The organism is Phycicoccus sonneratiae, assembly GCF_016887965.1.
Lineage (GTDB): Bacteria > Actinomycetota > Actinomycetes > Actinomycetales > Dermatophilaceae > Phycicoccus > Phycicoccus sonneratiae.
Map to the genome: position 1 here is coordinate 337,851 of NZ_JAFDVD010000003.1, position 84,347 is coordinate 422,197.

General features: G+C 74.6%; 83 protein-coding genes (1 of these 83 only partly in view). 45 read left to right on the forward strand and 38 right to left on the reverse strand.

Annotated elements, in window-relative coordinates:
• Together JQN70_RS02360 and JQN70_RS02365 are read left to right on the forward strand one after the other, a co-directional pair.
• Positions 1-427: the 3' portion of an esterase/lipase family protein gene (locus JQN70_RS02360; protein ID WP_204129694.1), read on the forward strand. 347 nt of this gene lie to the left of the window's left edge; 427 of the gene's 774 nt are visible here — the last part of the coding sequence; its start codon lies beyond the left edge, outside the window; it ends in the stop codon at positions 425-427.
• 5 nt (positions 428-432) lie between these two features.
• Positions 433-1,833: a WS/DGAT/MGAT family O-acyltransferase gene (locus tag JQN70_RS02365; protein ID WP_204129695.1), complete on the forward strand. Its 1,401-nt coding sequence runs from the start codon at positions 433-435 to the stop codon at positions 1,831-1,833.
• A 13-nt stretch (positions 1,834-1,846) separates the two neighbouring features.
• Here JQN70_RS02365 and JQN70_RS02370 read toward each other — a convergent pair whose 3' ends face one another.
• Positions 1,847-2,269: a VOC family protein gene (locus JQN70_RS02370; RefSeq protein WP_204129696.1), complete on the reverse strand. Its 423-nt coding sequence runs from the start codon at positions 2,267-2,269 to the stop codon at positions 1,847-1,849.
• A 123-nt stretch (positions 2,270-2,392) separates the two neighbouring features.
• On the opposite strand from JQN70_RS02370, the gene JQN70_RS02375 reads away from it, so the two are divergent.
• Positions 2,393-2,827 (forward strand): globin domain-containing protein, encoded by a 435-nt coding sequence (locus JQN70_RS02375; RefSeq protein ID WP_204129697.1) that lies wholly within the window; start codon positions 2,393-2,395, stop codon positions 2,825-2,827.
• A gap of 9 nt (positions 2,828-2,836) precedes the next feature.
• Here the strand turns inward: JQN70_RS02375 and JQN70_RS02380 are convergent, their stop codons facing one another.
• The 3 genes from JQN70_RS02380 to JQN70_RS02390 form a co-directional block, all read right to left on the reverse strand.
• Positions 2,837-3,322, reverse strand: a complete 486-nt coding sequence (locus tag JQN70_RS02380; protein ID WP_204129698.1) for a pyridoxamine 5'-phosphate oxidase family protein — start codon at positions 3,320-3,322, stop codon at positions 2,837-2,839.
• A gap of 85 nt (positions 3,323-3,407) precedes the next feature.
• A complete protein-coding gene (gene gnd / locus JQN70_RS02385) occupies positions 3,408-4,883 on the reverse strand; it encodes an NADP-dependent phosphogluconate dehydrogenase (RefSeq protein WP_307835771.1) in 1,476 nt (491 codons plus the stop codon).
• Between the two features lie 83 nt (positions 4,884-4,966).
• Positions 4,967-5,851, reverse strand: a complete 885-nt coding sequence (locus JQN70_RS02390; RefSeq protein WP_204129699.1) for an SDR family oxidoreductase — start codon at positions 5,849-5,851, stop codon at positions 4,967-4,969.
• Between the two features lie 84 nt (positions 5,852-5,935).
• Here JQN70_RS02390 and JQN70_RS02395 point away from each other — a divergent pair, with 84 nt between their 5' ends.
• On the forward strand, positions 5,936-6,493 hold the full coding sequence (locus JQN70_RS02395) for a TetR/AcrR family transcriptional regulator (protein WP_204129700.1): 558 nt from the start codon (positions 5,936-5,938) through the stop codon (positions 6,491-6,493).
• Positions 6,494-6,506: 13 nt separating this feature from the next.
• Here JQN70_RS02395 and JQN70_RS02400 read toward each other — a convergent pair whose 3' ends face one another.
• Positions 6,507-8,000: a cryptochrome/photolyase family protein gene (locus tag JQN70_RS02400; RefSeq protein ID WP_204129701.1), complete on the reverse strand. Its 1,494-nt coding sequence runs from the start codon at positions 7,998-8,000 to the stop codon at positions 6,507-6,509.
• Positions 8,001-8,042: 42 nt separating this feature from the next.
• On the opposite strand from JQN70_RS02400, the gene JQN70_RS02405 reads away from it, so the two are divergent.
• The gene (locus JQN70_RS02405; RefSeq protein ID WP_204129702.1) at positions 8,043-8,441 is read left to right on the forward strand and encodes an SRPBCC family protein; all 399 of its coding nucleotides are present in this window, start codon (positions 8,043-8,045) and stop codon (positions 8,439-8,441) included.
• 183 nt (positions 8,442-8,624) lie between these two features.
• On the forward strand, positions 8,625-8,831 hold the full coding sequence (locus tag JQN70_RS02410; protein ID WP_166123762.1) for a cold-shock protein: 207 nt from the start codon (positions 8,625-8,627) through the stop codon (positions 8,829-8,831).
• A gap of 80 nt (positions 8,832-8,911) precedes the next feature.
• Here JQN70_RS02410 and JQN70_RS02415 read toward each other — a convergent pair whose 3' ends face one another.
• Together JQN70_RS02415 and JQN70_RS02420 are read right to left on the reverse strand one after the other, a co-directional pair.
• On the reverse strand, positions 8,912-9,337 hold the full coding sequence (locus tag JQN70_RS02415) for a PPOX class F420-dependent oxidoreductase (RefSeq protein ID WP_204129703.1): 426 nt from the start codon (positions 9,335-9,337) through the stop codon (positions 8,912-8,914).
• A 75-nt stretch (positions 9,338-9,412) separates the two neighbouring features.
• Positions 9,413-14,686: a peroxidase family protein gene (locus JQN70_RS02420; protein WP_307835772.1), complete on the reverse strand. Its 5,274-nt coding sequence runs from the start codon at positions 14,684-14,686 to the stop codon at positions 9,413-9,415.
• Positions 14,687-14,833: 147 nt separating this feature from the next.
• On the opposite strand from JQN70_RS02420, the gene JQN70_RS02425 reads away from it, so the two are divergent.
• The 3 genes from JQN70_RS02425 to JQN70_RS02435 are packed head-to-tail and all read left to right on the forward strand — an operon-like array spanning position 14,834 to position 17,144.
• Positions 14,834-15,601: a LamB/YcsF family protein gene (locus JQN70_RS02425; protein ID WP_204129705.1), complete on the forward strand. Its 768-nt coding sequence runs from the start codon at positions 14,834-14,836 to the stop codon at positions 15,599-15,601.
• A complete protein-coding gene (locus tag JQN70_RS02430) occupies positions 15,598-16,269 on the forward strand; it encodes a 5-oxoprolinase subunit B family protein (RefSeq protein ID WP_307835773.1) in 672 nt (223 codons plus the stop codon). Before JQN70_RS02425 ends, JQN70_RS02430 begins: the two co-directional genes overlap by 4 nt.
• Positions 16,266-17,144 carry a 5-oxoprolinase subunit C family protein gene (locus JQN70_RS02435; protein WP_204129706.1) on the forward strand — a complete coding sequence of 293 codons (879 nt, stop codon included), beginning with the start codon at positions 16,266-16,268 and terminating at the stop codon, positions 17,142-17,144. Before JQN70_RS02430 ends, JQN70_RS02435 begins: the two co-directional genes overlap by 4 nt.
• Positions 17,145-17,147: 3 nt before the next feature.
• On the opposite strand, the gene JQN70_RS02440 is transcribed toward JQN70_RS02435, so the two are convergent.
• From JQN70_RS02440 to JQN70_RS02450, 3 genes are all read right to left on the reverse strand, one after another.
• Positions 17,148-17,720 (reverse strand): maleylpyruvate isomerase family mycothiol-dependent enzyme, encoded by a 573-nt coding sequence (locus JQN70_RS02440; RefSeq protein ID WP_204129707.1) that lies wholly within the window; start codon positions 17,718-17,720, stop codon positions 17,148-17,150.
• A gap of 2 nt (positions 17,721-17,722) precedes the next feature.
• The gene (locus JQN70_RS02445; protein ID WP_204129708.1) at positions 17,723-18,757 is read right to left on the reverse strand and encodes a sigma-70 family RNA polymerase sigma factor; all 1,035 of its coding nucleotides are present in this window, start codon (positions 18,755-18,757) and stop codon (positions 17,723-17,725) included.
• Between the two features lie 108 nt (positions 18,758-18,865).
• Positions 18,866-19,096: a hypothetical protein gene (locus JQN70_RS02450; RefSeq protein ID WP_204129709.1), complete on the reverse strand. Its 231-nt coding sequence runs from the start codon at positions 19,094-19,096 to the stop codon at positions 18,866-18,868.
• A 122-nt stretch (positions 19,097-19,218) separates the two neighbouring features.
• Between JQN70_RS02450 and JQN70_RS02455 the strand changes: the two genes are divergently transcribed.
• Positions 19,219-20,697 (forward strand): MDR family MFS transporter, encoded by a 1,479-nt coding sequence (locus tag JQN70_RS02455; protein WP_204129710.1) that lies wholly within the window; start codon positions 19,219-19,221, stop codon positions 20,695-20,697.
• An 84-nt stretch (positions 20,698-20,781) separates the two neighbouring features.
• Positions 20,782-21,276 carry a pyridoxamine 5'-phosphate oxidase family protein gene (locus tag JQN70_RS02460; protein ID WP_204129711.1) on the forward strand — a complete coding sequence of 165 codons (495 nt, stop codon included), beginning with the start codon at positions 20,782-20,784 and terminating at the stop codon, positions 21,274-21,276.
• A gap of 14 nt (positions 21,277-21,290) precedes the next feature.
• Here JQN70_RS02460 and JQN70_RS02465 read toward each other — a convergent pair whose 3' ends face one another.
• Positions 21,291-22,781 carry an MFS transporter gene (locus JQN70_RS02465; protein WP_204129712.1) on the reverse strand — a complete coding sequence of 497 codons (1,491 nt, stop codon included), beginning with the start codon at positions 22,779-22,781 and terminating at the stop codon, positions 21,291-21,293.
• 111 nt (positions 22,782-22,892) lie between these two features.
• Between JQN70_RS02465 and JQN70_RS02470 the strand changes: the two genes are divergently transcribed.
• The gene (locus JQN70_RS02470) at positions 22,893-23,660 is read left to right on the forward strand and encodes a TetR/AcrR family transcriptional regulator (protein ID WP_307835774.1); all 768 of its coding nucleotides are present in this window, start codon (positions 22,893-22,895) and stop codon (positions 23,658-23,660) included.
• 15 nt (positions 23,661-23,675) lie between these two features.
• Here JQN70_RS02470 and JQN70_RS02475 read toward each other — a convergent pair whose 3' ends face one another.
• The 3 genes from JQN70_RS02475 to JQN70_RS02485 form a co-directional block, all read right to left on the reverse strand.
• Complete coding sequence (locus JQN70_RS02475; protein ID WP_204129714.1) at positions 23,676-26,087, reverse strand: FdhF/YdeP family oxidoreductase; 2,412 nt, start codon at positions 26,085-26,087, stop codon at positions 23,676-23,678.
• Between the two features lie 71 nt (positions 26,088-26,158).
• On the reverse strand, positions 26,159-26,851 hold the full coding sequence (locus JQN70_RS02480) for a response regulator (protein ID WP_204129715.1): 693 nt from the start codon (positions 26,849-26,851) through the stop codon (positions 26,159-26,161).
• A complete protein-coding gene (locus JQN70_RS02485; RefSeq protein ID WP_307835775.1) occupies positions 26,848-28,455 on the reverse strand; it encodes a sensor histidine kinase in 1,608 nt (535 codons plus the stop codon). Before JQN70_RS02485 ends, JQN70_RS02480 begins: the two co-directional genes overlap by 4 nt.
• An 80-nt stretch (positions 28,456-28,535) precedes the next feature.
• Here JQN70_RS02485 and JQN70_RS02490 point away from each other — a divergent pair, with 80 nt between their 5' ends.
• Together JQN70_RS02490 and JQN70_RS02495 are read left to right on the forward strand one after the other, a co-directional pair.
• Positions 28,536-29,924, forward strand: a complete 1,389-nt coding sequence (locus JQN70_RS02490) for a cation:dicarboxylate symporter family transporter (RefSeq protein WP_204129716.1) — start codon at positions 28,536-28,538, stop codon at positions 29,922-29,924.
• 185 nt (positions 29,925-30,109) lie between these two features.
• On the forward strand, positions 30,110-31,582 hold the full coding sequence (locus JQN70_RS02495) for a nitronate monooxygenase (RefSeq protein WP_239110403.1): 1,473 nt from the start codon (positions 30,110-30,112) through the stop codon (positions 31,580-31,582).
• On the opposite strand, the gene JQN70_RS02500 is transcribed toward JQN70_RS02495, so the two are convergent.
• Entirely contained in the window at positions 31,579-32,568 is a 990-nt protein-coding gene (locus JQN70_RS02500; RefSeq protein WP_204129717.1) for an NAD(P)-dependent alcohol dehydrogenase, read from the reverse strand. The two genes, JQN70_RS02495 and JQN70_RS02500, sit on opposite strands and share 4 nt — an antisense overlap.
• A 101-nt stretch (positions 32,569-32,669) precedes the next feature.
• Between JQN70_RS02500 and JQN70_RS02505 the strand changes: the two genes are divergently transcribed.
• The 3 genes from JQN70_RS02505 to JQN70_RS02515 all read left to right on the forward strand — a co-directional run bounded on the left by JQN70_RS02505 (position 32,670) and on the right by JQN70_RS02515 (position 35,012).
• Complete coding sequence (locus JQN70_RS02505; RefSeq protein WP_307835777.1) at positions 32,670-34,070, forward strand: DUF429 domain-containing protein; 1,401 nt, start codon at positions 32,670-32,672, stop codon at positions 34,068-34,070.
• Positions 34,071-34,118: 48 nt separating this feature from the next.
• On the forward strand, positions 34,119-34,532 hold the full coding sequence (locus JQN70_RS02510; RefSeq protein ID WP_204129719.1) for a VOC family protein: 414 nt from the start codon (positions 34,119-34,121) through the stop codon (positions 34,530-34,532).
• Positions 34,533-34,601: 69 nt separating this feature from the next.
• Positions 34,602-35,012 carry a nitroreductase/quinone reductase family protein gene (locus tag JQN70_RS02515; RefSeq protein ID WP_204129720.1) on the forward strand — a complete coding sequence of 137 codons (411 nt, stop codon included), beginning with the start codon at positions 34,602-34,604 and terminating at the stop codon, positions 35,010-35,012.
• On the opposite strand, the gene JQN70_RS02520 is transcribed toward JQN70_RS02515, so the two are convergent.
• From JQN70_RS02520 to JQN70_RS02530, 3 genes are read right to left on the reverse strand one after another with little or no spacing between them, the layout of a single operon-like run.
• On the reverse strand, positions 34,999-35,607 hold the full coding sequence (locus JQN70_RS02520) for a LutC/YkgG family protein (RefSeq protein WP_204129721.1): 609 nt from the start codon (positions 35,605-35,607) through the stop codon (positions 34,999-35,001). The two genes, JQN70_RS02515 and JQN70_RS02520, sit on opposite strands and share 14 nt — an antisense overlap.
• Positions 35,604-37,088 carry a lactate utilization protein B gene (locus JQN70_RS02525; protein WP_204129722.1) on the reverse strand — a complete coding sequence of 495 codons (1,485 nt, stop codon included), beginning with the start codon at positions 37,086-37,088 and terminating at the stop codon, positions 35,604-35,606. The genes JQN70_RS02520 and JQN70_RS02525 overlap by 4 nt, the downstream gene beginning before the upstream one ends.
• Before the next feature lie 2 nt (positions 37,089-37,090).
• Positions 37,091-37,825, reverse strand: coding sequence for a (Fe-S)-binding protein (locus tag JQN70_RS02530; protein WP_204129801.1), 735 nt, complete (start codon positions 37,823-37,825; stop codon positions 37,091-37,093).
• A gap of 110 nt (positions 37,826-37,935) precedes the next feature.
• Between JQN70_RS02530 and JQN70_RS02535 the strand changes: the two genes are divergently transcribed.
• Genes JQN70_RS02535 through JQN70_RS02545 form a run of 3 tightly spaced genes read left to right on the forward strand, consistent with a single transcriptional unit; the run spans position 37,936 to position 40,047 of the window.
• Complete coding sequence (locus JQN70_RS02535; RefSeq protein WP_204129723.1) at positions 37,936-38,163, forward strand: hypothetical protein; 228 nt, start codon at positions 37,936-37,938, stop codon at positions 38,161-38,163.
• Positions 38,164-38,183: 20 nt separating this feature from the next.
• On the forward strand, positions 38,184-39,098 hold the full coding sequence (locus JQN70_RS02540; RefSeq protein ID WP_204129724.1) for an SDR family oxidoreductase: 915 nt from the start codon (positions 38,184-38,186) through the stop codon (positions 39,096-39,098).
• A 49-nt stretch (positions 39,099-39,147) separates the two neighbouring features.
• Positions 39,148-40,047: an NAD-dependent epimerase/dehydratase family protein gene (locus JQN70_RS02545; RefSeq protein ID WP_204129725.1), complete on the forward strand. Its 900-nt coding sequence runs from the start codon at positions 39,148-39,150 to the stop codon at positions 40,045-40,047.
• A 13-nt stretch (positions 40,048-40,060) separates the two neighbouring features.
• Here the strand turns inward: JQN70_RS02545 and JQN70_RS02550 are convergent, their stop codons facing one another.
• Positions 40,061-40,612 carry a dihydrofolate reductase family protein gene (locus JQN70_RS02550; protein WP_204129726.1) on the reverse strand — a complete coding sequence of 184 codons (552 nt, stop codon included), beginning with the start codon at positions 40,610-40,612 and terminating at the stop codon, positions 40,061-40,063.
• A 16-nt stretch (positions 40,613-40,628) separates the two neighbouring features.
• On the reverse strand, positions 40,629-40,910 hold the full coding sequence (locus tag JQN70_RS02555; protein WP_204129727.1) for a DUF4287 domain-containing protein: 282 nt from the start codon (positions 40,908-40,910) through the stop codon (positions 40,629-40,631).
• 229 nt (positions 40,911-41,139) lie between these two features.
• On the opposite strand from JQN70_RS02555, the gene JQN70_RS02560 reads away from it, so the two are divergent.
• From JQN70_RS02560 to JQN70_RS02580, 5 genes are all read left to right on the forward strand, one after another.
• Positions 41,140-42,552 (forward strand): HNH endonuclease signature motif containing protein, encoded by a 1,413-nt coding sequence (locus tag JQN70_RS02560; protein WP_204129728.1) that lies wholly within the window; start codon positions 41,140-41,142, stop codon positions 42,550-42,552.
• Between the two features lie 66 nt (positions 42,553-42,618).
• Positions 42,619-44,283 (forward strand): glycerol-3-phosphate dehydrogenase/oxidase, encoded by a 1,665-nt coding sequence (locus JQN70_RS02565; protein ID WP_204129729.1) that lies wholly within the window; start codon positions 42,619-42,621, stop codon positions 44,281-44,283.
• Between the two features lie 58 nt (positions 44,284-44,341).
• The gene (locus tag JQN70_RS02570; protein ID WP_204129730.1) at positions 44,342-44,533 is read left to right on the forward strand and encodes a hypothetical protein; all 192 of its coding nucleotides are present in this window, start codon (positions 44,342-44,344) and stop codon (positions 44,531-44,533) included.
• Positions 44,534-44,580: 47 nt separating this feature from the next.
• Complete coding sequence (locus JQN70_RS02575; RefSeq protein ID WP_204129731.1) at positions 44,581-45,249, forward strand: SDR family oxidoreductase; 669 nt, start codon at positions 44,581-44,583, stop codon at positions 45,247-45,249.
• A 123-nt stretch (positions 45,250-45,372) separates the two neighbouring features.
• The gene (locus tag JQN70_RS02580) at positions 45,373-46,560 is read left to right on the forward strand and encodes a S1 family peptidase (RefSeq protein WP_204129732.1); all 1,188 of its coding nucleotides are present in this window, start codon (positions 45,373-45,375) and stop codon (positions 46,558-46,560) included.
• Between the two features lie 12 nt (positions 46,561-46,572).
• Here the strand turns inward: JQN70_RS02580 and JQN70_RS02585 are convergent, their stop codons facing one another.
• From JQN70_RS02585 to JQN70_RS02615, 7 genes are all read right to left on the reverse strand, one after another.
• Positions 46,573-47,517 (reverse strand): phosphotransferase, encoded by a 945-nt coding sequence (locus JQN70_RS02585; protein ID WP_204129733.1) that lies wholly within the window; start codon positions 47,515-47,517, stop codon positions 46,573-46,575.
• A gap of 72 nt (positions 47,518-47,589) precedes the next feature.
• Positions 47,590-48,738: a glutamate--cysteine ligase gene (locus JQN70_RS02590; RefSeq protein ID WP_204129734.1), complete on the reverse strand. Its 1,149-nt coding sequence runs from the start codon at positions 48,736-48,738 to the stop codon at positions 47,590-47,592.
• An 8-nt stretch (positions 48,739-48,746) separates the two neighbouring features.
• Positions 48,747-50,000, reverse strand: a complete 1,254-nt coding sequence (locus JQN70_RS02595) for an arginine deiminase (RefSeq protein WP_204129735.1) — start codon at positions 49,998-50,000, stop codon at positions 48,747-48,749.
• Positions 50,001-50,088: 88 nt separating this feature from the next.
• A complete protein-coding gene (locus JQN70_RS02600) occupies positions 50,089-51,384 on the reverse strand; it encodes a YibE/F family protein (RefSeq protein WP_204129736.1) in 1,296 nt (431 codons plus the stop codon).
• A 7-nt stretch (positions 51,385-51,391) separates the two neighbouring features.
• Positions 51,392-52,108, reverse strand: coding sequence for an NUDIX hydrolase (locus JQN70_RS02605; RefSeq protein WP_204129737.1), 717 nt, complete (start codon positions 52,106-52,108; stop codon positions 51,392-51,394).
• Positions 52,105-52,683 (reverse strand): isochorismatase family protein, encoded by a 579-nt coding sequence (locus JQN70_RS02610; RefSeq protein ID WP_204129738.1) that lies wholly within the window; start codon positions 52,681-52,683, stop codon positions 52,105-52,107. The genes JQN70_RS02605 and JQN70_RS02610 overlap by 4 nt, the downstream gene beginning before the upstream one ends.
• Positions 52,676-53,980, reverse strand: coding sequence for a nicotinate phosphoribosyltransferase (locus JQN70_RS02615; protein WP_204129739.1), 1,305 nt, complete (start codon positions 53,978-53,980; stop codon positions 52,676-52,678). Before JQN70_RS02615 ends, JQN70_RS02610 begins: the two co-directional genes overlap by 8 nt.
• A gap of 183 nt (positions 53,981-54,163) precedes the next feature.
• Between JQN70_RS02615 and JQN70_RS02620 the strand changes: the two genes are divergently transcribed.
• The gene (locus JQN70_RS02620) at positions 54,164-54,838 is read left to right on the forward strand and encodes a hypothetical protein (protein ID WP_204129740.1); all 675 of its coding nucleotides are present in this window, start codon (positions 54,164-54,166) and stop codon (positions 54,836-54,838) included.
• Here JQN70_RS02620 and JQN70_RS21180 read toward each other — a convergent pair.
• Positions 54,835-55,212: an SRPBCC family protein gene (locus JQN70_RS21180; RefSeq protein ID WP_239110405.1), complete on the reverse strand. Its 378-nt coding sequence runs from the start codon at positions 55,210-55,212 to the stop codon at positions 54,835-54,837. The two genes, JQN70_RS02620 and JQN70_RS21180, sit on opposite strands and share 4 nt — an antisense overlap.
• Before the next feature lie 394 nt (positions 55,213-55,606).
• Between JQN70_RS21180 and JQN70_RS02630 the strand changes: the two genes are divergently transcribed.
• The 9 genes from JQN70_RS02630 (at position 55,607) to JQN70_RS02675 (ending at position 66,083) form a co-directional block, all read left to right on the forward strand.
• Entirely contained in the window at positions 55,607-56,641 is a 1,035-nt protein-coding gene (locus tag JQN70_RS02630) for a LacI family DNA-binding transcriptional regulator (RefSeq protein WP_204129741.1), read from the forward strand.
• Positions 56,642-56,686: 45 nt separating this feature from the next.
• Positions 56,687-57,958 (forward strand): sugar ABC transporter substrate-binding protein, encoded by a 1,272-nt coding sequence (locus tag JQN70_RS02635; protein WP_204129742.1) that lies wholly within the window; start codon positions 56,687-56,689, stop codon positions 57,956-57,958.
• 1 nt (position 57,959) lies between these two features.
• Positions 57,960-58,907, forward strand: coding sequence for a carbohydrate ABC transporter permease (locus tag JQN70_RS02640; protein ID WP_204129743.1), 948 nt, complete (start codon positions 57,960-57,962; stop codon positions 58,905-58,907).
• A complete protein-coding gene (locus JQN70_RS02645; RefSeq protein ID WP_204129744.1) occupies positions 58,907-59,731 on the forward strand; it encodes a carbohydrate ABC transporter permease in 825 nt (274 codons plus the stop codon). Before JQN70_RS02640 ends, JQN70_RS02645 begins: the two co-directional genes overlap by 1 nt.
• Before the next feature lie 49 nt (positions 59,732-59,780).
• Positions 59,781-61,409, forward strand: a complete 1,629-nt coding sequence (locus JQN70_RS02650; protein WP_204129745.1) for a glucoamylase family protein — start codon at positions 59,781-59,783, stop codon at positions 61,407-61,409.
• A gap of 101 nt (positions 61,410-61,510) precedes the next feature.
• Positions 61,511-63,301, forward strand: coding sequence for a glycoside hydrolase family 3 protein (locus JQN70_RS02655; RefSeq protein WP_204129802.1), 1,791 nt, complete (start codon positions 61,511-61,513; stop codon positions 63,299-63,301).
• 134 nt (positions 63,302-63,435) lie between these two features.
• Entirely contained in the window at positions 63,436-63,933 is a 498-nt protein-coding gene (locus tag JQN70_RS20790; protein ID WP_307835778.1) for a dsRBD fold-containing protein, read from the forward strand.
• 106 nt (positions 63,934-64,039) lie between these two features.
• Entirely contained in the window at positions 64,040-65,200 is a 1,161-nt protein-coding gene (locus tag JQN70_RS02670) for an aggregation-promoting factor C-terminal-like domain-containing protein (protein WP_204129746.1), read from the forward strand.
• Positions 65,201-65,288: 88 nt separating this feature from the next.
• On the forward strand, positions 65,289-66,083 hold the full coding sequence (locus tag JQN70_RS02675; RefSeq protein ID WP_204129747.1) for a methyltransferase domain-containing protein: 795 nt from the start codon (positions 65,289-65,291) through the stop codon (positions 66,081-66,083).
• Positions 66,084-66,114: 31 nt separating this feature from the next.
• Here JQN70_RS02675 and JQN70_RS20795 read toward each other — a convergent pair whose 3' ends face one another.
• Complete coding sequence (locus JQN70_RS20795; protein WP_204129748.1) at positions 66,115-67,002, reverse strand: GNAT family N-acetyltransferase; 888 nt, start codon at positions 67,000-67,002, stop codon at positions 66,115-66,117.
• A gap of 45 nt (positions 67,003-67,047) precedes the next feature.
• A complete protein-coding gene (locus JQN70_RS02685; RefSeq protein ID WP_204129749.1) occupies positions 67,048-67,674 on the reverse strand; it encodes a hypothetical protein in 627 nt (208 codons plus the stop codon).
• A 172-nt stretch (positions 67,675-67,846) separates the two neighbouring features.
• On the opposite strand from JQN70_RS02685, the gene JQN70_RS02690 reads away from it, so the two are divergent.
• Positions 67,847-68,656: an alpha/beta fold hydrolase gene (locus tag JQN70_RS02690; RefSeq protein WP_204129750.1), complete on the forward strand. Its 810-nt coding sequence runs from the start codon at positions 67,847-67,849 to the stop codon at positions 68,654-68,656.
• Between the two features lie 9 nt (positions 68,657-68,665).
• Here JQN70_RS02690 and JQN70_RS02695 read toward each other — a convergent pair whose 3' ends face one another.
• Positions 68,666-69,349: a DUF4386 domain-containing protein gene (locus tag JQN70_RS02695; protein ID WP_204129751.1), complete on the reverse strand. Its 684-nt coding sequence runs from the start codon at positions 69,347-69,349 to the stop codon at positions 68,666-68,668.
• Between the two features lie 94 nt (positions 69,350-69,443).
• Here JQN70_RS02695 and JQN70_RS02700 point away from each other — a divergent pair, with 94 nt between their 5' ends.
• The gene (locus JQN70_RS02700; RefSeq protein WP_307835779.1) at positions 69,444-70,130 is read left to right on the forward strand and encodes a TetR/AcrR family transcriptional regulator; all 687 of its coding nucleotides are present in this window, start codon (positions 69,444-69,446) and stop codon (positions 70,128-70,130) included.
• A 32-nt stretch (positions 70,131-70,162) separates the two neighbouring features.
• Here the strand turns inward: JQN70_RS02700 and JQN70_RS02705 are convergent, their stop codons facing one another.
• Genes JQN70_RS02705 through JQN70_RS02715 form a run of 3 tightly spaced genes read right to left on the reverse strand, consistent with a single transcriptional unit; the run spans position 70,163 to position 73,696 of the window.
• Positions 70,163-72,121 (reverse strand): discoidin domain-containing protein, encoded by a 1,959-nt coding sequence (locus JQN70_RS02705; protein WP_204129753.1) that lies wholly within the window; start codon positions 72,119-72,121, stop codon positions 70,163-70,165.
• A 54-nt stretch (positions 72,122-72,175) separates the two neighbouring features.
• Positions 72,176-73,156, reverse strand: coding sequence for a GTP pyrophosphokinase (locus tag JQN70_RS02710; RefSeq protein ID WP_204129754.1), 981 nt, complete (start codon positions 73,154-73,156; stop codon positions 72,176-72,178).
• Positions 73,157-73,213: 57 nt separating this feature from the next.
• Complete coding sequence (locus JQN70_RS02715; RefSeq protein ID WP_204129755.1) at positions 73,214-73,696, reverse strand: hypothetical protein; 483 nt, start codon at positions 73,694-73,696, stop codon at positions 73,214-73,216.
• Positions 73,697-73,811: 115 nt separating this feature from the next.
• On the opposite strand from JQN70_RS02715, the gene JQN70_RS02720 reads away from it, so the two are divergent.
• The 4 genes from JQN70_RS02720 to JQN70_RS02735 all read left to right on the forward strand — a co-directional run bounded on the left by JQN70_RS02720 (position 73,812) and on the right by JQN70_RS02735 (position 77,192).
• Positions 73,812-74,165: a hypothetical protein gene (locus JQN70_RS02720; RefSeq protein ID WP_239110406.1), complete on the forward strand. Its 354-nt coding sequence runs from the start codon at positions 73,812-73,814 to the stop codon at positions 74,163-74,165.
• 61 nt (positions 74,166-74,226) lie between these two features.
• Positions 74,227-75,798 (forward strand): sensor histidine kinase, encoded by a 1,572-nt coding sequence (locus JQN70_RS20800; protein ID WP_204129757.1) that lies wholly within the window; start codon positions 74,227-74,229, stop codon positions 75,796-75,798.
• The gene (locus JQN70_RS02730; protein ID WP_204129758.1) at positions 75,795-76,439 is read left to right on the forward strand and encodes a response regulator; all 645 of its coding nucleotides are present in this window, start codon (positions 75,795-75,797) and stop codon (positions 76,437-76,439) included. Before JQN70_RS20800 ends, JQN70_RS02730 begins: the two co-directional genes overlap by 4 nt.
• 135 nt (positions 76,440-76,574) lie before the next feature.
• On the forward strand, positions 76,575-77,192 hold the full coding sequence (locus tag JQN70_RS02735) for a hypothetical protein (protein WP_204129759.1): 618 nt from the start codon (positions 76,575-76,577) through the stop codon (positions 77,190-77,192).
• Between the two features lie 32 nt (positions 77,193-77,224).
• Here JQN70_RS02735 and JQN70_RS02740 read toward each other — a convergent pair whose 3' ends face one another.
• The gene (locus JQN70_RS02740) at positions 77,225-77,746 is read right to left on the reverse strand and encodes a M23 family metallopeptidase (protein ID WP_204129760.1); all 522 of its coding nucleotides are present in this window, start codon (positions 77,744-77,746) and stop codon (positions 77,225-77,227) included.
• Between the two features lie 205 nt (positions 77,747-77,951).
• Here JQN70_RS02740 and JQN70_RS02745 point away from each other — a divergent pair, with 205 nt between their 5' ends.
• The gene (locus JQN70_RS02745) at positions 77,952-78,353 is read left to right on the forward strand and encodes a hypothetical protein (protein ID WP_204129761.1); all 402 of its coding nucleotides are present in this window, start codon (positions 77,952-77,954) and stop codon (positions 78,351-78,353) included.
• Positions 78,354-78,371: 18 nt separating this feature from the next.
• Here JQN70_RS02745 and dnaB read toward each other — a convergent pair whose 3' ends face one another.
• Positions 78,372-79,742, reverse strand: coding sequence for a replicative DNA helicase (gene dnaB / locus JQN70_RS02750; RefSeq protein ID WP_204129762.1), 1,371 nt, complete (start codon positions 79,740-79,742; stop codon positions 78,372-78,374).
• A 433-nt stretch (positions 79,743-80,175) separates the two neighbouring features.
• Positions 80,176-80,451: a DUF2277 domain-containing protein gene (locus JQN70_RS02755; protein ID WP_204129763.1), complete on the reverse strand. Its 276-nt coding sequence runs from the start codon at positions 80,449-80,451 to the stop codon at positions 80,176-80,178.
• A 96-nt stretch (positions 80,452-80,547) separates the two neighbouring features.
• Here JQN70_RS02755 and JQN70_RS02760 point away from each other — a divergent pair, with 96 nt between their 5' ends.
• On the forward strand, positions 80,548-81,774 hold the full coding sequence (locus JQN70_RS02760; RefSeq protein WP_204129764.1) for an acetyl-CoA hydrolase/transferase family protein: 1,227 nt from the start codon (positions 80,548-80,550) through the stop codon (positions 81,772-81,774).
• A gap of 7 nt (positions 81,775-81,781) precedes the next feature.
• On the opposite strand, the gene JQN70_RS02765 is transcribed toward JQN70_RS02760, so the two are convergent.
• Entirely contained in the window at positions 81,782-82,423 is a 642-nt protein-coding gene (locus JQN70_RS02765) for a TetR/AcrR family transcriptional regulator C-terminal domain-containing protein (protein ID WP_204129765.1), read from the reverse strand.
• A gap of 87 nt (positions 82,424-82,510) precedes the next feature.
• Here JQN70_RS02765 and JQN70_RS02770 point away from each other — a divergent pair, with 87 nt between their 5' ends.
• Positions 82,511-83,365 carry a hypothetical protein gene (locus tag JQN70_RS02770; protein ID WP_204129766.1) on the forward strand — a complete coding sequence of 285 codons (855 nt, stop codon included), beginning with the start codon at positions 82,511-82,513 and terminating at the stop codon, positions 83,363-83,365.
• Between the two features lie 81 nt (positions 83,366-83,446).
• Entirely contained in the window at positions 83,447-84,142 is a 696-nt protein-coding gene (locus JQN70_RS02775; RefSeq protein ID WP_204129767.1) for a hypothetical protein, read from the forward strand.
• Positions 84,143-84,347 lie beyond the last annotated feature (205 nt).

Consider the following 84,347-nt stretch of genomic DNA (forward strand, 5'->3'; position numbering starts at 1 on the left):
GAGCGCGGGCGGGGTCTACGCCCGCGAAATGGCCCGCGCGCTGCCCGACTACACGCGCGGCGTCATCACCCTCGGCAGCCCGTTCCGCCACCACCCGGCCGCCACGCGGGCCTGGGCGATGTACCGGGTGATGAACCGCCACAACCTCGACCTGATGTTCACCGAGGAGGCGCTCGCACTGCGCGCCCAGCCGCTCCCCGTCCCCACGACGAGCATCTACTCGCGCGCCGACGGCATCGTCGCGTGGCAGTGCTGCGTCGCCGACCCGGCGCCGCGCACCGAGAACGTCGAGGTCTCGGCCACGCACCTCGGGTACGGGCACCAGCTCGAGACGCTGCACGTCATCGCCGACCGGCTCGCGCAGCCCGAGGACACCTGGGCGCCCTACGCCGGGGGCACCCCGACGCCGCACGACGAGGCGGTCTGAGCGGCGTGGCGCGCACGCGCTGGGCCAGTCCGCTCGACGCCATCTTCCTCATCGGGGAGACCCCCGAGACACTGATGCACGTCGGGTCGCTGCTGCACTTCTCCTACCCCGAGGGCGAGGACGACGGCTTCCTGCGCGACCTCGTCGCCGACGTCCGCTCGAGCGCGGTCGAGCTGCCGTGGACCCTGCGCCTGCAGACCCGACGGGTCATGCGCCAGCCGGTGCACCGCTGGGTCGAGGACGAGCGGTTCGACATCGACTACCACGTGCGCCACTCGGCACTACCCGCCCGGGGCGGCGAACGAGAGCTCGGCGTGCTCGTCTCGCGGCTGCACTCCAACCAGCTCGACTTCCGTCGCCCGCCGTGGGAGATGACCTTCATCGAGGGCGTCGGGCCGGGCCGGTTCGCCGTCTACACGAAGATCCACCACAGCCTCGTCGACGGGTACACGGGCGCGCGGATCCTCCAGCGCGGCCTCTCGGAGGACCCGGCCGACCGCACCCATCCACACTTCCTCGGCCTCGCGCGCCGGCCCCGGCCCGAGGGCGAGTCCCGCGAACCGGTCGGCGACGTCGCCTCGATCCTGCGCAGCGTCTCGGCGTCGGTGACCTCGCTGCCGGCGGTCGCGCGCACCCTCGTCGAGACCCAGCTGCGCCGCGGGCAGACCTCGACGCGGGCGGTCACCTCGTACCAGGCGCCGATGAGCATCCTCAACGGCCCGACCGGGCGCTCGCGCCGGTTCGCCACCCAGCAGTACGACCTCGAGCGGCTGCGGGCCGTCGCCCGCGCCCGGAACGCCACCCTCAACGACGTCCTCATGGCGATCTGCGCGGGCGGGCTGCGGCGCTTCCTCGACGGCCTCGAGGCCCTCCCCGACCGGCCGCTCGTGGCCTTCGTGCCCGTCAACGTCCGCGCCCCCGAGAGCGAGGGCGGCGGCAACTACGTCGGGGCGACGCTCGTCTCGCTCGCGACGGACATCGAGGACCCGCTCGCCCGGCTCGCGGCCATCACCTCCTCGTCGCGGGCGGCCAAGGGCCGGATGCGCGGGATGGGCGGCGACGCGGTCATCGCCTACAGCGCCCTGCTCCTCGCCCCGGCCGGGCTCCAGGTGGCCCGGGCGATGAGCGGCCTGCCGCTGCCCGGTCCGCTGACCCTCAACGTCTGCATCTCGAACGTGCCGGGGCCGACCAAGCCGCTCTACTGGCGCGGGGCCCGGCTCGACGCCACCTACCCGGTGTCGATCCCCGGGCACTCGATGGCGCTGAACATCACGGCCCAGTCCTACGCGGGCACGCTGAACCTCGGCTTCATCGGCGACCGCGAGGCGCTGCCGCACCTGCAGCGCCTCGCCGTGCACACCGGAGAGGCCCTCGCCGACCTCGAGCGCGAGGCCGGGACCGCCTGAGCCGCAGCCCGACTCAGCCCTGGGTGCCCTCGCCGGTGCCGATGTTGACCATCCACGAGATGCCGTAGCGGTCGGTGAGGGCGCCGAACTCGTCGCCCCACATCTGCTTCTCGAGCGGCATGGTCACCGTGGCGCCCTCCGCGAGGCCCTCCCAGTAGCCCCGCAGCTTCTCGTCGTCGCCGCTCAGCGACACGTGGACGTTGGAGGCGGCCGTGCCGCCGCCCTCCTGGCCCGGGGGCATGTCGGAGCCCATGAGCACGAAGCCGTCGTCGGTGGCCAGGTAGGCGTGCATCACGCCGTCGGCGCCGTCGCCCTCCATGCCGTACTGCCCGAAGGTCATGATGTCGAGCTGCCCGCCGAGGACCTGCTGGTAGAAGGTCATCGCCTCGCGGGCCGTGCCGTCGAAGTTGAGGTAGGGGTTGAGCTGGCTGGCCATGGTGGTCTCCCTGCGTCCGTCGTCGCTGACGCCTGGTGACGCTACGCCGGTGCGCCGACAGCGACCAGACCCTCGCCGGTCCCGACCCTTGCCGCGCGGAGCGGCGGGGAGGACCATCGCGGGATGACGACCCTCTACGAGCAGGCCGGGGGCGCCGAGGGGATGCTCGCGCTGTCGCACGCGTGGCACGCGCGCTGCCTCGCCGACCCCGTCGCCGCGCACCCGTTCGAGCACCCGGGCCACCCCGAGCACGTCGAGCGGCTCGCCGCCTACTGGGGCGAGGCCCTCGGCGGACCGCCCGCCTACACGGACGGGATGGGCGACGAGGCCCACGTCAGCCGGATGCACGCCGGCGAGGGCGAGCACGCCGAGCTGGACCGCGCCTGCATCGCCTGCTTCGACGTCGCGATGACGGACGTCGGCCTCACCACCGACCCGCTGCGCACCGAGCTGCACGACTACTTCGTGTGGAGCACGGGGCGGCTGTCGGCGCACCCGGGATCGGCCGACCGCATCGCGGACGACCTCACCGTGCCGCGGTGGCCGCAGCCGGGGTGAGCCCCGCGGTCAGAGGTCGACGGTGTGGCTCTCCCCGGGCTCGGGCTGCTCGCCGGTGACCCGGGCCCTGACCATCTCGACGACCGTCGCGACCCGGCCGGGGCTGTCCCAGTACTGCGCGGTCTCTCCGTCGATGCGGATGACGGCGACCTCCGGGTCCTCCGGCTCCTTCTGGAACCACGTCTTCGCGAACTCGTTCCAGAGCTCGCGCGCCTTGGCGGGGTCGCGACGGACCTCCGCCGTGCCGGCGACCGACACCCACGCCCCCTCCTTCGTGAAGGCGACGTTGACCCGGGAGTGGGCCTCGATCTCGTGGGCCGGCGCGCTGTCGGCGAGGGCGAGGAACCAGAAGGTCCCGTCGTCGTCGACCTCCTGCAGCGTCATCGGTCGCGACGTCAGGGCGCCCGACTCGGTGTGCACCGTGGTGAGCATCGCCGTGCGCTGGTCCTCGACGAGCTCCTTGACGTGGGCGGTGCCGTTCTCGTGGCGGGTCATCGGTGCTCCTTCGTCGATCTGTGGTGCTGGTGGTGTGAGGGGTACCCGCCCGGCGTCCGCGCCACACGGCACGGCCCGTCGGTGCTCAGCCGGCGTCGACCTCGACGCGGTCGCCGGCCCACGGCGTGTGGAACGTCCCCTCGCGGTCGACCCGCTCGTAGGTGTGCGCGCCGAAGTAGTCGCGCAGGCCCTGGACGAGCGCCGCCGGCAGGCGCTCGGCCCGCAGCGCGTCGAGGTAGGCGAGCACCGAGGAGAACACCGGCAGCGGCACACCGGCCGCGACCCCGGCGGCCACGACCCGCCGCAGCGCGGGCAGCCGCTCGGTCACGGCGGCCGCGAAGTCCGGGGTGGCGAGCAGGCTCGGGGCGTCGGGGTGCTCCTCGAGCGCGTCGGTGATGTCGGCGAGCAGCCGGGCCCGGATGATGCAGCCGTCGCGCCAGATGCGCGGGAGGTCGGCGAGCTCGACGTCCCACCCGTGCTCGGCCGAGCCGGCGCGGACCATGTCGAGGCCCTGCGCGTACGCGACGACCTTGGCCGCGTAGAGCGCCGCCCTCAGGTCGTCGGGGTCCAGGCCCGGGTCGTCGGCGACGGCAGGGTCCTCCTCGGGTGCGGCGAGCGCCTCGCGGACGGCGTCCCGGCGGGTGGTGTCACCGGAGACCGCGCGGGCCATCGTCGCCTCGGCGATGGCGGTGACCGGGACCCCGAGGTCGAGGGCGGTCTGCACGGTCCAGCGGCCGGTCCCCTTCTGCTCGGCCGCGTCCCGGACGACGTCGACGAACGGCCGCCCGGTCTCGGCGTCGGTGTGCGCGAGGACCTCGGCGGTGATCTCGACGAGGTAGGACTCGAGCTCGGTGTCGTTCCAGCCCCGGACGACCTCGGCCACGTCGGCGGGTTCGAGGTGCACCAGCCGGCGCAGCAGGTCGACGCTCTCGCCGATGAGCTGCATGTCGGCGTACTCGATGCCGTTGTGCACCATCTTCACGAAGTGCCCCGACCCGTCGGGCCCGATGAGGGTGCAGCACGGCTCGTCGTCGACGTGCGCACTGATCACCTCGAGGAAGGGCCCGATCTCGGCGTAGGTGTCGCCGTCGCAACCCGGCATGATCGACGGCCCCTCGAGGGCGCCGACCTCGCCGCCCGAGACGCCGACCCCGGCGAAGCGGATCCCCTTGCGCGCCAGCGCCTCGTGGCGGCGCATCGTGTCGTGGAAGTGCGCGTTGCCCGCGTCGGCGACGACGTCGCCCTCGTCGAGCAGCGGCGCGAGCTCGTCGAGGACGGCGTCGGTGCCCTCACCGGCCTTGACCATGACGATGATCCGCCGCGGCCGCTCGAGCGCGCCGACGAGGTCCTCGAGCGAGCGGGCGAGGGTGAGGTCGCCCTCGTCGCCGAACTCGTCGACGAGCGCCTCCGCCTTGCTCGTCGTGCGGTTGTGCACCGCGACACGGAACCCGTTCCGGGCCAGGTTGCGGGCGAGGTTGCGCCCCATGACCGCGAGGCCGGTGACCCCGATCTGCGCGCGGGGGGCGGAGGTGTCGGTGGTCGTGGCGTCGGTGTCCGGCACCGGGTCTCCCGTCGTCGAGGTCAGGTCGGTTCCCTGCGGGGCAACTCCGACGGCGACCGGGCTGTTCCCGTCGCCACCGGGGGTCAGCGGTCGTAGTGCCCGGCGGAGATGTCCTCGAGGAGGGTCGGCTGCGTCGGCGCCCAGGACATCAGCGCGCGGGTCCGCTCGGCCGTCGTCGCGTGGTCGAGCGTCTGCATCATCCCGAAGAAGCCGAGCCGCTCGGGCTCGACGTCCCCGACGACCGGCAGGTCGAGCCGGGCGGCGAGGGCCTCGGCGATGTCCTTGACGGCGACGCCCTCGTCACCCACCGCGTGCAGCGCCGCACCGGCCGGGGCCGACTCCAGCGCGAGCCGGAAGAGGCGCGCGGCGTCGCGGACGTGCACCGCGCACCAGCGGTTCGTGCCGTCGCCGACGTACATCGCCGTGCCCGCCTCGCGGAACATCGAGGAAAGCTGGGCGACGAACCCGTGCGCGTCGCCCTCGCCGTGAACCGAGCGGGGCAGGCGCACGGCGGAGGGCCGGAAGCCGCGGGCGGCGCCGGCGAGGAGCCGCTGCTCGTTCTCGCCGCGGACCGCCACCGGCCCGACGGCCAGCGAGTCCTCCTCGGTGCTGGGGCGGCCCTGGCCCATCGGGGTGCCCGAGGCCGCGACGACGGGCTTCCCGGTGCCGTCGAGGCCAGCGACCATCGCGGCCACCGCCTCCCCCTCACGGGCACCGGCGGCCGCGAGGTCGCCCATGTCCTCGTGCGGGAAGGCGAGGTGGACGACGCCGTCGGCCCGGTCGGCCTGCTCGCGCAGGAGGTCGTGGTCGTCGAGGGTGCCGCGGACGACGGTGGCGCCGCGGCCCTCGACGACCGCCGCGGAGGCGTCGGAGCGGGCCAGCCCGGAGACGGTGTGGCCGGCGGCGAGCAGCTCGGGGACGACGGCGGAGGCGACCCATCCGGAGGCGCCGGTGACGAAGACGTGCATGGGGATCTCCTCAGTGATGACAGGTTGTGACATCAACGACCGTACACCACGATGTCAGAAACTGTCATCACCTATACTGGCCGCATGGGTCGCTGGGCACCGGACGCGCGGGGACGGCTGGAGCGTGCCGCGATGGTGCTCAGCGCCGAGCAGGGCTACGACGCCACGACCGTCGCGCAGATCGCCACGGCCGCCGGCGTCACCGAGCGGACCTTCTACCGGCACTTCCCCGACAAGTGCGACGCCTTCTTCCCCGACAACACCGGCCTGCTGGCCCTGCTCGTGGAGGCCGTGCGGGGCGCGCGGGCGGCCGGCGTCGGCGCCGCCCCGGCCGCGCTGGCGGCCGTGCACCGGCTCGCCGACATCGTCCTCGAGGAGCCGGAGCGCATCCTCCTCGGGGCCCGCGTCATCCCGTCGGTGCCCGTCCTCGCCGGACGCGACCTCTACCGGCAGGCGCAGATCGTCGACGCCGTGGCGGCCACGCTCACCGACGACGGCGTCGATGCCCTCGCCGCGCGGCTGGCTGCCGAGCAGGCGGTCGGGATCTGGCGGGTCGCCCTGCGGCAGTGGGCCGCTGCTCCCGACGAGCACTCGCTGACCGACGTCCTCGACGCCACCTCGTCCGCGCTGCGCGGCCCCTGACGGGCCCGGCCGGTCAGAGGCGACGGACGACCGTCCGGCTGCGCCGGAGCAGCTCCTCGCGGCGGTCCTCGTCCATCCCGTCCCAGGTCCGGGTGACCATCCGGGCCCGGACGTTGCCCTCGAAGACCTCGCGGTGGTGGTCGACGAAGCCCCAGTAGAGGGCGTCCCAGTCCTCGCGCCAGTCGCCCGGCCCGACGTCGGACATCTTCCGCAGGTAGTTGCTGCCGGAGACGTAGGGCTTGGTCGTGATGCCCGTGCCGGCGGCGAACTGCGACATCGCGTAGACGTTCGGCACCATGACCCAGTCGTAGGCGTCGACGAAGAAGGCCATGAACCACTCGTAGACCTCGGTGGGGTTGGTGCGCAGCAGGCACATCGCGTTGCCGAGCACCATGAGCCGCTCGATGTGGTGGGCGTAGCCGCGCTCGAGCACGCCCGAGACGACGTGGTCGACGGGGTCGAGGCCGGTGCTCGCGTCCCACCAGCCCGGCGCCAGGGACCGGGTGTGCCGCAAGTGGTTCGAGGTGCGCATCCGCCGGCCGTAGAGGTGGTAGGTCGCGCGCATGTACTCGCGCCAGCCGATGAGCTGGCGGACGAACCCCTCGAGCGACGGCAGGTCGACGCCCTGCTCGTCGGCGCCCTCGAGGACCGCCCGGAGCACCTCGCGCGGGTCGAGCAGCCCGCAGTTGAGGGCCGGGGTGATGGCCGCGTGGAAGACGAACGGGTGCTGCGTCGAGACGGCGTCCTCGTACGGGCCGAACTGCGCCAGCCGCTCGGCGACGAACTCGCGCAACCCCTCCCGGGCCTGTTCGTGCGTCACCGGCCAGTCGAAGGTGTCCGCGCGCCCCGGCGCGTCGGGGAACTCCTCGCCGACCCAGGCGATGGCCTCCTCGACCTCGGGGCACCGCTCCGGCGAGCCGCGGTCGGGCACCTCGTGGCCCTTCGGCAGCTTCTTGCGGTTCTCGGTGTCGAAGGACCAGCGCCCACCGACCGGCCGGTCGTGTGCCGGGCCCTCGACGAGGACGTCGAACCGCTGCCGCTGCCACTGGTAGAAGGTCTGCATCCGGGCGCGGTGGCCCCCGAACCACTCGGTCAGCTCGGGCCGGGTCGTGAGGAAGTTCGGGCTCTCCTCGACGTCCTCGGGCGCCAGGTCGACCTTCGCCTCGCCGAACGCCCCGCGCACGTCCCGCAGCAGCCAGTCGTCGACGACGTCGTGGAGGCGCACCTCGTCCGGCCGCGCGTCGGCGAGGTGCTCCGCGAGGCGCGTCCTCGTCTTCCGGCGTGCCGAGGTCTCGATGACGTCGACGTCGAAATCCTTCTCGCGCAACCGGTCCGCGAAGAGACGCATCGACGCCCGGTGCAGGACGAGCTTCTGGGCGTGGAACGGCTGCTGGCGGAACAGCAGGTCGTCCTCGACGAGCACGAAGCGCGTTCCCGAGGGCTCGTCGAGCAGCGACTCGAACAGCTGGTGCGGGAAGACCACCCTCAGCCGCCGACTCCGTGCCATCCCCCGACCCTAGGCGCGCGGGCCGTGGACGATGATGGGCGCGTGCCATCCTTCGACGGCTCGATCCGCCTCTCGGCCACCGGGCCCCTGCCGGCCGAGCACGCGTGGGCGCGGTTCACCGAGCCCCGGCGCTGGCCCTCGTGGTCGCCGCAGGTCCGCGAGGTCGACTACCCGCACCCGGTCGTCGAGGCCGGCACGGGCGGACGGGTCACCGGTCTTGCCGGGGTCGTCGCCGTCTTCCGGGTCGACGCGGTCGACCACGCGGCGCGCACCTGGTCGTGGAGCGTGCGCTCGGGCCCGGTACGGGTGCGCCTCGACCACGGCGTCGACGTGGCCGGCGAGGGCAGCACCGCCTGGGTCGTCGTCCACGGGCTGTGGCCGGTGGCGCTCGCCTACGCCCCGTTCGCGCGGCTGGCGCTGGGGCGCCTCGTGTCGGCCTGACCCTCCGTGCGGCCGGGGCGGCCGACGCCGGGTAGCATCGTGCCCGTTAGTGAGCTGTCCGTTGTGAAGTGGTTGAACGGTCCCGCCGGGGTCGAGCAGTTTCTGAGCAGAGGTACACCAAGGCATCACCGACGCCGGGCCCGCCGAGAGGCGGTGGGTCCTCGCTCAGAGAAAGGCCTCCCCATGGCTACTGGCACCGTGAAGTGGTTCAACGCCGAGAAGGGCTTCGGCTTCATCGCCCCCGACGACGGCTCCGCCGACGTCTTCGCCCACTACTCGGCGATCAACTCCAGCGGGTACCGCTCGCTCGACGAGAACGCCAAGGTCGAGTACGAGACCACGCAGGGCCAGAAGGGCCCGCAGGCGGCGAACATCACCGTCATCGGCTGACCAGCCGTACCCCGCGCCGCGAGGCGCACCCACGACCGCCGTCCGGCCCCGCCGGGCGGCGTTCGTGCGTCCGGGGGCCGTCAGGCCACGGGCTCCCGGTCGACCGTGAGGACGATGCCCGCCCGCGGCTGCCGACGGATCCCCACGGTGCTGGTGACCTTGTCGACGAGGTCCGAGAGGCGCGCCGGCAGACCGTACTTGGCGACGACGGCCGCGCGGACGCCGGCGACCTCCGCGGGCGACCGGACCACGACGCCCTCGCCTCGGTAGGTCGGGGCGTCGTCGGCCACCCGGCCCCGCATGTCGCACGGGCGCAGCTCGACACGGCGGGTGTGGTTCAGCCGCTTCACCTTGCCGGTGGCGTCGACGGTGATGACGACGAGGTGGTCGCTGCCGTCGACGGCGGGCGCGACCCACACCGGGCTCGACACCGGCACGCCGGTGCGGCGGAAGGTCGTCAGGGAGGCGTACTTGGCGGTGGCGAGGGGGTGCTCGGTGGCGCTCACCCCTTCAGGGTAGGTCCGCCGGCGCCCCGGGGCGGGGTAGCAGGCCGCAGGGTCCCGGGACGCCGACGGACGGTCTCAGCGTGGGGCGACCGGCGTCGAGCGCTGTGACGCCGGTCCCTCCCCGTTCGCGTTGAGGGCGACCACCTCGAAGCGGTACGAGCCCGCCGGCAGGGTGAACGATCGGGTCCGGACGGCGGCACCCACGACCACGGTCGTCGGCGCCCCGACGGGAGTCACGCCGTCGGTGTCCATCCGCAGCGCGGTGACCCGGTACCCGGTGATCGGCGACCCGCCGGTCGAGGACGGGGCCGACCAGCTCGCGACGGCGGTCAGCGCACCGCCGGCCGGGCCCTGGGCCGGAGCGAGCATCGTCGGCGCCCCGGGCACCCCGACGGGGACGACGGTGTTCGACGCCGCGGAGAGGGTGCTGGTCCCCAGGGCGTTGACGGCCTGGAGCCGGAACGAGTACCCCGTCCCGACCGTCAGCCCGGTCACCGTGGTGTTCGTCGGCGCCCCGGACAGCGAGCGGGTCTCGACGACCGTCGTGCCGGTGCGCACCTGCAGCTGGTAGCCGGTGAGCGGCAGGCCCCCGGTGTCCCCCGGGGTCCACGCGAGCACCGCCGACCCGTTCCCACGGACCGCGACGAGGGCGGTCGGCGGCAGCGGCGGACCGACCACCGTCACGGCGCCCGAGGTCCTCTCCGCACCGTCCCCGAAGAGGTTCACGGCGAGGACGGCGAAGGTGTAGGACCGTCCCGCGACGAGCCCGGTGACCACCCGCGCGCGGATGCCCGTGCCGATGCCGGTGACCCGGCCGACCTCGGCGCCGTCGGCCCGCACGACGAGCGTGTAGCTCGTGTACGACGCACCCGTGCCGGCGGGCGGGGCGGTCCACGACACGGTCGCGTTGCGGCTGGTGCCGGCGGTGGCGGTGACCGTGGCCGGTGCCGCCGGGGTGCGGACGAGGACGCGCTGGTCGCTGAACTGCAGGGCCTCGATGTTGCGCAGGCGGTCCGTGCCGTCACCGCGGGTGGCCCCGCCGACCGCCGGGGGCCCGCTCGTCGTGTCGCGCACGCCGAGGCTGCCGTCGGCGTTCGGCGTGATGACGTACTGGCTCCTCGGGCCGACGTAGGTCGCGACGTCGCAGTTGAGCGGCACTGCGGTGCCGCAGTCGGCGACCGGCGTCGCCGGGGTCGTGATCCGGCGCACGACCACGACGTGCCCCGGGTCGACGAGGCCCCGGAAGACCGCCGCCTGCAGGGTCATCCCCGCGGTCCCGGGCCCGAAGGACCCGGTGCGGGCGGCGTTCTCGAGGAGGTCGGTCGTCCCGAGCTCGGTGGCGGGGTCGGCCGGGTCGGTGCGGACGCTGAGGGCCACCCGCAGCTCCTTGTCGCCGTCGATGACGTCGTCGCCGGCACGACCGGTGACGGTGTCGCTGCCGCCGCCGCCCAGCAGCACGTCGCCCTCGCCCCACACCCGGCCGGTGAGGGGGCAGCGGCCGCTCGCCGAGAGCGCGGCCGTCTCCTCGGCGGTGCCGACCCAGGTCGCCACCGGAGGGAGGACCGCGGCGAGCCCCTCGATCCGCGCGAGACCGTCCTCGTCGACCGCGTCGCAGCCGGAGAAGCCACCACCGCCGACGAGGCGCGGGAAGGCCAGGGCGTTGCTCGTGCCCTTGATCCGGTCGTTGAGCGGGCCGCCCGAGACCGCCTCGGTCTCGGCCCACCGGTCCCGGTTGGTCACCACCTGGATGGGCAGGCCGCCGAGGTTGTTGTTGATCATCAGGTCGTCGTCGGCGGCGACGGTGTCGTACTGGTGGATGGCCCAGTCGAAGCCTGCCGCACCGGCGTTGCGGTCGATCGTGGCGTTCTGGGCCATGACGTCGTCACCACCCTCGGCGTCGTAGTCGTTCTCCCCGACCTGGCCGACGAAGACGTCGTTGCCGGGGGCCGTCTCGGCCGGGTCGTCGAAGAACGGGGCCCCGTGGTCGCCCTGGAGGAGGTCCTGGCCGGTGCCGCCCTGGATCCAGTCGTCACCGCCGCCGCCGAAGACGACGTCGGCGCCCTGGCCGGCGATGACGAGGTCGTCGCCGGGGCCGGCGAAGACCTCGTTGTCGTTCGCGCCGCCGTTGAGGAGGTCGTTGCCGTCGTTCCCGTGGACGATGTCGTTGCCCGGCCCGGCGTCGATCGCGTCGTCGCCCGGCCCGCCCTTCGGCACGTCGGCGCCGTCGAGGTCGGTGATGCGGTCGTCGCCGGGACCGCCGAGGACCACGTCGTCACCGCCGCCGCCCTCGACGACGTCGTCGCCCGCGCCGCCCCACACGGTGTCGTCGTCGACGCCGCCCGCGACCCGGTCGGTACCGGCGGTGCCGTCGTACACGGCCTGGCCGTTGAGGCCGGGCGGGTCGACGGTGTTCGTCGCGCGGTACTGGATGGTGCCGTCCGGGCGGCGCAGGAGGAGCCTGCCCTCGTCGCAGTCCGAGGTCGGGTCGTCGGCGACCGTGGCCCCGCTCGCCGCCCAGCCGGCCGGGGTGCCCTCGAGGTTCGCCAGGTCGAACTTGCAGTCGGCTCGCGCGAAGGCGTCGGCCTTGAGCGTCCGGGTACCGGAGGTGTTGCGCATGATGATCTCGGAGAAGGAGTTCCCCTCGAGCTGGGTGCGCAGGTTCATGCCCGGCGTGCGGGCCAGGTAGTAGAGGCGGTCGTGGTCCTGGAGGTCCTCCATCTGACGCTGGAAGACGTGGTTGAACGTGCTGCCGAGCATGCCGCCGCCCAGGTTCGTCGCCTCGGCGAGCCCGCCGACCCACAGGTCGACGTCGTCGACGCCGGTGGTCGTCACGCCTCCCGACGTGCCGGCCCAGTCGCCGGTGCCGTACATGAAGTCGGCGGCGTCGGCCGGGGCGGTGTCCGAGGGACGCGGGTCGACGATCGCCCGCGCGGCGCCACGGCGGGCCGCGGTGGTCGTCGCGGACACCACCGACGGGTGGCGGCCGTAGGCGGCCACGAGGTTGACGAGGGTCTCGGGGTGCTTGAGGTGCTGGCCGAGGTCGCTCCAGCTCTCGTACGGGGTCAGCGCCGCGTCGTGGGTCCGCGCGAAGAGCTGGCGGCGCACCTCGTTGAGTGGCGGCACGCCGGCGTCCCGCGCCCGGGCGATGTTGAGGGTCGCGAGGTCCAGCGGCAGGCCGAGGAGGTTGTTGCGCAGCGTCTCGGTGACGAACTCGTCGATCTCGTTGCCGGTCTGGTCCGAGGACCCCATGACGACCGCCCCGGCGCCTTCGGCCGCCGTGAGCGTCCCGGCCGGGCCCCCGTCGTAGAGGGTCGGCGGCGACAGGAAGGCGTCGAGGAGCGGCAGCGAGGCGTCGGTGCGCGTGCCGTCGGGCGCGACGACGTGCCGCGAGACCGTCTCGTCGAGCATCGAGTGCCCGAAGCGGTAGACGGCGTGCGCGAACTCGGCGGTGACGGCCGGGTCGACGTCCGGTGAGTAGACGTGGAAGGGGCGGATGGCCGGCTGCACCTTGCGGCCGAACTCCTCGAAGACGAGGTGCTGGTACTCCATCTCGGCGATGAAACGGGCGGCCTGGAAGAGGCGCTGGCCGTAGGTCCACGACCCCGTGCCTCCCGCCCCGGCGACGCCCACCGCCTGCCACTGCGCGAGGGCGGCCCGGCCGGCGGTGCTGGTGTCCTCCTCGAGCGAGGTGCGGATCTCGTCGACGAGCCGGTTGTGCTCGGAGTGGAAGACCTGGTGCACCGCGGTGAGCGCGATGTTCTCGTTGCACCGCCCGTCGCCGCAGGCGGCGTGCGACGCGAGCAGCTCGTCGTCGTACGTGCCCGCGGCGAGGGGGCCGGTGGTCACGACGGCGTCCGCGTCGGGCGTCGGCCAGGTGTCCGGCGCGCCGTCGTGGTCCGTGTCGACCGGCGAGGGGTCCGCGGCGTGCGCGATGTCCGTGAGGAACGGGGTGTCGAAGTGCGCGACGTCGGCCGGGACCGGCACCGGGTTCGTGGTGTCGCCCTCGACGAGACCGCCCGCGGTGACGTACTGCGGGAGGCCGCGCGCCGGCCCCGGGAGGTAGTTGCCGTAGGGGTCGACGGCGAGCATCGGGACGTCGAGGGCGTCCTTGTCGGTCAGCGCGAGGCCGAGCAGCTCGCGGGACTGGCGCCTGACCGCGGCCCACGACGACTCGCCGCCGGTCATGTCGGGCGAGCCGGCGTAGGTGGCCCCGGCGGGCAGGCCGTCGAGGAGGCGACCGGTCGCGACCGCCGCGGGCCGGGTCGCCCCGACCGGGCCGGTGGCCGGGCCGTACTCGCGGAGGAAGACCTGGTGCGACGCGTGCGAGGTGTAGGTCTGGCTCTGGTCGATCCACGGGGTGTCGGTGTTCGCCGCCTCCCGGACGTCGTCGGACGTGCCGAGGACGCCGTCCGGGCCCTTCTGGTTGCGGGCGCGGGTCAGCACCATGAAGCGTCGCGAGGGCGGCACCTCGTCCCCCGTGCCGGCCCGTCCGTCCGGCCCGACGGTGACGAGCGGGTCGTCGGCCCTCAGCGGGACGAACACCGAGGCGCCGCCCTTGACGGTCTGGTCGATGCCGTGGTCGAAGAACTGGCCGAAGAACGTGAAGAGGCTGTTGTACGGCGGCGAGAGGCCGACGTCGGTCGTGATGTTCGGGATGAACAGCGTCTGGTGGCTCGGGGTGCAGCCCGGCGGGTCGGCGACGACGGGCGGGTCCGTCGAGGGGTCGGGGTCGGTGGTGCACGGGACCGCCGACGCGCTCTGGCCCTGCGAGCGCACCGGGTGACCGGCCGCGGCGACGGCCGCCGGGTTGGTCATCGTCTGGTCGGCGACGAGGTTGCTGACGACCCGCGGCTCGGCGTCGACGACGGCGCCCGTCCGCTGGCTGTAGCTCGTCGGGCCCGGGGCGCCGACGGGCAGGCTCGGGGTGATCGGGTCGGCGTCGCGGAAGACGGGGGTCGTGAGGCGCGGGAACAGCTCGTCGGCCGAGGCGACCCGGAAGGTGGCCGCGCTCTTGAGGTTGTTGCACGAGCCGTCGACCGTGCGCAGGCCGTACGCGGTGAGGATGTCGGGAACCTGCTCGACGTCCGGGATGCCGTCGCCGGGCCGGTTGAGCAGCGTGCCGCACGGGTCGGCCGGCGTGAGGGTCGTGGTGTGCCGCTCGGCGATCCTGACCTGCTTGAGGATGAACGCCAGGTCGCCCCGGGTCACCGTGAACCCGGCCCCGACGGTCGCCCCGCTCGAGGCGGCCTGGGCCGGTGGCGTGCCGACCCCGAGCGTCACCGCGGCGACCACCACGGCGAGCGCGCGCCGGGGCAGGTCCGAGCGCCCCCGGCCCCCTCGTGCCGGCACTCCTCGCCCCTGCCCCACGGCGTCACGCATCATCACGACCTGCCTCCCCGACGCCCCTGCTGCGTCGTCCCGGCAGGGTGACCCGTGGGCCTTGGGGATCCGTTGGGGTCGGTCCCGACCCCGGCGGACACCGGTAGCGTCGGGGCCGTGGCCCTCGTCATCGACCTCAACGCCGACCTCGGCGAGTCGTTCGGCGCGTGGGTGCTCGGCGACGACGACGCGATGCTCCGGGTCGTGACGAGCGCCAACGTCGCGTGCGGGTTCCACGCCGGTGACCCGACGACGCTGCGGCGCACCGTGGCCCGCGCGGCGGCGGGGGGAGTGGCGGTCGGCGCCCAGGTCGGGTACCGGGACCTCGCCGGCTTCGGGCGGCGCCGGATGGACGTCGCCCCCGACGACCTCACGGCCGACGTGCTCTACCAGCTCGGCGCGCTCGAGGCGATGTGCCGCGTCGCCGGCACCCGGGTCCGCTACCTCAAGCCGCACGGCGCCCTGTACAACACCGCCGTCACCGACGAGGGGCAGGCGCGGGCCGTCGTCGAGGCCGTCCTCGCCTACGACCCCGCCCTGCCGGTCATCGGCCTCCCCGGGTCGGCCCTGCTGCGGATCGCCGCCGCCGAGGGCCTCGGGACCGTCGCCGAGGCCTTCGCCGACCGCGGTTACGACGCCCACGGGCACCTCGTGCCGCGGTCGCAGCCGGGGGCGCTCGTCACCGACCCCGAGGTCGTCGCCGAGCGGGTGGTGCGGATGGTCCGCGACGGGGTGGTGACGGCCGTCGACGGCTCCGAGGTGGCCGTCGCGCCCCGGTCGGTCTGCGTGCACGGGGACACCCCGGGCGCGGTCGCCGTCGCCACCGCCGTCCGCGAGGCCCTGCGCGGGGCCGGGGCGGCCGTCCACGCCTTCACCCACCGGTGAGCGGCGGGCTGCCCGTCGAGGTGCTGCCGATGGGCGGGCACGCGGTGCTCGTCGAGGTCGCGGACCTCGCGGCCGTCCTCGTGCTCGAGGCCGCGCTGCGCCCGCGCGTGCTCACCGGCGAGGGCGTCTGGGCGCGGGTCACCGACGTCGTCCCGGCGGCCCGGACCGTCCTGCTGACGACCGACGGGTCCGACCCCGCAGACCCCGCCGCCCTCGGGGAGGCCGTGCGGGGCGTGGCCGCCTCGCTCGACGGGTCGGCGCCGCCGCCGAGCGAGGGCGAGGTCGTCACCGTGCCGGTGCGCTACGACGGGGAGGACCTCGACGAGGTGGCCGACCGCACCGGCCTCTCCGTGGCCGAGGTCGTCGCCGCGCACACCGGCACCGGGTGGCGCGTGGCCTTCGGGGGTTTCGCGCCGGGGTTCGCCTACCTCGTCGGCGGTGACCCCCGGCTGCGCGTGCCCCGGCGGTCCTCCCCGCGGGCGTCGGTGCCCGCGGGGTCGGTCGGGCTGGCCGGCGAGTTCTCCGGCGTCTACCCGCGCTCGTCCCCGGGCGGCTGGCAGCTGCTCGGCCGCACCGACGTCGTGCTCTGGGACGAGCGGCGCGACCCGCCGGCGCTCCTGCGTCCGGGATCCGTCGTCCGCTTCGTCGACGCCGGGGGGTCGGGGTGAGCCCGGCGCTCGAGGTGGTCCGCACCGGTCCGCTCGCGCTGCTCGAGGATGCGGGGCGCCCCGGCTGGGCATCGGTCGGGGTGGGCCGCTCGGGCGCCGCCGACCGGTCCGCCTACCGCCTGGCCTGCCGGCTCGTGGGCCACGACGACCACCCGGCGGTGCTCGAGGTGCTGCTCGGCGGGCTCGTCGTCCGGGCGCGGGGCGCGCTGACCGTCGCACTCGCCGGGGCGCCGGCACCGGCCCGCGTCGACGGCCGGGCGGTCGCGCACCGGGGGGTGGTCCACCTGCCCGACGGGGCCGAGCTCTCCCTCGGCACCCCGGCGTCCGGCCTGCGCACCTACCTCGCCGTGCGCGGTGGCCTCGCGGTCGAGCCGGTGCTCGGGTCGCGCTCGACGGACACCCTGTCCGGGGTCGGCCCACCGCCGGTGGCCCCCGGCGACGTCCTCCCCGTCGGCCCGGCGCCGCGCGCGTTCCCGGTCGTCGACGCCGCCCCGCCGTCCGCACCGGAGGCCGGGCCGGCCGTCCTCGACCTCCTGCCCGGCCCGCGCGCCGCGTGGGTCGGCGGGACCGACGTCCTGACCGGGCCCGGCTGGACGGTGGGCGCCGACAGCGACCGGGTCGGCGTGCGGCTCGCGCCGGTCGACGGGCCGGCGGTCGAGCGCGCCGAGGCCTTCCGCGACGCCGAGCTGCCGAGCGAGGGGATGGTCCGCGGCGCGGTGCAGCTGCCGCCCGGTGGCGAGCCCGTCGTCGTGCTCGCCGACCACCCGGTGACCGGCGGCTACCCCGTCGTCGCGGTGCTCACCGAGGGGTCCGCCGACCGCGCCGCCCAGCTCCGGCCCGGCGAGCGGGTGCGCCTGCGCGCCGCCCGCCCCTGACGCTCACGACCGGCCGAGGTGGGCGAGCAGCAGCGACGCGGGGCCGGTTCCGGACGGGCGCACGGGCGGGGCGAAGCGCCTCCCCCGGCCGTGGACCGGCACCCGGCGCACCGCGACCGGCAGGAGGGCCGCGGCGAGGAGCGGGGGGAACGGCGCCTCGAGCCCCCGGGCCCGGGCGACGTCCCAGCCGTGCACGGCGATCTCGAGGGCACCGACCTCGACGGCGACGTCGGCGTCGAGCAGCGAGCTGCCGACCGCCACCTCCTGCGGCCGGTCCTCGCGCAGCCAGCCGTCGAGCAGGGCGCAGCCGAGGAGGCGCAGGTGCTCGGCGAGCACCTCCGGGCGCCGCGACGTCGGCGGCGGCCCGGCGAGCGCGACCCGGCCGAGCGAGAGCTCGGTGACCACCTCGAGGGAGTCGACCATGTGGACGAGCAGGTCGGCGAGCGTCCACCCCGCGCAGGGGGTCGGTCGCCCCGCCTCGGACCCGGCGACCCCGGCGAGGGCACCGCGGGTCCAGGCGAGGGACCGCTCCAGCAGCTCGAGGTCGACCCCGGGACGAGTGTCCGCGGGACCCACGCTCACTCCCCCGGTCGGGCGGGGACGTCGTCGGCGGTGAGGCGGGCCGGGAGGCCGGCCAGCGCGAAGTACTCGGGGTCGAAGAAGACGACGGCGTGCTTGACGTGGTCGCCGTCGAGCTCGAGGACCTGGAGCTGGAAGGGCGTGAAGACGTCGGCGCCGTCCTCGCCCTCCTCGCGCATGTAGAGGCCGAAGGCGGGCTGGCCGTTGCACGTCGTCGGGACCATCGGCATGTCGTACGAGCCGCCGGGGCACTGGGTGTCGACGAGCTCGGCGATCGTGCGCGGCCCCTGGTACCAGCCGGCGAACGGCGGCATCTCCCAGACGGCGTCCTCGGTGAAGAGCTTGGTGATGGCGTCGACGTCCTTGCGCCAGAACGCATCGACGTACCGGTCGAGCAGGGCCCGCTGCTCGTCGCTCAGGTCGGAGCCGGAGGCACCGTCCGGCGTCGGCGCGACCTGCTCGATGGTGGCCCGCGCCCGCTGCAGCGCGCTGTTGACCGACGCGACCGACGCGCCGGTGGCCTCGGCGACCTCGGCGGCGCTCCAGCGGAGGACGTCGCGCAGGACGAGGACGGCCCGCTGGCGGGCCGGCAGGTGCTGCAGGGCGGCGACGAAGGCCAGCCGCAGGGTGTCGCGCTCGGCGACGACGTCGGCGGGGTCGGCGGTGCCGAGCAGCGCGGCGTCGGGCATCGGCCCGAGCCACGGCACCTCGGTGCGCTCGTCGAGCGGGTCGCCGCCTTCGGAGGAGGCGGTGCCGAGCCCGGACGGCAGCGGCCGGCGGTCCTTGCCCTCGAGCGCGGTGAGGCAGACGTTGTGGGCGATGCGGTGCAGCCAGGTGCGCAGCGAGGAGCGCCCCTCGAAGGAGCCGTACGCGCGCCAGGCCCGCAGGTAGACCTCCTGGACGAGGTCCTCGGCCTCGGAGGGCGACCCGGTCATCCGGTAGCAGTGGGCGAGCAGCTCGCGACGGTAGCGCGCGACGGCGTCGTCGAAGTCCTGGTCGGGCACGGCCTGCGCGCCCGCGTGCGTGGACGTCATCGGGGTCCTCCTCCCGGCACCCTCGTGGTGCCTCACCCGTACGGACCGGCTGCGATGCCGGAAATCATCGCCGAGCGACGAAGAGGTCCACCGTACCGTCGGGTCCCCTCAGCGGCGGAGGTCGCGCCGTCGGGTGCTGACCCGGACCATGACGATCCCGAGGAGCACGGACAGTCCCCCGGACGCGGCGGCCAGCCCCCGGTGCCACTGCTCCGGCGCGTCGAACAGCGACGGCAGCGTGAGGACCAGCGTGGCCGCGGACAGCGCGAAGGCGGCCGGGACGAGCCAGGCGAGTCGACCACGGCGAGGCGTCAGGTCGGCCTCCACATCGTCTCCCATCGCCATCGTGCGGGTCCTCCCGCGCCACCCTCGTGGCGCCTCACCCCCACCGTCCCGGACCGGCGGCGAAAATGATCGCGCGCCGACGATGAGTTCCACCGTACCGTCGGGTCGATCCCACCATGACGACCACCGACACCACCACCGCGCCCTCCACCGGGCCCGCCGCCCCCGAGGCGCCGGGCTCCTACCCCGTCCTGCGCTGGCTGGTGCTGGCGACCTTCACCGTCATCCTCAACGAGACGGTCATGGTCAACGCGATCCCGCGCCTCATGGCCGAGTTCGACGTCACCGCCCGTGCGGCACAGTGGCTCTCGACGGCCTTCATGCTGACGATGGCCGTCGTCATCCCGGTCACCGGCTGGTTCCTCCAGCGGGTGACGACGCGGGCGGCCTTCACCGTGGCGATGTCCGTGTTCGGTGCCGGCACCCTCGTCTGCGCGCTGGCGCCGACCTTCCCCGTCCTCGTCGGCGGGCGGGTCGTCCAGGCCGCCGGCACCGCCGTGATGATGCCGCTGCTCATGACGACGTTGATGACCGTCGTCCACGAGCGCGACCGCGGCCGGGTCATGGGCAACGTCACGCTCGCCATCTCCGTGGCGCCGGCGCTCGGTCCGGCCCTGTCCGGCGTCGTGCTCGCCGCGGCCGGCTGGCGCTGGCTGTTCGGCCTCGTCCTCCCGGTGGCCGCCGTCGTCACCGCGCTCGGCCTGCGCCGGCTCGAGAACGTCGGCGAGCCCCGCACGGGGACCGTCGACTGGGCGAGCGTCGTGCTGTCCGCCCTCGGCTTCGGCGGGCTCGTCTACGGCCTGAGCCGGATCGGCGAGGAGCACCCCGGTGCCGTCCCCGCGCTCGGCTGGGTGCTCGGCGGTGTGGCCGTCGTCGTGGCTTTCGTCCTGCGCCAGCGCTCGCTCACCCGCCGGTCCGAGCCGCTGCTCGACCTGCGGGCCCTGACCCACCGGGTGTTCTCGGTGTCGCTGGCCATGCAGTCGGTCGCCTTCCTCACGATGCTCGGCGCGATGATCCTCCTGCCGCTCTACCTCCAGGACCTGCGCGGGCTCACCCCGCTCCAGACCGGCCTGCTCGTCGCGCCGGGTGGTCTCGCGATGGGCCTGCTCGGACCGGTCGTCGGCCGGGTCTTCGACCGCGTCGGCGCCCGTCCGCTCGTCGTGCCCGGGTCGGTCGGGGTGCTCGTGTCGCTCGCGACGCTCGCCTTCATCGACGAGGTGACGCCGTACGCGCTGATCCTCGGGGTGCAGGTGCTCCTCATGGTCAGCCTCGCGGCGCTCTTCACCCCTGCCTTCACGCTCGGCCTCGGCGCCCTGCCGCCGCACCTGTACCCGCACGGCAGCTCGCTCCTCGGCACGGTGCAGCAGGTGGCCGCGGCGGTCGGCACCGCCCTCACGGTGACCGTCCTCTCGTGGCGCTCGGCGCAGCTCGCGGCCGACGGGGCCGGGGAGGCGGCCGCGTACGCCGGCGGCGTCCGGGCGGCCTTCGGGGTCGCGGCGGTGCTGGCCGTCGGGGTGGTCGTCCTCGCGGCGATGCTGCCGAACCGCCTGCCGCAGAACGCCGACGGCGAGGCTCCGGCCCCCGTCGCCCACTGAGGCGGGGGTTGCCCGGTCGGCCGACGGGGTAGGCCTCCGGGACGAGGCGCGCCGGCCGGGTGCGCCGCGACGAGCGGAGTGACCATGGCACAGGACCAGGACGACCGGGCCACGGTGGTCGAGCTCGTGGGACGCGCCCAGTCGGCGATGCTCACGACGATGACCTCCGGCGGCGACCACGTCAGCAGGCCGATGGCCGTGCAGGAGACCGAGTTCGACGGAGACCTGTGGTTCTTCGTCGACGAGGCCTCGGACAAGGTGGCGCAGATCCGGGCGAACCCCAGCGTCAACGTGTCCTTCTCGAACGACCGCAAGAGCGAGTGGACGTCCATCAGCGGGACGGCCGAGGTGGTCCACGACCGGGCCAAGGCCGAGGAGCTGTGGGCCAAGCCGCTCGAGACCTGGTTCCCGGACGGGCTGGAGACTCCCGGCCTGGCCCTGGTCAAGGTCCACGGCGACACCGCCGAGTACTGGGACGCCGCCACGAGCCGGGTCAAGCAGGCCCTGGGCATGGTCCGGGCGATCCGGCGCGACGACCCCGACGAGTTCCCCGCCGACAACCGCACCGTCGAGCTCTGAGGCCGCGGCCGAGGTCAGGCGGCGGCCCGCTCGGCCGCCGCCTCGGCCTCGGCGCCGTGCTCGTCGGTGCTCCGCGAGTCGGTGAGGGTCGAGGCCCCCCACGTCGCGACGACCCCGACGACGACGGCGAGCACGAGGTAGGTGACCCGCTCACCCCGGAAGAACGAGGCGACGAGGTCGGCGCCCCACGTCCCGGCCGGGAGGACCGTCGTCACGAGCAGCGCGACGAGGGTGCCGACGACGGCGGTCCCGATGCTCGACCCGACCTCCTGGGCCGTGTCGTTGAGCGCGGTGCCGAGCGACGTGCGGTTGGCCGGCATCGCGTCGACGAGGGCCACGGCGCAGGTCGTCATCACCGTGCGCAGGCCGAGCGTGAGCACGACCATCGAGGCGGCGATCGCGAGGTAGCCGTGCGAGACGCCCCACGCCATCCCGAGCAGGGAGACGGTGAGGAGCCCGGCTCCGACGAGGCAGGCGACCCGGTGGCCGAAGCGCCGGACGAGCCACTCGGACACCGGCGACGCGAGCAGCATCGTCACGATCATCGGCAGGTTGGCCAGGCCGGCCCGCACCGGGCTCCACCCGTACGCGTACTGGAAGTGCAGGATCAGCCCGAACATCACGCCGGCCATCGCGATCGAGGTCCCGACCTGCGCCAGCGTGGCGCCGCGAACCGTGCCAGTACGGAACAGGGCCAGGTCGAGCATCGGTGCGGAGGTCCGGCGCTCGTGCCGGACGAAGGCGAGCACCGCGAGCACGGCGCCCACGACGGACGCGACGGTGAGCGGTGCGAGCCACCCGTGCTCGACCCCGCTCGTCAGCGACCAGCAACCGAGGCCGATCGCGGCGGTGCTCAGCACGGCGCCCGGCAGGTCGAGGGCGTCGTCGGTGAGGTCCTCGGGGCGGTCGGCGGGGACGCCCAGCCGGACGCCGACCCACGCGAGCAGCGCGATCGGCGCGTTGACGAGGAGCAGCCACTCCCAGCGGACGTGGGCGAGCGCGGTGCCCCCGAGCAGCGGGCCGAGGACGAACCCGGACATGCCGACGACGATCATCACCGTCATCGCGCGCATCCGGAGCTCCTGGCCGTCGAAGAGCCGGAAGACGAGGGAGTTCGTGATCGGGGCCATCGCCGCGGCGGCGACGCCGAGGGCCGCACGCACGAGGACGAGCTCGCCGGTCGTCGAGACCGCGGCCACGGTCAGGCTGACGAGGCCGAAGACGGCCAGCCCGACGAGCAGCACGCGGCGCCGGCCGAGCCGGTCGGCCATCGACCCGGCGGTGAGCAGCAGGCCGCCGAAGGTCAGCGAGTAGGCCCCGGTGACCCACTGGAGCGCGGTCGTGCCGCTGCCGAGGTCGCGGCCGATGGTCGGCAGCGCGATCGTCAGGAGGGTGTTGTCGACCATCTCGACGAAGAAGGCGAGGCAGAGCGCGGCGAGGGGGATCCACGCGGCGCGGAGCGAGGGGTAGGTGCGGGATGAGGGCGTGGTGGCGGTGGTCGTCATGGCCCCTCCTCTCGATCGAACGACGTTCGGTTCTCGAACACAGTTCGATACGATAGAACGATGTTCGATCCGACGCAACCCGCTGCCTCCCCGGTGTGGTCTGATGGGGCCGTGCCCCCTCAGCGACGCAGCCCCCGCGACGCCCGCGGACCCGCCGTCCGGCGCGGTCGCGGCGCGGAGAGCGGGCGCGAGTCCGGCCGACCGCCGCGGGCCCGGCGGCGGGCCTCGCACTCCCTCGAGTCGGTGCTCACCGAGACCGTCGCGCTGCTCGACGAGCACGGCGAGGCGGGGCTGAACTTCCGGGCGCTCGCCGGTCGGCTCGGGGGTGGCGTCGGCAGCATCTACTGGTACGTCTCGAGCAAGGACGAGCTCCTCGACCGGGCCTCCGACCACGTGCTGGCCGACGTCCTCGCCGCGGTCGCCGAGGTCGGCGGCGGCGACCCGGTCGACGACCTGCGGACCATCGCCGTCACCCTGTTCGACGCGATCGTCGACCGGCCGTGGCTCGGGGCCTACTTCATGCGCAACACGCTCGTGCAGCCCAACGCGCTCCGGCTCTTCGAGACGCTCGGCCAGCAGGCGCTGCGCCTCGACCTCACCGCGCGCCAGCGCTTCCACGCCGTCTCGGCGGTCGTCGGCTTCGTCGTCGGCACGGCCGCCGACCTCGGGCAGGAGCCGCCGGCCGAGGTGCTCTCCGGCGAGGTCGACCGCGACGAGTACCTCGCCGCCACCGTCGAGCAGTGGCGGCAGCTGGACGCCGAGGCCTTCCCATACCTCCACGAGATCGCCGACGAGTTCGAGGCGCACGACGACACCGACCAGTTCCGGGCCGGGCTCGACCTCCTCCTCGCCGGCCTGCGCCTCCAGGCCGGCGGCTGAGCGCGGCGGCCCGCCTCAGCTGAGGTGGTGCGGCTCGACGTCGCTGCGGTGCGAGCGGTCGGTGCCCGCCTTGACCCGTGTCCCCGAGTCGTGCCGCTCGCACGACCCCGCGGGCGCGAAGCGCACGACGACCGCCTTGGACGCCGGGCAGTTGCTCCCCTCGGCGACGTGGTCGAGCGGGACGAGGACGTTGCACTCCGGGTAGTAGGCGGCCGCGCACCCGCGCGCGGTCGGGTACGAGACGACGCGGTACCCGTGCGCGACGCGCTCCGAGCCGTCGGTCCACACGGACACGACGTCGTAGACCTCGCCGTCGGCCAGGCCGAGGGCCGAGAGGTCGTCCGGGTGCACCATGACGACGTTCCGCCCGCCGGCGAGGCCGCGGTAGCGGTCGTCGTGCCCGTAGATCGTCGTGTTGAACTGGTCGTGGCTGCGGAGGGTCTGCAGGAGGAGGTGGCCCTCGGGGACCTCGAGGACCTCGATCGGGTTGACCGCGATCTCCGCCCTCCCGGAGGGCGTCTCGAAGGTGCGGGTGTCGCGCGGCGGGTGTGGCAGGACGAAGCCGCCGGGTCGCTGCACCTTGGCGTCGTAGGCGTCGCAGCCCGGGACGACGTTGCCGATGTGACCGCGGATCGCCGCGTAGTCCTCGGCCATCGTCGCCCAGTCGATCGACGACCCCTCGGGCCGTGACCCGAGCAGGGCCTCGGCGATCCGGCAGACGATCCACGGCTCGCCGTGCAGGTGCTCGCTCGCCGGCTCGTTGCGCCCGACCGACAGGTGCACCGAGCTCATCGAGTCCTCGACGGTCAGGCCCTGCCAGCCCGCCGTCGTGACGTCGCGCTCGGTGCGCCCGAGGCACGGGAGGATGAGCATCCGCCGGCCCGGGAGGACGTGCGTGCGGTTGGGCTTGGTCGAGACCTGGACGTTGAGGTCGAGGGAGCGCAGCACCTCGTGGGTCAGCTCGGAGTCGGGCGTCGCCGCGGCGAAGTTGCCGCCGAGGCCGACCATCACCCGCACCCTCCCCTCCTGGAGGGCGCGCACGGTGTTGACGACGTCGTGCCCCCGCTCGGCCGGCGGGTCGAACCCGAACTCCTGGCGCAGCGCCTCGGCGAAGTGAGCCGGCAGCTTCTCCCAGATGCCCATCGTCCGGTCGCCCTGCACGTTCGAGTGGCCGCGCACCGGGCACAGGCCGGCGCCCGGCTTGCCGATGTTCCCCTGCAGGAGAGCGAGGTTCGTGATCTCCTTGATGGTCAGGACGGCGTGCTTGTGCTGCGTCACGCCCATGGCCCAGCAGAACACCGTGCGCGACGAGGCCGCCAGCAGGTCGGCGACGCGCTCGATCTGCTCGCGGGGCAGGCCGGTCGCCCGGTCGACGACGTCCCAGTCGAGGTCGGCGACGTGCTGCTTCCACGACTCGAAGCCGGTCGTGTGCCGGTCGACGAAGTCCTGGTCGACGGCACCCCGCTCGAGGAGCAGCGCGCCGAGCGCCTGGAACAGCGCGAGGTCGCCGCCGAGTCGGATCGGGAGGAACTCGGTCGCGAGGTCGGTGCCGACGCCGGTGAGACCGCGGACGGTCTGCGGGTTGTCGAACTTCATGAGCCCGGTCTCCGGCAACGGGTTGACGGCGACGATGCGCCCACCGCCCCGCACGCACTTCTCGAGCGCGCTGAGCATGCGCGGGTGGTTCGTCCCCGGGTTCTGGCCCGCGATGACGACGAGCTCGGCCTCGTGGATGTCCTCGAGGGTCACCGACCCCTTGCCGATCCCGATCGACTCCGCGAGCGCGACCGACGTCGACTCGTGGCACATGTTCGAGCAGTCCGGGAGGTTGTTCGTCCCGTACGCGCGGGCGAGGAGCTGGAAGGTGAACGCCGCCTCGTTGGAGGCCCGCCCGCTCGTGTAGAACACCGCCTCGTCCGGTGAGTCCAGGCCCCGGAGGGTGTCGGCGACGACGCCGATGGCCTCCTCCCACGACACCGGCTCGTAGTGGGTCCCGCCCTCGCGCAGGAGCATCGGCTCGGTGATGCGACCCTGCTGGCCCAGCTGGTAGTCGCTCCACGTCGCGAGCTCGGCCACCGGGTGGCGCGCGAAGAACTCGCGGTCGGCGCGGCGCCTCGTCGCCTCCTCCGCGACCGCCTTGGCGCCGTTCTCGCAGAACTCGGCGAAGGAGCGGTGCTCCGGGTCGGGGTCCGGCCAGGCGCAGCCCATGCAGTCGAAGCCGTGCACCTGGTTGAGGCGACGGAGGGTGCCGAGGGTGCGCAGCGGCCCCATCTGGCCGGCGCCGCGGTTGACCGAGACGGCGACCCCCTCGACGCCTGCGGCGGCCCCGCGGCGGCGGTGCACGTCGACGTCGGTGGCGTCGACGTCGGTCGCCGGGGCGCCGCGCCACGGCTCGAGCATGCGGGTCAGGCGGGAGGAGTCGGGCATTACCTCACCCTGTCACCCGGGGTGCGACGCACCGCTCCCGAGGTGCAGGTGGATTCGCGGGTCGTCGCAGGTCAGCCGGCGACCCAGGCGTAGGTCACCTCCGGGCGCCCGCCGCCGGAGTACCGGTTGCCGCGCACCACCCGGCCGGCCTCGACGAGGTGCTCGGCGTACCGGCGCGCGGTGACCCGGCTGACCCCGACGGCACCGCCCAGCTCGGCCGCGGACAGGGCCGCCGGCGCCTCCCGCACCGTCTCGGACACCCGGGCCAGCAGCTCCTCGGTCATCCCCTTGGGGACGGTGGGGGCCCCCGGCGGTCGCAGCCGGGAGAAGACGGTGTCGACCTGCGCCTGGGTGTCGACCTCCCCGCCGCCGACCTGGGCGCGGTACTCCCGGTAGGCGAGCAGCCGGTCGCGCAGCGTGCCGAAGACGAAGGGTTTGAGGACGTACTGCACGACCCCCAGCGAGACGGCCGCGCGCACCATCTCGAGGTCGCGCACCGACGTCACGGCCACGACGTCGGCCCGGTGGCCGCCGGCCCGCATCGCCCGGACGACGTCGAGCCCGGGCACGTCGGGCAGGCCCATGTCGAGGAGGACGAGCTCCACCGGCTCCGACCCGAGGTGCTGCAGTGCGTCGCGGGCGGTGTGCACGACCCCGGACACCACGAACCCCTCGACCCGGCCGACGTACGTGGCGTGCGCCTCGGCGGCGACCGGCTCATCCTCGACGACGAGCACCCGGATGTCCGCCTCCGACCCGTTCACGCCGGCCCCCGCAGCGGCAGGGTCACGGTGACCGTCGCGCCCGGAGGGTCGTCGATGGCCAGCGTGCCGCCGAGCCGCTCGACCGTGTGGTGGACGAGCGCCAGCCCGATGCCCCGGCCCGCCTGTCCCCCACCGGACTTCGTGGAGAACCCACGCTCCAGCACGCGCGAGCGCAGCTCCGGGGGGATGCCGGGACCGGTGTCGGCGACGACGAGCTCGACCCGGTCGCCGAGGTCGCGGGAGCGCAGCGACACCCGCCGCACGCCGTCCACCCCGGTCACCGCGTCGACGGCGTTGTCGACGAGGTTGCCGATGACCGTGACGACGTCGCGCGCGGTGCCGACGTCGGCCGGCCAGCGCAGCCCCGGGTCGATGACCAGCTCGACGCCCCGCTCGTGGGCCTCGGCGGCCTTGCCGAGCAGGAGCGCCGACACGGTGGGGTCCTCGACCCCGGTGACGACGACGTCGGTGAGCTGCTGCGCCCGTTCGAGCTCCCCGGTGGCGAACTCGACCGCCCGCTCGGGGTGGCCGAGCTCGATGAGCGAGACCATCGTGTGCAGCCGGTTGCCGGACTCGTGGGCCTGCGAGCGCAGGGCCTCGGCGAGGCCGCGCGCCGCCCCGAGCTCGCCGGTGAGCTCCTCGAGGTCGGTGCGGTCGCGCACGGTGACGACCGACCCGAGGTCCTCGCCGTCGCGGTGCGCGCGTGCCTTGTTGAGCACGAGCACCCGGCTGCCGGTGACGTGCAGGTCGTCCTCGCGGACGTCGGCGTCGGTCATCGCGGCGACGAGCGGGGCGGCCAGGCCGAGCTCGGCGACCTCCCGCCCGGCGGGGTCCTCGGGGAGCCCGAGCAGCCGGCGGGCCTCGTCGTTGGCCAGCCGCACCCGCCCCTCGGGGTCGACGAGGACGAGCCCCTCGGTCACCGAGTGCAGCACGGCGTCGTGGTGGTCGTGCATCGCCTGAAGCTCGGCGGCGCGCAGCCCGCGGGTCTGCCGGCGCACCCGGCGCGCGATGAGGGTGGTGCCGACCGCGGCGAGCAGCCCGGCGACCGCCCCGGCGACGAGGAGCGGCGGCAGCTCGTCGGCGAGCCGGGCGTTGACCGCCTCCTTGCCGATGCCGACCGCGACGAGCCCGACCACCCGCCCGCCGGAGAGCACCGGCACGACCGCGCGCCGGCTCGGGCCGAGGGTCCCCGTGTAGTCCTCGACGACCGTCCCGCCGGCCTGCGCCCCCTCGATGTGGCCGACGAAGCGGCGGCCGACCTGCTCGGGGTTCGGGTGGCTGTAGCGGATGCCGTCGGGGCTCATGACGACGACGAAGTCGGTGCGGGTGTTCACGCGGACCGCCTCGGCGAGCGGCTGGAGCACGCCCCCGGCGTCCCCGTCGCCGACCGCCGCGACGACGTCGGGCTCCGCGGCGACCGACTGCGCGACGGCGAGCACCCGCGCGGTGGCCTCGTCGGCGACCGCCCGGCGGGCCTGGACGTACGCGGCCGCGAGCCCCGCGGCGATCACCCCGAAGACGAGGGCGACGACGAGCGCGGTGGTCTGCGCGGCGACGCTGCGGCCGGCCCGGCCCGCGTCGTCGCGCGTGAACACTGCGTACACAACGGTGACGATAACGGCGCCGGGGGCCAGCCTGTCCGGTGGACGCGGCGCCCCTGCGTCCCCTGACGAAGGAGTCACCGATGACCGCAGCCGCGCCCACCGACCCCACCCCCGGCGGGAGCGACAGCGCTCCCCGTCGGGACCGGACCCACGTCCTCTACATCGCGGTCATCGTCGCGATGCTCCTCGGCATCGCCGTGGGCTTCCTCTTCCCGGAGTTCGGGAAGGAGCTCAAGCCGCTCGGCACCTTCTTCGTCAACCTCATCAAGATGATGATCAGCCCGGTCATCTTCGTGACGATCGTCCTCGGCATCGGCTCGGTCCGCCGGGCCGCGCAGGTCGGCAAGGTCGGCGGCCTGGCCCTCGGCTACTTCCTCGCGATGTCGACCGTCGCCCTGGCCATCGGGCTCGTCGTCGGCAACATCGTCCAGCCGGGCGCCGGGCTCAACCTCACCGACGAGCTCGCGAAGTCGGGCCAGTCGCAGGTCTCGGCCGAGGCGGAGTCGACGACCGAGTTCCTCCTCGGGCTCGTGCCGGACACCCTCGTCTCGTCGCTGACCTCGGGCTCGGTGCTGCAGACGCTCCTCGTCGCCGTCCTCGTCGGGTTCGCCCTCCAGAAGATGGGTGGCGCCGGCGAGCCCGTGCTCCGCGGCATCAAGCACCTCGAGAAGCTCGTCTTCCGGCTCATGGCGATGATCATGTGGGTCGCGCCGGTCGGCGCCTTCGGGGCGATGGCCGCCGTGGTCGGCGCCACCGGGCTCGACGCGCTGAAGAGCCTCGGCCTCATCATGGTCGCCTTCTACGCCACCTGCCTGATCTTCGTCTTCGTCGTCCTCGGGACGATCCTGCGGGTCGTCGCGGGCGTCAACGTCTGGTCGCTGCTCAAGTACCTCGCCCGCGAGTTCCTCCTCATCCTCTCGACGTCCTCGTCGGAGTCGGCCCTGCCGCGGCTCATCGCGAAGATGGAGCACCTCGGGGTCTCCCGGCCGGTCGTCGGCATCACCGTGCCGACCGGCTACTCCTTCAACCTCGACGGCACGGCGATCTACCTGACGATGGCCTCGCTGTTCATCGCCGAGGCGCTCGACAAGCCGTTCAGCATCGGCCAGCAGATCGGCCTGCTCGTCTTCATGATCATCGCGAGCAAGGGCGCCGCGGGCGTCACCGGCGCCGGCCTGGCCACCCTCGCCGGCGGCCTCCAGAGCCACCGCCCCGACCTCGTCGACGGCGTCGGCTTCATCGTCGGCATCGACCGGCTGATGAGCGAGGCGCGGGCCCTGACCAACTTCGCCGGCAACTCCATCGCCACCGTCCTCATCGGCACCTGGGTCGGCGCGATCGACCGCGAGCAGATGGAGGAGGTCCTCGCCGGGAGGCGCCCGTTCGACGAGTCGAGGATGATCGACGACGAGCCCGCCCACGAGGCACCGCCCGCGGCGGGCGAGGAGATCGCGGCCACCAGCCGCTGAGACCCGGCCCGGCCACCGGGCGGACGACGTCCTCGGAGGGGGTCGCCCGCCCGGTGGCCGGAGCCGTGCGTTCGCTGAGAACGCCAACCGGGACGACCGGTGACGGCGACCGTAACCTACGCTACCGTAGGTTACGGTCGCGAAACCTACGGTCCCGTAACCCGCGGCCCGAGAGCGAGGACGCCATGGCCGCCGTGCTGACCCCCACCCCCCGCCGCGGGTCCGCCCGTGCCGCGGGCCGCCCCCACCCGGTCGTCGTCCAGGGCGGGATGGGCGTCGCGGTCTCCGGGTGGCGCCTCGCCCGGGCGGTCTCCCGGGCCGGGCACCTCGGCGTCGTCTCGGGGACGGCGATGGACGCCGTGCTGGCGCGCGTGCTCCAGGACGGCGACCCGGGCGGGCACTACCGGCGCGCGCTGGCCGCCTTCCCGCACCGCGACCTCGCCGAGCGCGTCCTCGCCACGTACTTCGTCGACGGCGGGCGGCCCTCCGGCACGCCCTACCGTCCCGTGCCCAAGATCGGCCTGCGCCCGTCGCGCGCCGGCCAGGAGCTCGCCGTCCTCGGCACCTTCACCGAGGTGTGGCTGGCCCGGGAGGGCCACGACGGGGTCGTCGGGGTCAACTGCCTCGAGAAGATCCAGCTCGCCACGCCCGCAGCCGTCCTCGGCGCGATGCTCGCCGGCGTCGACCACGTCCTCATGGGCGCCGGCATCCCGCGCGAGGTGCCGCAGCTGCTGCGGTCGCTCGCGGCCGGTCGGGTCGGGCGGCTGACCGTGGACGTCGCGGGCAGCACCCGGGCGCACCACGTCGAGGTCGACCCCGCGGCCCTCCTCGGCGAGCACCTGCCGGCCCTCGAGCGCCCCCGCTTCCTCGCCATCGTCTCGCTCGACCAGCTCGCGTCCTACCTCCACCGCGACCCCGACATCCGGCCCGACGGCTTCGTCGTCGAGCGGCCGCCGGCCGGCGGGCACTCCGCGCCGCCGCGCGGCCGGATGCAGCTCGACGAGCACGGGGCCCCGGTCTACGGCGTCCGCGACGAGGCCGACCTCGCGAAGGTCGCCGCCCTCGGCCTGCCGTTCTGGGTGGCCGGCGCGACGGGCAGCCCCGACGGCCTGGCCGCCGCCCGCGAGGCCGGGGCCGAGGGCATCCAGGTGGGGACGGTCTTCGCGCTCTGCGCCGAGTCCGGGCTCACCGACGCCGTCCGCCGCGACCTGCTCGGCCGCCTCGCCGCGGGCGACCTCGTGGTCCGCAACGACCCGCGCGCCAGCCCGACCGGGTTCCCGTTCAAGGTCGTCGACCTGCCCGGGACGGCGAGCGACCCCGCCGTGGCCGCCGACCGCCCGCGCCTCTGCGACCTCTCGTACCTGCGCCAGCCCTACGAGCGCCCCGACGGGTCGGTCGGGTTCCGGTGCGGCGCCGAGCCCGTCGCGATGTTCCTCCGCAAGGGCGGCACCCTCGAGGAGACCGAGGGCCGCCGCTGCCTGTGCAACGGGCTGACGGCGACCGTGGGACTGGGCCAGCAGCGCCGCGACGGGTACGCCGAGCCCCCGCTCGTCACCCTCGGCGAGGACCTCGCCGGGGCCCGCGAGCTGCTCCGCCGCCACCCGGACGGCTGGACGGCGGCCCAGGCGCTCGACTTCCTCACCGAGGACGGGCGCTAGGCCGAGGGGTCGACCACCACGACGACCTTGCCGCGGGCCCGGCCGGCCGCGACGTGCTCGATCGCCCGGGCCGCCTCCTCCAGCGGCCAGGTGCGCTCGATGTGCGGTCGCACCGCCCCGGACTCCAGGAGCGGCGTCAGCTCGGCGAGGTCGCTCCCGCGCTCCGCCGCCACGTGCATGACGAGCCGCTGCCGGACGAACGGCGAGAGGAGCGCCGCGCCGACCGAGCGCTGGAGGCCCCCGAGCCACCGTCCGCTCGTCTCGCTGCCGACGACGACGAGGGTGCCGCGCGGGGCGAGGACCCGCCGCAGCCGCCGGACCGGCCGGTGGCCGCCGATGTCGAGGACGACGTCGTACCGGACGCCCTCGGACTCGATGTCCGCGTGCTCGTGCTCGATCACGTGGGCCGCCCCGAGGTCGCGGACGAGGTCGGCCTTCGCGGCGCTGCAGACCCCGGTGACCACGGCGCCGGCCGCCACGGCGAGCTGCACCGCGAACGACCCGACACCGCCCGAGGCCCCGACGACGAGCACCCGCTGCCCGGGTCCGACGCCCGCGCCGCGGAGGGCCTGGTGGGCGGTCAGCCCGGAGACCGGGACGGACGCCGCCTCCTCGACCGCCAGCCGCTCGGGGCGGCGGGCGAGGCGGGCGACCGGCACGACGGCCAGCTCCGCGCACGAGCCGTCGGCGGTGCCGTACACGCGCTCGCCGACCGCCCACCCCGTGACGTCCGGTCCGAGGGCCACGACGGTGCCGGCGACGTCACGACCCGGGGTGCGGTGCCGTGGCTTCGGCCTCCGCAGCCCGAGCCCCAACCGGGCGAGGCGGGGCAGACCGGTCATCACGTGGACCGTGCCGCGGTCGATCCCCGCCGCCCCGACGCGCACGAGCACCTCGCCACGGGCCGGGACCGGGTCCGGCAGCTCGTCCCGTCGGAGGCGGTCGGTGCCGCCGTACTCGTCCTGCACGATCGCTCGCACGCCCATCTCCCTTACACCGTAAGTCACCGCTGATGGGCGCCACGGTAGCCTTACGCCGTAAGATGGCGCAAGCCCGCCCAGCCGACCCCACCGCCCCGAGGAGCCCCGTGCCCCCACGCACCCCCCGCCCGGAGCGCCCCGCCCTGACCCGGGAGCGGATCGTCGCCGAGGCCGTCTCGCTCGCCGACGGGTCCGGGCTCGCGGCCCTCTCGATGCGCGCGCTGGCCGGCCGGCTCGGCGTCGAGGCGATGTCGCTCTACCACCACGTCCCGCACAAGGACGCCCTGCTCGACGCGATGGTCGACGCCGTCTTCGCCGAGTTCCACGCACCGGTGGCCGGGCGCCCGTGGCGCGAGGAGCTGCGTCGCCGCTCCGTCGTCGGCCGCGAGGTCCTCCTGCGCCACCGCTGGGCGGTCGGGCTCATGGACGCGCGGCGCTCACCGGGACCGGAGGCCGTCGGCCACCACGACGCCGTGCTCGGCTGCCTGCGCCGGGCCGGTTTCTCGCTGGCGGCCACCGGCCACGTCTTCGCCCTCGTCGACGCCCACCTCTACGGCTTCATGGTCCAGGAGCTGGCCCTGCCCTTCGCCGACCAGGAGGAGCTCGCCGTCATCGAGGGCGAGATCGTCGACGAGGCCACCGCGGCCGCCTTCCCGCACTTCACCGAGTTCGCCCGCGAGCACGCCTTGCGGCCTGGCTGGTCCTTCGGTGCCGAGTTCGAGGTCACCCTCGACCTCGTCCTCGGCGCGGTCGCCGGGCTCGTCGACGAGGACGCGGCGGGCGAGGGGGACATCGGTGCTGCGACGCCGGTCGAGGTCACCGTGCCGGTGCTCGGCGTCGACGGCTGCAAGGCCGGGTGGGTCGGGGCGCTGCTGGAGCCCGGCGCGCCGCGGCCCCGGGTCGTCGTGGCCGCGACGGTCGCCGAGCTCGTCGAGGCCGTCCGCGAGTCCGCGGACGTCCGCGTCGTCGGCATCGACATCCCGATCGGGTTGCCGGACAGCACGACCCGCCGGGCGGATGCCCTCGCCCGGCAGGCGCTGCCCGGCAAGGCGTCGTCGGTGTTCACGACGCTCACCCGCGCGGCGTACGCGGCCGACGACCGGGCCTCGGCCGACACCGTCAACCGGTCGCTCAGCGGCCAGGGGGTCGGGTCGCAGGCCTTCGCGCTGCGCGCCAAGATCCTCGAGGTCGACGCCTGGGTGCGCTCACGGCCGACCGTCGAGGTCCTCGAGGTCCATCCCGAGGTCTCGTTCGCGACGATGGCCGGCGCCCCGCTGCTCCCCGGCAAGAAGACCGCCGAGGGCCGGGCCGCGCGCCTCGAGGCCCTCGCCGCCGCCGGCGTCGCCCGCCCGTCGGTGCTCGAGGGCCGGGGCTATGCCGCCGACGACGTGCTCGACGCCTGCGCCGTCGCGTGGACCGCCGCCCGGCGGGCGACCGGGCTCTCCCGGTCGCTGCCGGACCCGCCCGAGGTCTTCTCCGACGGCATCCCGGCCGCCATCCACGCCTGAGCGCGAAACCGCTGGCCCCGTGCGGCAGCGGGTGACAGGGTGGCGCCCATGACCGCACGCGTCTCGCACACGACGATCGACTGCCGCAACGCCTACGAGCTCTCCGAGTGGTGGAAGGGCGTCCTCGACTACGTCGACGTCGCCGGCGACCCCAACGAGCCCGGCCACGAGGAGTGCGTGGTCCTCGCGCGCGACGGCTCGCACCGGCTGCTCTTCATCGAGGTCCCCGAGACCAAGGTCGGCAAGAACCGCATCCACCTCGACCTCGTCCCGGTCGAGGGCAGCCGGGACGACGAGCTCGCCCGGCTGCTCGCCCACGGCGCCGTCGAGGTCTCCGACCACCGCGGCCAGTACGGGCCCGGCACCGGGTGGGTGATCCTCGCCGACCCCGAGGGCAACGAGTTCTGCATCCTGCGCAGCGACGCGGAGGCCGGGCGCGAGGGCTGGCAGCCCGCCGTCTGACGGCGCGGCGGAACACGACCGCCGGACCGGCGGTTGGCACGGGGGCAGACCGACGAGAGAGGCGCCACCGTGTCCGACTGGAACCAGAACATCATCGAGGAGTTCCGCGCCAACGGCGGGACGGTGCAGACGATGGGCTTCGGCCGCGGCCTCGTGCTGCTGCACCACACCGGCGCTCGCACCGGGACCGAGCGGGTCAGCCCCGTCGCCGCCATCCGCGACGGCGACGACACCTGGCTCGTCGCGGCCTCCAAGGGCGGCGCCCCGGACAACCCCGCCTGGTTCCACAACCTCCGCACCCACCCGGACGCGGCCATCGAGACACCGGACGACGGCACCGTCGAGGTGCGGGCGCGCGTGCTCGAGGGCGAGGAGCGCGACACCGCGTGGGCCCGGTTCACCGCGATGTCGGAGGGCTTCCGGTCCTACGAGCAGAAGACGACGCGCGTCATCCCGGTCATCGCCCTCACGCGTCGCTGACGAGCACCACGTGGAGGGTGCGCGGCCCGTGCACGCCCTCCACGCGGTCGAGCTCGATGTCGCTCGTGGCGCTCGGGCCGCTGACCCAGGTCTGCGGGCGCACGGGGTCGAGCGCCGCGACCGCATCGGTGACGCCCCGCACGACGCCCGACGCGGGCAGGACGCAGACGTGGACGTCCGGGACGAGGGTGATCGCCCGCCGCCCCTCGCCCGGGCCGTGCGTGAGGACGAGCGTGCCGGTCTCGGCGACCCCGAGCGAGGCCCGCGTGACGACCGCGTCGACGGCGTCGAGCCCGGTGGGCGTCAGGTCGGCGTCGGGGACCGCCCCGCGCACGGCGAGGTCGAGGCCATCCGGCACGACGACGCGTTCCGCCCCGGCCAGGGCCGCGGCGACCGTGGCCTCGAGGTCGGCTGCGGCACACCGGGTCACCTCGGCCCGGTAGTCCTCGACCCGCTCGACGAAGAGGTCGACGAGGTCGGCCCCGGCGGGGAGCGGGTCACGGTCGCGGTAGGAGCGGTCGACCGCCGGCAGGTCCGGCCGGTCCTCGCCGAGGGCCGCTCGCACGGCGGCCAGGACGTCGTCGCGGGCGCTCATCGACGGCCCTGCCCCTCGTCCCGGCCCGTGCGGCGCCACCAGGCGCGGAAGGACTCGACCGGTGGGGTCGGCAGGTCGCGGGCACCGGTCCAGCGCGAGCCCGGGAAGGGCAGCCAGCCGAGGACCCCCCGCCCACCGGGTGCTGCCCGACGGGTCCGCAGCCGACCGGCCAGCCCGGACGCCCTCTCCCCCAACGCCATCCGGCGTGAGTCACCGAGTACCCAAGCAGCGGCGCGCATCGCGAGCGCCTCGGGCTTCGGCCGCGGGTCGGCCCGGTGGGCGTCGACGACCCGCACCCGCTCGTGGACGAGCAGGCCGGGGATGTCGATGGCCACCGGGCAGACGTCACCGCAGGCGCCGCAGAGCGTCGAGGCGTAGGGCAGGGCGTCGGTGGCGGGGTCGGAGCCGACCCCCGTGAGCATCGGGTTGAGGATGGCGCCGATCGGCCCGGGGTAGACCGACCCGTAGGCGTGGCCGCCGACGCGCTCGTAGACCGGGCACACGTTGAGGCAGGCCGAGCAGCGGATGCAGCGCAGCACCGGCCGCGCGACCTCGTCCGCGAGGGCCCGGGTGCGGCCGTTGTCGAGGAGGACGACGTGCACCTCCTGCGGTCCGTCGCCGGGCGTCACGCCGGTCCACGTCGAGGTGTAGGGGTTCATCCGCTCGCCGGTGGACGAGCGCGGTAGCAGCCGGAGGAAGAGGTCGAGGTCGCCGAACGTGGGGACGACCTTCTCGATGCCGACGACCGAGACGAGCACCTCGGGCAGCGTCAGGCACATCCGGCCGTTGCCCTCGGACTCGACGACGACGAGCGTGCCGGTCTCCGCGACGGCGAAGTTGGCGCCGGAGACGGCCATCCGGGCGCGGAGGAACTTCTCGCGCAGGTGCAGCCGGGCGGCGCCGGCGAGCGCGGCGGGGTCGTCGGTGAGGTCGTCGGGGGCCGGTCGGCCGGCGGCCGCCATCCGGGTCCGGAAGATCTCGCGGACCTCGGCCCGGCCCCGGTGGATCGCCGGCACGAGGATGTGGCTCGGCAGGTCGTCACCGAGCTGGACGATGAGCTCGGCGAGGTCGGTCTCCCAGGCGGCGATGCCCTGCGCGGCCAGCGCCTCGTTCAGCCCGATCTCCTGGGTGGCCATCGACTTGACCTTGACGACCTCGTCGACGCCGTGCGCCCGGGCCACGTCGGCGACCACCGCGCACGCGTCGGCGGCGTCGCGGGCCCAGTGGACCGTCGCGCCGCGGGCGGTCAGCGCCGCCTCGAGCGTGAGCAGGTGCTCGTCGAGCCGGGCGAGCGTCGCGTCCTTGACGGCGGCCGCCTGCCGGCGCAGGTCCTCCCAGTCCTCGACCTCGGCGACGACCCTCGCGCGCTTCTCGCGGATGGTGCCCGTCGCGTGGGCGAGGTTGCGCCGCAACCGGGTGTCGGAGAGCGCGGAGCGGGCGGCGACCGGGAAGGGCGGCATCCCGACGAACGTGCGGGCCATCCTCACCCCACCCCCGCCGGGTCGTCAGCCGTCGCCGCGAGGACCTCGGCGAGGTGCATCGTGCGCACCCCGGCCCGCTGGCGCGAGAGCAGCCCGCCGACGTGCATGAGGCAGGACGCGTCTCCGGCGACGAGCACCTCGGCCCCGGTCTCGCGCACGTGCCGGGCCTTGTCCGACCCCATGGCGACGGAGGTGTCGGCGTTCTTGACGGCGAAGGTGCCCCCGAAGCCGCAGCACTCGTCGGCGCGGGGCAGCTCGACGAGGTCGATGCCGTGGACGGCCCGCAGCAGCCGCAGCGGGCGGTCGCCGACGCGGAGCATCCGCAGCGAGTGGCAGGTCGGGTGGTAGGTGACCCGGTGCGGGAACGAGGCGCCGACGTCGGTGACGCCGAGGACGTCGACGAGGAACTCGCTCAGCTCGTGGGTGCGGGGGACCAGGTCGGCCACGCCACGCCGCAGCGCGGCATCGTCCGCCCGGTCGGCGACCATCCGGTGCTGGTGGCGCACCGACCCCGCGCACGACCCGCTCGGCACGACGACGGCGTCGTAGCCCGCGAAGGCACTGACGGTGGTGCGCACGAGGGGGACCGCCTCGTCGAGGTACCCGGTGTTGACCATTGGCTGGCCGCAGCAGGTCTGGGCGTCCGGCACGTCGACCTCGACCCCGAGCCGGCGCAGCAGCCGCACGGTGGCGCGCGGGGCCTCCGGGAACATCGCGTCCCCGAGGCAGGTGGCCATCACCGCGACCCTCACCCGGCCATCCTGCCCCACCGTCGCCCGGTCCCCCGAGGTATCACCACGCCGACCCGGGACCTCCTTCCCGGACCCGGCGACCGGAGGGAGGACCCATGGACACCAGCCGCTGCCCCGAGTGCGGGCTGATCGCCGAGGTGCTCGACCGCGTCGTGCTGGAGAGCACGGACGGTCCGGTGGAGCACGCCCACGTGCGCTGCGTGGCCCGCCACCGCTTCTGGCTGCCCGTCGCGTACCTCGTCGCGGGGGGCGTCGCGGAATCGTCGGGGGCCGGTGCTCGTTCGAGGGTCGAGGGGTGGTGCACGCGCGCCGCCCGGTCCTGACCCCGACGAGAGGCCACCCGATGACCCGCTGGACGTTCGAGCAGATCCCCGACCTGGCCGGACGGCGGGCGGTGGTCACCGGCGCCAACTCGGGCATCGGCCTCGTCGAGGCGCGCGAGCTGGCCCGGCACGGCGCCGACGTCGTGCTCGCGGTGCGCAACACGGCGGCCGGCGAGGAGGCCGCGCGCCGCATCCGCCGCGCCGGGGTGCCGGGAGCGGTGTCGGTCGAGGAGCTCGACCTCGCCTCGCAGGAGTCGGTCCGGCGGTTCGCCGACCGGTTCGAGGGTCCGCTCGACCTGCTGGTCAACAACGCCGGGGTCATGACACCCCCGCGGTACCGCGAGACGGCGGACGGTTTCGAGCTGCAGTTCGGCACCAACCACCTCGGGCACGTCGCGCTGACCGGCCGGCTGCTGCCGCGGCTGCTCGAGGCGACGGCACCGCGGGTGACGACGGTGTCGTCCATCGCCCACCACCGCGGCGACGGGGCGGTCCTCGAGGGGAACCCGCGCGAGGGCTACGACGCGCAGAAGACCTACGGGCAGTCCAAGCTGGCCAACCTGCTCTTCGCCGACGAGCTGCAGCGCCGGGCCTCCGCCGCCGGGTCGCCGCTCACCTCGACGGCCGCGCACCCCGGGGTGTCGGCGACCAACCTCGTCGCGAGCAAGGACGGCATGGGGGCCATCCCCGTCGTCGGCACCATCGGCCAGCTCGGCGTGCGGCTGCTCTTCCCCGGGCCGGAGAAGGGCGCGGAGGGGCCGCTGTACGCGGCGACCGTCGCCGCCCCCGGCTCGTACTCGGGCCCGACGGGCATCGGCGAGACCCGGGGGCCGGTGGGTGAGGCCCGGCGCTCGCAGTGGGCGCGTGACGAGACGCTCGCCGGCCTGCTCTGGGAGCGGTCCGAGGAGCTCACCGGGGTGCGCATCGCGTTCTGAGCGACCGCTCCCGGCGTCGGCGCCGCCGGGCGGTGTGAGGATGGCGGGCATGCGCATCCTCCTCACCGGCGGCAGCGGCAAGGCCGGCCGCCACGTCGTCCCCTTCCTCGTCGAGCAGGGCCACACCGTGACCAACGTCGACCGGGTGCCGCTCGGGCTCGACGGCGTCACCGACCTCGACGTCGACCTCACCGACCTCGGTCAGCTCGTCTCCGCGCTGCGGATGCCCGCCTCGTTCGCCGAGCTGGACTCTCCCGAGGAGGCCGCCTACGACGCGATCGTGCACCTCGCGGCCGTGCCGGCCATCCTCCTGCGCTCGGACACCTCGACCTACGCGAACAACGTGCTGTCGACGTGGAACGTGCTGGAGGCCGCGGCGGTGCTCGGCATCCGGAAGGTCGTCTTCGCCTCGTCCGAGACGACGTACGGCGTCTGCTTCGCACGCGGCGAGCGCCGCCCCGAGTACCTGCCGGTCGACGAGGAGCACCCGACCGTCCCCGAGGACGCGTACGCGACGTCGAAGGTCGTGAACGAGGTGACGGCGCGCTCGGTGCAGCGCCGGACCGGGGCCGACGTCTACGGGCTGCGGATCAACAACGTCATCGAGCCGCACGAGTACGAGGAGCTCTTCCCGGGGTTCCTCGAGGACCCGGCGCAGCGGCGGCGGAACATCTTCGCGTACATCGACGTCCGCGACCTGGCCCTGGCGATCGAGTGCTGCCTGCGCACCGACGGCCTGGGGTACGAGGTGTTCAACGTCGCCAACGCCGACCACTCGGTCGCGGCCCGGACGGCCGAGCTCGTCGCGCGGTTCTACGACGGGGTGCCGGTGCGGCGCGAGATGGGCGAGCGCGAGACGTTCTTCTGCATCGACAAGGCCCGCCGGCTGCTCGGGTACGAACCGCAGCACTCCTGGAGGGACGTGCTGGCCGACCCCCGGGCCGGGTGAGGCGCCCGCGACGTCAGCGGGTGACGACCCACCGCTGGTGACCGCCGCCGCCGGCGAACACCGTCGAGTCGGCGAGGGCGAGGCCGCGCGCGGTGTGGCCGTCCGGGAAGAGCCGGCGCCCCTCGCCCTGGACGACGGGGTACTGGAAGAGGCGGAACTCGTCGACGAGCCCGGCCCCGACGAGGGCGTGGACGAGCGTCACCGAGCCCGTGCAGACGATGTCGCCGCCCTCGCCGCCGCGCAGGGCGGCCACCCGGTCGAGCCAGTCCGCGCCGAGCACCGTGGTGCCCGCCCAATCCGGGTCGGTGAGCGTCGAGGAGACGACGTGCTTCTCGACCCGGTTGAGGTAGGCGCTGACGCCGGTCGTGTCGTCGTCGAGATCGCGCCAGTACCCGCGGAACGCCTCGAACGTCTCCCGTCCGACGAGGGGGGCGTCGGCGGCCGCCATCTGCCGGGTGTTCTCGGCCCGGAGGCCGGGATCGTCGGACTGGGAGTCGAACCAGTCGCCGACCATGTCGATCCGGCCGTCGAGCGTGATGTTCTCGGTCACCGCGAGGGTGCGCATCCCGTCCGCCGCCCGGTCAGCGGTTGGCGAGGCCGTCGAGGCGCAGGACGTCGGACTCGTCGCGGTGCGTGCCGGTCGTGCCGACGTGCTTGTCGCTGATGCCGGCGCCGTTCTTCACGACGTGGACGAGGGCCATCGCGTGGCCGCGACCGAGCCCGTACTCGTCGGCGAGCCAGGCGACGATCTCGCCCGCCTTGGTGTCGGGTCCGTAGCCGCGGGCGTGCGCCTCGTCGACGAGCTCCTGCGGGATCTTGCCGGTCTTCTTCTCGATGGTGTCGAGGTAGGCCTGGAAGGACATGGTGGGTGCTCCTAGGTGTGGTGGAGGGCGTGTCGGGCAGTCTGACCGGTGGGACGGGCAGAACTCATCGCGGCGCGCCGGGGCCGGGATCGATCCGGGCCTCCGGAATGACGTGCGAGGAAGCCCGTGCGACGCGAAGAATGTTGCCGGACAGCCTTTTTGGTCCTGTGGATAGTGGTTTCCGTCGGTGGTCCGGGGTAGGATGGGGGCACGAGGGGAGGGGGAGCCGATGGCTGCGACAGCGACACCGCAGGACGTCGTCCGCGACGCCCGGGCAGCGCGGACGCTCGTCGCCGGGCTGCTCTCCCCCGCCGACGTCCGGGGGTCCGTCGAGGAGTGGTCCGAGGCGCTGGAGGAGCTGCAGTCCCTGGCGAACGTCGTCGCCGCGGCGCAGGACTCGGTCATCGTCCGGCTCGCCGCGATCGAGCCCGAGCTCCTCGAAACGGGTGAGCTGGTCGAGACCCAACGGACACCCGGCCACGTCTCGCTCGACGCGCCGGCGGTCGTGTCCGGGGTGCTGCGCCTGTCCGCGGTCGCCGCCGAGCGGCGGGTCCGGGACGCGGTCCGCCGGGCCGCCGACGGGGAGCAGGCGGCGGGGACGTCGGCCGGGCTCGGTGGGCTGCACGCCGCGATGTGCGAGGGGCGGCTCGACGGGTACCGCGCCGGAGTCGTCGCGCACGAGCTCGAGGAGTGCCCGGCCGAGGTGGCCGCCACCGTCGTGGCGTCGCTCGACCCCTGGTTCGGCACCGAGGACGGCCCCAGGCTCCGCCGCCGTACGCGCCGGCTCCTCGCGAGGATCAGCCCGGAACTCCTGCGTCGGCGGGCCGAGCGGGCCCGCGCGGAGTCCTCGCTGCGGCGGTGGGTCGACGAACCGGGCGTCGACACCTGGCTGGGCACCTTCCCCTCCGACGAGGCGCGGGACGCGTGGGCCGCCGTCGACGCCCTCGCCCAGCAGTACCTCACCGACGGCACCTGCGAGCGTCTGGACCGAGCCCGCGCCAAGGCCCTCACCGACCTCGTCACCGGCAACTCGACCGTGACCACCGTCGTCCACGAGCACACCGCCCACCCCGACACCGGCGCCCTCCTCGACCCCGACGACGAGCTCGCCACCACCGCCTACCGGCCCGGCGCGAAGCTCGCCGCGCTCGTCCGCGCCCGCGACACCCGCTGCCGCTTCCCCGGCTGCACCGTCGCCGCCCGCTACTGCGACCTCGACCACGTCACCCCCTGGCCCGCGGGGGCGACCACCGCCGCCAACCTCGTCACCCTCTGCCGCCGCCACCACCGCACCAAGCAACGCCCCGGCTGGCACACCCGCCTCACCCCCGACGCCACCTACACCGTCACCGACCCCACCGGCCGGGTCCGCAGCACCGACCCACCCGACCACCGACCCGCCCCACCCCTCTGGAAACCCGGCGAACCCGAACCGCCGCCCCCGTCCAACCCCGGCCTCGTCCTCCCCGACGGACCCCACTCCCACCTCGAGTTCACCCTCGAACACCACCTCGGACCACCCACACCACGCCCCGGATGCCGCATCGACGTCCACCGACCCACCCGACCCGTCCACGCCACCACCGACCACCCACCCCGCCCACCCCGGCGACCACCCCTGCCCGAGACCCCACCCTTCTGAGCCGGCCGCGTCCGGCCGGGAGACCTCCGCGACCCGCGGCGACCGGCGGCGCCTACGCTTGTCCCCATGAGCCTGCGGTCGGCGAACATCGAGCGGATCGACGGTGGCCTGTTCGACGTCCTCGTCGTCGGCGCCGGCATCAACGGTGCCGTCTCCGCTGCTGCCCTCGCCGGACGAGGCGCCTCCGTGGCGCTCATCGACCGCGGCGACTTCGGCGGCTTCACGAGCCAGGAGTCGAGCAACCTCGTCTGGGGCGGCTTCAAGTACCTCGAGAACTACGAGCTGCCGCTCGTCTTCGGCCTGTGCCGCAGCCGGAACCGGCTGATGAAGGCCTACCCGGACAACATCAAGGAGATCGGCTTCCTCGCCGCCCTCGACCACTCCTCGCCGTACAAGCCGTGGTTCGCCGGGCTCGGCGCCACCGCCTACTGGGGCATCGGCCTGTTCGGCACCGAGCGGCCGCACCTCTACGACGCCGAGGAGGTCAAGGAGCAGGAGCCGGTCATCGACACCAGCGACGTCCGCGGCGCCATCGAGTACCGCGACGCCTTCCTCGTCGACAACGACGCCCGCTTCGTCTTCTCGTTCGTCCGCTCCGCCGTCGAGGCGGGGGCCGCGGTCGCCAACTACGTCGAGCTGACCTCGGCGACGCGCATCGGCGACCGCTGGGTCTGCCACCTGCGCGACACCGACTCCGGCGCCGAGATCACCACTGCCGCAAGGGTGGTCGTCAACGCAGCCGGCCCGTTCGTCGACGACCTCAACGCGTCGTGGGGGCTGAGCACCGAGCACCGCATCGTCTGCTCGAAGGGCATCCACCTCGTCGTCCCGCGGCTGACGACGACCCACCACGACCGCGTGCTCGCCTTCTTCGACGACACGCAGCGCCTCTTCTACGTCATCCCCATGGGCCGCCGCTCGGTCATCGGGACCACCGACACGCGGGTCGACTCGCCGTGGACCGAGGTCACCGACGAGGACCGCACCTTCCTCCTCGGGCAGATCAACGCCCGGCTCGACCTGCCGACGCCGCTGACGCCCGACGACGTCATCGCCGAGCGCTGCGGGGTGCGCCCGCTCGTCGTCCGCCGGGGCGCCGGCGACCAGTCCGAGGCCGACTGGACCTCGTTGTCCCGCAAGCACGAGATCGAGCGCGACGACGAGCGGGCGGTCGTCACCGTCCTCGGCGGGAAGCTCACCGACTGCCTCAACGTCGGCGAGGAGGTGGCCGCCGAGGTCGAGCACCTCGGCGTCCCGCTCGAGAAGGACCTCGCGAACTGGTACGGCGAGCCCGCTCCCCAGACCCGCGCCGAGTTCTTCCGCCAGGCCCGGCTGATGCGCCTCGACGCCCTGCGGACCAAGCCCGACACCGAGCCGCTCAGCGACCGGCTGTGGCGCCGCTACGGCCGTCGGGCCTTCGACCTGCTCGAGGCGATCCGGGCCGACCCGGCGATGGGCGAGGACGTCATGGGCTCGGCCGACTACCTGCGCGCCGAGCTGTACACCGCCGCCGAGCACGAGATGGTCGTGACGCTCGACGACTTCATGCGCCGCCGCAGCAAGATCGACCTCGTCGTGCGCGACGAGGACATCGACGACTCCGACGGCCTGCGCGAGGTGGCCCGCATCCTCTTCGGGAAGGACGCCGACCGGCGCCTCGCCGAGTACCACGCGACCAAGCACCGCCCGGCCCGCCCCGCGACGACTCCCGAGCCCGACCCGGCGTCCTGACAGGCAGCTCACAGGGAGCCCGAAGGAGGCTCCGAGGCGCGCTCGGCAGGGTGTCGTCATGGCGACGTCGACGCAGGACCGCAGCCCCCACGGACGATCGGTCCGCGAGCTGATCGAGGAGCTCGCCGGCACGGAGGACGCGCTGCGCCAGGCCCGCGCCGACGACACGCTCGACCACCGCAGCCTCGTCGTCCGGCGCCAGGCGACCATCGTCCGCGAGCTGCGCCGCCGGGCCCGCCACCCCCGCTGACGCCCACCGCACGGAACAGACCGGCCGGTGCGCTGGTTGGCCCGACCATGCGCATCCTCCTCATCGGCGCCCACGGCAAGGTGGCCCGCCGCCTGACCCCCCTCCTCCGCACCCGCTCCCACGAGGTCAGCGCGGTGGTCCGCAACCCCGACCACGCCGCCGACGTCGAGGCCGACGGGGCCACCGCCCTCGTCGCCGACGTCGAGTCGATGTCCACCGACGAGCTCGCCGACCTGCTCTCGGGCCACGACGCCGTCGTCTGGTCGGCCGGCGCCGGGGGCGGTGACGCGTCCCGCACCTACGCGGTCGACCGGGACGCCGCCATCCGCTCGATGGACGCCGCCGAGCAGGCCGGGGTCCGCCGCTACCTCATGGTGTCGTACTTCGGCGCCGGCCCGGATCACGGTGTGCCGCAGGACGACCCGTTCTTCGCCTACGCCGACGCCAAGACCACGGCCGACGCGCACCTCGAGGCGTCCGGGCTGGAGTGGACACTGCTGCGCCCCAGCCGGCTCACCGACGACCCGGGCACCGGCGCCATCGAGACCTCCCGCACGGGGGCCGGCAAGGGGTCGGTCCCGCGCGACGACGTGGCCCTCGTCGTCGCCGAGGCGCTGGAGCGTCCGGGAGCCGCCGGTGCGGTCGTCGAGTTCAACGGAGGCGCCACCCCGGTCGCCGACGAGCTCGACGCCGTCGCCGCGGGCCGCTCCGACTGAGAGCTTTTCTCGCACCCTGTCGCTCCTGGCCCCGAACAGCGGGAAGCACAAGCCTGAACAGGGGCTTATGCCGCCACTGCGCCGGCCGTACCATCCAGACAGGAATTGATGTCGGGAGGGCACATGGCCGCTGCTCGCTATCTTGCCTTGCTACTCGCCGCGGCTCTGGCGGGGTGCAGCCTCGTCACGCCTGAACCTCCCTCACCGGGTCAGAAATCCACCGATCCGGCAGAGACTGGGAAGACCACGTCTCCTGCGGGATGGCGGGCGGTGTTCGAGGATCACGATGAAGCGGTGCTCAGACTGGCTGTCAGTTCGTGTGAGGACGGCGCTTGGATGGGGACCGGCTTTCTCCTCGATGACGGTCATGTCGTGACGGCGGCTCACGTCGCGAACGGTGCCCAAGCGATCTCGGCACAAACTGAGGAGGGTGAGACCGCCGACGCGTTGGTCGTCGACGTGTTCCCGGATCACGATCTCGCGGTTCTGGAGCTCACGGAGCCCCTCGGGGGTGAGCCCTTCCAGCTTGCGTCGCGGGTGCCCGAGCGTGGCAGCCCCATCGCCATCGTCGGTTACCCCCTGGGGAGCTACACGCTGCAGATCAGCCAAGGAATCGTCAAGGGACTCGATGAACGGATCGCGGGCGAGGACGGGACGATTGAGCGGGCCCACGTCACCGACGCGGCCGGCAACGGTGGAAACAGTGGCGGTCCGGTCCTCGACGAAGACGGGTCGGTCGTCGGCGTCTTCACCGCTGTTGGTCTGGCCGCCTCCGACAGCGTTCCGTCGGCGACCGTGCGAGCGGAGGGGACCGGATTCTTCATCCCGGTCGATGACCTCAGCAGCGACTTGGCTGCCCTGGAAGCCGACGACAGTCCTGATACCGCCTGTTCCAGCGATGACGTGATTCCGCCGGAGGACAACCCCCCCGACGAGGGTGACGCCCTCGAGATCAGCGACGAAGCAGATCCTCTCGAAGCCATCGTCGGCCAGGTCTTGTTCACGCACGGCACTCTGATCAACGAGGGTTCGTTCCCCGCGGCCTTCGAGTCGTTCACCCCTCGAGAACAGCAGGAGCTGGGGGGGCTTGATGCCTGGACGCAAGGTGTCGCTGGTTCGACGTGGCGATCCATAGACGTTCAGTCTGCTTCGGACGAGGAGAGCGGCGTTTCGGCCAAGGTCCTGCTCAAGACCGAGGACATCATGGACGACGAAGTGATATGTCGCGCCTTCGCACTGACCTACACCTTCACCTGGGAGGAAGAGGGCCTTCTCATCGATCGTGCGTCGGGGCGTGCCACCGGCTGCTGAGCCGACGCCGCCTCAGAGCGCCTCGAGCGTCCGGCCCAACGCCTCCAGCTGCCACGCCGTGTCGGCGTCCGGTCCGGACGCGGCGAGCAGGGCGGGGACGAACGACGCGACGTCGGCGAGTGCCCAGCGCCGCTCGCGGCCGGCCATCCGCTCCGGGTCGACCAGCCGACCGGTGAGCTCGGCGTAGAGCGCCGCGACGTCGAGGTCCGTGCGGGCGGCGACGAGCCACAGGTCGCGCTCCGGCTCGGCCGCGCGCGCCGTGTCCCAGTCGACGAGCCGCGGCCCGGCGCCGGTCCGCACGACGTTGCCCGGGTGCGGCTCACCGTGCGTGACGACGACCCGCCCCGGGTCACAGGCGACCGAGGCGTCGAGTCGCCGCAGCTCGCGGCGCAGCGCGCCGAGCCGGGGGGCGAGGACGTCGGCCACCTCCGGCCCGAGCGGACCCCCGTCCGGACGACGGCCCCGGGCCACAGCGGCGAGGACGCCGTCGAGTGCCGGACGCCCGGGGAGGTCGGGCTCCTCCGGCGGCGCGGCGTGCCGCACCCCGTGCAGCCCGGCGAGGAGCCGGACGAGGGCCTCGGCCTCGGCGTCGGACCACCGGTCGGAGAACCGGCCGGCCTCGCCCTCCAGCCAGGGCTGCACCGACACCGCCCACAACCCCGAGCGCGCGAGCAGCGTGCCGTCACGCCCCGGCACCGGCCCGTGCGCCTCGGGCACCCCCGCGGCCCGGGCGGCGGCCGCGACCCCGAAGGCCCCGGCCAGCCGTTCCCACCCGCCCGGCCCGTCGACGGCGTCGGCGGACGCGAAGCAGGCCCGCCCGTCGTCGTCCTCGACCCGCCAGTGGTGGCTGCCGAACCCGACCGGCAGGTACCCCGCCGCCGTCGCCCCGGGCCGCCAGCCGTCACGCACGATCGCGAGGACGCGGGCGGGCGGGAGGTCCGGTGGCGGCGACTGCACCCGGCCACCGTAGGAGGGTGGTCACCGCGTCCGCACCGTGGTTTCGCCGCCGGTCGTCGGACGCCTCCCGGTTCACTCAGGAACGAGCGCCGCCCGCACGGCGGCCCGCAGGTCGCCCCCGGCCTCCTGCGCCGCGTGGCGCATCCGGAGGTAGCCCGCCCCGCCGCGGGCGAGCCCCTCGACACCGCGCAGCTCGTCGACGCAGCCCAGCCGTCGGGCCACCGGCTCGAGGCGGTCGAGCAGGGTGAGCACGTCCTCGACGACCTTGACCTCGCGGCTGCGGGCGTCGGCGACGATGATCGCGTCGAGGCCGTACCGGGCTGCGCGCCACTTGTTCTCCTGCACGTGCCACGGCGGGAGCGGGTCCGGGAGCCGGCCGCGGTCGAGCCGCTCCTCGAGGTGCACGACGAGGCAGTGGACGAACGCCGCGATCGCCGCGACGTCGGCCACCGACGTCAGCCCGTCGCAGGCCCGGACCTCGATCGTCCCGAGCCGCAGCGAGGGCCGGATGTCCCACCGCAGCTCGCTGACGTCGTCGACGACCCCGGTGGTGAACACGTCGCGCAGGTAGGACCGGTACTGCGCCCAGGTCTCGAACTGGAAGGGCAGGCCGGCCGTCGGCAGCTGCTGGAAGAGCATCGTCCGGTTGCTCGCGTACCCCGTGTCGACGCCGCCGGTGAACGGCGAGGACGCCGAGAGCGCCGTGAGGTGCGGGTGGTAGGTGAGCAGCGCGTTGAGCAGCGGCCAGACCTTCGCGGCCGAGGTGACCCCGACGTGCACGTGCACGCCGTAGATGACCATCTGCCGGCCCCACCACTGGGTGCGGTCGATGAGCGTCTCGTAGCGCTGCCCGGGGGAGACCTCCTGGTCCTCCCACCGCGTGAACGGGTGCGCGCCCCCCGCGAACAGCTGCACCCCGAGCCCGTCGGCCGCCTGCCGCACCCGCGACAGGCCGTGCTCGAGGTCCTCGACCGCCGCGGCGGCGTTCTCGCAGACGCCGGTGACGATCTCGACGGTGTTGAGCAGCAGCTCCTTGGTGACGAGCGAGCGCCCCGGCCCGGTGGCCCCGCCGCGCGCCGGCCGGGCGTCCTCCTCGAGGGCCGCGAGCAGCTCCGGGGCGCGCGAGACGAGGTCGAGGCTCGTCGGGTCGACGAGCCCGAGCTCCCACTCCACGCCCAACGTCCGTCCCGCGGAGGGCCGGAAGGTGCGGTGGGCGGCCATCGCCGGGCTCAGTAGTCGACGGGGTCGCGCACGAGCGGGCAGGTCATGCAGTGGCCGCCCCCGCGACCCCGACCCAGCTCGGCCCCCCGGATCTCGACGACCTCGACGCCCGCGCCCCGCAGCAGCGCGTTCGTCGTCGTGTTGCGGTCGTAGGTGAAGACCACCCCGGGCTCGACGGCGACCGCGTTGTTGCCGCTGTCCCACTGCTGGCGCTCGGAGGCGTACGAGTCGCCGCCGGTCTCGATGACGCGCAGGCCGTCGAGCCCGAGCGACTCCGCGACGACCTTGGTGAACGAGCCCTCGCCCCGGTCCTCGATCTCGACCCCGGGCGCGGCGTCGGACGGGTGCAGCACGAAGGTGTGCACGCCGTCCATGATCGTCGGGTAGAGCGTGACGACGTCGCGGTCGGCGAAGGTGAAGACGGTGTCGAGGTGCATCGCCGCCCGCAGCTGCGGCATCCCGGCGACGACGACCTTCTCGGCGGCGCCCTGCGCGAAGAGGGTCGCCGCGACCTGGGTGATCGCCTGCCGGGAGGTGCGTTCGCTCATCCCCAGGAGGACCACGCCGTTGCCGACCGGCATGACGTCACCGCCCTCGAGCGTGGCCTCGCCCCAGTCGGTCTCGGGGTCGCCCCACCAGATGGGGGCCCCGGTGAAGTCGGGGTGGAAGGTGTAGATCGCCTTGTAGATGATCGTCTCGTTCTGGCGGGCCGGCCAGTAGAGCGGGTTGAGGGTCAGGCCGCCGTAGACCCAGCACGTGGTGTCGCGCGTGTAGAGGGTGTTCGGCAGCGGGGGCAGGAGGTACTCGCGGCTCCCGGTCTGCTCGCGGGCGAGCAGCACCCACGGCGTGCGGAACTCCTCGGGCAGGTCGACGATGGCCAGCCCGCCGATGAGGAACTCCGCGAGTCGGTGCGGGTCGAGGGTCTCGAGGAAGGCGCGGGTCGAGTCGACGAGCCCGAGCCCGACGTGGTTGGGCACGATCTTGCGGTCGAGCAGCCAGTCGCGGGCGCCGGGCACGGCCATCGTCTCGGCGAGGACGTCGTGCAGCTCGAGGACCTCGACGCCGCGCGCGGTGAGCTCGGCGACGAAGTCGGCGTGGTCGCGCTCGGCCTGTCCGACCCAGAGCACGTCGTCGAAGAGCAGGTCCGTGGAGTTCGTCGGCGTCAGCCGCCGGTGGGCAAGTCCGGGGCGGCACACGAGCACCTTGCGGAGGCGCCCCACCTCGGAGTGGACGCCGTAGGTCGCGGGTCGGGGGTCGGGCATGCGCGGGCCTCCGGTCGGCGGCAGCGCGACGGACGTCCCGCTGCTGCCCCCGATCCCACCACAGCCGGCAGGGCGGCACCAGCGCGGGTCAGGTCGCGGCGGCGGGCTCCGGTGGCGTGGGGACCGGGTCGGGCGCGCCGCCGTCGGTGCGTGGGGGCGGCGCGACGAGGACGGCGACCGCGGTCGTCGCCGGGATGGCGAGGACGAGGCCGATGGCGCTGGCGAGGGTGCGCACGACCTCGGCGGTGATGTCCTCGGAGAGGAAGAGCTTGTCGGCGCCCTGCCCGGAGAGCGCGATGAGCAGGAGGATGGGCAGCGCGGCACCGGCGTACGCGAAGACGATCGTGTACACGGTCGACGCGAGGTGGTCGCGGCCGATCCGCATCGCCGACGCGAAGAGGGCGGCACGGCTGCGGAACGGGTCCGCCGAGCGCAGCTCCCACACCGCCGAGGTCTGGCTGATCGTCACGTCGTTGAGGACGCCGAAGGCCGCGATGAGCACCCCGCACGCGACGAGGTCGTGGAGGTGCACCTCGCCCGCGAGCGCCTGCAGCAGACCGCCGTTCTCGTCACCGACCCCGGTGAGCCGGGCCGCGTCCGAGCCGAGCACGCCGGCGACGGCGGTGAGCCCGAGGCCGACGACGGTGCCGATGAGTGCGGTCGAGGTCCGCAGGCTGAGGCCGTGCGTGAGGTAGAGGACGAGCAGCATCGTCGCCCCGGACGCCGTGAGGCCGACGGCCACCGGGTCCGCACCCTGGAGCAGGGCCGGCGCGACGAACTCCAGGAGCACGTAGCCGCCGATGCCGAGGCTGACGAGCGCCGCCAGGCCCCGCCAGCGGGCCACGACGAGCACGAGCACGACGAAGACGGCCGCGAGGACGAGGAGGGGCGGGTCGCGGTCGACGCCCGCGAACGAGTACGCGTCGTCGATGACGGCTCCCTGCTCGGCGGCGTCGGCGACCGCCTCGTCGGGCAGCCGGAGCAGGACGACCGTGTCGCCGGCGCGCAGCCCCGAGCGGGTGACCTCGGGCTGGATGCGCACGGTGCGGGTCGAGCCGTCCTCGAGCCGGACGGCCAGCTGGCCGCAGTCCGGCGCGCCGACCGGCCCCCCGTCGGTGGCGTCCGGTACCGCGGCCGGGCAGGCCTCGGTGAGCGAGAGGACGGTGGCCCGGGGGAAGGTCGCGCCGGACACGGCGTAGTCGAGGTCGGGGTTGGTCGGCACCTCGCCCCGCGGCCAGAGGGTGACGAGCCCGACGACGGTGGCCGCCGCGGTGAGGGCGACGAGCAGGACGACGACGACCCGGGTGAGCAGCGGCGTCGGAGCCGGAGGCACGGCCGCACGGGGTCCGGACGCGCCCTCGGTGACGGCGTGGTGGTGGCCCATCGGGAGGTCAGTCGCTTCCTCGGGTCGTCGTGCGGAGCATCGGCGGCTGGATCTCGCTCGCCCTCCCGCGACGGTAGAGCAGGGCCGGGCGGCCCCCCGCCGTGGACACGCCGTGGGCGTCGGTCGGGACGACGAAGCCGTCCGTGCCGAGCACCTTGCGGCGGAAGTTGCCGAGGTCGGGCGGCGACCCCCACACCGCGGTGTAGACCCGCCGGAGCTCGGGCAGGGTGAACGGTTCGGTGACGAACTCCCGTGCGAGGGTGGTGTACTCGAGCTTGGCGCGGATGCGCTCGCGGGCGTCGCGGAGGATCTGCTCGTGGTCGAAGGCCAGCGCCGGGGCGTCCGGGCCGCCGTCGAGCACGTCGTCGACCGACCACCACCGTGCGTTCGCGGCGTCCGAACCCGCGGTGGGCTCCGGCAGGTCCGGGGCGAACGCGACGTGGGCGACCGAGACGACCCGCATCCGGGGGTCGCGGTCGGGGGCCGAGTAGGTGCGCAGCTGCTCGAGGTGGCCCTCGAAGCGCTCGACCCCGGTCTCCTCGACGAGCTCGCGCCAGGCCGCGGTCTCGGCGTCCTCGGCGACCTCGACGAACCCTCCGGGCAGCGCCCACGAGCCGGCGAACGGCTCGACCCCCCGCTCGACGAGGAGCACGGAGAAGACGCCGTCGCGGATCGTGAAGACGGCGAGGTCGACCGTGACGGCGAAGGGAGGGTGCCCGCTCACGGCCCGACCTCCGCGCCCGCGGCGGCCATCTCGGCGAGCGCGGCGCGGCTCGTGTCCGGGGCGACCCCGGCGTGCAGCCCCGGCAGCAGCCGCACGCCGAAGCCCTCGCGGCACGCGTCGAGGACGGTGGCGCGCACGCAGTGGTCGGTGGCGATGCCGGCGACGTCGAGGTGCGTGACGCCGAGGCCGCGGAGGAGGTCGACGAGCGCGACCCCGTCGGCCGTGCGCCCCTCGAAGGCGCTGTACGCCGCGGAGCCGGCGCCCTTGCGCACCTCGTGGGTGATGCGGCTCGTGTCGAGGGCCGCCGCGTACCCGGCCCCGGGCCCGGTCGAGACGCAGTGGGCCGGCCACGTCGTCCGGAAGTCGGGGGCCTCGCCGGGGGCGGCGAAGTGGCCGCCGTTCGTGCCGTGCGGCTCGTGCCAGTCGCGGGAGGCGACGACGGCTGCGTACCGCCCGGCGTGGGCGGCGACGTGCTCGCCGATCCGCCGGGCCACCTCCGTCCCGCCCTCGACCCCGAGGGCGCCGCCCTCGACGAAGTCGGTCTGCACGTCGACGACGACGAGCGCGTCAGCCATCGGTCTCTCCTTCGAGGGTTGCGGTGAGGTACGGGCGCCCGGCGGACACCGAGCGCGCGGCCTCGGGGAGGGTGGCGAGGGCGGACGCGCAGTGCGCCCGGACCTCGGCGAGCGAGGGGTCGTGGACCAGCCGGCCGCCGCGCACGACCGGGACCTGGACCCGCGTGGCCCCTGCCTCGGCCACGCCGTCGACCCGGTACCACTCGCGGGTGACCCGTCCGGCGGCGTCGTGGGTGCGCCACGCGGTCTTGCCGCCGCCGACCGAGATCTTGTCGTGGCTCTTCTTCGCGACGGGGTGCAGCGGTCCGTCGGGCTCGAACCCGACCGCCACGAGCTTGTAGACCATGCTCGCGGTCGGGTGCCCGGAGCCGGTGACGACCCGGGTACCGACGCCGTAGCCGTCGATCGGGGCGTCGGCGAGGGCGGTGATGACGTACTCGTCGAGGTCGCTCGTCGCGACGATGCGGGTGTCGTGGGCCCCGAGCTCGTCGAGCAGCGCGCGGGCCGCCGCCGCGGTGTCGGCGAGGTCACCGGAGTCGATGCGCACCGCGCCGAGCCCCGGACCGGCCACCTCGACGGCGGTGCGGATGCCCTGCTCGACGTCGTACGTGTCGACGAGCAGCGTCGTGTCCTTGCCCTGCACCGCGACCTGGCTGGCGAACGCCTCGGCCTCGCTCGGGTGGGCGAGGGTGAAGGCGTGGGCCGCGGTGCCGACCGTCGGCACCCCGTGCCGACGCCCGGCCGCGAGGTTGCTCGTCGACGCGAACCCGGCGACGTGGGCCGCGCGGGCGGCGGCGACCGCGGCCTCCTCGTGTGTGCGCCGGCTTCCCATCTCGACGAGCGGCCGGTCGCCGGCCGCGAGGACCATCCGGGCGGCGGCGCTCGCGACGGCGCTGTCGTGGTTGAGGACGCTGAGCACGAGGGTCTCGAGCATCACGCACTCGCCGAGGGTCCCGCGGACGGTGAGGACCGGGCTGCCGGGGAAGTAGAGGTCGCCCTCGGGGTAGGCGTCGACGTCGCCGGTGAACCGGAAGTCGCGCAGCCACGCGGCCGTCGCGTCGTCGACGACCTCCTGGGCGCGCAGCCAGTCGACCTCGGCGGTGTCGAAGCGGAAGTCCGCGAGCATCGGGGCCAGCCGGCCGAGCCCGGCGACGACGCCGTAGCGGCGGCCCTCGGGCAGCCGACGGGCGAAGGTCTCGAAGACGGCGGGGTGCCCGACGCTGCCGTCACGGACGAAGGCGGTGAGCATCGTCAGCTCGTAGCGGTCGGTCAGCAGGCCGGGACTCGTGACGGGCACCGGGACCTCCTCGGGTTAAAGTCACTGTGACCATAACAGGTCGGACGGCCGACGGGGACCATCCTGCGCGAGTCGGCCGGGTCGTGGGGCGCCGGGGACGGCCCGGGTCCTCGGGGGCGCTCGGGGTCGGCTCAGGGACGCCCCCCAGAGACACGGGACCCCGCGCGACGCCACGCTCGACGCATGACGACCACCGCCACCCGCCGGCCGGCGCCGACCGCGACACCCCGCCGGCCACCCGTCCCCGCGACCCCGACGCCCACGACCGCGCCGGCCGCGCGGCGCACGCACCACCGCTCGACGCGCTCGGCCCGGGTGGCCGCCGCGGCGGTCCTCGGGTCGGTCGCGCTCACCGTCCCGGCCCTCACCCTCCTCGGGCGCCCGGACACCGCGACCGTCGACGTCGTCACCTCGTTCCTCATCATCGGCGTGCTCGAGGTCGTCGCCGCCCGCGCCCTGTGGACGATGACGCACGACCGCTCGCACCCGGCGGCCCACGCCGCGCTCCTCGGCCGGCTCGGGTACGCGCTGCTCGTGGTGGTCGGCGCGCTCGTGCTGCTCGACGACGGCACCCGCGGCGTGACCGAGTTCCGCCAGCACTGGACGAGCGCCGCCGCCGTGGTCGGGCTCGGACTCCTCGCCCTCGCGGTGGCGTTCTGGCACAACCGCATCGGGGCCCGCATCGTGCCGATGACGCTCGCCGCTGCCGGCCTCGCCGGGATGGCGGTCGCCGTCGTACCGGTCGAGCTCGGGCCCGTCGCGCCGGTGCTCCCCCTCGTCGTCGGCGACCTGGTGCTCGTCGTGGCCCTCGCCGGTCGCGCCCTCGGACGGCGGGCAGCCGCGCCCCGGCGGCCCTAGCCCGCGTCGGACTCCGCGGCGGCGCGGAGCCGGACCAGACCCTTCTCCATGTCCGGCCCGACGAGCGAGTCCATCGACCTCACGAGCGAGAAGAGGCGCATGAGGGCGGTCAGCTCGCCGAGCATGCGCCACTCGACCTCGGTCGCGCCGTCCCGCGGCGTGAGGTGGAACTCGACCCGCGACTGCGAGGGGAAGGGCTTCTCGAAGGCCAGCGCGACGTCGACCTCCTCGGGAGCCGACCCGGTGACCTCCATCGTCCCCCGGCCGGCCTTCCGGTTGCCGTCCCAGGCGTACCGCGCCCCGACCCCGCGCTCGGCGCCGGAGTACGGCGCATCTGCGGGTCGAGGTCCTCCCACGGCGACCAGCGCGGCCACGCCCGGAAGTCCTCGAGGAGGGCGTGCACGGTGGCGGCGGGGGCCTGCACGGTGGTCGAGCGGGTGACGGTGTACGGGGTGCCCATGGGGTCAGTCTGTCGGCCGCGCAGCGCCGGGGGAAGGCGGCGCGCGCCGCCGCCGTCGCCGCCCGTCGCCGCCGGGCCTGACGACCGGCCCCTCCCCGCCCGACCCCACCCGCCCGACCCCATCCCGCGGACCGGACGAGAACCCGCGGATCGGTGAACGGCATCGGCGCAGGTCAGCGCCCCGGATCGGCCCGGCCGAACGCCCCGCTGACACCGATGTCGGGCGGCGCGGGGGTTGTCAGGCCCGGGAGGCCGTGGCAATGTAAGCGCTCACAGCAGGTTGTAAGCGCTTACAAGGAGGTGGCGTGATGACGGCCCATCCCCCGGGGTCCGGCGGCACGACGATCTACTCGGTCGCCGACGCGGCCGGCGTCTCCATCGCCACCGTCTCACGCGTCCTCCAGGGCAGCTCGGCCGTCTCCGAGCGGACCCGCGGCAAGGTCCTCGAGGCCATCGACCGGCTCGACTACATGCCCGTCGCGGCCGCGCGCTCGCTCGCGGTGCGCCAGCACGAGGCGCTCGGCCTCGTCCTCCCCGAGCTCGGCGGCCCGTACTTCTCCGAGCTCCTCATGGGGTTCGAGGAGGCCGCGGCCGCCCTCGACCTCAGCGTCGTCCTCGCCCTCGTCGAGGACGACCGCCCGCTCGACGGCCCGCGCGTCACCCGGCTGGCCGCCGGCGTCGACGGCGTCGCGGTGCTCGGCGGCCTCCTGTCCGAGGACGTCCTGCGCCGGGCCTCGCGCCACAAGCCGGTCCTCGTCCTCGCCGGCCGCGCCTCGGACGGCATCGAGCACTTCGCGGCCGAGAACACCGCGAGCGCCGCCGAGCTCACGGCCCACCTGCTCGACGACCACGGCCGCACCCGACCCGTCTTCGCCGGCCTGCCGGACGTCGCCCCCGACGTGCGGGCCCGGTTCGAGGGCTTCGCCGCCGCCCTCGCCGAGCGCGGCCTCGCGGTGCCCGAGCCCCTCGGCGGAGGGCTGCGCGAGTCCGACGGCGCCGCGCTCGCCGAGCAGCTGCTCGCCGCCGGTCCGTTGCCGGATGCCGTCGTCTGCGCCAACGACGAGATCGCCCTCGCCCTCGTCGAGCGGCTCACCGCGGCCGGCGTCCGGGTCCCCGACGACCTCGCCGTCACCGGCTGGGACGACGTCATGGCCGCCCGGTACGTCCGCCCCGGCCTGACCACCGTCCGCCAGCCGGTGCGCGAGCTCGGTGCGCTCGCCGCCCGCCGCCTCCACGAGCGCGTCACCGGTGCCGAGCCGGGCGACCCCGGCGTGCTCGCGACCCGCGTGGTCGTGCGCGGCTCGTGCGGCTGCCCCGAACCCTCGCGCACCGTCTCCCCCTGACCCGACCACCCACCCAGCCCCACCCCACAAGGAAGTGAGCACGACATGAGACGCACGCCGACGACGGTCCTGGCCCTCGTGGCCACCGCCGCCCTCACCCTCAGCGCCTGCGGGCGCAGCGAGGACACCGGGGGCGCCGCCGCCCAGGGCACCGACGTCGCCGACGGCAAGGCGACCGGCACCATCACCGTCTGGGCGATGGGAGCCGAGGGCGAGAAGCTCCCCGAGCTCGCCAAGGACTTCGAGGCCCAGAACCCGGGCGCCAAGGTCAACGTCACGGCGATCCCGTGGGACGCGGCGCACGACAAGTTCACGACCGCGATCACCGCGAACAGCACCCCGGACGCCGCGATGGTCGGCACGACGTGGATGGGTGAGTTCGCCGGCCTCGACGCGCTCGACCCGCTGCCGAGCAACATCGACGCCAGCGGCTTCTTCCCGGGCGCCCAGGAGACGACGAAGGTGGGCGACACCTCGTACGGCATCCCCTGGTACGTCGAGACCCGCCTGCTCTACTACCGCACCGACCTCGCGAAGAAGGCCGGCTACGACGAGGCCCCCACGACGTGGCAGGGCCTCAAGGACATGGCCAAGGCGATGCAGGACAAGGCCGGCGCCAAGTGGGGCATCGGCCTGCAGGCCGGCGGTACCGGTTCGTGGCAGACCCTCATGCCCTTCGCGTGGTCCGCCGGCGCCTCGCTCGAGAAGGACGGCAAGTACTCCTTCGACAACCCCGAGCTGCTCAAGGCCGCCCAGTACTACCAGTCGTTCTTCACCGACGGCATCTCCGACAAGGCCGCCCCGGTGCAGCCGACCACCGAGCCCGACTTCGCGAGCGGCAAGGTCCCGATGTTCATCTCCGGCCCGTGGATGATGTCCGCGGTCGAGAAGGTCGGCGGCGAGGGCTTCAAGGACAAGTACTCGGTCGCGAAGATCCCGGCCGACAAGCAGTCCTCCTCGTTCGTCGGCGGTTCGGACTTCGTCGTCTTCAAGAGCTCCAAGCAGCGCGACACCGCGTGGAAGTTCGTCCAGTTCCTCGCCGACCCCAAGACCCAGGCCAAGTGGTACGGCATGTCCACCGACCTGCCGTCCGTCCAGTCGGCGTGGGACGACTCCGCGCTGGCCGGCGACGAGAAGCTCAAGGTCTTCGGCGAGCAGCTCGAGACCGCGCAGGCGCCGCCGTCGTTCCCCACCTGGGAGCAGGTCGTCGCGAACCTCGACACCGAGATGGAGAAGGTCACCAAGACCGGCGCCGACCCCGCCGCCGCGCTGAAGACCGTCCAGCAGCAGGCCGACTCGATCGGCACCGGTCAGTGAGATGACCACGACGACCGCCCCGCCGGCTCCAGCCGGCGCGACCACCGCCCCGGGCGGACGGCGCCGACGCGCCGCCGCCCGGGCGGAGGGGCGGGCTGCGTGGCTCCTCGCCCTCCCGTTCTGCCTGCTCTTCCTCACCTTCACCCTGTGGCCGGTGCTCCAGTCGCTCTTCATGAGCTTCACGGACACCCGCTCGCGCGACCTGCGGACCCCGTTCGCGGTCAACGTCGTCGGCGTCGAGAACTACACCCGGGCCCTGTCCGACCCGGTGTTCCGCAAGGCGATGCTCAACACGGCGTACTTCGTCCTCGTCGGGGTGCCGCTGACCCTCGTCGTCGCGCTCGCCGCCGCCGTCGCCCTCGACCGCGGCATCACCCGGCTGCGCGGCATCTTCCGGCTCGGCTTCTACACGCCGGTCATCACCTCGATCGTCGCGGTGGCCGTCGTGTGGCGCTTCCTCCTCGAGACCGACTACGGCCTCGTCAACACCGTGCTCGGCTGGGTGGGCATCGACGGGCCCAACTGGCTCGGTGACCCCACCTGGTCGATGCCCTCGCTCATCCTCATGGCGACCTGGCGCAACTTCGGCACGGGGATGATCATCTTCCTCGCGGGCCTGCAGGCCGTGCCGTGGAGCCTCCACGAGGCGGCGGCCATCGACGGTGCCTCGGCGTGGAAGCGGTTCCGGCACATCACCCTCCCGCTGATGCGCCCGACCATCCTCTTCGTCTCCGTCACGACGGGCATCGGCTACCTCCAGTTCTTCGAGGAGCCGTTCGTCCTGACGAGCGGCGGCCCGCTGAACTCGACGAAGTCGATGTCCATGTACACGTACGAGCAGTTCGGGTTCGGCAACTACGGCTACGCGGCGTCGATCAGCTACATCATCTTCGTCCTCGTCGCGGTCGTCACCGCCATCCAGTTCCGGCTGCTGCGAGAGGAGAAGTGATGCTCGGCTCCCGCAAGGGCACGTGGTGGCTCTACGGCGTCCTCACCGTCGCCCTCGTCGCCGTCGTCGCCCCGTTCGCCTGGATGGTCCTCGGGTCCTTCAAGTCCGACGCCGAGCTGCGCTCGGCACCGCCCACGTGGTGGCCGGAGGCCGCGAGCCTCGACAACTACGCTCAGCTGTTCAGCCGGCTCGACTTCGGCGGCTACTTCGCGAACTCGATCGTCGTCGCGGTCGTCGTCACGGCGGGCAACCTGCTCTTCTGCTCGGCGCTCGGGTACGCCTTGGCGATGCTCGACTTCCGCGGCAAGAGAGCGCTGTTCGTGGTCGTCATGACGACGCTGATGATCCCCGGGGTCGTCACCTTCGTGCCGCTGTTCGTGCTCGTCGCGAACGCCGGCCTGGTGAACACCCTGCCCGGGCTGTTCCTGCCGTTCCTCGTCAGCCCGTTCGGGGTCTTCCTCATGCGCCAGTTCATCCTCGGGCTGCCGCGCGACCTCGTCGACGCCGGGCGCGTCGACGGCGCGGGCGAGCTGCGGATCTTCGCGCGGATCATCCTTCCGCTGTGCGGGCCGGCCCTCGCGACGCTCGGCATCCTCACCTTCCTCGGCAGCTGGAACAACTTCCTCTGGCCGCTCGTCGTGGCCCAGACCGAGGACACCTACACCCTGCCCGTGGCGCTCGCGCTCTACAGCACCGGGCAGAACAGCACGCAGTACGGGCTCCTGCTCGCCGGCGCCACCGTCGTCGTGCTGCCCGTGCTCGTCGTCTTCATGGTCTTCCAGCGGCGCTTCATCGAGGGCATCGCGACGACCGGCATCAAGTGAGGCCCGGCCACCCCGAGTCCACCCCCACCCCCCGTCAGGAGACATCCTCATGACCGCTCGACCCCTCATCGTCCCCGCGGCGTCGCGTCGCCAGCTGCTCGTCGGCGGCGCCGCCGCGCTCGGCGGCATCGTCGTCTCCGGTGCCGCCGCCCAGCCCGCGCACGCCCTGTCCGGTTCCCCCACAGCGTCGTTCGTACACGGCGACGCGCACCACACCGCCTGGAGCAGCCGCACCGCCCGCCGCTGGGCCGCCGACACGTGGCGCTCGCTCGTCGCGATGACCGACGAGCGGACGGGCCTCCCGGCCGACAACATCGAGGCCTCGCTCGCCCGCGGCGACCGCAGCGGCTACACCTCGCCCACCAACGTCGGCGGCTACCTCTGGAGCGCGGTCGTCGCCCGTGAGCTCGGGATCATCAGCCGGGGCGAGTGCACCCGCCGGCTGCTGCAGACCCTGCGCACGGTCGAGCGGATGGAGCACCACACCCCGAGCGGCATGTACTACAACTGGTACGACGAGGCCACCGGCGAGGCACTCACCACGTGGCCGGACTCCGGCGACCCGGTCGTCCCGTTCTGCTCGAGCATCGACAACGGCTGGCTGGGTGCGGCCCTGCTCGTCGTCTCCTCCGCCGACCGCGGCGCGGCGCCCCTGGCGCGCAAGGTCTTCGGCCGCATGCGGTGGGACGCGTTCTACAACGACAACAGCGACCCCGCCCACCAGGTCCGGGCCGGAGGCCTCATCCACGGGGGCTTCTACCCCGGCGAGGACGGCCGACCGGGCGGGACCTACCAGGGCACGCACATCGGTGGCGACCCGGTGTGGCTCACCACCCACCACTACGACACGACCGTGTCCGAGACCCGCATCACGAGCTACCTCGGCATCCTCACCGGGCAGATCCCGGCGCGCCAGTACTTCGCGATGTGGCGCACCTTCCCCGACACCTGCGACTGGTCGTGGCCGGAGATGAAGCCGGTCGGGCGGAACCGCACCTACCTCGGCCTCGAGGTCTTCGAGGGCGCGTACACCTACCGCGGGATGCACGTCGTCCCCGGCTGGGGCGGGTCGATGTTCGAGGAGCTCATGCCCGACGTGTTCGTCGACGAGGCCCGGTGGGCGCCGCGGTCCTGGGGACGCAACCACCCGCTGCACGTCCGCGCCCAGCGCGAGCACGGCCTCCTCGAGGCGAAGTACGGCTTCTGGGGCTTCTCGCCGGCCTCGAACCCGGCCGGCGGCTACCGCGAGTACGGCGTCGACGCGCTCGGCCTCAACCCGGACGGCTACTTCTCCGACCAGGAGATGACGAACTACGACCCGGGCTTCGGCGACTGCCGCCCGGCGACCAACCCGACGCCGACCTTCGGCGACGGGGTGGTCACGCCGCACGCCGCGTTCCTCGCGATGATGCACGAACCGCGGGAGGCCTTCGCCAACCTCGCCCGGGTCGAGCACGAGCTCGGCGCCTACGACCGTGGCGGGTTCTTCGACGCCGTGGCCGTGCGCTCGGGCACCGTCGCCCGGCGCTACCTCTCGCTCGACCAGGCGATGGTCATGGGCTCGCTCGGCAACGTCCTCGGGAAGGACGTCATCCGGAAGGCGTTCTCCACGAAGTCGGTCGAGAAGCGCCTGCGTCCGGTGCTGGCGATGGAGGAGTTCGGGGCGGGTCTCGCGTGACCGCAGGACCCACCACCGACACCCTCTCCGGCGCCGCCGTCGTCGCCCACCCGGCGACGGCGGGGGCGCCGGCCTGGCGCGACCTCAACGGCAACGGGGTCATGGACCCGTACGAGGACCCGCGCCTGCCCGTCGACGAGCGCGTCGAGGACCTGCTCGGCCGGCTCTCCCTCGAGGAGAAGGTCGGCCTGATGTTCCACACGGTCATCGAGGCCGGGGCCGACGGCGAGCTGCTCGAGGCTCCGGGAGCCATCAGCAAGTCGCCGACGAGCGACGTGGTGGTGCGCAAGCACCTGTCGCACTTCAACGTCCACGCCCTGCGCGACGCGCGACAGGCCGCGCGGTGGAGCAACGCCCTCCAGCGGCTGGCCGAGCGGACGCCGCACGGCATCCCCGTGACCGTCAGCACCGACCCCCGGCACGCGTTCATCGAGAACGCGGGGGCGTCGTTCGCGGCCGGGGCTTTCTCGCAGTGGCCGGAACCGCTCGGGCTCGCGGCCCTGCGCGACGCCGAGGCGGTCCGCCGGTTCGCCGACATCGCCCGGCGCGAGTACGTGGCCGTGGGCATCCGCGAGGCGCTGCACCCCACCCTCGACCTCGCCACCGAGCCCCGCTGGGCCCGGCAGGCCGGGACCTTCGGGCAGGACCCGCAGCTGGCCGGCGACCTCGGCGTCGCGTACCTCGAGGGCTTCCAGCAGCGCGCCGGGCTGGGGCCGGAGGCCGTCGCCTGCGTCACGAAGCACTTCCCCGGCGGCGGACCGCAGCAGGACGGCGAGGACGCCCACTTCCCCTACGGACGCGAACAGGTCTACGGCGGAGGGCGGTTCGACGACCACCTGGCTCCGTTCCCCCGCGCGATCGACGCCGGCACCGCCGCGGTCATGCCCTACTACGGGATGCCGGTCGGGCTCGAGGTCGACGGCGAGCCGGTCGAGGAGGTGGGCTTCGGCTACAACCGCCAGGTCGTCACCGGCCTGCTGCGCGAGCGGCTCGGCTTCGACGGCGTCGTGCTCACCGACTGGGAGCTGGTCAACGACAACCACGTCGGCGACCAGGTGCTGCCCGCCCGGGCCTGGGGCGTCGAGCACCTCGACCCGACCGGCCGGATGGAGCTGATCCTCCACGCCGGAGCCGACCAGTTCGGGGGCGAGGAGTGCGTCGAGCTGCTCCTCGACCTCGTGCGGTCGGGCCGGGTCACCGAGGCGCGCATCGACGAGTCGGCCCGCCGGCTGCTGCGGGTGAAGTTCCGGCTGGGGCTCTTCGACGACCCGTTCGTCGACGAGGACGCCGCGGCAGCGGTGCTCGGGTGCGACGAGTTCCGCCGGGCCGGCTTCGAGGCCCAGGCCCGGTCGGTGACGGTGCTGCGCAACGAGGCCACGGGTGACCACGACGGGCCGGTGCTGCCGCTGCGTCCGGGCACCCGGGTGTACGCCGAGGGCGTCGCGGCGGAGGCGCTCGTGGTCGCCGGGCTCGTGCCCGCGGACGCGCCCGAGGACGCCGACGTCGCGCTCGTGCGGCTCGGCGCCCCGTTCGAGCACCGCGACGACCTCTTCCTCGAGGCGTGGTTCCACCAGGGCTCGCTCGACTTCCCGCCCGGGCGCGTGGCCCGGCTCCAGCGGCTCGCGGCCCGGGTGCCGCTGGTCCTCGACGTCGCCCTCGACCGGCCGGCGGTGCTCACCCCGCTCGTCCCGGTGTGCACGGCCCTCACCGCGACCTACGGCAGCAGCGACGCCGCCCTGCTCGCGGCGCTCACCGGTGGCATCCCGCCGATCGGCCGCCTGCCGTTCGACGTCCCCGTCTCGATGGAGGCGGTGCGCCGGCACCCGGAGGACGTCCCCGGCTTCGGCGACGACGCACTGTTCCGGTTCGGCGACGGGCTGACGCTCCCCTGACCGCGACGCATCCCACGTCGCCCACCCCTGTCGCCCGGCCCGCCGGCGCGGGATGATCGGGGTGGGCGCCGGGGGCCGTCGCCACCGCCCCGGCGCACCTCGTGACTGGTGACGAGCCACCGAGGGAGGCCGCCGTGAGAGCACGACCAGGAGACCACATCGTCCTCGCCGGGGAGCAGGTCGACCAGCCGGTGCGGTCCGGCGTCGTCGTCGCCGCGTCCACCGAGGACGGCCCGCCGTACACCGTGCGGTGGGACGACGGGCGGACGAGCACGATCTACCCGGGGCCGGGGTCGGTCCTGCGCGTCGAGGAGGGCCACGAACACGACCACGAGGCCGTCGTCGCGCGCCCCGAGCTGGGGACGATGCGGCAGTGGAGCGTGCGCGTCACCCTCTTCGAGCAGGGCGACGACACGACGGCCACCGTCGCGCTCCTCGCCGACGCCCCCGAGGCGCTGACCGCCCGCGGCACGTCGCACCGCAGTGCCGGCGACGCGGCGAGCCCGCACATCGGGGACGAGGTCGCCGTCGCCCGGGCCCTGCGTCGCCTCGCCGACCGGCTCGTGGCCTCGGCCGAGGCCGACATCGAGCGCGCGACCGGCGAGCACGACGTGCAGCTGCGCGCCCGGTGACGGACGGCGCCCCGCCCGGGGCGTCGGACCCGCACCTGTCCGTCGGCTGAGGACCGGCCGCCCGTGGGGCTACCGGGGCTGGTGGGGCGGATGTGACACTCGTCGGGTGCTCCGCCGACCCCTCACGCGAGCGACGCCCGCCGTGGCCGCGCTCGCCCTCGTCCTCACGGGGGCGCCCGCGGCCAAGGCCGACGACCCCGTCGTGCCCAGCGCCGGCACGGTCGCGGCCGCCCGCGAGGCCGCCGCGGCGGCCACCCGGGAGGCGGCGTCCCTCGCCGCGCGCCAGGCCACCCTCGGCGCCCGCCTGACGCAGCTGCAGCTCGGGGTCGCCCGGGCCGTCGACGCGCAGCGCGGGGCCGAGCAGGACCTCGCCCGCGCCGTCGCCGTCGCGGACAAGGCCGCGGCCGACCTCGTCACCGCCCGCGCCGACGCCGCGCAGGCCCATCGCGCCGTCACCGACGCCGCGTTCCGCGCCTGGACCAACACCGGGGAGGTCTCCCAGCTCGAGCTCGTCCTCGCCGGCTCGCCCGAGTCGATGGCCGACGCCCAGGTGGTCCTCGACTCCGACGCCCGGCGCACGAGCGAGGACCTCGCCCGCGCCGCCGGCTCGGCGGCGGCCGCGACGTCGCGCAGCGCCTACCTCGACGCCGCGCGGGCCGACGAGCGGGCCGCGACGGCGCGCGCGACCGCCGCCCGGCAGGCCGCCGAGCAGGCCGAGGCCACGGCCCGGACCCAGGTCGCCGCCCTCGCCGCGCAGGCGGAGGCCCTCGACACCCGCGTCGTCGCGCTGCGCGACCGGGCCGCGCGGCTGAGCAGCCGGCGCGCCACGGGGCTGGCCGCCCGCGCCCGGGCCCTCGCCGCGGCGAAGCGGCGGGCCGAGGCCGCGGCGCGGGCCGCCCGCGACCGGGCCGCGCGTGCCGGCGGTTCGACCCCGGTGGTCGGGAGCGGCGGCGGCTCCCCCGCGGCGGCCCGGCGCACCGCCGCGGCGCTCGTCGGCGGACACGGCTGGGGCTCCGGGCAGTACCACTGCCTCGTCGACCTGTGGAACGGCGAGTCCGGCTGGAGCTGGAGCGCGACCAACCCCTCGTCGGGGGCCTACGGCATCCCCCAGGCCCTGCCGAGCTGGAAGATGTCGAGCGCCGGCGCCGACTGGCTGACGAACCCGACGACCCAGATCCGCTGGGGGCTGGACTACATCGACCGCGCCTACGGGTCCCCCTGCGCCGCGTGGTCGGCCTGGCAGTCGCGCTCGCCGCACTGGTACTGACGCGGAAGCGTCCGGTCCGTGGACCGGGCCGGTTCGCAGCGCGGGCCCGGCCTTGCCGGGGCCCGGCGGCGTCGGCGACGGTGGCCGGATGACCCGGTACACGCACGGCCACGCCGAGCCCGTGCTGCGCTCGCACCGGTGGCGCACGGCCGCCAACTCCGCGGCCCACCTGCTGCCCCACCTGCGTCCGGGGCTCGCCCTGCTCGACGTGGGGTCCGGGCCCGGCACCATCACCGCCGACCTCGCCGCCCTCGTCGCACCGGGACCGGTCACGGCGCTCGAGGCGACCGCGGAGGCCCTCGCGCTCACCGCCGCCGAGCTCGCCCGGCGCGGCGTGCCGGCCGACCTCGTCGTCGGCGACGTGCACGAGCTGCCCTTCCCGGACGCCTCCTTCGACGTCGTCCACGCCCACCAGGTGCTCCAGCACGTCGCCGACCCGGTGCGTGCCCTCGCGGAGATGCGGCGGGTCTGCCGGCCGGGCGGTCTCGTCGCCGCCCGGGACGCCGACTACGCGGCGTTCGCGTGGTGGCCGGCCGCGCCGCTCCTCGACCGCTGGCTCGGGCTCTACGAGGAGGCCGCCCGGGCCAACGGCGGCGAGCCGGACGCCGGGCGGCGCCTCCTCGGGTGGGCGCGGGCGGCCGGGTTCGGCGACCCGGAGGTCGGCGCCTCGACGTGGTGCTTCGCGGCGCCGGCCGACCGGGCGTCCTGGGGCGGCATGTGGGCCGACCGCATCACCGGGAGCGCGCTCGCCGACCAGCTGGTCCGTGAGCAGCGGTGCACGCCAGCCGAGCTCGACGCGATCGCCGAGGCCTGGCGGGAGTGGGCACGGGCCCCGGACGGATGGTTCGTCGTCGTCCACGGCGACCTGCTCGCCCGGGTGTGAGGAGGCGTCGGGAGATCTCGCCGGCACGCGCTCAGCCGACGTCGAGGACGAAGCGCAGGAGGGTGGAGCCGTCCGGCTCGGTGACCGGACCGAGCGCCTCGAAGCCGGCCCGCAGCGCGACCTCCGCAGAGGCGCGGTTCTCCGGGTCGCAACGGATCACGAAGCGGCGCACCGGAGCCCGCTGGGCGGCGAGGGCCATCGCCGCGCTCACGGCCGCTGTCGCGTACCCCCGTCCGCGGTGGCCCGCGTACACGGCGTAGGTGAGGTTGACGTCGTCCGGCTCGAGCTCGGGGCGGTGTCGCTGGACGCCGACCACCCCGACGTGCTCACCGGAGCGCACGTCCTCGACGGCCACGTCGAGCAGGTCCCCTCCCTCGCGCCACGCCCGGGCGTTGGCCCGCAGCCAGCGGAGGTGGTCCTCGTCCGTGCTCTCCTGCCCACCACCGGACCAGCGGACGACGAGGGCGTCGCACCCGGCGGCGTGCACGCGCAGGTCGTCCTCGGACAGGGGTCGCAGGCGGACGGCCGGCGGCACCCGCGGGGGCGCCAGCCGGTCGAGGAGCGCGCGTGGACCGGTCACCGAGGCGCCGAGCGCCACGACCCTTCCGACGAGCCCGCGGTCGGCGGTGACGACGGTGGTGGCGCGGCCCGCGGCGACGAGGGCGGCGACCTCCTCGACGACGCGGTCGTCCCCCGCGCCCTGCGCGTGGACGACGCGCACGCCGTCCCGGTCATCCTCCGGCACACCGGCACGGGCCCGCCCCTCGAGGACGAGGACGACCTCATCGGACCGGGCGGCCACGAGGGCGGCGTGCAGCCGGGCGGCCGCGCCGGGCCGGTCGCGCCACCAGCCGTCGGGGCGCGAGCCGACGACGTTGGCGGCGTCGACGACGAGGACGGGCGGAGGCGTGGGGCGCACCGGTCCACCCCACCACGGACGGCGGGCCGACGAGGTCCGCGCGGGTCAGGAGTCGGCGCGGGCGGCGTCGCCGGTGAGGTCGGCGCACCAGGCGTCGAGGTCGGCCGAGCCCGCCGCGACGACGAGCGTCCGGTACGACGCCGAGGTCGGGTCGAGCTCGCCGCGGGACAGTGCGCCGCAGAGGTCGACGGTCGAGAGCAGCCGCTCGTCGGCGGTCTCGGTGAGCGAGGCCGACGGGGTGACGGCGACGGTCGGGGCGGGGTCGGCGGCGGCCGGGGCGACCTCCTCGGGGCTGCCGGCGACCCGCAGGACGAGCTGCTCCACGTCGCCCGGCAGCATCCCGGCCCAGGCGACGGCGCCGCAGCCCGCGACGCCGAGGACGGCCACGACGGCGACCGCGGCGGCCGTCCGACGACGGCGTCCACGACGCGCCCGGTCCGCGACACGGCGTCCGGTGCGAGAGGCGCGGCCGTCCGCGGCCGCCGTCCCGAGCACGACAGGGGGGCGCTCGAGGACGGCGACCGCGGTGGCCGTCGTCGGGGAGGGCGGCGGGGCGACGACGGGGGTCGGCGCGGCCGCGCGACGTCGGCGGGAGCGCGACGAGCGCGCCTGCTCCTCGACGGCACGACGGCGCTCGGCCCGGGTCATCACCTGCGTCTGCTCACCCTGCATGTCCGCATCATCCGCAGCGGGAGGTGCTGCCGGGTGGGTGCTCGGGAGGTATGAGGGCCGTTCGGCCGACCCACCACTCGTCCGGTCAGCGCGACCGGCCGGGCGCAATCCGGTTGCCGCCCAGCAGGCACACGGCGTTGACTGGGCGGATGGACGACGGAGCGAGGCACGAGTGCCCCTGACCGACACCGGGATCGAGTACGACCGCGACGGCCCCCGCGGAGGCGTCCCTGTCCTCCTCCTGCACGCGGGCGTCGCTGACCGTCGGATGTGGGACGGGTTGTGGGACAGCCTGATCCGTACGCACGACGTCGTCCGCGCCGACCTGCGCGGCTTCGGCGGCTCGGACCGGCTCCCCGACGGACCACTCTCGCACCGCGCCGACGTGCTCGCGCTGCTCGACGAGCTGGCGGTGGACCGCTGCGACATCGTCGCGGCCTCGATGGGCTCCGGGGTCGCCGCCGAGGTGGCCGTCGTCGCCCCCGACCGCGTGCGCTCGCTGGCCCTCTGCCCGCCGGGTGGCAGCCTGCTCGTGACGATGACCCCCGAACTGCGCGCCTTCGCCGACGCGGAGCGCTCGGCCCTCGCCGCCGGCGACCTCGACGCCGCCGTCGCGGCCAACGTCGACACGTGGGTCGTCGGGCCCGGGCGGTCCGCGGACGACGTCGACGCGGGGCTCCGGGAGGCCGTGGCCCGGATGCAGCGGCGCGCCTTCGAGGTCGGTGCGGCGTTCGACGACGTCGAGGAGGACGAGCTCGACCCGCCGGTCCCCGACCGCCTCGACGAGCTCACCGCCCCCGTCCTCGTCCTCCTCGGGGGCTTCGACCTCGACACCACCCGCGACGCCACGGAGCGTCTCCTCGCGGGCCTGCCCCGCGCGCGCCGGGTCGACTGGCCGGACGCGGCCCACCTGCCCTCGATGGAGCACCCCGAGCGCTTCACCGACCTCCTGCTCGACTGGCTGGCCCGGCCCCTCACCTGAAGGGCCCGGTCACGGGGCCGCGGCGACGAGCCCGCGGGGTAGCGACGCCACCGCCACCTCCGGCACCCGCAGCCCGCGCACGAGGAGGACGACGGCGAGCGAGACCTCCCAGGCGAAGATCGGCACGGCCGCCACCGCGAGGGTGCCGGTGAGGCCGGACATCACCGCGAGGTTGGCCAGCCCGATGAGCGGACCGCCGACGAGACCGAGGAGCGTGACGACGCGCGGGACCATCCGGTCGCGGTGCAGCAGCCACGCGAGGACGACCGTGTTCACCGGGCAGACGAGCCCCGGCCCGACGAGGAAGGTCCAGGCGTGCAGCCCGACGAGGGCTCCGGCCGTCCCGGGGTCGAGCGCGGCGGGGTCGGCCGACCCGGGGACGGCGACGACGGGGAGCAGCGCGACGACGCCCGTGAGGATGACCGCGGCCTCGAGCGTGCGCGTCGCGACGTACGCGGGCGCCAGGCCGGCGGCCCGCGACCGCACGAGCGGGTAGAGGGCGACCGAGGTCCCCACGACCGCGACCGCCAGCACGACCTCGAGCAGCGCACCGGTGAGCACCGCCGTCCGGCCGGCGAGCGGGCGGGTGGGGTCGACGCCCCCCGGACCGTAGAGCAGCACCGCGCCCACCGAGGTCACGTGCGTGAGGAGGAAGAGCGCGCCGGCGAGGCGCTCGGTGCGGCGTGGGCTCATGGCGGGTCCTCGGGGATCGTGGTGTACGGCGTACACCTGGGGTGTGACCGAGCGTAGGTGTACGTTGTACACCTCGTCAACCTCCGGAGGACCCGTGCCCGCCCCACCCGCGTCCCGGACGCCCCTGAGCCGCCCCCGCGTGCTCGCCGCCGCCGTCGCCCTCGCCGACGTGGACGGCATGGCGGCGGTGAGCATGCGCCACCTCGCCGACCGGCTCGGCGTCGTCCCGATGGCGCTCTACAAGCACGTCGGGAGCAAGGAGGACCTGCTCGACGGGATGGTCGACACCGTCCTCGGCGAGGTCGTCACGGCGGGGCCGCGGGGGGGCGACTGGCGGGCGGCGGTGCGCGGGGCCGTCCTCTCCGCCCGCGCGGCGGTGCAGCGCCACCCGTGGGCGCGACGGGCGATCGAGACCCGGACCGTCCGCACGCCGGCGGTGCTCGGCCACATGGAGGCGGTGACCGCGCTCCTCCTCGCCGGCGGGTTCAGCCCCGACCTGGCCCACCACGCCATGCACGCCCTCGGCAACCGGATCTGGGGGTTCAGCCCCGAGCTCTTCGACGAGACCGCCGAGGACCGGGCCGCGGGCACCCGCACCTCGCCGGCGCCCGACCCCGCCGACTACCCGTCGATCATCGCGGTCTCGCTCGAGGCGCGCCGCCGGCGACCCGGCGCCGCGGGGTGCGACGAGGACTTCGAGTTCACCTTCGCCCTCGACCTGCTCCTCGACGCCCTCGACCGGCTGCGGCGCGACGGCTGGGAGTCACCGACCGGGGCCTGACCCGATGCGGACCCGCCGGCGCGCAGGGAGCGTCAGTGGCGACCGGTGGCCCGGTAGAGGCGCACGTCCGCCAGGCTCCACCACGCGTCGGCGGCCTGCGTCGTCGAGACGCGCAGCCAGCGGGCGCGGGTGTGGGGGACGTCGACCTCGGTGAGCTGCGCGGTGCTCGTGCCCGTGGCGACGGTGCGCCACGACCGGCCGTCGCGGCTCGTCGCGAGCGCCCAGCCGCGCGCCTGGTCGCCGAGGTTCCCGCCGCTGTCGAGCGCGACCCGGTCGAAGCGCTCGACCCGTCCGAGGTCGACGTCGAGGTGCTGGCCGGGGACCTGGGCCGCCCCCGTCGTCCAGCGCGTCGAGGCGTCCCCGTCGACCGCCGCCGCGGCGTCCTCGGGCGCGGTGCCCGCCGGGTCGGCCGTGGCCGTGGCGTCCGGGGTCGCCACCTGCTCCCACCGGCTGCGCAGGACGTCGGGCCAGGTGAAGGTCGCGAGCGCGCCCCCGGGGAGGGTGTACTCGAAGGTCCGGTCGCCGTAGCGCACCGCGACCGTCCGGGGGTCGTCGTTCTCGTTGTGCGCGACGAGGGCGATGGTGCCGTCGGGGTTGCGGAAGGCGACGTCCATCACCTGGCCGTTCCAGCCGGTCGTGCCGAACGAGGTGCTGGCGATGCGGACGGCGCCGGGCCGGACGAACTTCGCCGCGTGGCCGATCGTGTAGTACTCGGCGTCCTTGCGCACGGTGCCGTCGTCCATGAGGGTCAGCAGCCCGGTGCACGTGTCGCAGCCGCCGAGGTGCGGACCGCCGTGCTCGTCGAGCGCGATGTTCCAGTTGACCGCCGAGCGCGCCCAGTTGCGCGTCGTGCCGATGATGATGTTCCGCGCGTGCCAGGTGAGCGTGCCGCGGAAGACCTGCTCGTCGGTGTCGGTCGGGCCGTGCGAGCCGGAGCACTCGGTGAACCAGATCCCCTTCTGCGGGAACGCGTCGTGCAGCGCGCTCTGGGCGCTCGGGTCGCCGGAGTAGCAGTGGTACGCGGTGCCCGCGACCCACCGGGCGGCCGTCGAGCGCAGCACCTCGTAGGGGTAGTCGGTCTCGGGGTCCTCGCCGGGCGGGGTGGTCGCGACGTCGTCGGGGTGCGTTGACCAGTTGTGGTCGTAGGCGAGGATCTTCGTTCTCGGAGAAGCCTTCCGGAGCATCGGGCCCAGGGCCTCGATGACCTTCACCTCTTGGCGCACCGGCAGGTCGGTACCCGGGTACTCCTTGGGCGCCCGGTTCTGCGGCTCGTTCTGGACCGTGAGGTAGTCGACCGGCACGCCGGCCCGTGCGTAGGCCTGCACGAACTTCACGAGGTAGCGGGCGTAGGCGTCGTAGACCCGGGGGTCGTCCTTCAGCCGGCCGCCGACGAGCGAGTCGCCGGTCTTCATCCACGCCGGCGGGCTCCACGGGGTCGCGAGGACGGTGAGCCGCGGGTTCAGCTGCTTGGCCCGGCGCAGCAGGGGCAGCACCTGGCGCTCGTCGCGGGCGATGCTGAAGTGCCGCAGCCCGAAGTCGGTCTCGCCGGGCGGCACGTCGTCGAAGGTCCAGTGCTCGTCGGCCGCGGTGAAGTCGGAGGACCCGACCGGCTGGCGCAGGAAGCTGACGCCGATGCCGGAGCGCGGGTCGAACAGCGAGCGCATCGCCTGGTCGCGGGCCGCTGGGTCGAGCCGGTACAGCACGTCGGCGGAGGAGTCGGTGATCGAGGCGCCGAACCCGTCCATCGGCTGGAAGCGCTGCGTCGGGTCGACGACGACGGTCGGCGCCTCGCTCGGCGCCCGGCCGAAGGTGGCGGGGGCCCGCTCGTGGAGCAGCTCGCCGCGGTCCGGCGTGGTGACGACGACCCGCGCCCGCAGCTCCCGGTCCGGCGGCCGGTGGCCCCGCGGCGCCGGGTCGGCGGCGGCGGTGCTGGAGACGATCAGCGTGGCCGCGACGGCGGCGACGCCCACGACGGCGGTGGCGTGGCGCATCATCCGAGTGAACGACCGCTCCCGGGGGCTGTCAACCGGAAGGGGCCCGGCGCCTCAACCGGTGAGGCGCGCGCGGCGGGCCTCGAGGGCCTCACGGCGATGGGCGTTGCCGTGCAGCCCGACGTAGGCCTGCCCGAAGCGGGAGAGCAGGTCGTCGTCGAGGCGGCGGACCGCGCCCGGCGGGTACCGGTACGCCATCGCCGCGGTGACGGCGGCGCTGTCGACGTCGCGCAGCGTGCTGCCGAGCTCGTCGAGCGAGGCGATGCCGAGCTCGAGGAGCAGCCCGGAGATCCACTGGTAGTGGTCGGTCCGCGACCACCCGGCGCTCGAGTACCGGCCGGCGAGGAAGGTGGCGAGCTCGGGGGCGCTGATGCGGGGGTCGTCCTCGTCGGGGTGGTCGACCCCGGTGCTGCCCGCCCCGGCCTGCAGCCGGTCGCGGATGGTCTGGAACTCGCGGTCGGCGAGCTCGAGCAGCCCGGCGGCGAGGGTGAAGCGGCGGTCGAGGTCGGGGACCTGCTCGGGCGGGACGGTGCCCTTGTACCGGATGTCGTGCTCGAACTCGGCCCACGCGTGCTGGAGCACGGTGCGCAGCTGCACCGACGCGCACTGCAGCGGCTCGTACCCGGCGTCCCGCGCGCGGGAGCGGGTGACGAGCAGGTGGCGGCTCGCGTAGCCGAAGCGACCGGCGGCGGCGGTCTCGACCCCGAGGTCGCGGTCGTCGAGGACGGTGAACTGCTCGGCGAGCAGGCCGGCGACGGCGTCGATGTCGCGCTGCACGTAGGTGACGACGCGCACGCCGACCTGGTCGGTGACGACGACCATCGGGTCCGAGCCCGGGCCGTCGTGGAGCACCCCGCGCGCCTTGCCGGCGAAGGACTCCACCGACTTGGTCCGACCGGTGACGCTCAGGTAGTTGATGCCCGCCTCGTCGAGGGTCGTCCGGACGTCCTCGACGAACGCGTCGGTGGCCGGGACGAGGGCCGGGCGCAGCGCCGTGTACGCGGCCACGGCGCGGTCGAGGTGGCGCAGGGACATGGCGTCACTGTCCCACGGGCCGGGTCCGGCGCCACGACACCTCGCCCGGCGCCGGGGTCAGCGGGAGTTGAAGACGTAGCAGAGCCAGATGTTCGGCGCCCAGCGGTCGCCGATCCGGCCGTCGACCTTGATGCAGTAGTAGTCGCGGTCGGGGTTGGCCGGGTTCGCGACGCCGACGTGGATGTCGTACGAGCCGTACCAGTCGCCACCGGTGCGGATCGCGCCGGCGTACTGGGAGTAGTCGCCGCGGTCGTACTTGCTGCCGATCGAGACCATCGTGAACATCGACTTCCCGACGGTGTTGCCGACGTGCACGTTCTTCACGCAGACCTCGGACTGGCGGTACGTGCCGTACTCCCAGATCTGCACCCGGCTGAGGACCGTGCCCGCCGCGCTCTTGATGGGGACGGACCGGCTCAGCGTCCCCTTGCAGCCGGCGTAGGTGGTGACGTTGCCGTCGGCGCTGGCGGCCGGCGCCGCGACGAGGACGGTGGCGACCGCGGCGAGCGCGGACAGGACGGCAGTGACGGATCGACGCATGGTGGGTTCCCTTTCCCCCCGGAAGTGGTGTGCCCGTCAACCTAGTGACGTCACCCGGACCTGTCCACCACGGCACCATGGGACGCGGCGGACGAGCGGAGGTGACGGTGTGGCGGTGCTCGAGGACGTGCGCCGGCTCGGCTCCGAGCTCGAGCGCTCGTACGAGGTCGTCGTGCGCGGGCGGCTGAAGTTCCGGGTGGGAAGCATCGTCTACGTGGCGTTCTCGACCGACGCGTCGGTCATGGGGTTCGCGTTCCCCAAGGTCGAGCGAGCCGGGCTGGTGGCGAGCGACCCGCTGACGTTCTCGCTGCCCTCGGCCGGCGACCTGCGGTACCACTGGGTGCACGCCGACCTCGCCCGGCTCGAGCCCACCGAGGCCCGCGAGCTCGTCGTCTCCGCGTGGTGCATGGTCGTGCCGCAGAAGCTCGTCCGGGCGTACGACCTCGCCCACCCCGACGGACCCGGCTGAGCGCCTGCATCTCCTCCCTGAGGCGGTGGTCGGCCCCGCCTCCCGCTCCTACGCTGGGACGGTGCGGCCGACCCGCGGTGACCTCGTGACGGCGGCGGTGTGCGCCTGCGTCGCGGCGGTGCTCGCCGTCGTCGGGCGGTACGGGGTCGCCGAGCTCGTCTTCTTCACGGTGATGCTCGGCGCCCTGGCGTTCACGGTGCGCAGCGGCGTCCGGGCGTGGCGGCGCGAGCGTGCGGCCCGTCGCGACGCCGCCGCGCTCGCCCGCGTCCGGCCCGAGCAGGTGGCCGCGGACGCGGTGCGCGAGGAGCGACAGCGCCTGTCGCACGACATCGCGGCCGAGCTGCGGACGATGCTCCGTGCCGTCGGGGAGGAGGCGGCCCGGGTCGAGGACCCCGCGGTCGCCGCCCGGCGGATCCACCGTCAGGCCCGGCTCGCGTCCACCGAGCTGCGCCGGCTGCTCGGGCTGCTCCGGACCCTCGAGGTCGAGCCCGCCGCGGACGCTGCCGCCGACGACGACGTGACCCCGCGCCGGCCGCCGGGCCGCGACCTGGCCCTCGGGGCCGGCTCCGGAGCCCTGGCCCTCGTCGAGTCGCTCACCTACCCGCGCGCCGAGGGCCTCGGCACCGACCCCCTCGCAGTCGCGGTCACCGTCGCGGTGGCCACCACCGTCGCCGGTCGCACCCGGTCGCCGGTGGGCGCGGCGGTGACGGCGGCCCTCCTCACCGGTGCCGGCTCGGTCAGCGGCCACGCCCTCGTCGGGGGCTTCTGGATGCTCCTCACGCTGACCGGCCTCGTCTGGGCGACGGTCGCGCCCCCCGGAACCTCGCCCCGGCGCACCGGTGCCGGCGTGCTGCTCGCGGGCGTGGTCTGCGCCGCGGCCTGGCGCGACGACCACGGCAACGCCGTGGTGACCACCGCCGTCGTCGCGACCGTCGTCGCTGTCGGCGTCGCCGTGCGGGTCGCCCGCTCCCGGGCCGAGCGCAGCGACCGGGTCGCGGCCGGCCTCCGCGCGGACCTCGACGAGGCCACGTCCGCCGCGCTCGACGCGGACCGGGCCGCGTTCGCGCGGGAGATCCACGACGCGGTGTCGCACGCGGTCGGCCTCATCGCCGTGCAGGCCGGAGCCGCGGAGGTCAGCGCGGCCGCGGACCCCGAGGCGGCCCGGCGCTCGCTCCGGCTCGTCGCCGACGCCGCCGCGGACGCGCTCGCCGACCTCGACCGCCTGGACCCCGACGCCGAGCGGGGACGACGGTCCGCGGCCGACCTCGTCGCGCTCGTCGACCGGATCCGGGCGGCCGGCACGCCGGTGGCGACCGTCGGCCTCGACGTCGTCCCCCCGGCCCACGCCGACGTCGTCTACCGCGTCGTCCAGGAGGCGCTGACCAACGTCGTGCGGCACGGGGCGGGGGCCTCGGCTCGGGTGTGCGTCGACGTCTCCGGGCCGGGGACCACGGTCACCGTCTCCGACGAGGGGCCGGGCCGGTCGCCCTCCGCCCGGCGTGGCTTCGGGCTCGTCGGGCTGGGCGAGCGCGTCCGTCACGCGGGTGGTCGCCTGCACACCGGAACCGGTTCCGGCGGAACGGGGTTCGTCGTCGAGGCGACCCTCCCGCGGTCCCGGGCGGAGGTCGCATGAGCGTGCGGGTCGTCGTCGCCGACGACCACGACCTGCTCCGGGCCGGCCTGGTCACGGTGCTGGCGAGCGACGCGGGCATCGAGGTCGTCGCCGAGGCGTCCGACGGCCCGACCGCCGTCGAGCTCGCGGTCCGTCACCGTCCCGACGTCGTCCTCATGGACGTCGAGATGCCGGGGGGCGACGGCATCACCGCGACCCGCGAGATCCGGCGCGCGGTCCCGGAGTCGCGCGTCCTCGTCCTCACGATGTTCGACCTCGACGAGTACGTGGTCGAGGGCCTGCACGCCGGGGCCTCCGGGTTCCTCCTCAAGACCACCGAGCCGACGGGCCTCGTGCACGCCGTCCTCGCGTGCGCTGCCGGGCAGGCCACGGTCGGGCCGACCGTGCTCGCCCGGCTCCTCGAGGGGGTCGCGACGAAGGACCGTGCGGCACAGGCCCATCCGGGGTTGGCCACACTGACCGCCCGCGAGCGCGACGTGCTCGTGGCCATGACGCAGGGGCTGTCGAACGCCGAGATCGGCGCGTCCCTGTTCCTCGCCGAGTCCACCGTGAAGTCCCACGTCGCGCAGGTCCTCACCAAGCTCGGCGTGCGCGACCGGCTCCAGGCGGTGGTCGTCGCGCACCGGAGCGGCCTGGCCTAGTCCTCCAGGTCCTCCGCCTCGAGGAGGAGGACGGATCCTCCTCGCGCACGGCGGGTCGGGTCCTGCGGCCGATGCGCCCCGGTGCCGGTCGCGTGGACCGTGGAGGTGTCCCTCCAGACCGACAGGAGCATCACCATGAAGCGCCACCACCTCGTCGCCGCCGTCCTCACCGCACCGTGGGTGGTGCTCCTCGGGTACGACTTCTCGCGTCGCATCGCGACCGGTCGCGGCACGTGGGTCACCGACGGGGACCTCATCGAGAGCCCGTGGCTCAGCCTGGCCGGGAGCGTCGGCATCGGCGCGATGTTCGCGAGCCTCGCCTGGGTCGTCGCCGCCGAGCGGGACCGGTTCGCGCTCGCCCCCCGGGCGGCCCGCTGGGCCCGGCGCCCGCTCCTCGTCTCGCTCGTCGGGCTCACCGTGGGGCTGGCCGTCCTCACGCCCACGATGCAGGCCCTGGACGTCGAGAGCGGGCTGTTCTACGACGTCTCCGGGCTCGTCGCCTTCCTCATGGTGCTCACGCTCAGCCTCTCCTCGCTCACGGTGGGGCTGGCGAGCATCCGGAACGGCGCGCTGGGGTGGGGCGGGCGCATCCTCGCCCTCGTCCTGCCCGTGGCCGCCCTCGGGGTCGGGGCGTCGCTCGCGGCCGGGGTGAGCCCCAGCCCGGTGTTCGGGACGAGCGTGGCGGTGGTCGGGCTGGCCACCCTCGGGCTCGGCGCGACACCCGTCACGCGGCCGGCGCCCGCCACCGCCTGAGGGCGGGGACGGGCGCCGGGGACCGGTGCGGCTCAGGGCCAGAGGTTCGGGTTCTTGTCCGAGCCGTAGCCGCCGTAGCGGGGCCGCCGCTCGAGGTGCAGGTGGGGCCCGGTGACCCGGCCGGTCTTGCCCGAGTAGCCGATGAGCTGCCCGGTCTTGACCCGCTGGCCGTCGCTGACGACGCGCCTCGAGAGGTGGCAGTAGCCCCAGTCCGACCCGTCGACGTTGTCGTTGATGAGGATCATCGTCCCGTAGGCCGACCCCCAGTTCGCGCGGCCGGTGCGGACGTCGCCACCGATCGTCGCGTAGACGGGGGTCCCGACGGGGCACCCGATGTCGACGCCAGTGTGGTCGCCGGCGGCCCAGTCACCGGGGAGCCGCCACCGCGCCGTGATCGGGTGCGCGGTGGGGTTCTTCACCGGCCGGACGTAGGACGCGGCCTGGGCCGCGGGTGCCGCGACGATGCCCGTGACGGCGAGGCCCGCGAGGGCCGCGCCCCCACCGAGCACCAGGCGGCGACCCGGCGCCGTCGACGATTCCTCGTGGTCTGTCATGGCTGTTCTCCCCACTCGTGTCGTTGCTCGTGTCGTGCCGTCACCCCGGCACGTCATCGACCGTCCTCGGCCGCGCTGCGACACCGCTGCGAAAGCTCTGCCCCCGGGCCTCGACCCGGCTCCCCGGGTTGTCCGCGGCGCCCGATCGTGCGAGCCTCGGGTGCGAGCCGGCCGGGGGAGGTCGGCCGGACACGAGGGGGAACCCATGCACCACCGACCGACCGTCCGCGCCCTGGCGGCCCTCGCCGCGGCCGCCTCGCTCGCCGTGGCGGGAGCCGGCACCGCCTCCGCGAAGGACAAGACGATGGTCCTCAAGAAGGCGGACGGCACCGTCGTCGTCCGCGCGACGTGGGACGACCTCACCGACAACCTCTGCGTCACCGTCTACGGCGGGTCCGGCGCGTGGGGCGAGGTGGGCATCGCCTCGCACTACGGCCTGCCCGAGCCCGACCGCGCCATCCGCTCGGCCGCGAACACCGGTGGGGCGGGCCGGTATTGCACCGGCAACCTCAGCATCCGCGAGGACGCCCTGTACGACATGCAGCTGCGCTGGGAGAGCCCGAGCCGCAACTGGCTCTACTCGAAGAAGGAGACCTTCTACACCTGAGCCGGACCGCGCGAGCCGTCAGAAGCCGCCGTCGCGGGCCATGTTGTTGAACCGCGAGTAGTGCCCCTGGAAGGCGAGGACGAGGTCCTTCGTCGGGCCGTTGCGGTGCTTGGCGACGATGACGTCGGCCTCGCCGTCGCGCTCGGGGTCGGAGCGGTCGCGGTGCAGGAGGATGACGACGTCGGCGTCCTGCTCGATCGAGCCCGACTCACGCAGGTCCGACATCTGCGGCCGCTTGTCGGTGCGCTGCTCGGGCCCACGGTTCAGCTGGCTGATCGCGATGACCGGCACCTCGATCTCCTTGGCGAGCAGCTTGAGCGCCCGGGAGAACTCGGCGACCTCCTGCTGGCGCGACTCGACCTTCTTGCCGCTCGTCATCAGCTGGAGGTAGTCGATGACGATGAGCTTGAGGTTGTGCTGCTGCTTGAGCCGGCGCGCCTTGGCCCGGATCTCCATGAGCGACATGTTCGGGCTGTCGTCGATGAAGAGCGGGGCGTTCGAGATCTTGCCCATGATCCGCGCCAGCTTGGTCCACTGGTCCTGGTTCTTCAGGCCGCGGCGCAGGTCCTGGAGCTGGATGGTGGCCTCGGCCGACAGGATGCGCATCGTGATCTCGGTGCGGCTCATCTCGAGCGAGAACACGGCCGCCGCCATGTCGTGCTTGATGGCCGCCGCCCGGACGATGTCGATGCCGAGCGTGGACTTGCCGACGGCCGGCCGCGCCGCGACGACGATCATCTGGCCGGGGTGCAGGCCGTGGGTCAGCTCGTCGAGCTCGAGGAAGCCGGTGGGCACGCCGATGAGGTCGTCGGTACGGCCGGAGGCGGCCTCGATCTCCTCCATCGTCTCGTTGAGCAGCTCGCCGAGGGCGTGGTAGTCCTCGCCGCCGCGCTTCTCGGCGACCGAGTACACCTCGGCCTGGGCGCGGTTGACGATCTCGTCGATGTCGCCCTCGCCCTGGCCGTACCCCATCTGGACGATGCGGGTGCCGGCCTCGACGAGCCGGCGCAGCACCGCCCGCTCGTGGACGATCTCGGCGTAGTAGCCGGCGTTGGCCGCCGTGGGGACCGACTGGATGAGCTGGTGGAGGTAGGCCTGCCCGCCGACGCGGGCGAGGTCGCCGCGCTTGGACAGCTCGTCGGCGACGGTGATGGCGTCGGCCGGCTCGCCGCGGCCGAAGAGGTCGAGGACGGCGTCGAAGATCGCCTCGTGGGCCGGCCGGTAGAAGTCGTGGGCCTTGACCTCCTCGAGGCAGTCGGCGATGGCGTCCTTGTCGAGGAGCATCGAGCCGAGGACCGACTGCTCGGCGTGGAGGTCCTGCGGGGGGACCCGCTCGTCCGGCCGCTCCGAGGGGCCCGAGAACGCCTCGCTCAGCTCCGCGATGCTCACCTGCTGCTCCCCTTCACCGACTGGTCCTGGCCCCTGCGCGAGGGGGTCCGCACCGGCGCCGTCGGACCTGGGACAAGGTCACCAGAAAGCACCGACAGCGGGGCACCGGAGTCACCGTAGGACCTCGCCGCACCCCCTCCAAGCCGGGCGGCCGAACGGCTGGGGACGAGCTGGGGACAACCTGGGGAAAACGCCGGGGCGCGTTGTGCACCGTCGGTGGAGAACCCTGTGGACGCCCCGTCCAGCGGGCGTCCAGCAGCCCGCTGACCTGCGACGACGCCGTCCACCGCCTGTGCGTCGGAGAAACTTCCGGGCGTGTCACGGTCCACAGCCCGGGTCGGCCGACCGGCCGACCCGCGAGCCCGCCGACGCCCGTGACAGCGGTGTCCCCGGGCGCCGGCGACCGACCCCCGCGGGAGGGGCGGACCCGTGCTCAGCCGGTGCGGCCGTAGCGCTCGGCCGACCGCGCGCGGGCCTTGGCGGCCTCGACCTCCCGGTCCTTCGGCGGGGCCGCCGTGACGAGCGCGTCGAGCAGGTGCTGCGTCGCGTGCGCGACCTCCTCGACGGCCCGCGCGAAGGCCTCCTCGTTGGCCTGCGACGGCCGAGTCGACCCGCTGACCTTGCGGACGTACTGGAGGGCGGCGGCGCGCACCTCGTCGGTCGTCGCGGGCGGCTCGAAGTTGTGGAGCTGACGGATGTTGCGGCACATGCTCCCCACCGTAGGCGGGGTCGGCCCCCGGCGGCAGGGGTCAGGACAGCCTCACCTGCGGTGTGGCCGGGCCGGTCGGTGAGGATGATGGAGGCCATGAGGACCGTGAGTCTCGAGCAGCTCGGCCGCCACCTCGCCGCACTCCCCGGGACGCCCCGCGTCGTCGTCTCCGGCAACGTCGCCGTCCCGTGGGAGGCCGTCCGCGCCCTCGACGCGAGCCGTGAGGAGTACGTCCTGCACGCCCTCAACGCGCCGCCGGGCATCCCCGACCGGCCGGGCGTCACCGCCGAGACCTGCTTCGTCGGCGGGGGGATGCGCCGGCACTCGAACCTCTCCTACGTCCCGAGCCGGCTCTCGCTCGTCCCCGTCCTCTACGCCGGTCCGCTCGCCCCGGACGTCGTCATCGTGCAGTGCGCCCCGCCGCGTGACGGGATGCTCTCGCTCGGCATCGAGGTCAACGTCCTCCCCGCGGCCATCGAGGCCTGCCGCGCCCGCGCCGGGCTCGTCGTCGCCGTCGTCAACGACCGGATGCCGTACACCGGCGGCGACGCACTGCTCGCGGTCGAGGCCGTCGACCTCGCGGTCGAGGTGTCGGTCGCGGTGCCGTCGCACGAGCCGCTCGTGCCGGACGCCGACAGCGCGCTCATCGGCGAGATGGTCGCGAGCCGGGTCCGCGACGGCGCCACCATCCAGGCCGGCATCGGCGGCATCCCCGACGCGACGATCGCCGCGCTGGCCGGGCGCCGCGGCCTGCGGGTGTGGACCGAGATGTTCTCCGACGGCGTCGTCGCCCTCGACCGGGCCGGGGCCCTCGACCCCGACCACCCGCTCACCACCTCCTTCCTCTTCGGGTCGCAGGACCTCTACGACTGGGTCGACGGCAACCCGCGCGTCCGGATGACCCGCACCGAGACGACGAACGACCCCGGCCTCATCGCGCGGCAGCGGCAGATGACCTCGGTGAACTCCGCGCTCGAGGTCGACCTCTTCGGCCAGGCCAACGCCTCGCGCATCGACGCCCGCATCCACTCCGGCTTCGGCGGCCAGACCGACTTCGTCGTCGGGGCGCTGCACTCGCCGGGGGGCCAGTCGTTCATCGCGCTGCGCTCGTGGCACCCCAAGGCCGACTGCTCCACCGTCGTCCCCCTCCTCGACGAGCCGGTGACGAGCGTGCAGCAGAGCGCGATCGTCACCGAGCAGGGCGTCGCCGAGCTCTACGGCTACGACCAGCGCGCGCAGTGCCGGCACATCATCCGCGACGCGGCCCACCCCGCCGTGCGCGACGAGCTGTGGGAGGAGGCCCGGGCGCTCGGGCTGGCCTGATCGGCGCTCAGCCGCGCAGGGCGCCCATCGCGTCGAGCAGCAGGTCGAGGCCGACCTCGAACTCGTCGGCGAAGTCGTACCCGGCGTCGACGACCTCGGTGATGACGGCCTCGAGGTGGGGGAAGGGGGTCGACCCCGGACGCTCCCGCACCGCCCGGACCACCGGCGTGGGGTCGGCCGGCAGGGCCAGCTCCTGGAGGACGAAGCCGTACACGTAGGCGTCGAGGAAGGCGAGGACCTGGGCCGCGGCGCGCGGCGAGAACCCGGCCCCCCGGAGGTAGCCGATGACGTGGTCCTGGTGGCCGAGCGTCGTCGGCCCCGGCGCGGTCCGCGTCTCGACGAGCCCGATGGCCCACGGGTGGCGACGCAGGACGAGGCGCTCGGACACCGACCGCGCCCGCAGCCCGGTCCGCCAGTCCTCGCCCGCGGGGAGGGCGATCTCGCGGAAGACCTCGTCGGTGAGGGCGTCGAGCAGCGCCTCCTTGTTCGCGACGTGGTGGTAGACCGCCATGCCCTCCACCCCGAGGCGGCGCCCGAGGGCCCGCATCGACAGGGCGGCCAGTCCGCCCTCGTCGGCGAGGGCCGTCGCCTCCTCGACGATGCGCCCGACGGTGAGGGACCCACGCCCTCCGGGGTGACCCTGGTCCATCCCTGACTCCCTCCCCGGACCTTTCCCTTCCTTTACGCCATAAAGTACCGTCCTTTACAGCGTAAAGACCGACGAGAGGACACCCGCGTGGACCCCCATCCCCCCGGCCCCGGCGTCGCCACGGGCCCCGACGGCCCGGCGCACCCGACCGGTCGCCCCCACCTCCTCGCGGGCGCGGCCGCGGTCGCCACCCTCGCCGTCCTCCTCGTCCCGGCCGGCCTCGTGGCCCTGCGCGGGTTCCGCGGGGAGGCCGCCCTCGGGGCCGCGGCCCGCTCGGCCGTCGTCGGCGCCGACCCGGCCCGCCCGGTGGCCGACTCCGCGGCCCTGGCCGAGCTCGTCGCCGCCTGGCGGGAGTTCCACCTCGTCAAGGCGCTGCTCGCCGGCCTGCTCGTCCTCCTCCTCGTGGCCCTCGCGTCGACGGTGGGCCGCCGCGTCGCGGCCGCCACGGGTCGGCGGCGCCGGTGGACCCTGCTGTCGGCGTACGGCGCGGTGCTCGCCTGGCTCCTCGCGGCGCTCACCGTCCTCCTCGCGAACCTCCAGGGGGCGGCGGCCCCGCTGGCGTCGGTCGCCTCGTTCCTCCCGCCGGGACGGAGCACCGGCGAGCTGGGAGAGGCCCAGGAGCGGATGACCGCCGCACTCGGCGGCGGCCCGCGGGGCACCGTCGGTGGGGTGGCGGGTGACCTGCTCGTCGACTTCACCCGCTACCACGCGGTGTTCGCCGTGCTGGCCGCCGTCACCGGCGTGGTCCTCACGACGCTGGCCGCCCGCGCCGTCCTCCGGCGGTGGCGGCGGCGGGGGGCGGCCCCGGTCGCGGAGCCGACGTGGCCGGTGCGGGCCGCCGCGTACGGCGCGGCCGGCGGGCTCTTCCTCCTGCTGGCCGCCGCGAACGTCAGCACGTGGGTCCACCCGGTCCCCGCGCTCGTCGCCTCCCTCGGCGGCTGAGCGCCCCCTCCGCGAGCACCACCCCCACCCGGTCGGCGACGGATGCCGCCCGGTCCCTCCCCCGACCCCAGGAGCACCACCATGAGCAGCACGCAGACCACCCACCCCGCCCCCACCAGCGCCCGGACGGGCCCCAGACGGCTCGTCGGCGCCGCGGCCGTCGCGACGGCGGTGGCCGTCGTGGCCGAGAACGCGGTGTTCGCGGCGTCGGGCGCCCCCGGCTACGACACCCCGGTCGACGAGGTGCTCGCCTACTACGCGGGCCACCGCGGCGTCGTCGCGTTCGCGGCCGGGCTCGTGGCGGTGTACCTGCCGTTGCTCCTCGTCGTCCTCACCGGCCTCCGGGGGCTCGGGGAGCGCCGCGACGGGGTCGCCGCGCTCTGGTCGCGGCTGGCCGTGGCCGCCGGTTCGGTCGTGTCGGCCGTCCTCGTCCTCGTCAACGTCCTCCAGGTCGGGCTCGCCCTCTCGGTCGACAGCGACACGGAGCCGACGCCCGCGCTCGAGCTCGTCTGGCGCGTCCACGCCGCCGGCTTCGCGTTCGTGCTGCCGGTGCTCGGCGCGACCGTCGCCGCTGCCGCCCTCGCCACCGACGCGGCCGGCGTGACCCCGCGCTGGCAGCGCCTGCTCGGCCTCGGCAGCGGCGGCCTGCTGCTCGCCGCCGGGGTCGGCACCCTCGCCGTCGCCGACGGGTCCCCGCTGATCGTCGTCGGGCTGCTCGGGTTCGCCGGCTTTCTGGTCTGGTTGCTCGCGACCGGTCTGCGCCTCCTCCGGGCGTGACGACCGCGGGCAACGTTCCGGCGCAACGCCGTCCGACCCCGACGGCCGGGTCGAGGTGAAACCCGACCGGATGCGGGACTGTGTTTTGAAGGGACATCTCTGACAGGGATGTGAAGGGAGATGTCTGACACCCGGTGTGTTCCAGCGGCGACGATGCCGCGTGTGAGCGAGCAGGTGGTGTCGATGGAAGTGCGGTTGGCGATGG

Excerpts from the sequence above, each read along its gene's own strand:
- JQN70_RS02370 (WP_204129696.1), bottom strand. The coding sequence starts at position 2,269 with ATGGCCAGCCAGCTCAACCCCTACCTCAACTTCGACGGCACGGCCCGC.
- JQN70_RS02375 (WP_204129697.1), top strand. The coding sequence starts at position 2,393 with ATGACGACCCTCTACGAGCAGGCCGGGGGCGCCGAGGGGATGCTCGCG.
- JQN70_RS02380 (WP_204129698.1), bottom strand. The coding sequence starts at position 3,322 with ATGACCCGCCACGAGAACGGCACCGCCCACGTCAAGGAGCTCGTCGAG.
- JQN70_RS02390 (WP_204129699.1), bottom strand. The coding sequence starts at position 5,851 with ATGCACGTCTTCGTCACCGGCGCCTCCGGATGGGTCGCCTCCGCCGTC.
- JQN70_RS02395 (WP_204129700.1), top strand. The coding sequence starts at position 5,936 with ATGGGTCGCTGGGCACCGGACGCGCGGGGACGGCTGGAGCGTGCCGCG.
- JQN70_RS02400 (WP_204129701.1), bottom strand. The coding sequence starts at position 8,000 with ATGGCACGGAGTCGGCGGCTGAGGGTGGTCTTCCCGCACCAGCTGTTC.
- JQN70_RS02410 (WP_166123762.1), top strand. The coding sequence starts at position 8,625 with ATGGCTACTGGCACCGTGAAGTGGTTCAACGCCGAGAAGGGCTTCGGC.
- JQN70_RS02445 (WP_204129708.1), bottom strand. The coding sequence starts at position 18,757 with ATGACGTCCACGCACGCGGGCGCGCAGGCCGTGCCCGACCAGGACTTC.
- JQN70_RS02450 (WP_204129709.1), bottom strand. The coding sequence starts at position 19,096 with ATGGGAGACGATGTGGAGGCCGACCTGACGCCTCGCCGTGGTCGACTC.
- JQN70_RS02455 (WP_204129710.1), top strand. The coding sequence starts at position 19,219 with ATGACGACCACCGACACCACCACCGCGCCCTCCACCGGGCCCGCCGCC.
- JQN70_RS02460 (WP_204129711.1), top strand. The coding sequence starts at position 20,782 with ATGGCACAGGACCAGGACGACCGGGCCACGGTGGTCGAGCTCGTGGGA.
- JQN70_RS02465 (WP_204129712.1), bottom strand. The coding sequence starts at position 22,781 with ATGACGACCACCGCCACCACGCCCTCATCCCGCACCTACCCCTCGCTC.
- JQN70_RS02475 (WP_204129714.1), bottom strand. The coding sequence starts at position 26,087 with ATGCCCGACTCCTCCCGCCTGACCCGCATGCTCGAGCCGTGGCGCGGC.
- JQN70_RS02490 (WP_204129716.1), top strand. The coding sequence starts at position 28,536 with ATGACCGCAGCCGCGCCCACCGACCCCACCCCCGGCGGGAGCGACAGC.
- JQN70_RS02495 (WP_239110403.1), top strand. The coding sequence starts at position 30,110 with ATGGCCGCCGTGCTGACCCCCACCCCCCGCCGCGGGTCCGCCCGTGCC.
- JQN70_RS02500 (WP_204129717.1), bottom strand. The coding sequence starts at position 32,568 with ATGGGCGTGCGAGCGATCGTGCAGGACGAGTACGGCGGCACCGACCGC.
- JQN70_RS02510 (WP_204129719.1), top strand. The coding sequence starts at position 34,119 with ATGACCGCACGCGTCTCGCACACGACGATCGACTGCCGCAACGCCTAC.
- JQN70_RS02520 (WP_204129721.1), bottom strand. The coding sequence starts at position 35,607 with ATGAGCGCCCGCGACGACGTCCTGGCCGCCGTGCGAGCGGCCCTCGGC.
- JQN70_RS02525 (WP_204129722.1), bottom strand. The coding sequence starts at position 37,088 with ATGGCCCGCACGTTCGTCGGGATGCCGCCCTTCCCGGTCGCCGCCCGC.
- JQN70_RS02530 (WP_204129801.1), bottom strand. The coding sequence starts at position 37,825 with ATGGCCACCTGCCTCGGGGACGCGATGTTCCCGGAGGCCCCGCGCGCC.
- JQN70_RS02535 (WP_204129723.1), top strand. The coding sequence starts at position 37,936 with ATGGACACCAGCCGCTGCCCCGAGTGCGGGCTGATCGCCGAGGTGCTC.
- JQN70_RS02540 (WP_204129724.1), top strand. The coding sequence starts at position 38,184 with ATGACCCGCTGGACGTTCGAGCAGATCCCCGACCTGGCCGGACGGCGG.
- JQN70_RS02545 (WP_204129725.1), top strand. The coding sequence starts at position 39,148 with ATGCGCATCCTCCTCACCGGCGGCAGCGGCAAGGCCGGCCGCCACGTC.
- JQN70_RS02550 (WP_204129726.1), bottom strand. The coding sequence starts at position 40,612 with ATGCGCACCCTCGCGGTGACCGAGAACATCACGCTCGACGGCCGGATC.
- JQN70_RS02555 (WP_204129727.1), bottom strand. The coding sequence starts at position 40,910 with ATGTCCTTCCAGGCCTACCTCGACACCATCGAGAAGAAGACCGGCAAG.
- JQN70_RS02560 (WP_204129728.1), top strand. The coding sequence starts at position 41,140 with ATGGCTGCGACAGCGACACCGCAGGACGTCGTCCGCGACGCCCGGGCA.
- JQN70_RS02565 (WP_204129729.1), top strand. The coding sequence starts at position 42,619 with ATGAGCCTGCGGTCGGCGAACATCGAGCGGATCGACGGTGGCCTGTTC.
- JQN70_RS02570 (WP_204129730.1), top strand. The coding sequence starts at position 44,342 with ATGGCGACGTCGACGCAGGACCGCAGCCCCCACGGACGATCGGTCCGC.
- JQN70_RS02575 (WP_204129731.1), top strand. The coding sequence starts at position 44,581 with ATGCGCATCCTCCTCATCGGCGCCCACGGCAAGGTGGCCCGCCGCCTG.
- JQN70_RS02580 (WP_204129732.1), top strand. The coding sequence starts at position 45,373 with ATGGCCGCTGCTCGCTATCTTGCCTTGCTACTCGCCGCGGCTCTGGCG.
- JQN70_RS02590 (WP_204129734.1), bottom strand. The coding sequence starts at position 48,738 with ATGGCCGCCCACCGCACCTTCCGGCCCTCCGCGGGACGGACGTTGGGC.
- JQN70_RS02595 (WP_204129735.1), bottom strand. The coding sequence starts at position 50,000 with ATGCCCGACCCCCGACCCGCGACCTACGGCGTCCACTCCGAGGTGGGG.
- JQN70_RS02600 (WP_204129736.1), bottom strand. The coding sequence starts at position 51,384 with ATGGGCCACCACCACGCCGTCACCGAGGGCGCGTCCGGACCCCGTGCG.
- JQN70_RS02610 (WP_204129738.1), bottom strand. The coding sequence starts at position 52,683 with ATGGCTGACGCGCTCGTCGTCGTCGACGTGCAGACCGACTTCGTCGAG.
- JQN70_RS02620 (WP_204129740.1), top strand. The coding sequence starts at position 54,164 with ATGACGACCACCGCCACCCGCCGGCCGGCGCCGACCGCGACACCCCGC.
- JQN70_RS02630 (WP_204129741.1), top strand. The coding sequence starts at position 55,607 with ATGACGGCCCATCCCCCGGGGTCCGGCGGCACGACGATCTACTCGGTC.
- JQN70_RS02635 (WP_204129742.1), top strand. The coding sequence starts at position 56,687 with ATGAGACGCACGCCGACGACGGTCCTGGCCCTCGTGGCCACCGCCGCC.
- JQN70_RS02640 (WP_204129743.1), top strand. The coding sequence starts at position 57,960 with ATGACCACGACGACCGCCCCGCCGGCTCCAGCCGGCGCGACCACCGCC.
- JQN70_RS02645 (WP_204129744.1), top strand. The coding sequence starts at position 58,907 with ATGCTCGGCTCCCGCAAGGGCACGTGGTGGCTCTACGGCGTCCTCACC.
- JQN70_RS02650 (WP_204129745.1), top strand. The coding sequence starts at position 59,781 with ATGACCGCTCGACCCCTCATCGTCCCCGCGGCGTCGCGTCGCCAGCTG.
- JQN70_RS02655 (WP_204129802.1), top strand. The coding sequence starts at position 61,511 with ATGGACCCGTACGAGGACCCGCGCCTGCCCGTCGACGAGCGCGTCGAG.
- JQN70_RS02675 (WP_204129747.1), top strand. The coding sequence starts at position 65,289 with ATGACCCGGTACACGCACGGCCACGCCGAGCCCGTGCTGCGCTCGCAC.
- JQN70_RS02685 (WP_204129749.1), bottom strand. The coding sequence starts at position 67,674 with ATGCAGGGTGAGCAGACGCAGGTGATGACCCGGGCCGAGCGCCGTCGT.
- JQN70_RS02695 (WP_204129751.1), bottom strand. The coding sequence starts at position 69,349 with ATGAGCCCACGCCGCACCGAGCGCCTCGCCGGCGCGCTCTTCCTCCTC.
- JQN70_RS02705 (WP_204129753.1), bottom strand. The coding sequence starts at position 72,121 with ATGCGCCACGCCACCGCCGTCGTGGGCGTCGCCGCCGTCGCGGCCACG.
- JQN70_RS02710 (WP_204129754.1), bottom strand. The coding sequence starts at position 73,156 with ATGTCCCTGCGCCACCTCGACCGCGCCGTGGCCGCGTACACGGCGCTG.
- JQN70_RS02715 (WP_204129755.1), bottom strand. The coding sequence starts at position 73,696 with ATGCGTCGATCCGTCACTGCCGTCCTGTCCGCGCTCGCCGCGGTCGCC.
- JQN70_RS02730 (WP_204129758.1), top strand. The coding sequence starts at position 75,795 with ATGAGCGTGCGGGTCGTCGTCGCCGACGACCACGACCTGCTCCGGGCC.
- JQN70_RS02735 (WP_204129759.1), top strand. The coding sequence starts at position 76,575 with ATGAAGCGCCACCACCTCGTCGCCGCCGTCCTCACCGCACCGTGGGTG.
- JQN70_RS02740 (WP_204129760.1), bottom strand. The coding sequence starts at position 77,746 with ATGACAGACCACGAGGAATCGTCGACGGCGCCGGGTCGCCGCCTGGTG.
- JQN70_RS02745 (WP_204129761.1), top strand. The coding sequence starts at position 77,952 with ATGCACCACCGACCGACCGTCCGCGCCCTGGCGGCCCTCGCCGCGGCC.
- JQN70_RS02755 (WP_204129763.1), bottom strand. The coding sequence starts at position 80,451 with ATGTGCCGCAACATCCGTCAGCTCCACAACTTCGAGCCGCCCGCGACG.
- JQN70_RS02760 (WP_204129764.1), top strand. The coding sequence starts at position 80,548 with ATGAGGACCGTGAGTCTCGAGCAGCTCGGCCGCCACCTCGCCGCACTC.
- JQN70_RS02765 (WP_204129765.1), bottom strand. The coding sequence starts at position 82,423 with ATGGACCAGGGTCACCCCGGAGGGCGTGGGTCCCTCACCGTCGGGCGC.
- JQN70_RS02775 (WP_204129767.1), top strand. The coding sequence starts at position 83,447 with ATGAGCAGCACGCAGACCACCCACCCCGCCCCCACCAGCGCCCGGACG.